Here is a 113,630-nt window from a genome sequence, read left to right as displayed (position 1 = left end):
CCGCCACTGGAACCTGATCGAGGGCAATGCGGCGCTTGCCCCCCTGCTCGCCGACGTCGAGGACGCCACGCTGCTGGAGCTACCGGTGAACGTGCTGAGGCTGAGCCTGCATCCAAGGGGTGTGGCGCCGCGGATCGTCAACCTGCACGAATGGCGGGCGCATCTGATCGAGCGCCTGAAGCACCAGAACGACACGGCGGGCGACCCGGTGCTCGCGGCGCTGGAGCAGGAACTGCTCGGCTATCCGGACGGGCCGCGGTCGGGGCGGCCGGTGCAGGGCGACGCCAACATCATCGCCCACCCGCTCAGGCTGCGCGTCGGCAACGCGGTGCTGTCGTTCATAAGCACCACCACCGTGTTCGGCACGCCGCTGGACGTCACGCTCTCCGAACTCGCCATCGAGTCCTTCTTCCCCGCCGACGAGGAGACGGCGGCGCGCCTGAGGGCGCTTGCGGCGGGATAGCTATTGCGGCGGCGCCGCCTTCTTGGCCGCCTTGCGCTCGATGCCCAAGCGCCGCTCGCGCAGGATGATGAAGATGCCGGCACCGATGACGATGGCCCCGCCGACCAGGGTATGGATGGTTGGCAGGTCACCGAAGACGAAGTAGCCGACGATGATGCCGAGGATCAGCGAGGTGTATTCGAAGGGTGCCACCGTCGACGCTTCGGCGTGGCGGTAGGCCTCGGTCATGAACAGTTGGGCGATGCCGCCGCAGACGCCGCCCGTCACCAGGAGTGCGGTCTGCTGCCACGACAGCGACTGCCAGCCGAACGGGATGGTGAACAGGGCCATTGCGCTCGCGCTCAGCGAGAACCACAGCACGATCGTGGCGGTGCGTTCGGTGTGGACGAGGTTGCGCACCAGCAGCATGGCGATGGCCGACAGCGAGGCGCTGACGAGCGCCGCGACGACGCCGATGGCCGCCTTGTCGCCCAGGCCGGCCCCCGACGTGAACAAGGTGAGCTTGGGCCACGACACGATGACGACGCCGATAAGGCCGATGGCGACCGCGGTCCAGCGATACATGCGCACGTTCTCGCCGAGGAACAGCGCGCTGAAGACGACGACCAGCAGGGGCTGGGCGTAGTTCAGCGTGATCGCCTCGGGCAGCGGCAGCTGGGTGAGCGCGAAGAAGCCGAAGCCCATGGCCATCACCCCCACAAGTCCGCGCATGATGTGCCCGAACGGCCGCCTGGTGACGAAGGCCGTGCCGAGTTCGCGCCGGAAGGCGAGGAACAGCAGGATCGGAAAGATGGCGAAGAAGGACCGGTAGAAGACGATCTGACCGGCCGGCACCTCGCCGGTCGCCTTGATGGCGGTCGACATGCCGACGAAGACGGCGACCGAGACGACCTTGAGGGCGATTCCGACGAGCGGCGACGAAGCGCCCTGACTTCCCTGGTGCATCACTTCTGCCGGGCCGCCTCTATTGCCGCCCAGACGCGCGCCGGGGTCGCCGGCATTTCGATGTGGTCAATTCCGTAAGCCCTGTACAATGCATCCGTCACCGCGTTGAGCGCCGCTGGCGTGGCGCCGATGGTACCCGCCTCGCCTGCCCCCTTCATGCCCATGGCATTGGTGGTCGAAGGCACGTTGCGCGTCTCGAAATGGAAGGACGGCACGGTGTCGGCGCGCGGCACCGCGTAGTCCATGAAGCTCGCCGTCAGCAGTTGCCCGTCCTCGCCATAGACCGCCTCCTCCGACAGCGCCTGGCCGATGCCCTGGACGACGCCACCATGGACCTGGCCGGCGAGCAGCAGCGGGTTCACGGTCGCGCCGAAATCGTCGACGATGGTGTAGGCGACGACCTCGGTCGTGCCGGTGTCGGGATCGATCTCGACCTCGCAGATATGGGTGCCGTTGGGATAGGTCGCCTCGTCCTGAACGAACTCGCCCATCGCCTTGATATCGTCGGGATTTTTCGCCGCGGCGTGGAGGCCGGCGAAGGAGATGACGTGGTCGGTGCCGACGATGCGCGCCTCGCCATTGCCAAGCTCGATGTCGGCGGCGGCGGCTTCCAGCTCGTCGGCGGCGATCTTCCTGAGCTTCTCCGCCAGCGCCGCGCCGGCGCGGGAAGCGGAGACGCCGCCGAGCGGGATCGAGCGGGAGCCGCCGGTGCCGCCGCCCTTGGCGAGCTGATCGGTGTCGCCCTGGTGCACGCTGATGCTCGCCACGTCGAGATTGAGCTTTTCGGCGACGAACTGGGCATAGGCGGTGGCGTGGCCCTGGCCGTTGGACTGGGTGCCGATGAACACCGACACCGTGCCGTCGGCGTTGAGCTCGACGCGCGCGGGCTCGGAGCCGGCAAAGGCACAGGCCTCGATGTAGGTCGCCATGCCGATGCCGCGGATCTTTCCCCGCGACCTGGCCTCGGCGAGCCGGCCCGGGAAGCTTGCCCAGCCGGCGCGTTCCATCGAGAGGTCCATGTGCGCCTCGAACTCGCCGACGTCGTAGCGCCTGCCGGTCTGGGTGCGGTAGGGGAACTGCTCGGGGCGGATGAAGTTGCGGCGACGGATCTCGTCGACCGGGAGCCCGAGGTCGCGGGCGCAGGCATCGACGAGCTTCTCGACCAGAAGTGCTGCCTCCGGACGCCCTGCCCCGCGATAGGCATCGACGGGACAGGTGTTGGTGTAGACGCCGGTGATCGTCACATCCAGCGCCTCGATATCGTAGACGCCGGTGGACATGCTGGCGCCGATATGGGCGATGATCGGGCCGTATTGCGAGATGTAGGCGCCGACGTTGGAGATCAGGCCGACACGCAGGCCGAGGAAGCGGCCGTCCTTGTCCATCGCCATCTCGGCGGTCACGAAATTGTCGCGGCCCTGGGCGTCGGCGAGGAAGTGCTCGGTGCGGTCGCCGGCCCACTTCACCGGACGGCCGAGGCGTTTTGCGGCCTCCAGCACCAGCGCGTGCTCGCGATAGACGAAGGCCTTGGTGCCGAAGCCGCCGCCGACGTCCGGGGTGACGACGCGGAGCTTGTCGGCGCCGATCCCGAACACCTGGCCGGTGAGGATGTTGCGCATCGAGTGCACGCCCTGCGACCCCGTGGTCAGCACGAAGCGGTCCTGGTCCTGGCGCCACTCGCCGATGGCCGAACGCGGCTCCATGTAGTTGCAGATGAGGCGGTTGTTGACGAACTCGATGCGGGTGACGCTGTCAGCGGCAGCGAAGGCGGCGTCGGTCTTCGCCTTGTCGCCCAGATGATAGGTGAAGGCGCGGTTGGAGCCGAGTTCCGGCCAGACCAGCGGTGCGCCGTCCTCCAGCGCCGTGGCGGTGCCGGCGGCCGCCTCCTCGTCGTCGTAGTCGACCTCGATCAGTTCGGCCGCGTCCTGGGCGAGCGCGCGGCTGTCGGCGACCACGAAGGCCACGGCATCGCCGACATGATGGACGCGGTCGCGGCAGAGGATCGGGATATCGCGCGTCGGCGCGCGGGTGCCGTCGGGCTGCTTCTGCATGACCACCGACTTGAGGTCGCCGAGATGGGCGACATCGGCGCCGGTCAGCACCAGACGCACGCCGGGTGCTGTGCGGGCGGCATCGAGCGGGCCGATGCTGAAGCTGGCCTTGGCGACCGGCGAGCGCAGCACGTAGCCGTGCAACTGTCCCGCCGGCGAGACGTCGTCGGTGTAGCGGCCACGGCCGGTGACAAAAGCGCCATCCTCGACGCGCAAAACGGACGCGCCCATCCCGAATTTCGGCGTGACGACAGTCATATCGGCCTCGTGAGGATTGGTGGGGGAAGCGCAGCAGATGTGCGACCCTGAACAGTTTTGCCGAGGGGGCGTTTCGTGTAAAGACCAGCGGCCGCTTATTTTTTCTACCAGAGCGGCGAGCAGAGCGACGACGACAGGAAGGCCATCACATGCGTACCGATACCGGACAGGTGTTTCGCCTCGAGGATTACCGGCCGAGCGACTACCTGATCCCGGCGACCGAGCTCGACTTCAGGCTCGGTGCGGACAGCACGCGCGTGGTGGCGAAGCTGACGATCGAGCGGCGCGCGGGTATCGAAAAGCCGGTCCAGCTGGAACTCGACGGCGACGGGCTGACGCTGCGCCGCATCGAGATCGACGGCGAGGCCGTGGACGCCGCCAATTTCGACGCCACGCCGGAGCGGCTGGTGATCTACAATCCGCCCGGCTCCGGCCGCTTCACGCTGTTGATCGAGACCGAGCTCGCGCCGTCGCGCAACGAGGCGCTGATGGGGCTCTACCGCTCCAGCAAGGTCTACTGCACCCAGTGCGAGGCCGAGGGCTTCCGCCGCATCACCTACTTCCTCGACAGGCCGGACATCCTGTCGGTCTACAGCGTGCGCATCGAGGCCGAGCGTGCCGAGGCCCCGCTGCTGCTCTCCAACGGCAATCCGGTCGAGAGCGGCGATCTCGGCCAGGGCTGGCACTACGCCGTCTGGCGCGACCCCTTCCCCAAGCCATCCTACCTGTTCGCGCTGGTTGCCGGCGACCTCGGCTGCATCAAGGACCGCTTCGTCACCGCCTCCGGCAAGGAAGTCGAACTCGGCATCTATGTCGAGCACGGCAAGGAGAACCAGGCCGGCTACGCCATGGACGCGCTGCAGCGCTCGATGAAGTGGGACGAGGAGGTGTTCGGCTGCGAGTACGATCTCGACGTCTTCAACATCGTCGCCGTGTCCGACTTCAACATGGGCGCGATGGAGAACAAGGGTCTCAACATCTTCAACGACAAGTACGTGCTTGCCGACGAGGAGACCGCGACGGACGTCGACTTCGCCAATATCGAGGCGATCATCGCGCATGAATATTTCCACAATTGGACAGGCAACAGAATCACTTGCCGCGACTGGTTCCAGCTCTGCCTCAAGGAAGGGCTGACCGTCTTCCGCGACCACGAGTTCTCGGCCGACCAACGGTCGCGGCCGGTCAAGCGCATCGCCGAGGTGCGCACGCTGCGTGCCCACCAGTTCCCCGAGGACCAGGGGCCGCTGGCCCATCCGGTCCGCCCCAGGCGCTACCGCGAGATCAACAACTTCTACACCGCGACCGTCTACGAGAAGGGCTCGGAGGTGGTGCGGATGATCCGCACGGTGCTCGGCGCCGAGACGTTCCGAAAGGGCATGGACCTCTATTTCGAGCGCCACGACGGAGACGCGGCGACGATCGAGGATTTCCTCAAGGTGTTCGAGGACGTGTCGGGCCGCGACCTGTCGCAGTTCGCGCTCTGGTACCACCAGGCCGGCACGCCCAACCTCAGCGTCACGACCACGCACAATCCGGCGGGCGCCGAATTCACCATCGAGATCGAGCAGTCGGTGCCGCCGACGCCGTCGGAAACCCGCAAGCGGCTGATGCACATCCCGCTCGCCTTCGGCCTGGTGGGGCCGGACGGCAAGGACATGGCCTACCAAGACGTCGATGGAGCGACGATCGAGCACGGCGTCATCCACGTGCGCAAGCGCAGGCACGTGGTGAAGTTCTCGGGCGTGGCGGAGCGGCCGGTGCTGTCGCTCAACCGCGGCTTCTCGGCCCCCATCACGCTGACCGTCGAGCAGCGGCCGGAGGACAAGGCCTTCCTCGCTTCGCACGACAGCGATCCGTTCTCGCGCTGGCAGGCGTTCAACACGCTGCTCACGGATGCCACCATCGCCGCCTTCAGGAACGTGCTGGGCGGCAAGCAGCCCGAGTTCGGCGCCGAGCTCGCCGCACTGGCGGGCCGCATCGCCGGTGACGGCAGCCTCGAGCATGCCTTCCGCGCGCTGGCGCTGGCGCTGCCGGGCGAAGCCGACGTCGCCCGCGAGATCGGCAAGAACATCGATCCCGACGCCATTTTCGCCGGCCGCGAGGCCCTGGCCAGGTCGATCGCCGAGGCAAATTACGGAATCTTCTCCGGCCTTTACGGCGACTTGCGAATGTCGGGCGCGTTTTCGCCGGACGCCGCCAGCGCCGGCCGGCGCGCATTGCGCAACACGCTGCTCGACTATCTCGCCGTGCAGCCCGGCGGCGCGAAGCTCGCGGCGGCGCATTTCACTTCCGCGACCAACATGACCGACCGTGCCGCGGCACTCACCGTGCTGGTGCACCGCCATGGCGGCTCGGCGGAAGCCACGGAGGCGCTGGCCGAATTCGACAAGCGCTATCGCGGCGATCCGCTGGTCATGGACAAGTGGTTCATGATTCAGGCCACGGCCCCGGGCCCGCAGGCCGTCGACGCCGTCAGGGCGCTGACCCAGCACCCCGCCTTCTCAATCGCCAATCCCAACCGGGTGCGCTCGCTGGTAGGCGGCTTCGCCAGCGCCAACCAGACGGGCTTCCACCGCGCCGACGGCGCCGGCTACGCGTTCTTCGCCGACATGGTGCTGACCGTCGAGAAGCGCAATCCCCAGGTGGCCGCGCGGCTGGCCACGGCACTCAGGTCGTGGCGTTCGCTGGAGCCGAAGCGCCAGGCCAAGGCGCGCGCGGCGCTGGTTTCCATGCAGGCCAGGGAAGGCCTTTCGGCCGACCTGCGCGACATCATCGAGCGTACGCTCGCCTGATACGGAGCTTGATCCGGGCCAGGCAAGTCTGCGGGAAAGCGGCAGTCTCCTGCATCAGGGACCGCCGCCGTGGATCGCGCGATGCGCAGCGGTCAATTCGGCTGGCTTTTAGCCGAATTTTAATCTTTTTCGCCCGCCCCACTGGACAAGGCGAATCGCCTTTGATTCTTTAGTGACGATTCGGAAGTGCGGTGTTGCCGGATCAGTCAAATCAGAACGGGATTACGGGGAGCCATTTATGGCCAAGGCGGACGCGTGGGGCGCGCCCGATGAGAATGCTGTTGTCCGACGCAGGCAGGCGCGCGACGCCGGCCTGGCGGGCAATGCACGTCTCATCGCCGAACCCGCCTACCGCCGGCTGCTGGCCGCGGAACCGCTGCTGCGCCGCTCCATCCCAACGCTGATCGTCATCTTCCTGCTGGTGGTCGCAGGAGCGCGCTTCCTCTCGCTGATGGCGCTCAGGGACGACGTCGAACAAAACGCCAAGGCCATCCTGACGCTCGCCGCCGCCGACATGGTCAACTCGCTGATGCTGAACACGGCCGAAGGCGAGCCGCTGGCAACCGCCGGCCAACAGCTCGTCGACGGAGCGGACCAGCAAGGCGCGCTCGGGCGCAGCCATGTGATCGCGCTCACGGACCAGAATTTCCGCGTCATCGCCGTGTCGCCGCAGTCGACCAGCTGGCAAGGGCAGTCGCTGGACACGATCGTCGCCGGCGGGCAGCCGCTGTTCATGTTCGGCGAGCGCGCCGGCGTGATGGCCGTGCGCATCGGCGGCCAGGACTGGTTCGGCGCCGTGAGCCTGGCCGAGGGCAAGCGGGCGGCGGCGGCTGTGCTGATCCCGCAGGACGCCGTCTTCGCCGACTGGCGCAAGACGCTGTCGCTCAACGTCTCGCTGTTCGTGTTCACGGCCGGCATCCTGTTCATCATCCTCTACGCCTATTTCACGCAAGCCGCCCGCGCGCAGGCGGCGGACGCCATCTACCTCGAGGCGCACCAGCGCATCGACCTCGCGCTGGTGCGCGGCAAATGCGGCCTGTGGGACTGGGACATGGTGCGTGGAAAGATGTACTGGTCGCGCTCGATGTACGAATTGCTGGGCTACGAGGCCTGCGACGCGATGCTGTCGTTCGGCGAGGTCGCCCGCATCATCCATCCCGAGGACGGCGACCTGTTCGAGCTCGCCAACCAGGTGGTGGGGCACGAGATCGACCACATCGACCGCGTGTTCCGCATGCGCCACGCCGACGGCCACTGGGTGTGGATGCGCGCCCGTGCCCAGGTGGTCGACCCCGAGGCGCCCGAGATCCAGATGACCGGCATCGCCGTCGACATCACCGAGCAGCGCCACCTGGCGCAACGCTCGGAGGCGGCGGACCTCAGGCTGAGGACCGCGATCGAGAACATCACCGAATCCTTCGTGCTCTGGGACGCCGGCGACCGGCTGGTGATGTGCAACTCCAAGTACCAGCAGGACAACGGGCTCAGCGACCGCGACGTGCTGCCCGGAACGCCACGCGAAGAGCTCGAGGCGCGCATGGTCGCGTTCATCTCCGAGCGGCGGCTCGCCAACGCCAACGGCCCGCGCGCCGGCGCGACCTACGAAAGGCAGCTCGCGGACGGGCGCTGGCTGCAGGTCAACGAACTCAAGACCCGCGACGGCGGCATCGTGTCGGTCGGCTCCGACATCACCCAGATCAAGCAGCACCAGGACAAGCTGATGGAGAGCGAGCGCCGTCTGATGGCGACCATCCACGACCTCAGCCTGGCACGCCGCGCCGAGGAGGATCGTTCCAACGAGCTCGTCGACCTCAACCGCAAGTACATGAAGGAAACCGAGCGCGCCGAGGCTGCCAACCGCGCCAAGTCGGAATTCCTGGCCAACATGTCCCACGAGCTGAGGACGCCGCTCAACGCCGTCATCGGCTTCTCGGAGCTGATGGAAGGCAAGCTGTTCGGACCGCTCGGCTCGCCGCGCTACGACGAATATGCGCGCGACATCAATTCGAGCGGCAAGCACCTGCTCGGCGTCATCAACGACATCCTCGACATGTCGAAGATCGAGGCCGGCCAGTTCTCGATCGATCGCGAGGAGATCGACCTGTGCCCGCTGATCCGCGAGACGGTGCGGGTGGTGTCGCTGCAGGCGGCGCAGAAGGCCATCACGCTCGATACCCAGATCGCCGAGCAGATGACGCTGTTCGCCGACCGCCGCGCTATCAAGCAGATCGCCATCAACCTGCTTTCCAACGCCGTGAAGTTCACCGGCGAGGGCGGCCGCATCACGGTGCGCGCCCGCAACGCAACCGGCGCGCTGACGCTCAGCATCGAGGACAGCGGCTGCGGCATCCCCAAGCATGCGCTGGCCAAGCTCGGCCGGCCGTTCGAGCAGGTCCAGAACCAGTTCTCGAAGAACCACGAGGGCTCGGGCCTCGGGCTCGCCATCTCGCGTTCGCTCGCCGAGCTGCATGGCGGCGCGCTCAAGATCCGCTCCACCGAAGGCGTCGGCACGATCGTCTCGGTCCGCATTCCGGTGCGCAGGGTGCTGCGGCCGATGCAGAAGGCGGCCTGATCAAGCTTATGCCGGCGACCGGGGGATCGCCGGCACCACGTTCCCTTACTGACGCATCCGCCAGCGGCCGCCGCCGTCGCGGCGCGGCATCTCGTCCTTGACGATCTTGCCGTCGTCATTGCGGTCGAGCAGGGCAAACAGCTTCTTCTGCCGCGACTCGATCTCCGCATTGGTCAGCGCACCGTCGCCGTCGGCATCGAAGCGCTCGACCATCCGCTGCGCGGCGCGCTCGGCTCGCATGCGCATGATCTGGTCGGCGATCTCCGCCACCGTCATCTTGCCGTCGCCATTGCCGTCCGCATTGGCGAAACGCTGGTCCATCGCGGCGGCGAATTCGTCGAAGGTGACGTCCCCGCTCTTGTCGGCATCTGCCCGCTCGAGCCGCGGCATCATCTCCATGCCGTGGCCGCGCGGACCGTCCTGGGCCGCTGCGAGGGCCGATGTTCCGGCCGTGCCGGCAAGGGCGAGGAAGGCAATCGAGAGTCTGGTCGATTTACTCATGGGTCTTCTCCTGTTGCATCGTCACCCCCGATGCGAACCGAAGCGCCAATGGGCCTCCGTGGGCTTCATTTGCGCTTCGCGCGTAGCAAGCGGTCGAAATGCATCCGAACCGTTTGCGACGTCTCCTTGAGATGGGCCTCCAGCACCGCGAAATCGGGCAGGTCGGTCACCGCCAGGAGCAGGTCCGACAGTCCCGGCGGGACGTCGGCGCGCTCGAAGGCGCCGGTGAGGCACAGTCTCGTCATCTGTGTGATGGCCGAATAGAGGCCATAGGCGGCGATCAGGTCCTCGCGTAGCTGGGCGCCGGCGAAGCTCGGCGCCAGCCGGTGCAGCACCTCGGCCGTCGCGGTCGAGTGCCCCTCGCCTTCGAGGCCGCCGGTAAGGGCCGCCACCTGGGCGATGAACTCCAGGTCGATCAGGCCGCCCGGGATGAGCTTGATGTCCCACAGGTCGTGCGGGGGTTTTTCGTCCTCGATCAGCTGGCGCATGTCCCGCGCCTCGGCGGCGACCTTTGCTGCATCGCGAGGCAGCGCGATGACGGCCGTGACCTCCGCCTCCACCTGGTCGCAGAGCGAGGGGTCGCCGGCGATCGGGCGCGCGCGCGTCAGCGCCATGTGCTCCCAGGTCCACGCCTCGCTGCGCTGATACTTGCTGAACGCGTCGACATGGGTGGCCACAGGACCCTTGTTGCCCGAGGGGCGCAGCCTGAGGTCAAGCTCGTAGAGTACGCCTTCCGCGGTCGGCGCGGATACCGCCGCGATCAGCCGCTGGGTCATGCGGCTGTAATAGTGCGACGGGGCAAGCGGCTTGTCGCCGTCGGATTCTTCGGCGTGGGCGTCGTGGTCGTAGAGCAGGATGAGGTCGACGTCGGAGCCGGCGGTGAGCTCCCGGCTGCCGAGCTTGCCCATGCCTAAGATGGCGACGCGGCCGCCGGGCACGCTGCCGTGACGGCGCGCGAACTCCGCCTGGACCGCGTCGAGGGCCGCGCCGACGGTCAGGTCGGCAAGATCGGAGAAGGCCTTGCCGGCACGCGCCGGTTCGATGGCGCCCGCCAGCAGCCGCACGCCGATCAAGAACTTCTGCTCGGCGGCAAAGATGCGCAGCCGGTCGAGCACCTCCTCGTAGAGCGAGGTGCTTTCGAGAAAGGCCGCGAGACGGGCGGCGAGATAGGCGCGGTCGGGCAGTTCGGACAGCAATGCCGGATCGAGCAGGCCGTCGAAGACATGCGGCCGGCGCGTGATGATGCCGGCGAGCCGGGGTGCGGCACCCATGATGGTGGCCACCAGCTTGAGCAGCGCCGGGTTGGACTGGAGCAGGGAGAACAGCTGGATGCCCGCCGGCAGTCCGGCCAGGAACTCGTCGAAGCGCATCAGCGCCTCGTCGGCCCTGCGCGTCTTGCCGAAGGCCTCGAGCAGCGCCGGCGTCAGCTCCGTCAGCCGTTCGCGCGCCTCCGCCGACTGGGTCGCACGATAGCGGCCGAAATGCCAGGTGCGGATGACCCTGCAGATGTCGCTGGGGCGCTGGAAGCCCAGCTGCCGCAATGTGTGCAGCGTGTCCGGATCGTCGACGTCGCCGGTGAAGACCAGGTTGCCGATGCCGGAGGAAAGCTCGGGCGCGGCTTCGAACAGGGCCGCATAGTGGCGCTCCACTTCCTGGAGCGATGCACGGAACACCTTGGAAAAGGCATCGGCATCGGCAAATCCGAGCATGTGGGCGATGCGGGCCAGGCCCTCGTCGTCTTCCGGCAGCATGTGCGTCTGCTCGTCGGCGACCATCTGGATGGCGTGCTCGACGCGGCGCAGGAACCAGTATTGCCGTTCGAGCGCATCGCGCGCCTCGGCGGTGATCCAGCCGCGCACGGCGAGCTGGTCGAGCATCGGCACGGTGGCCCGGCCGCGCAGCTCCGGAAAGCGGCCGCCGGCGATCAGCTGCTGGGTCTGGACGAAGAACTCGATCTCGCGGATGCCGCCGCGGCCGAGCTTGACGTTGTGCCCCTTCACGGCGACCTCGCCATGGCCCTTGTGGGCATGGATCTGGCGCTTGATGGAATGCACGTCGGCGATGGCGGCGTAGTCCAGGTACTTGCGCCAGACGTAGGGGCGAAGCTCCTTGAGGAAGGCCTCGCCGGCCGCGATGTCGCCGGCCACCGGCCGGGCCTTGATCATCGCCGCGCGCTCCCAGTTCTGGCCGCGGCTTTCGTAGTAGTGCAGCGCGGCGTGGATCGAGATCGCCAGGGGCGTAGAGCCCGGGTCGGGACGCAGCCTGAGGTCGGTGCGGAAGACGTAGCCGTGCTCGGTGCGGTCCTGCAGGATGCGCACGAGACGGCGGGTCAGGCGGGAGAAGAGATCCGTCGCCTCGTGCGGGTCGACGACCGCCGGGGCCTCAGGGTCGAAGAAGACGACGAGATCGATGTCGGACGAAAAGTTCAGCTCGCGCGCGCCGAGCTTGCCCATGCCGAGCACGATCCAGCCGGAGCCTGCGGCGGGCACGTCGGGGTCGGGCAATTGCAGCTTGCCCTGGCGGTGCGCGTCGCGGAGCAGGAAATCGATCGCAGCGCCCGTGCAGAGATCGGCAAGGCTGCTCAGCCTGTGGACCGTCTCCGACGCGTCGGCCTCGCCGGCAAGATCGGCCAGGGCGATGAGGAAATGCGCTTCCGACTTCAGCCTGCGCAGGCGCATCATCAAGTTGGCTTCGGTGACGTCCGCCTCGCGCGGTGCCGCCGCTATGGCCTCGCCGATCGAGCGCAGGCGCTCGTCGACCGAATGGTCGAACAGGCGGTCGAGCATTTCCGGCTGCCGGCGCGCGCTATCGCGCATGAATTCGGAAAGATCGAGCACCGCCGCGAGAAAGCGCTGGGCCGCCCCCCGGCCCTCGAGGAAGGCGACGAGGCGTCCGAGATCGGCCTCCCCCGCATGGCCGGCAAGCTCCGCGAGGTTGCTTGCCGCTGCCTCGGCATCCAGCGGCGTCAACTCCATCCTGGGCGCCAGGCGCCATTCCTGAGCAGTCTTGGTCGCGGCCGGGCTCTTCATCTATTCGTCCTTGGATCCGGGAAAGGCCATCTGGACGGATAATCCGGGATTGCCGGGCAAAAGATCAAGCCGGCCCTTGTGAAAGTCCATCACCGCCTTCGCGAGGCTGAGGCCCAGGCCGGAGCCCGGCTGCGAGCGGCTCTGCTCCAGGCGCACGAAGCGCTCGGTGGCGCGCTGGCGGTCGCCTTCGTCTGGGATGCCGAGGCCGTTGTCCGACACCGTGAGGCGGATCTCGCCGTCGCGGCGTTCGAGGGAAACCGCGACAGCGGGCTTCTCGACCGCGCCGGCGGAATATTTGAGCGCGTTGTCGACGATGTTCGAAAGCGCCTGGGCGATCAGCTCGCGATTGCCGCCGACCACGAACTCGCCCGCCGCCTCGCTGGAGAAGGCGACGCCCAGTTCCTCGGCCACGGGCTCGTAGAGATCGATCACATCGCGGACGACCGGCCCCAGATCGACTTTCGCCAACGGCTCGGCCGAATAGCCCGCCTCCAGGCGCGAGATCATCAGGATGGCGTTGAAGGTCCGGATCAGCTGGTCCGACTCGGCGATGGTGACATCCAGGGCCTCGCGGTAATCCGCACCGCTCTTCTTGCCCGAGAGTGCCGCCTCCGCACGATTGCGCAGGCGGGTCAGCGGCGTCTTGAGGTCGTGGGCGATGTTGTCGGAGACCTGCTTCAGCCCTTCGTTGAGATGGGCGATGCGGGCCAGCATGGCGTTGAGATTTTCCGACAGGCGGTCGAACTCGTCGCCGGCACCGGTGACCGGCAGCCGGCCGCTCAGATCGCCGCCCATGATGCGCCGGCTCGCCTCGGACACGTCGTCGATGCGCTTGAGCGCGCGCCGGCCGACGAAGTACCAGATCAGCAGTCCGCCGACCGCCATCATGCCCAGCGCCACCATCAGCGAGCGCTGCACGACGCTGCGGAAACGCTCGGGTTCGCCGAGATCGCGGCCGACCATGAGGATCATCTGGTTGGGCAGGCGCAGCACGACCGCAATCGCGTTGTGGCCGACCGCAGGAACGGCAACTCCTTGCTCGTCGGACCCTCCCTCGCCGCGCCGGATCTCGCCGTAGCGCTCGTAGGAAAACGGCAGCTCGGTCCAGCCGTCGCGTTCGAGCACGCCCGGCTGGATGCTCTGGACGTTGCCCGACAGGATGCGGCCGTTCGGGTCGGCGAGGAGATAGAGGTTGGCGCCGGGCTGGCGGGAGCGCTGGCCCACGACCCGCACCAGGACCGGGATGCCGCCGCGCTGATAGGCTCCGGCGAGGCCCAGCACTTCCTCGTTGACGGTCTCCCTGGTCTGCGCCAGCAGCATGCGCGCCGACAGCGACGTCATGTAGAAGACGAGCAAGATGGCGCAGAGGGCGAACAGCAGCAGGTAGAGCGCCGAAAGGCGCGCCGCGGTCGTCTTCATGATGGCCGGCAGCCCGAGCCCCATCAGCCGGCCTTGAGCATGTAGCCGGCGCCGCGGACCGTGTGCAGGATCGGCTTGTCGAACCCCTTCTCGATCTTGCCGCGGAGCCGCGACACGTGGACGTCGATGACGTTGGTCTGCGGGTCGAAGTGGTAGTCCCAGACGTTCTCCAGCAGCATCGTACGGGTGACCACCTGGCCGGCGTGGCGCATCAGGTATTCGAGCAGGCGAAACTCGCGCGGCTGCAGCGTGATCTCGTGGCCGGCGCGCCGCACAGAATGGCCCAGCCTGTCGAGCTCCAGGTCGCCGACGCGGTAGACCGTCTCGGATTCACGCGCCGGTGCGCGCCGGTTGAGCACCTCGACACGGGCGAGAAGCTCGGAAAAGGCGTAGGGCTTGGTCAGATAGTCGTCGCCGCCGGCCCTGAGGCCGGTGACGCGATCGTCCACCTCGCCAAGGGCGGAGAGGATTAGGACCGGGGTGGTGTTGCCCCGCGAACGCAGCCCAGCGATGACCGAAAGCCCGTCGCGCCTGGGCAGCATGCGATCCACGACCATGACGTCGTATTCGCCGGCATCGGCCAGGGCAAATCCGGAGTCGCCGTCGCCGGCGACATGGGCGGTGTGGCCCGCTTCGCCGAAGGCCTTCTGCAGGTAGTCAGCAGCCTCGCGGTCGTCTTCGATGACGAGAATCTTCATGGCGCCGTTATACGCGATTTTGTCTGAGAGCAGAGGCAGCATGTCGTGCCTTCCAGGTCCTGGGGCGGCGCCGATCGACAGGTTCGGCGCATCGCCGCAAGCGGCAGCGGGAGACAGGTCCCGCTGCCGCTGGAGCCGTTTCGACGAGTGACAGACGATCCGGCCCCGCCGCTCCCGCCACTTCAACTCGGGGGTGAGAAAGCCGAGCGGCGGGAGCGTTCAGCTCGGTCGATCAGCCCTGGTTGACCGGCAGCGCGACGAAGCGATTGGAATTGTCCCGGCTGATCTGGAACAGGACGGCCTTGCGGCCGGCCTTCTCCGCCTGGTCGAGCACCTTGGTCACGTCGCCCGGCGCATTGACTTCCACCGAGTTCACCGTGGTGATGACGTCGCCGGCCTGGATGCCGCGATCGGCCGCGTCGCTGGAGGGGTCGACGTCGGTGACCACGAGGCCCTTGCCGTCCTCGGAACGCGTGACCGTCAGGCCGAGATCGGCGAGCGAGCTGGGTTCGCGGGCGTCGGCGGGCTCGTCGGCCGCAGCGCGCTTCTCCGCGCCGGGGATCTCGCCGAGGCCGACCTTGAACGACTGGGCCTTGCCGTCGCGCCAGACGGTGACGTCAACCGACTTGCCGGGCGCGATGCCTGCGACCAGCTTCGACAGTTCCTTGGGCGAGGCGACTTCCTTGCCGTCCACCGCGGTGATGATGTCGCCCGCGGCGATGCCCGCCTTCCTGGCCGGGCCGTCGTCCTGGGCGCTGGCGACGATCGCGCCCTTCTCGCTCTTCAGCCCGAGCGACTCGGCAATGTCCTTGGTAACCGGCTGGATCTCGACGCCGAGCCAGCCGCGCTGGACGCTGCCGTTCTTCATCAGGTCCTGCACCACCTGCTTGGCGGTCGAGGCCGGGATGGCGAAGGCGATGCCGACATTGCCGCCCGAGGGCGAGAAGATCGCGGTGTTGATGCCGACGACCTCGCCGTTGAGGTTGAAGGCGGGGCCGCCGGAATTGCCGCGGTTCACCGCAGCGTCGATCTGGATGAAGTCGTCATAGGGGCCGGCGCCGATGTCGCGGCCGCGTGCCGAGACGATGCCAGCGGTGACGGTGCCGCCGAGGCCGAACGGATTGCCCACGGCGACGACCCAGTCGCCGACACGCACCTTGGAGTCGTCGGCGAAGCCGACATAGGTGAACTTGGTGTCGGCATCGACCTTGAGGACAGCGAGATCGGTGCGCGGATCGGTGCCGATGAGCTTGGCGTCGTATTCCTTGCCGTCGTCGCTGACGATCGTGTAGGCGCTGCCGCCTTCGACGACATGGTTGTTGGTGACGACATAGCCGTCAGCGGAGATGAAGAAGCCGGATCCTTGGGCAACCGGGCGCGGACGCGCATCGCGCCCACGGTTGGGGCGGTTGTACTGCCCGCGGTTGTTGTCGCCCTCTTCGCCGAACTGGCGGAAGAAACGCTTGAGCGGATGATCCTCCGGGAGGTTTTCGAAGTCGCGCTGGTCGAAGAACGGCGACCCGCCACGGTCGGCGACCGGGTTGACCTTCGCCTTGACCTGCACGCTGACGACGGCCGGCGAAACCTGATCGACCACATCGGCGAAACCGGGAGCCTGGGCCGACTCGACGCGCACCGCCTGAGCAAAGACGGGAGCGGTTCCGCCGGCGACGGCACCCAGGCCGATCGCACCGGCAAGGGCGACGGACGCGGCGGCTGTCAGAAGGCGCTTGCGCGAACTCGAATGGGAGGTGGGGGTGCTCATCTTCTCTGATCCTCTTGAAGGGATGCCCGAAACATCCGGTGCTCAAGAGAGAGAGAGGCTCACATTACCGCGCCATTTCCGAAGGATGAAACTTTCGTAATGTTGGCTCAGCCGTCCTTGTGCAGGATCGAGTCGAGCAGCTTTTCCTCTTCGCTGCTCAGTCCGGCCGGTTCCTGCCTGCGACGCGACCGGGCCGAGAAGAAGATGAAGGCGCCACCGCCGGCCAGAAGCAGGATGGGTGCGCCCCACAGCAATGCATTGCGCAGGTTGAAGCGCGGCTTGAGCAGCACGAACTCGCCGTAGCGCGCAACGATGAAGTCGACCGCCTGGGCGTCGCTGTCGCCGGCCACCAGGCGTTCCCGAACCAGCACCCGCAAATCGGCGGCTAGCTCGGCGTCGGAATCGTCGATCGACTGGTTCTGGCACACCAAGCAGCGCAGTTCGGCGGAGATGGCGCGGGCCCGTGCCTCGAGAACGGGGTCGGCGAGCATTTCGCTCGGCTTGACCGCCAGGGCGGTGCCCGCGAACAGGAAGACGGCGAGGAAAGCCGCCGTCGATGTCAGGTTCGTTTTCATCACGACACCGCGCCAACCTTCGCGACCGCCGACCTGCGCCGCGCCGGCGCCCCGACGCGCAGGCGCCGGTCCATCAGCGAAACCGTGCCGCCCGCCATCATGAACAGTGGCCCGACCCAGATCAAGAGGACCATCGGCTTCCACCACAGGCGCACCACGACCAATCCATCGGGAGAGGTGTCTCCGAGCGAGATGTAAATCTGGCTGAGCCACATCGTCCTGATGCCCGCTTCGGTCGTCGGCATCTGGCGCGCAGGGTAGAAGCGCTTGGCGGATACGATCTCGGCGACGGCCCTGCCCTCAGCGTCGAGCAGGGAGAACCGCCCCTGGTCTTCCGTGTAATTCGGGCCGCGCGCCGGCTGGAGCCCCTCGAAACGCAGGCTCTTGCCGGCGATCTCGACGACCTGTCCCTGCTTCATCACCAGGATGGCTTCGCTCTGGAAGGCGATGACGCCGACAATGCCCAGAAGCGTCAGGCCGAGGCCGAGATGCGCCAGCGTCGTGCCAAACACCGAGCGCGGCAGACCGATCAGACGCCGCACGGCGACCGCCGGCGCCACCGATCCGACGCCAGACTTGAGGGCAAGGTCGGTAAGCGCACCAAGCACGAGCCAGGTGGCAAGTCCGGCGCCGAGGGCGGCGAAGACCGAAGTTCCGTCGACGAACAGCAGCGCGGCCAGCACCACCAGCAACGCCCCGCCGAAGGCGAACATCAGCCGCTGCGCGACGGCCGCCACGTCGCCCCGCTTCCACGCCAGCAACGGCCCGAAGGGCACGATCGCCAGCAGCGGCAGCATCACCGGGCCGAAAGTCAGGTTGAAGAACGGCTCGCCGACCGAGATCTTTTCGCCGAACAGCGCCTCGACGACGAGCGGGTAGAGCGTACCGATGAGCACGGTCGCCGTCGCCGTCGTCAGGAACAGGTTGTTCAGGACCAGGGCGCCTTCGCGCGAGATCGGGTGGAAGAGGCCGCCGGCGGTCAATGACGAGGCGCGCAGGGCAAAAAGCGTCAGCGAGCCGCCGATGAAGAAGGTCAGGATGCCGAGGATGAAGACGCCGCGGCTGGGGTCGCTGGCGAAGGCGTGGACCGAAGTGAGCACGCCCGACCGCACCAGGAAGGTGCCGAGCAGGGAAAGCGAGAAGGTCAGGATCGCGAGCAGCAGGGTCCAGATCTTCAGCGCCGACCGCTTCTCCATCACGATCGCCGAATGCAGCAGTGCCGTGCCCGCAAGCCAGGGCATGAAGGAGGCGTTCTCGACCGGATCCCAGAACCAGAACCCGCCCCAGCCGAGTTCGTAATAGGCCCAGTAGGACCCCATTACGATGCCGCCGGTCAGGAACACCCAGGCAGCCAGCGTCCAGGGCCGAACCCACCTCGCCCATGCGGCGTCGATGCGGCCTTCGATCAGCGCCGCGACGGCGAAGGAGAAGCAGACCGAAAAGCCGACATAGCCGAGATAGAGCAGCGGCGGATGCACCGCGAGGCCGATGTCCTGGAGAATGGGATTGAGGTCCCGGCCCTCGATCGGCGCCGGGATCAGCCGCCGGAACGGATTGGAGGTGATAACGATGAAGAGCAGGAAGGCGGTCGCGATCCAGCCCTGCACCGCGAGCACGTTGGCCCTGAGGGTGGCGGGTAGATTGCCGCCGAAGACGGCGACCATCGCGCTGAACATGGCCAGGATCATGATCCACAGCAGCATGGAGCCTTCGTGATTTCCCCAGGTGCCGGTGATCTTGAAGAGCAGCGGCTTCAGCGAATGGGAGTTCTCCCAGACGTTCACGACGGAGAAGTCCGACTTCACATAGGCCATCGTCAGGGCGGTGAACGACAGGGCGATCAGCGCCAGCGTGGTAATGGCCGCCGGGCCGCCCACCGCCATCAGCCTTGCGTCGCCGGTGCGTGCACCAACCATGGGAACCACCGACTGCACGACCGAAAGGACGAGAGCCAGGATGAGTGCGAAGTGACCGATCTCGACCATGTCGATGCCGCCTATTGTTTGGTTTCCTGCCAGACGCCCTTTTCCTTCAGGCTGTCTGCGACTTCCTTGGGCATGTAGTTCTCGTCGTGCTTGGCCAGCACGCTGTCGGCGATGAAGACGCCGTCGGACCCGAAGCTGCCTTCGGTGATGACGCCCTGCCCTTCGCGGAAAAGATCCGGCAAGATGCCGGTGTAGCGCACCTTGACCGTGCTGTCGGTGTCGGTGACGCCGAATGCCACCTCGACGCCCGTGCCGCGCACGATCGAGCCGTTCTCGACGAGGCCGCCGAGGCGGATGCGCTGGCCCGGCTCGAGAGTGGCCGCCTGGAGATCGCCCGGCATATAGAAATAGGAAGCCTTCTGGCCCAGTCCATAGAAGGTGAGAGCCGTGGCGGCGCCGAGAAAGGCGAGCGCCCCGGCGATGACAGACAAACGCTTCTGCTTGCGCGTCATGATTACTCCGTCACCCGCAGACCCAGCGTCCCGGCCAATTCCGAGAGCTTCCTGCCACCGTCGCTGTCGCGGCCGAGCGCCGCATAGCCCCGGTCGAACGCATCCTGCGCAAGGTCCTTCTTGCCCAGCACCGAGTAGGAACGGACCAGACGCAGCCATCCTTCCGGATCGGCCGGGTTCTGGCGCAGCTTTTCGTCGAGGCCGGCGACCATGTTCTCGATCATGGCCGTGCGGTCGCCCGACGACATGGAGGCGGCCGCCTCGATATCGGCATCGGTCGGGCCGGGCTGGCCGGCGCCGGCACTCGGGGTGGCGGGGCCGACGGCCCGCGCGGCGGCCTGTTCGGCAGCCTCGCGCCAGGGCGAGTCGGCAGGAAGGTCGACAACCATCTGCCGCCACATGGCGGCAGCCTCGGCAAGCTTGCCCTCCTGGGCCAGCGACAGGCCGAGGAAGTAGTGTGCCTTGGCGTTGGCCGGTTCGAGCTGGACCGCCGCATCGAAGGCGGCACGCGCATCGGCAGTGACTATGCCGCCGGCAGCAGCCGTCATCGCCTCGCCGAGACCGGACTGGCGCGTCGCGTTCGTACCCAAGAGCTTGATGGCATTGCCGTAGGCGACGACAGCATCGTTGACGCGGCCGGTCCGCATATAGACGGGAGCCAGCACGTCCCACCCCCTGCCATCCGACGGATTGGCGACGAGATGGGCCTCGGCACGGGCAATAAGGTCACTTACCGAACTGTTGGCCGGATTGTCGGCCATGCGGGCACTGAGCGGCTGATCAGGGATGTCGGGAGAGCCTGACAGCGTGTAGGCGCCCCAACTGACCAGCGGGACGGCCAGCACGGCGATGCCGCCGACGATCTTGGCGGCCGTCAACGACCCACCCGAGGCCTTCGGCTGATCGCCGGTACCAAGCCGCAGGATACGCCGTGCGATCTCTGCCCGCGCATGTTCGGCATCGGTTGCGGCAATGACGCCGCGCGCCGCGTCCTTGTCGATCTCGGCCAACTGGTCGCGATAGACTTCGAGGTCATGGCTGCGGTCGACCTCCTGTTCTGCTCGCCGCGCAAGCGGCAGCAGAATGGCAAGACTTGCAACCAAAGTAAGTGAAGCGGCTACGACCCAGAACAGCATGGCGAATAAATAGCCAGCGGCGACAGAACTGCCAACATCGCCGCCCTGCGGCTTATTGACGATTCAGTTGCCGCAGCCGGCGGCTGCCGCACAGCTCAGCTCAGCGGCGTCCAGCTGCCGTCGGGGTTGCGGCAGGCCGTGCCGCGGGCGACGAGCGGCGTGCCGCCGGTGAAGACGGTCTGCGAATACTGCCTGCAATCCTGGGAGCCGACCCTGTAGGGCTGGGCCGCGACGACTTCGCCGGACTGGCGTTCGCCCTTCCAGGCGACGGCCTGCCCGCCCTGGCCGTATTCGAGCGCCCGGTACTCGGCTTCGAGGGCCTTGCGCCGATCGCCGCTGCTCAAACCGCCACCGATCGAGCCACCGATGAGCCCACCATCCATGGCATCGATGATGCGTGCGGCTACCTTGCGGTTGGGGCCGGCGGCATCCGCCCCTCCAACCGAGGGAATGATGCCATCACCGCCCCCCAGCCCGCTGGTCGCACAACCGGATATGGCAAATAGCCCGGCGATCATCGCCAACCGAAGTCTCATATCTATCAACGGTCCCGAATTTCTCGTCCACTTACAAGGAGTTGGCGTCGCGTTAGTGCGCATCTTTGGCCGAAATGGGGCCGATTCGGCCAGTCGAATCTACTGCACTCCGCCCAGTTCCACGACTGCTTTCAGCCCGCCCAGGGATGATCGCTCCAATAACAGCCTGCCGCCATATTCCTTGACCAGATCGGCCACTATGGCGAGCCCCAGTCCGGTGCCCGGCTTGGTCTCGTCGAGGCGACTGCCGCGCTTCAGCGCCTCGCGGGCTTTGTCTTCAGGTATTCCGGGCCCGTCGTCCTCGATCAGGATCGCAAAGCGCGGCGGCTCCTCGCCGATGGGCGGCAGGGTTTCGACAGAGACCCTGACTTCGCCGCGAGCCCATTTCATGGCGTTTTCGAGCAGGTTGCCGACGATTTCCTCGAGGTCTTCGCGCTCGCCGGCAAACATCACCTCGCCTGCCGGCAAGGCGAGCGAGATGGTCGTGCCACGCGAGAGCTTGTCCATGACCCTCACCATCCGCTGCAGCAGCGGCGCAACCGGCGTGCGATAGACGACGCTCTCGCGCTGCGCCGCGACACGGGCGCGCTGCAGATAGTGATCGATCTGCTTCTGCATCGCCGCGGCGTGGTCGGAGATGAGCTGCCCCTTCGGCCCGCCCATCGCCCGCCCCTCGTTCAGCATCACCGCGAGAGGCGTCTTCAGCGAATGCGCCAGATTGCCGACCTGGGTACGGGACCGCTCGACGATCCTTCGGTTGTTCTCGATGAGGGCATTGGTTTCGTTGGCGAGCGGCTGGATCTCCGCCGGAAAGCGTCCGGTCAACCGTTGTGCGGTGCCTTCGCGCACCATGGCGAGCGCGTTGCGCACGCGGCCGAGCGGCTGCAGGCCAAGGAGGATGGCAATGGCATTGATGGCGATCATGCCGAAGCCGAACAGCGAGAGGTACGAGAACAGCCGCCATTCGAAGCCGCGGATCTCGTCCTCGAGTTCGGTGCGGTTGCCCATGACGCGGAACCGGGCGATGCGGTTCTGCGAATCCAGCACGAACTCGCTCTCGAACACTTCGAGTTCCTCGCCGGCAATGCCTTCCGCCTGATAGTGCCGCTGGAATTCGGTATCGAACGGCACTTCTTCGGCGCCCGGCGACGGCACCGCCTCGGTCATCGACGACGACCGCAACTGTCCCACCAGCCCCTTCGAAACCGGCTCCACCGACCAGTACCAACCGGATACCGGTTCCGAAAAGCGCAGGTCCCCGAGGTCCGGGCCGCCGGTAAGCGTACCGCTGTCCGAGACGCCGACCGAGCCGATGAGGTTGAACAGATGTGCAGACAGCAGGCTGTCGAAGCCGCGCTCGCTGGTCTGGCGATAGAGCGACCCGATGACCGTGAAGATCAAGGCGAAGGCCAGGATCGCCCAGACGGTCGAGAAGGCAATGACGCGGAAAGCCAACGACCGCGGGCCGAGGCTCAGCGCGTATCGCTTCAAGCGGGACAGACGTTTGTTGAGCTTTTCCGCCTCAGGCCTCCGGTTCGCGCATGCGGTAACCCATACCGCGGACCGTCTCGATCATGTCTATGCCCATCTTCTTGCGAAGGCGGCCGACAAACACCTCGATCGTGTTGGAATCCCGGTCAAAGTCCTGGTCGTAGAGATGCTCGACCAGTTCGGTCCGCGAGACCACCTCGCCCATATGATGCATCAGATAGGCGAGAAGCCGGAATTCGTGCGACGTCAGCTTCAGCGGCACGCCGTTGACGTCCGCTTTCGACGACTTGGTGTCGAGCCGGAGCGGCCCGCAGGCGAGTTCCGAGGAAGCATGGCCGGCGGCGCGCCGGATCAGCGCCCTCACGCGCGCCAGCACTTCCTCGATGTGGAACGGCTTGGTGACGTAATCGTCGGCGCCGGCATCGATCCCGGCGACCTTGTCGCTCCACCGGTCGCGCGCCGTCAGCATCAGCACGGGCATCTTGCGCCCTTCCCGGCGCCAGCGCTCCACCACGCTGATGCCGTCCATCTGCGGCAGGCCGATGTCGAGGACGACCGCGTCATAAGGCTCGGTGTCGCCGAGAAAATGCCCCTCCTCGCCATCGAAGGCCTTGTCGACGACGTAGCCGGCGTCGGTCAAAGCCTCCGAAATCTGACGATTGAGATCTTTGTCATCCTCGACGACGAGTATTCGCATGCGGTTTGGCGACCAGTGAAACTTGGGAAGAGATATAGGCCGATTCCGACCCAGGGGAAATCGGCGCTATTCGGCAGGGACCACCACTTCGACCCGGCGCGGTCGCTGTCCGTCCTTGCCGGGAACCAGAACGACGATGACGCAGACGGACCGGCCGCCCTTGTTGGACTCCGACGCCCTCGCCAAGGTGCCGCCATACTGGTCGGCCACCTGCTGCCCGATCGAATAGCAGTCCGCCTGGGCCACGACGTATTGTCCGTCGGTCGCGCCGCGCAGGGGCTCCGCCGCAACGGAGCTGGCCAGGAGGCCAGCCACCAGGGGCGTGGCCACCGCAAGCCGGAATATGGAACGAGACGTTGTCATGTCGGAACTTCTAATACAGCAGTGCTGAACGCCGAATGAACAATGAGTTCACGCAAATGTCGGCAATGGCAACCCTAGCGGTTGCCGCCGATCCGCTCCCTTGCACTCAGCCGCCCCAACAGCGCCACAAGCCCCGAAATCGCGGTGATCGCCTGAAGCAGCGTGTCGGTCAGCGCGGCATTGTCGACCCCTCCGACAGGCAGGCCGACAACCCCGGCGACGCCCACGAGCAGAGTGACGACGGAGGCCCAGATGGTTCGCGACAGGTACCAGGGTTTGACATCGGTCATGGCGGCATCCTTTCAAAGGTGGGCTCAGGCAAGCGCAAATCGCCGCGTGGCGGGCAATCCCCAGCCCACGGCGACACTGAATTGGCGAACGGTGATGTCGAGTGCCGTCGGAGGTATGCCGAAATCCGCGACGATCTCTGAGGCGGCATAGGTCCAGCCCGGCCCGGCAACGTCCGTCGAGCGGACGATGGTGCCGCCCACGGACGCCACGTCGACGCGGTATTCCTCCCGCTCCTCGCCGAGCGGGATTTCGCCCGCGTCCCAGCCGTCGGCGTCGATCCTGCCGCGCCTGACCCAGGCAACGGCAAGGTCGCCGTCATACGTCCGCTTCGCCCGCATATGGACGGGCGACAGGGGCAAAACCGCCCGCCGCCCGCCGATCTCGCTGTGAGCCGAATAGTTGCCGCCGGCGAAGTCGGCCCCCAGAGGGCCCACGCGCCAGTTGAGCCGAAGCCCGGCCTCGGCCGGCAGCAGGCCGGCCGCGACGACGGCTTCGTCGATGACAACGAAAGCCGCACCCGCCGCTGCGCCGGAGGCATTTGCGTCGCCGGTGCCGAGTTGGCCGCGCAGCAGTCCAGCCAACCGCCACATGCCGGGCGCGATCTCCGCCGCCGTCTCGAACTGGACGAGTTCCCACTCGCCGTTCGCGGACCGGATGGCGGCGAGATTGGCGCCATTGAGCAGTTGCGCGCGGCTTACGCTCGCAAGTTCGCCTTCATAGAGCTCGACCGTCATGCCGGCGGCCCGGTCGATCCTGCCCACCACGCCCGGCGGCATGGCCGTTCCCAACACGCCCATCTCGGCGCGACGAACCACCGATCCGCGCAGCACGAAGCCGGTATCCTCGGGGGAAACGAGCAGTGCCTGGCTTCGCCAGGGCGTCTGGATCGCGGCGACGCGAAACTGCTCATGCGGGGGTGCGGAGGAACTCCCCATCATCGGAAGGTCGAGGAACACCACGTGAGGTTGACCCGCGATGGAAGACAGCGCGGGTTCGACACCCGCATAGGACGATCGCCACGCAGCCGGCACGGCGCGATTGAGCTGGCGCGCCACGACGCGCCTGACCAACCCCTGTTCGATTTCGGTGACCAGGAACTCCGAGTTGCTGCCGGATGCCGGCACCTTGACGATCGTGCCAGGCTCGACGTCGGCCCGAGGCTCGGCAACCGCGAAGTTCAGCCGCTCGCGCTCGCCCCATCGGCGTCTCATCCAGTCCTGGGCAAGCGCCCGCGCCTGCCCCGCTTCGAGCACTCCGGGTAACGAAATGGTGTGTTGCCGGCTCCCGCTGGCGCCGAACTGCCGGCTGCGAACAGCCGACGCCTGATAATCGGTCACCGGATCGCGGAAGCCGAGCACCACCTCGGCCGGGATGTCGTGGGACGGGGCGCGAATGATCTCGGGAGCGTGGTTTTCCCCCTCGATCGCCATTTCATCCAGCTCGACGGCCCGATCGCTCGATGCCGTCGACCGCCTGAAGACGAGACGGCCGGCCTGCTGGACCACGGACAAGCCATAGAGATCGACGAGGGGCTCGAGGGCCGCACGCGCCGACGTGGGATCGGCCAGGACGTATCCCGCCAGGGTGTCGTCGACGCCATCCGCATCCGCGGCCGGCAGGCCATGGTCCGCCAGGATGGCGTTGACGAGATCGGCAACGCTCGGGCCGCTCAGACGGCCGTTCAGCCAGTGCCCGCGATGCCAGGCCGAACCGTCCGACCAGGCGGTCGCCTGCAGGGGAAAGGCCGGGTATGGCCTCGCATCCCACGCCCAGACATAGGAGCGTGCCACGTCCACCATGCGGCCGCCATAGAGCGGTGAGTGCGGATTGCGCTGGGCATCGTCAACGGCTGGCTCCCAATGCCTGGCATGGGCCTCCAGCAGACGGCGCTGGGCGATATCCGATCTCCCACCGGCGGAAAAATACGGCACGCCGCTCTCGGAAGATTTGACGTCCGGGAACATGTTGGGCTGGTTCGGGCCCTTGTCGACGGCGGGACAGCCGATCTCGGTAAACCAGATCGGCTTGCTGCAGGGTACCCATGCCGTCGGGTCGGCCAGCTCGACGCCGCCACGCCGGTCGAAATGCCCATTGCTCCACCACCCCGCGAGGTCCTTGTAGCGAAAGACCCAGGCCTTGCCGTAGGCCCCGTCAGTGATCGCCCTGCGCGACCGCTGCAGCCTGGCGGTGAAATCGGGATAGTACCAATCGAAACCTTCGCCGCCGCCGATCGAGGCGCTCAGGCCGGCAGGATCATAGGGCGAGGCGAATCCATCCGGGTTGCCGCCGGCATAGTCGACGTCGCGCCAGTCCGACAACGGCATGTAGTTGTCGATGCCGACCGCATCGATTGCCGGATGTGCCCACAGCGGGTCGAGGTGAAAGTGGACGTCCCCACTGCCGTCGCTCGGGTGATAGCCGAAATATTCGCTCCAGTCGGCGCCGTATGTGATCTTGCAGCCGGACCCGGTAACCGAGCGAACATCCGCCGCCAGCGTGCAAAGCTCCTCGACGAAGAGGAAGGCCTCCGAGCCGTCGCGCAGCGTCGTCAAGCCGCGCAACTCGCTCCCGAGCACGAAAGCGTCGACACCGCCGGCGAGTACGGCCAGGTGAGCGTAGTGCAGAATGAAGCGCCGATAACCCCAGTCTGCAGGATTTCCCAAGAATTCGACGGTGTAGGTGGCAGGGTCAAACTGACCGACCGTCGCCTGCCCGCAGAAGGCATCCACCTGGCTGCGGGCGGCGGCGGTGCGGTCGGCAGAGCCGGGAAGCATCGGCGCAGGCGTGCAGGTGATGCGTCCGCGCCACGGATAGGGTGGCTGGCTAGGCTGGCCGTAGGGATCCGGCAAGGCGTTGCCCGTCGCAATGTCCATCATCACGAACGGATAGAGCGTCACCTTCAGGCCGCGCGCCCTGATCTCGGCGATCGCCTCCAGAACGCTGCGATCGGACGGCGTGCCGCCATAGGCAGCTTCGCCGCCGTGCTTCGAGACAACGAGGGCATCGGGTCGATCGATGCCTGCCGCGCTCCAGGCCGCCGACAGGCCGGAGGTCGAGGCGGTGGTGACCCCGGGCCTCAGACGGCAGTGCCCGGCGCGCAGGTCGTCGCCGAACCAGGCCACGACCAGGGCGACGCTCTCGAGATTGGGACAGAGCAGCTGCAGCTCGTCCAGGGACGCGGCGATGTCGGTGCCGGCATGGATCACGTGCCGGTTGATCGCTTCGGTCGCGCCAGGCCGCTTCTTGCGACTGACCAGCCTGGTCGAAAGACCGTATTCGGTGGCGCCGGGGATCAGGGAAACCGCACGGATGCGGCCGTACAAGTCGCCGACCGGTCGCATCACCTCGAACTGCATCTGCGGAATGCGGTTGCCGAACTCGCCGATGTCGAGGTTCTCGACCACGACATAGGCAACGCCGCGATAGGCCGGCGTGTTGGCGGCCCCCTGCTTGGCCGCGATCAGCGGATCGGCGGGCTGGTCTTCGGTGCCACGGTGCACGCGCAGGTCGATCGTGTCGCGATCGATCTCGCGGCCATCCGCCCAAACCCTGCGAACGCCGGCGATCTCGCCCTCGCACAGCGCAAATGCCGCGTTCGCATAGTAGGAATATTCCGTCAGCTTGGGACCGAGCTTGCCCTGCCGCCGGGTGCGGCGCGTCTCCTTGAAGCGGGTCGCCCAGATCAGCGTCCCGCCGATGCGTGCGGTGCCGTAGACGCGCGGCAGCGAGCTGCCCTCTTCGGCGGTGAACGGTCGGGGGCCGGACATCCGCGGCCCGTCGATCCTCCGGGTGCCCTCGATGAGCGCCCTGTCGACGGCATAGCCCGCCAGGGCGCCTGCCGCGGTGCCGATGGCGCTGCCGATCGGTCCGAGCATGCCGCCCAGGAATGCCCCGGCGGCCTGCAGTAGGATGGTTGCCATCGGTGCTCCGAAGTGAGTTGCCTACCCTAGTCTGGAAAGGCGAATGCGGCTGCCAGGCGGCGCCGCCACTGCGGCACCATCCGCGTCAGCGTCACGCCGTGATCCTGGTAGGCGTGAACGAAGCGATCCGCCTCAACGAGGATCGCGGCGTGCTTGGCCGGCAGGTACGGCCGCCAGCGGAAGACAATCAGGTCGCCCGCGCCGGCTTCCGCAGCAGGCTTTTCGCAAAAATGACGGCTCAGGCCCTCGAGCAGGCGCTCTTCTCCCGTCGCTTCGGCCCAATCGGGAGCATAGGGCCCGGGCCGTTCGAGTTCGTGGCCATAAACCTGGCGCCAAATGCCGCGCACGAGCCCCAGGCAGTCGCAGGCAACCCCCCTTCGGCAGCCCTGGTGCCGATAGGGAGTTCCGACCCAGCCAAGCGCCTCCTCGACGACGGCAGCCTTCGCGTCGCGCTTGGTCATGGCACGATCGGCCCGCCGTCGAACACACCGCCTTCCGTGACATAGGAATATCCGGCGTCATTGCCGGGAAGGTGCGGAAAGCCCCTGAAATTGGCCGCATTGGCGAATTTCGCCTTGCAGGTGGCGAATGCCTTGTCGCAGCCGGCGCGAACCGTGAACGGATCGCCGGCGGTCGGGACGGGCCCCGCGCCCGCCTCGAGCACAAGGGTCGCGCCGCCGGCATCCTTGCGGTGTTCCGATATGCGCTCGGTCCGCCCGGCGCGTGCGCCGCCCGTCCAGCTAAGCGTGCCATGGGTGAACCAGCCGGCATCGAAACCGAACAGTCCGGCGGCAACCAGCATGTCCGGGTCGGCATATGCTGCGACGGATCCCGCGGCCGCGAACTGCGCCTGGTCCAACGCCACCCCGCATCGACGGTCGCCAAGTTCGGCATCGCAGGCGCGGACTATGTAGCGGCCATTCGGCTGGTCGAGCGCGTTGGCCGAACTCTCGAGTTCCGCGACGAAGCGCAAGCCGCTGCGCGTCACCTTGCCGATGGTCGAAACCCGCAGCAGCGCGGAATGCTCAGGGATTGCCCAGTTGACCAGGAAGGTCTCGACCCTGGCGTCGTCGTAGAGCCCGACGGCGATATCCTCGCCGCGAATGGCGTCGGAAGACAGCGCTCCTTCGACGTCGACCGTATCCACGGCAAGGCCAAGCGAGGTGCGCGCCTCGCTGGCGCTCAAGCCGGATTCGGGCTCGAATGTCGTTCCGTCCAGCACAAGGGGCCGATCGTGATCGGTGAAGCCGATCGAAACCCCATCCGCCCTTGTCAGGCGCCAGCAATGGCAGACGGTCGTCACCGGTTGGCCGAGATGCGCGGCCAGATCTGCGGGCATTGTCACAGGCGCACCTCCACCAGCGGTATGGATGGTATCTGTCCGGCGCTGAAGGCGGTTAGGCTCAGCGACAGATGCTCGATGTCGAAGCGGACGGGGACGTGGAATTCGAACCCCGCCGTAATCACTGCCCCGGACCCAGGTATCGCCGATGGAGCGAATACGACCTCGCCGGTGGCATCGTCGAAGCTGAAGCCGGTGGCGGAAGGCAGTTCGACCCCAGCCACGGCTACCCTCAATGTGGCGATAGCCGGTTTCGCTATGAGCCGCCGATAGGCCTCGCTGCCCGTTCCATAGGTCTTCATGAGCGGAAAGCGGGCCCTGATACCGTCGCCCGTACCCAATTCCTGGTCGAACGGCGACGGTGCCTCGCCCGGCCGGCACGACTTCATGTCGAACGGATCCCTGAAACGGAAGGCGTGCAGCGAGCCGCGCCGCGCTTCGAAGAACGCCACGACCGCATGCATGTCGTCGAGCGACCGCACGCCCGTGCCGGCGTCGTAGCGGTGGCGCGACTGCGAGAAGCGGAGGTTGCGTTTCTCACGCCCGGACGTCAGCGACACGATCTCGTTTCGCCGTTCAGGGCCGCCGGTCGCGCCGAAGGAAACGGCGGCCGGGAAAACCTCGTCGTGGAAACTCGCCAGGTCCGACACGTGATCTCCTCAGAATGTGCGCATGCCGCGCGACACGGCCTTGGCCAGCATGCCGGTGATCTGCGCCTCCGACTTGCGGAACGACGCGACGTCCTGGGCCGTCACGTTGAAGACCACGTTGACGGAAGTGCCGCCCTGCGCGGCGACGCCCAGGCTGCCGTCGGACGAACGGCGCAGCGGCAGGATCGCCTCCGCACCCGCCTCCCCCATCAGGCCGACATTGCGGCCTGCGGGAAAATAAGTAGGTGTCGAGACCACGCCACCCGAGGCGAACGGAACGACATTCCCCGTCACCCCGCCCTTGGAGAAGGGGAGAATGCCCGAAAGCCCGCCGAGCAGGCCCGACAGCAGCGAACCGGCAAGCGATTGCAGCGGCTTCATGCCTTCCTGGAGCGCCATGCCCGCGAGGTTGAGGCCGATGCGTCGCAGCACGTCGTCGAGCTCCTTGCCGCTGACCACGGCACTCTTCATCGCGCTGGTCAGTTGTGCGCCGAAGCTGTCGGACAGCCGCTCGAGCGATTGCAGGGCGGTCTGGAACGGCGCCGTGTCGGCGCGGATCGCGACCATGAGATCTTCGGCCACAGGTTTACTCCGATTTGTCTGGGAACAGCGCCATCATCGCCGCCAACTGATGCTTTTCGGGCGGAGCGTCGCTCCCCTTGGGAAGCGTACTCATGGCGCGCTCGAGTTCTCGCGGCGTCATCGACCAGAAAGCACCCGGCGAAAGCCGCAGCAGGCCAAACCCCGCGGCCATGACGCTGTCCCACGGGAATTCGGCTGGCCTGCCCGCTGCGGCGTTCAAGGGTTTTGTCCGGCGTCCCCGCCCTTGCCGGCTCCGAAGGTCGCGGTCAGGAGGTCCGACACGATCGCGGCGAAGCCGGCCGCGGCACCCTCGGCATGCATGGTGCCGACCTCGGCGTCGGACACGTCGTGCCCGGCACCGCGCAGGCCCGCGGCGACGACGCGGATCATGTCCTTCGCCGACAGCCGGCCGCTCGAGAAGCGTTCGACCAGTGCCGCCAGGTCGTCCGCCGCATAGCTCGCCTCGAGTTCCGCCAGCGCGCCGAGCGTCAGGCAAAGCCTATAGCTTTGGCCGTCGAGTTGGGCGTCGATTTCGCCACGTCTCCTGTTCGCGCTCATGGCGCCACCGCGAACACAACGGCACCGGCCGACTCCAGGGCCACCTCGAAGCTCACCTCGCCGTCGTGATTGCCGGTGTATTCGAGCGCTGTGATCTGGAACGGCGCTTCGACGAGGCCGAAATCCGGTACGGCCAGTTGCCACCTGACGATCTCGCCGCCGAAGAAGCAGCTGCGGATCCTGGCGTCCGACTGCTGGTCCTTGAAGATGCCTGAACCGCTCACCGACGCGCGCTGCACGCCGCTGCCAGCGAGAAGCTCACGCCAGCGCCCGACCGATTCCGCGTCGGTGACGTCGACGGTCTCGCTGTTGAAGGCGATGCGTTTGGAGCGCAGGCCCGCGACGGTGACGAAGCTGCCCAGGCCGTTGCTGTCGACCTTGAGCAGAAGGTCCCTGCCCTTCTGTGCGACCATTGCTTGGTCTCCCGATATGATTTGAGAATTGCGTGGCCGGTCAGCCTGCCGGCTCGGTCACCGCGCGGAAACGCAGCAGGCCATGCTGCACGGAGAGCCTGTCGTCGAACCGCGCCTCGGAGAACTCCAGCCGCAAGCTGACGAGATGGTGGGCGTCGAGCGCAAGATTGGCTCCGTCGAGCAGCGCGCGGACCACCTCCATGATCTCCAGCGCCTCGCGCTTGCCCTGCGATTTCGACCAGACATGGATCGAGAACAGCTGTTCGGTGCCGCTCTCGGTGTCGGTGCTCCAGTCGTAGACGCTGGTCCGGCCGAAGGTCAGGTATGGGAAGATCACATTCACTGGGGCCTGGTCGTGTATCTTCGGGCCGCCGAGCAGCCCCAAGAGCTCAACACTGCCACCGAGTGCGGCAAACACCGCCTTCTGAAGTTCAGCCGCCGGGGCGGTCATCGCTTCGCTCCCTCGTCGCTGCGCGCCTGCTCCGCTCTGTCCGCCGCGCGTCCGTCGCGTCGCCACGGTAGCCTTGTTCGACGTCCTCCGCCAGTTCGTGCGCCTTCCAGCGCAAGGCTCGCTTCAGCCCCTCGAGCGTGAGCTTCATGGTCACCTTCATTTGCCCTGCTCCCGCGTGCGGCAGACCAGGTAGCGCTGGGTTTCGTCGGGATCGTGCACCGTCACGATGTCGAGCACGCGCTGGTCGCGGCGAAACCGCATGCCGCTCCTGATCCCCTCGCGCCACCTGACGGTGACGCGATGCGTGGCAGTCTCTAGCGTCTGGCCGGCGCCAAAGGAGCTTTGCGCCGCCAGCGGCTCCACCTGGGCGAACAGCGTCGCCCGTTCGACCCAGCCTTCGGTGTAGCCACCGAAGGCATCCGGCGTCGTCACGCTCTCCTCGAGTGCGAACTCGGTTCGAAGAGCCCCCGGATCGAGGAAGCTTGCGCGCATCAGAGCCTCCTCGCCCGGTAGCTGGCGATCAGCCGGTCGTAGCCCCGCGGGTAGGACGCTGGCTGGTCCTCGGCCCCGAAGCTCGCGCGAAACTCGTACCAGTGCGCTACCAGCTGCAGCATCGCGCGCTTGATAAGGTCCGGCACGTCTGGACCCGCTTCGCCGAAGCCGGCGCGAAAATCGACCTCTATGCCGTTCATGACGCGCAGTCGGTCCGGCTTCCGGTCGAAACGCAGGCGTGCGGGCCGTGACAGCGAATCCAGCTGGTAGTGCATCGGATCCAGGATCGACGCCTCGCCCTCGCTCCCGAAGGTCGTCACCGACAGGATCTGCCGCACGGGGTGGCGCGCAATCGCCACTGCGTCCCCAGGCGGCCATCCGTCGAGGACCAGGCGCCAGGCCTGGTCGATCAGCGCCAGGCCCGTCGTTCGTTCCACGTCCTCGCGCGCGGCGCGGATCAGGGCGCCGATCAGCGTGTCCTCGCTCGCATGGGCAATCCGCAGATGCGCCTTGGCCTCCATCAGCGTCACCGGCTCGACCGCCGGGGCGCTGGTCCTGATGAGGGTCATTCGTCACCCTTTGCGTCTGCTTTGAAAAGGAAGCGGCCCCGGCCGGTACGTGACCGGAGCCGCCGCGGCACAATGGCGAACGGGAGGGGGAAAGCCGCCCGCCCTCAGGCCGTGCCGTACTTCAAGAGCTTGATCGCGGAGAAGTCCTGGACGCCGCCGCCCACCCGCTTGGTGGTGTAGAACAGGACATAAGGCTTGGCCGAATACGGGTCGCGCAGCACGCGCACGCCGGCGCGATCCACCACGAGATAGCCTCGCGAGAAATCGCCGAAGGCGATGGGCGTGGCGTTGGCGGCCGCATCCGGCATGTCCTCGGCCTCGACGAGCGGGAAGCCCATCAGCATGGCGCGCTGGCCCGGTGCCGCGGGCGGCTGCCACAGGTAATTGCCGTCGCCGTCCTTGAGCTTGCGGATCGCCGCCTGCGTCTTGCGGTTCATCACCCAGTTGGCGTTCTGGCGATAGCCTGCCTTGAGCGTGTAGACCGTATCGATGAGTACGTCGGACGGGCTCGACGCCGGCAGCGCGCCGGAGACGCCGGTCACCACGTAACCGATGTCGCCCCAGGCCCAGCTGGCCTCGGCCACCTTGTTGTAGTCGAGGAACCCCTTGGGCCTGTTGACGCCATTGCCGTTGACGAAGGCCGCCCCCTCCTGCTCGGCGAAGGCCGCCTCCACCTCCGAAGCGATCCACTGGTCGAGATCGACGACGCTGTCCTCCAGCAAGGAGGCGGTCGCCGCCGGCATCGCGTAGAGTTCCATTGTCGGAAACTGCAGCTCGGCCAGCGTCGGCGTGGCCGTCTGGGGCCGCGCCGCCGTCTCCGCCACCCAGCCGACGGCCGGACCGGAGACGGTGAACGGCTTCTTCAGCACCGCGGCCGAAACCTGCCTGACCGCGGCGATCGACCGGATCGGCGACAGCGCCGACAGCCGGCGTCCGATCTCGGCTTCGGTTTCATCGGGCACCAGGTAGCCGCCGTCCTGACCCGAACCGTAGGACATCGCCTTGGAATCGGGCGCCCTCAGCTGCCGGTCGTCGCCGGCGCGCATGTAGAGGTCGAATGCCTCCTTATGTTCGCTCGGCGCAGCCCGCCCACCTTCGCGGCTCAGCGCCGGCCTGACGCGCTTGAGCGACAGGCCGTCGAGGGCGCGCTTATGCTCGTCGAGCGCGCGCGATATCCGGTCGACCTTCTCGCTGGTCATGACGTCCGCGCCCAGCCGCCCCTCCAGCTGTGCCAGGCGTTCGTCGTTGCTGTCCTTGAAGGCCTCGAACGTGGTCATGAACTCGCCGAAGGCGTCCTTCAGGTCGAGCAATTCGCCGCTTGCCGCCTTGACCTCGGGGGCGCGCGGCAGATGTGTAGCGTTCATGCGCTGTTTCCTCTTTGCTTGATCATGCGCGTGGCCTCGCGGATGCGTTCGGCGAGACCAGTCTCCGATCCCCATGCGGCGTCCCGCCTGCGCACGAGGCTGGCGAAACCCTCGGCGATGACGGCCCGGGCGTCGCTCCTGGTCAGCCCAGCATCCCGCGTGAGCCAGCATTCGAATTGTCGGGTGGTCGGGAGCTTGCCCCGGTGCTTCACCGTGTCGATGCGCGCCTCCGGCAACATCGGGAAGGTGACGATGGAGATTTCCCAGAGATCGGCCTCGAGGATGTGGCGGATTCCGGTCGCCTGCTCCTTCCGTGCCTTGACCGCCCGGAAACCGATGGACAGTCCGTCGAGCGCGCCTCCGCGCAGCAGGCTGTGCACCTCGCGGGCACGGGCCACGTCCTTTGCAAGCCTGCCGCGGACGAACAGCCCGCGCTGGTCTTCCCTGAGTTCCGTCCAGTTGCCGATCGGCTGGTTCGGATCATGCTGGAACAGCATGCGGATGCCGGCGGCACCACGGGTCCGCAGCGACCTGGCGAAGGCGCCCCTTTCGACCACGTCCTTGCCCAGGTCGACCCGGTCGAAAAGGCTGGCATAGCCGGAAAACGTCCCGTCCGTCGCGACTTCGTCGAGCGCAAGGTCGACGAACTTGCTCTCGCCGAGCCTCACCGTTTCCTCATTCATCATGGTCGCCCCCTTTCCCGCGGTCGATCAGCTTGCCAAGGCGGCTGCCTTCGAAGGCGCGCATCACCAGGCCGAGTGCCCACCAGGCGCACAGGCTCGCGACGGCCGCGCCCATCATCATCATCTCGGCGGCGCCGAGCAGGCGGTCGATGCCAAGCTCGGCGGCGATCTTGACGCCCGCCGTGCCTCCGAACACGAGCCCGCAGACGACGCCTACGGCGAACCGCACGGCGGCCTCGCGGCGGCCCTGCGGCAAGACGTAGGCAAGCGAGATCGCCGATCCGGCAACCGCGCCCGCACCCTTGGCCAGCCACAGCCAGCCGGGATCGGACATCTCCGTCATCGTCGCGTTTCCGTGTTGGGATGGTTCAGCCGCGGGGCGGATATCCCACCGCCTGGCGTTTCTCGTCATCGCTCAGGAAGCCGGCGGCTTCGACCCGCGTCCACAAGGCCTCCCGCTCGCTCGCCAGGCCCTCCACCTGGTCCGCGTCGTACCAGAGCTTCAGGCCACCGAAAGCCGGCGCGAGCCAGGCCGAGAATTCCTTGGCCGTGCGCGCAACCAGTGGCAACACGGTCAGGCGATAGAAGGCGCGGTTCGCCTCCTGGTAATTCGAGTAGGTGTTGTCGCCGGGGATGCCCAGCAGCATCGGCGGCACGCCGAAGGCGAGCGCGATGTCGCGGCTTGCCGAATGCTTGGCCTCGATGAAATCCATGTCCTTGGGCGTCAGGCCCATCGCCTTCCAATCGAGTCCGCCTTCGAGCAGCAGCGGCCGTCCGGCCCGCGTCGCGCCGGAGTAGCCCTCCTCCAGTTCCGCCTTGAGGCGGTCGAACTGGTCGTCGGTCAGGTTGCCCCCCGTCCTTCGGTGCATAGACCAGAGCGCCGGATGGCCGGGCCGAATTGTCGAGCAGGGCCTTGTTCCAGCGCCCAGCGGCATTGTGGGTGTCGAGCGCGATCAGCGCTGCTTCGAGCGGCGGAAAGCCATAGTGGTCGTCTAGCGGATGGAACAGCGCCAGCTGCATCGCGCTGCCGCCCTGCCCTCCAGGTCCCAGTGCGATGCGCCGACGCGCGCTTCCTTCGCGATAGTCGAGCGCCGACGGCCAGCCTCCGGCGTCGCTGGCGACGGTGACCCGGTCGGGCCTCAGCAGGTGCAGTTCGCGTGCCCCGCCAGCCGCCTCGACCAGCTCCACATAGGCGTTGCCGGAAATGAGCAGATGCCCGTACAGCGCCTCCATGAAGCCCGCGCCGGACTGCCGCTCGTTGGGTCGCGCCAGCAGCCGCAGAAGCGGATGGTCGTCGAGTTCGGCCGCACCGTCATAGAGCAACCAGGGTATCGCCGACGCCGTTTCCGAAATCAGGCGAACCGAGCGGTGCACGATCGGGTTGCGCATGAAGCCTTCGCGGGCCAGGGCGGCATAGTCCCGCCTTGTCCAGCGGGCCTCGCCCTGGGCGTGGATGGCGACAAACCCCGTCGACACGCCGCTCTTGCGCTCCGGCAAGGAGCCGCCGTTTCCGGTCTTGCGTGACCAGGGCCAATTAAGAGCCATCTTGTTTCCTGTTCAGAGAAAATCGCGTATGCGCGGCTCGGACGACCAGTCCGGCATCAGTTCGCCGATCGCCCAGACCAGCGCATCGACACGATCCGGCGAGCGGCCGTTCGACAGCCCGTCCGGTCCGAAATCGCACATCTCGTCTTCGAGCGCCTCGAAGCGGCCGGCGTGCAGCACCTTGCCTTGCTGGTAGAGCGCAGCGATCGGTTCGGCGCGCAGCCATTTCGCCCGCCGGGCCCTGACCGCCTTCACGGGCACGGCCGGGTCCACGGTCCGGATCACCGCCGTGGCCATCTCGCCGCCCTGGTTCGTCTCGACGACGATACAGTCGGCCGCGAGCCGGTGAAAAAGTCCCACCGCGGCGCCGGCCCATGCCTGGGGCTTGGCCGCGCGAACCGTCGCATCGGCAAGCACCACTGCCCTCCCCGCCTCGTCGCGGCCGGCCGCGACAATGCCGCAGGCATCGGAATTGCGGTGCGAGCTCGCCGGCGGATCAACGGCAACGACGATCCGGCGAAGATTTGGCGCCTCGCCGATCAGCACGCGTTGCAGCATCTCGCGAGACCACAAGGCATCCGGACGGTCCTCGATGAATTCTCCGTCCAGTTCCTGGCGTCCGAGAACCGTGCCGCCATAACGCGCGCGGATCGCGCTCAGAAATGTCGGCGCCAGATTGGCGCTGTTCTCCTCCGATCGCATGCGGGTCACGTGCACCTGCGGATCGGCCAGCAGCCGCTTCAGCAATGGCAGCGGACGCGGTGTCGTGGTGATGATCTGCCTCGGCCTCTCCCCCAGCCTGAGCCCGAACTGCAGCATGTCGAAGCAAGCATCCGGATACCTCCACTTAGCCAGCTCGTCGCACCAGGCCGCTTGGAACTGGGGCCCGCGCAAACTGTCCGGATCCTCGGAAGAGAAGATCTGCGCCACCGCTCCGCTTTTCCACACCAGGCGCCGGCGACTCGCTTCGAAGCGCGGCCGATCGTTGCGCGAGATCGTCATGATCCCGGATGGTCCCTCGATCATCACCTCCCGGACGTCCGACAACGTTTCTCCGACCAGGGCTATCGGCGAGTGCTGGGTGCTTGCAAAGGGCGGGAAGCCCCGCACCATGCTATTCACCCATTCCGCGCCGAGCCGGGTCTTGCCGGCACCGCGCCCGCCGATCACCAGCCATGACGCCGGTTGCCGCTCGAGCAGATATTGTTCGATCCGGGCGAAATGCACCCACTCGCGGTCGACCAGCCAGCCTTCGTGCTCATTTATGTTCTTCTGCGACCAGCACCCGTGCATAGTCTCGAGCGAGTTGGATGATGCGCCGGTCGATCCTGGCGAGCACGTCGGCCGTTTCTGCATCGCGCTTGGTCTGGCTCACTTTCTCGCTTTCGGTCCCACGGCTGAGCTCTCCGATCTTCTCGACCGTCTTCAATATCGAGGAAACCAGGTCGACCTGTCCCTTGTCGAAGGCGCCTTCGTGTTCGAGCCGCAGGCTTTCCACCTGCGCCACCAGCGCGTCGGCCAGCCTCGCCAGCCTCTCGTCCAGGCCGGTGGAAATCGGGGCCGTCCAGCCCTCGCGGACAATTTGCCTTTCGATTGCGGAGGCAGCCTTGCCGCTGGCCGCAGCCAGCAATTCGACACCTGCCGTAGCCCCTTCGTAGAGCGCGCGCAGCGCCCGTCCCCGTTCGACCGCATTCGCGCCCAACGCCAACCTCCAGGGTTCGATAAATTCGGAAAACGCCGGGCGAACTGGACGCACATGCGCCGGTCGCACTTCTTCGACGATAGCCAGACACTACCAGAGCACCGTAACGCAGTCAAGAATATATTCCTATTCTCATGCATTTTTCGTCGCCAACGACGATGTTACCGGCACCCCCTTGTCCCGCCACCGAAAATCGGGGACAAGACGCCCGAGGGGCGGGGGACGCGCGCCTCTAATTCGCCAGCAAGCGTATCTAGGTATAAGCTGTAGCAACGCGCCGGACCCATTTCGAATGGAAAGCCCACTCGAACCACGCAAGAGGAGAGGCCGACTGGCCGCTGGCCTGCTGGCCATCGACGCCTGGCTCGATTCATCTCTCTACGAACTTCGATTCCGCGCGCAGCAATTCTGGGAAAACGCCACCGTTTTCTTCCGACGCTTCCGGGTCAAGGGATGGCGGCGCGGCATCATCGAGCTGTTGAGCGAGGCTTTCACGCTCGGCGCCGGCGGCTCGGTCGTCATGCTGGCCTTGGCGATGCCGGCCTTCGAGGAGACGACGAGCGACTGGCGCAACCAGGACGACTTCGCCGTCACCTTCCTTGACCGCTACGGCAATGAAATCGGCCAGCGCGGCATCATCCAGCGCGATTCGGTGCCGGTCGACGAGATGCCCGACCATGTCATCAAGGCGGTCCTCGCCACCGAGGACCGGCGCTTCTTCGACCACTATGGCATCGACTTCCTGGGACTGTTCCGCGCGATGTCGGAGAACATGCGGGCCAATTCCGTGGTGCAGGGCGGATCGAGCATCACCCAGCAGCTCGCCAAGAACCTGTTCCTCACCAACGAACGTACGGTCGAACGCAAGGTCAAGGAGGCCTTCCTGTCGATCTGGCTGGAGATGAACCTCTCCAAGAAGGAGATCCTCCAGCTCTATCTGGACCGCGCCTATATGGGCGGCGGCACCTTCGGCATCGCGGCGGCGGCCGATTTCTACTTCGGCAAGCAGGTGAAGGACCTCAATCTCGCCGAGGCCGCCATGCTCGCCGGCCTGTTCAAGGCGCCCACCAAATACGCCCCGCACATCAACCTGCCGGCGGCGCGCGCCCGCGCCAACGTCGTGCTGACCAATCTGGTGCAATCCGGCTTCATGACCGAAGGCCAGGTTCTGTCGGCGCGGCTTCGCCCGGCCGACATCATCGACCGCGGCGAGCGCAAGAGCCCTGACTACTTTCTCGACTGGGCCTTCGAGGAAGTGCAGCGCATCGCCGCCAAGTCAGGCGTCCACTCGCTCGTCGCCCGCACCACGATCGACATGAACATCCAGAGGGCGGTCGAGGAATCACTCGAATACCATTTGCGCCAATTCGGCAAGGAATACGGCGTCACCGAAGGGGCGGTCGTCGTCATCGAGACCAATGGCGCCGTCCGCGCCATCGTCGGCGGCCGCGATTACGGCGCCAGCCAGTTCAACCGCGCCACCCGGGCGCAGCGCCAGACCGGCTCCTCGTTCAAGCCCTATGTCTACGCCACGGCCATGGAAAACGGCTTCACCCCGGAGTCGGTCATCTCCGACGCGCCGATCAGCTGGGGCGGATGGTCGCCGAAGAACTACACGCGCGGGTTCTCCGGCCGCATCACGCTCACCACCGCGCTGGTGAAGTCGATCAACACAGTACCGGTGCGCCTGGCCAAGGAGAACCTGTCCATCCCGCCGATCAAGGCGATGGCTGAGGCCATGGGCGTGGAATCGCCGGTCAGCTCGCACAAGACGATGGTTCTGGGCACCTCAGGCCTTACGGTGATGGACCAGGCCACCGGCTACAGCGTGCTCGCGCAAGGTGGCGTCGTCGGAACCCGGCACGGCATCAACCAGCTGGTCACGCACGCCGGCCAGGTCGTCTATGATTTCAACAAGGATGCCCTGCCACCCAGGCGCGTGCTGTCGGAGCAGGCTGTCGCGTCGATGAACTCGATCATGGTCCAGATTCCCGAGACCGGCACGGCCCGCAAGGCCGCACTTCCGGGCATCCGCTCCGCCGGCAAGACCGGAACCACGCAGTCCTACCGGGACGCGTGGTACATCGGCTACACGGGCAACTACACGGCAGCCGTCTGGCTCGGCAACGATGACTTCACGCCCACCAACAAGATGACCGGCGGCTCGCTTCCGGCGATGGTCTGGCAGCGCTTCATGGCCTATGCGCACCAGAACATCGACCTGAAGCCCATTCCGGGTATCGAGAATCCCTTCGTCGACCCGGCCACCGTGGCCAAGGCCGACGAAGCTGCCAAGGCCGGCGCTGAAGCCGCGGCGACCGACGCGGCGGACCGGCCGCCGGTGCTGTCGAGCACGACGACCCGCACGCTGCGCGATATCGCCACCTTCTTCCAGCAAGCTCCGGCGATAGAGCCCCCTCCGGAGCCGAACACGCTCTCGGCCCTTTAGGCAGCGTAGGTCATTGGGCTTCTTTGGAAGCATTCGTGCCTCCTCGACTTGCCATCCCTTTGGATGACGGGATATTCCTCCAGCAACTCCATCCTGCGACGGCTCATGCTGAAACAATCGGTACTGATAGCGCTTGCGTTGGCCCTGGCCGTCGGAGGCGGAGCCGCGAGCGTCGGGCTGGTGCTCGGATCCGGAGAAGGCATCGGCGCCGTCTCGGTCGGTCCATGGACGGCCTACCCCGACATCGGCACGCCCGAGGCCGATCCCTATTCGAAGGCGCGCGTCGCGCGCGATGGCATCTTGGCGCTCGGCCGCGCCGAAGGACTGAGCTTCGCGGCGGAACGCGATTCCGACGGCGTGCTGCTCAGGCGCGAATGCACCTACCGGATCGAAGGCAGCCTCCCCATCGCGAGGTTCTGGACGCTCTACGCCACCGACAAGTCCCAGGTAGTCCTCAGGTCCCCGGCGCAGCGGAGGCCCTCGCTGAATTCCCTCGAAGTGCTGCGGCAACCGGACAACTCGGTGTCCATCGAGGTCGGTGCACGGGCAACACCCGGCAACTGGCTGGCTGTTTCCGGTTCCGGCGAGATGTCGCTGGTCGTGACCCTCTACGACACGCCCGTCGCCGCCAGCACCGGCATTTCCGGCATCGAGATGCCCCGCATTTCTAGGGGGCAATGCGATGCGTAAGCTCCTTCATGCTCTTGCCGTTGGAGTAGTCGGCGCCGGCATTGCCCACATCGTCATCCTGCTTTTGGTGCCGAGCTTCTCGGAACGGGATGCATGGTCGCGCCTTGCCATGGTCGCGGGGCCCAACAAGGTCGTCCGCCTCGACGCCGACATAGGCGGCACGCCGGTCGTGAAGGCGCTGGACCCCTCCTTCTTCGAAGCCGCCTGCAGGTTCGATCTCTCCGAAGGCGTGGTGCGCATCGACAACGCCGGCAAGGTGCCCTACTGGTCGGCCTCGGTATATGACCGCGGCGGCGAGAACATCTACAGCTTCAACGACCGCACCGCCACTGACGGCAGTCTCGATTTCGTGGTCGTCACGCCGGCTCAGATGATCGAGCTGCGCAAGGATTTGCCGCAGGAATTCGAGAAATCGATCTTCGTGGAGACGCCGATCGACGAGGGTATCGTCGTTGTTCGTGCCTTCGTGCCCGACGAAAGCTGGAAGCCTACGGTGTCGCGCTTCCTCGACGGCATCAACTGCGAGATGCAGTGACCGCTCGACACAGCCGAACGCGATCCCTCAATGCCGCGGCAGCGGCTCGTTGCGCCTCATGCCGTCAATGCGTCCCGCGCCGTCGTCGACGCCTGGCTCGCGCGACATCACGCGCTCGTAGCGGACGCCCGGAAAGATGATGATGGCTGCTGGCTTTTCCGCGACACGCAGAGGTCTGCGGGCGGTCCGCTGGCGCGGTATGAACGATACAACGCTGCCCATGTCTGCGATTTCCCTCTCGGTTGCACCGGAGCAAGCACGCAACGCCTCCGCGTCGATAAGGCCACCAGACAGTTAACAGTACGCTAACAAATCGCCGCTAAGTTTATGTTCATATTCGGCATCTCGCGGGGGCAGTTCCGCGGTTGCGGATAGTGTGCAAAGTTGTTCAGGCGTACGCGTTCGTGTCAGCATCGGACTTCAGGCAAATCGCCATCGGCCGCGAAAACGGAAAGCCCGAGAGGCTTTTTCGTGCAGCCGTTTCTGCCTTCTGTGCCCTGCCGCGCCCCTCGCGCCGCGAAATCGCCCAACTCGAAGACCTGACGTTGCCGCTCTTCGACAAGGTCTCGGTCGAAGCTCGACGGTTCGTTTCTGCTGCACTGTCCGAAAGCGAATATGCGCCAATGGGCTTGGTCAGGCGCCTTTGCGACGAAAGCGTCGACGTCGCCGCGCCCTTGCTTGTGCGCTCGCCGCTGCTCTCCGATGTCGCGCTCATCGCGCTGATCGGACGGCATGGCCTGCCGCATGCCCGCGCCATCGCACGGCGCCCGGGCCTCAACCAGGCCATTGCCGACCTGATCCGCGCGCTCGAGCGCCCTCGCCTCGTCTATCCAGAAGTACCGGCGGACAGGTCAGAGACGCCAGCGTCTGCACCTCGCGCCGACCATCTGGAGCACTCCCGTTCCGAAGGCACCCCGGCAACGGGAGCGCTTGCGGAAACCGTGCGTCGGCGGCTTCGGTCGATGATGGCGTCAAACGTGGCAAGCGCTCCGGAAGAGCGGGCGCCGGCCTATGAGCGGCTCAAGGTCACCGCGCTCACCGGCAACAGCGCCTTCTTCCAGACCGCGCTTGCCGACGCGCTGGAGATCGACTTCCAGACAGCGCGATCGATCACCGAAAGATCCGGCTATTCCTCGCTCATCGACGCCCTGAAGGCGCTGGAACTGCAGGAAGAGCAGGCTTTCCTCCTTGCAGCCGCAACCTTCCCGGGCCACTTCGCCCATGCGGAAGGCGTCAGGCTGTTCCTGGAGCGCTACCGGCTGCTGCACCGCGACGTGGCCATGGACAGGGTCCGCGAATGGAAGGCCGCCGCCGTCAGCGCGCGAATCCGTGAGAACGCCAATCGCCCCGATGCCGGCGCAACGCCGAAGGACAGCCACCTCAGGGCTTCGTGAGCGCAATCAGGTCCTGGACCGGCGAATTGCTTTCGATCTCGACGACCCAGATATCGGGGTCAAAGCGACGCTCGCGCTCGAGTCGCGCGTCGATCGACGAGGCATCTTCCGTGGTTTCGAGCAAGCTGAACTGGCGTTCGTCAGGTCGCGCCGAATCGTAGCTGGTCTGGGGAGCAGGCCCGTAGAGGGAGGTGGTGCCGAAGCGGTCGCGGGCGAGGACGAAGACGGCTCCGGCCTCGGTCGCCCCCCGGCTCAGGATGGCCGCGAAGCCGCCCTCGCCGAACACCCTTCGCATCAGGGCCGATACCCAAAAGTCTGTTGTTACGCGCATCCAGCCGTTTCGCTCTCCAGGTCGCCACGGCCTCTATAGCCTCATGCACCTCCCGCGCACAGGCCGGGAGCGCCCTATTCGGTCAGCCCGATCTCGCGCATCTTCTGGTAGACCTGCTGATTGGGCTCGCCGGTCTCGGGCAGGCCGAAGAGCGCCTGGAATTCGCGAATCGCCGCCGTAGTCCGACCGCCGATCACGCCGTCGATCTCGATTCCGTCATTGCCGAAGGCTTTCAGCCCGACCTGGATCTTCCTGATGCGTTCCGCCGGCGACGCTTCGCCGGCCTGGGTAGCGCGAAGCGCCGGTGACGGCTGAGACGGCCGTGGCTGCTGCGCTGGCAGCGCCTCGGAGCGCGGCGACGGTCTCGGCGTGATGCCTGCCGTCGTCTCGTCGGCGCCCAGTTGCTCGATCAGGGCATGATCAATCGTCCCCGTGACCGGCAGCCCCACCTTTTGCTGGTAGGCCTCGACGGCCCGGCGCGTGTTCGGGCCGTTGAGCCCGTCGACCGAACCTTGGTAGAAATCGAGGTCTCTCAGGATGCTCTGCACCTGTTCGACCTCGGGATCGCCCTTCTGCAGTCGCTGGGCTTCCTCGGGGCGCTCGATCGTAATGGTCGTCTCGGGCAGGGCCGGATCCGCCTCCGGAAACGCTGCCGCATCTCTAGTCGAGAAGAACGCCCCCTTGTGGGCGTAGGGCTGGTACCAGAGCGCGTTCGCCGACACGTAGAACAGCGCCACCAGGAACGCCGTCGAGCCCCCTACCAGCACCGGGTTGCGCGCGATCAACCCGCCCAGCGCCAGCGCGCCGTCCTGCAAAACGCTGCGGTCTTCGACTTGACGCCTAGCCTGCCTTGCGGAGCGAGCCATTGCGCATCTCCTTGATCCTGCCTGTGGGCAAGCGCATCAGTTCGCCCATGGCCGGCTCGGCGTGGAATGACGGGCCGTCGACAGGCAGGCTGATGGTTACCTTCGTTCCTTCCTGCGGAGCGCTTTCGATCGACATGGTGCCGTCGTGCAGCGCGACCAGCCCCTTCACCAGGGACAGGCCCAGGCCGGTTCCTTCGAAGCGACGTGTATAGTCGTTCTGGATCTGCATGAAGGGCGTGCCGAGGCGGGAAAGATGCTCCTCGGCAATTCCGATGCCGGTGTCCGACACCCAGAAGTGCAGGCGGGAGCCCAGGCGCTTGGCGCCGATCTCCACCCTGCCGCCATCGGGCGTGAACTTCACCGCGTTCGAAACCAGGTTGATCAGCATCTGCTGCACGGCACGACGGTCGGCGGTGACCTCTCCGGCGCCGGCGGCGACGTCGATCGAAACCGTGAGGGCCTTTGCCTCGGCCTGCAACGCCATCATCGACGCGCACATGTCGACGGCCTCGCGGAACCTGAACGGCTCCGGATTGATCGCATAGCAGCCGGACTCGATCTTGGACACGTCGAGGATCGAGTTCACCACGTCGAGCAGATGCTGCCCGGAATCGCGCACGATGCCGACATATTCCTTCTGGCGCGGCTCCTTGAACGAACCGAACATCTCGTGCAGCAGCATGTCCGAGAAACCGATGATCGCATTCAGCGGCGTGCGCAGTTCATGACTTACCGCCGCCAGGAAGTTGGATTTCGCCAACTCGGCGCTCCTTGCGGTGTCGTCCGCCTTGGCAAGGTTTTCGCGCAGGTCGGCGACCATGTCGTTCGCCCGCACGATAGCCACGATTGACGCACCCTCGCCCTTCATCATCTCCAGCGCGAATGGCTGGAAATTGTCGCCGGCGTCCTCCGCGGCCTGGCGCGGCAGGCGCAGGCGCAATTCCACCGCGCGGAAATCCGCGCCGCCCCGCATGTCGGCCAGCGCGCAGAGATAGGCCACGCGGTCGCCGACATGGATGCGGTCGAAGAAGGAGGTCCCCAGCAGCAGTTCCGGCTGCAGCCGCAGCAGGCTCCGCGACTGGTCGGAGACTTCGACGATGTCGCCATTGTGCGCGATGCGGAGCACGACCGCCCTGACTATGCTTTCCAGCCCGGTTGCCGGTGCGGCATCGCTCGAACCGGCACCATGGCCGACAAAAAGCGGTGCGCGCGCAGCGAGCGTCGCCAGCCAAGTGATCGACAGCAGCCAGTGCCAGCCGGAAGCCAGGGCGCCCTCGGCAAAGGGAGCGGAAGAAAGAAGGCTCGCCAACACCGCTGCTGCCAGGGCGGCAAGCGCTCCGAGGGTCGCCGCCCTGCCTGTGCGCCACACCCAGGCGGCCTCCACCGGAAGTGCGGCGAGAAGCAAAGCCGCCGGTGAGGTCAATCCGCCGGCAGCAGCGACGATCGCCGCGAGCGCCAACGACCCGGCGATCAGGGCAGCCGTGGCGACAAGCCCTGCCCGGCGGATGGGTGCGATCGAAAGGGCCGCGAGCCAGCTCAGGCTGAATACGGCGAAGATGACGGCAACCGTCGCTGCAGCCCCGAGATAGGCGGAAACTAGCACGACTCCCGAACCCGCGACGAGAAACGGTGCGACCAGCAGCGTGCCCACGAGCCGGCGCTGCCGCGGGCGCTCGGCATTCGAGGCTGCGGGATGGACCAGACGGTCGCAGCCGCCGGCCAACGCGCCGGAAAACTCACCGTATCTGGTCATGACAAAACTCAACGCTACGCACTCTTCCGTGGCTCGCTTCGCGGCTCTTCTGTAGTTGGCAACCAAACTCGCACCGAGCCTTTAATGAAGCGATAAAACCGGGGGATCACACCGCGTACCCGCGGCAAATATCGGACCGGCGGTGCCCACTTTCGAGGACAGTTCGCGTCATGGTAAACGGAGGGTTAGCCGGCCCATTCGCCCGGCTGAATCACCTTTCCCCGGCCGGGATTTCCTATCGCCCCGGTTTCGCAATTTAAATCAAATACTTACGAATCTGGAGCATGACTCGCGCGGTCACGGCGCGTCCCGGCGCTCCGGAACAGTGAAAATTCGGTGAAAAAGCAACGCAAAATGCCGCCTTTTGCTGCAAGCGCTCCTTTCCTGGTCCGTGCCATTGTCGCGGCAATGCAGACACGCGGCCGGAGCGATTTCGCCCCGGCCCTCAATTTGGCAAGAGGCATGCCATGGGCTTTCTGATACGGGCCGCCTTCTGGTTCTCGCTGGTGCTGCTCTTCCTGCCGTTGAGCACCGGTCCGGACGGGGAAAGCCAGGTCAGCCCCCTGCAGGCGCTGTTTGCCGCACGCGAGGCGGTCGGCGACATCGCCGGCATTTGCGAACGCAAGCCCGAAGTTTGCGAAACCGGCAAGGCGGCGATGCAGACCATTGGGGTCAGGGCACGCGAAAGCGCCCGGATCGCCTACGAACTGCTGGACGAGCAGTTCGGCAAGCCCGACACAGCCACGCAGACGGGAAGCGTCGAGCCAGCGCCGGAAGCCGACGACCACCCGCAGCCAGCGCCGGCGCCAGCACCCGCCAATTGAGGCGACCTGCCCCCTCGCCCCCTTCCTGGCGGCATCTTTTTTCGTGACGGCCGAAGGCGCGGCCACTATATCCACCGGTATGACGACCTCGATCGACACCATCCGTGACGACTTCGCCTTCCTCGACGAGTGGGAAGATCGCTACCGCTATGTGATAGAACTCGGCGAAGCGCTGCCGCCCTTCCCGGACAGCGCGCGGATCGACACCAATAAGGTCCAGGGCTGCGTCAGCCAGGTCTGGCTCGTGACGCATCGCGGCGACGGGGCCGACCCGGTCATCCGTTTCCAGGGCGATTCCGATGCCCATATCGTGCGCGGGCTGGTCGCCATCATGCTCGCCCTGTTCTCGGACCGCCAGGCGAGCGAGATCCTGAGCACCGACGCCGAGGCCACGCTGCGGACGCTCGGCCTCGACGAGCACCTGTCGCCGCAGCGGGCAAACGGCCTGCGATCGATGGTCAAGCGCATCAAGCGCGATGCAGAGGCGGCGCTGCAGCCCGCCTGACCTATCCTTGCTCCAGCTTGGGACGGTAATCCGCCGTCCCCCAGTGCAGAACCTTGCCGCGTCGCCCATTGGCCGAGCCGGGATCGTAGTGGCGAGCAAGGGCGCCGAGTGCGGTCTTGAGCATGATCTTCGCCGAACGCACTGGCCAGCCGCGCTCGACTTCCACGCGCTCCAAGCCTTTCAGAAAACAGCAGACGTCGATCAAGACGCCGGCTAGTTCCGGACCCACGGCGTCAATGGCCATGTTGACGCGCTGGCGCGCTGCGAGCGCCGCGTCAGTGAGGTCGATCAGCCCGCCGCCACCAGTGCCGCGGCGGCCGGAGGCCACGCTCGCTTCCCAGTTGGCAGCCAGCCTCGGCATGATCTGCCCGCGCGTGTAGTCCGCGCGCAGGCGCTCGCCCGCCGCGAATTCGCCCCCCGTCAGGAAGGGATCGCCGGTCCTGTTCCGGCGGCGGACGAGTTGGCCCAAAGGCGACTCCGACAGGTTTATCAATGCAGCCTGGGCTCCGGCCGCGGTATCGACAAGGGCAATATCGAGATCGCCGTGCTGGGCCCTGAACGGGTCGGTCTCGCCGGCCTGCCGCCGCGCTGCGGACATCCCCTCCGGGGTCAGGCCGACGATTGCGCCATGTCGGCGCAACAGGCCTTCACGGGCAAGATCGGCCAACTGTCCTGCGTCGACGGCAATGCGGTCGCCCGTCTCGCTTTCGAGCAGGACCTTGTCGCCGCTGGCCGCCGGCGCGCAGTTGGCCCGCCCCTTCGCGAGCAGCTTCAGGATGCGTGCGTGCGCCTTTGCAGTTTCCCCGGTCATGATCAGCGCCCCAGCCTGTCTCGGAAAGCGGCGATCGCCACGCGCTCCGCCAATGAGACGATGCGGTCGAAGTCGGGGTCGTCGCGCAGGTCTTCGACCAGATGGCATGCATACAGGACCGTCGTCCTGTCACGCCCGAATCCGCGGCCGACGTCGCGCATGCTGAAACGGAAGACGACATGCGCGACATACATCGCGATCTGCCTCAGGCGGCTGATGTCGTTTCCGGTTCGGCCCAGGCGACGCAACTCCCTGCTGGGAACCCCGAACAGCGCCGCCATCAGGTCGATCATGGCATCGCACTGCTCGATGACCTCGTCGCTTCGCCTGTCGGCAGCAAGCTCCAGCCCCGTCCGTTCCAGCTGCGCGGCAACCTCGCGCGCCTCGTTCTGCCTTTTCGCCAGCACTGTCGACGTCGCTCCCACCAAACTCGCCCTCTCCGAAGATAGGAATAAGTTCTTATAGCGAGCATCGAGTCAGGTGTGAACAAAAAAAGAACGTATTTTCTTGTCCGGGGCCGCCAACCCCATGGAAACACTCATGCTTTTCTGTGCGAACAACAAAATTCGCTTTCAATTTCTCCTCACCTGCCTGGGCCGACGCATCATTCATCGAACAGCAACAAGGCAGGTGAAGATGAGAGATTTCCGAAACGAGATAATCGCATTCAGGCAGGACAAGCTGGCGGAACTGGCCGATGCCAGGCAGAGGGCGGCTTTGCAGCTCTGCTGCGGAATCGAACTCGCCGATGCGCTGTCCGGCGGACTCGCCTCCGCCCATTCCGTGCTGAGGCGCCTCGAGCGGGCGATCGAGCGCGAAAGGCTGAAAGGCGTCAACCGCCACTGGAGCTATGACTTGAACCGCCACATAGCGCTCAAGCAGGTGCGCGACCGGCTGAAAGGCGTTTCGCCTGCGGAACCTGCCAGGCTCACCTATCGGCCGCGCCACAGGCGCCGGAAAAGCAAAGCGGCACCCGAAGGTGCCGCTCATTGAGCAGAGGGTGGTGGGCGTTCACTTGCCCTTGCGCTTGCGGCCCAGGCCCATCTTCTTGGCCAGCTGGGAGCGGGCGGCTGCGTAGTTGGGCGCCACCATCGGATAGCTGGCGTCGAGGCCCCACTTCTCGCGATACTGGTCCGGCGTCATGTTGTAGTGGGTCATCAGGTGCCGCTTGAGCGACTTGAACTTCTTTCCGTCTTCAAGGCAGACGATGTAGTCGTCATGCACCGACCGCTTCGGGTTCACGGCCGGCTTCTGCTTGTCTGCGGGGGGCGCTTCGGTCGCGTTGCCGACGCGTCCAAGTGCTGCATGCACATCGGCGATCAGTCCCGGAAGCTCTCCGACCGGAACCGGATTGTTGCTGACATAGGCCGCCACCACGTCGGCGGTCAGCTCGATCAGCGTATCATTGTTTGCTGCAGGCGTTTCGGAAGTATCCATATTCTTCAGGCCCCAATGTGACTGGTTGTTTTTTTGCCCGATATTGCGATCGGGACGCGGCACGATTTTATACCGCAGTTTGCGACTGCGACTCGCGTTCCGTCACTTTAATGAGCCCGTATCAGCAATAAGTCAATTCACTATTCTTTTCGAATTCAAGAACAACGAATTCGACACTTCTCTAACAAATGAACGTTTTTGAAAACCATATATCATTTTCTGAGATCAACTCGCCCGATGACGATAGATCTCGCCCAGGCTCACCATCGTCATCCACCTTGGATTTGACCGTTCTTCTTGGGTGACACCACATTTTGGGCCAGTTCGTCCCGAACAGAGCCCTCCCACATGCGATATCCGGCCGAATATGACGCCTTGGCCAGTAGATGAGCCGAGATTGGTGCGGTGAGCACGAAGAAGCCGGCGCCGGCAAGAGCCCTGACACCGGTTGCGAACTCGCCGATGTGCAGCGCAAGCGCTACCAGCATCAGGCAGGATCCCAGCGTGCCGGCCTTGGAGGCGGCATGCATCCGGGTGAATACGTCCGGCAGGCGCAGCAGCCCGATCGAGGCCGTGAGCGCGAACAACGCCCCCACTACGATCAGCAACCCAGCCAGATAATCGCTGAATTCGCCCATCATCGCCGCTCCTCTTCCGTCTGTTCTTCCCGTTTCTTGGCGTCGGCGCCGCCGTTCATCACAAATCTTGCGAAAGCGACCGTGGCCAGGAAGCCGACCAGTCCGAGGGCAATCGCCACATCCATGTAGAGCCTGAACCCCGATCGGATGCCGAACACCGCGATGAAGCCGATGGCAACGGCAACCAGCATGTCGAGGGCCAGGATACGGTCGGGCAGCGACGGTCCCCTGACCACACGCACGACAACCAGCAGGAACGAAATGCTGAGTATTCCGAGAGCGAAGATCGCACTTGCTTCCAGGAAGGCTGCTCCAGACGTCATCTGAACGCCTCCATTATTCTTCTCTCGAAGCCTATCCTTATTTCTTCTTTTGCCCTTTCCGGATCGGAACAATCCATGCCGTGCACGAACAATGTGCGTCGATCCTCCGAAACGTCCACGGACAAGGTTCCTGGGGTCAGGGTGATCAGGTTGGCGAGCAGGGTGATCTCGAAATCACGTTCGACCTGCAGCGGATAGGCAAAGATGCCGGGCTTGATGTCCATGCGGGGCGAAAGCACCAGCCGAGCGACGCGCATGGCGGAAAGGACGAGTTCCTTGATGAACAGCAGCGCAAGCAGCAATGCCGCCCAGGGGCGAACCGTCACCTTCGCCGCTCGGAGCTGGTCGCGGACCAGGAACAGGACGCCCCAGCCGATGGCGATGCCCAGGATAAGGTTGGGCAGCGTGTAGCTGCCAGACATTCCGACCCATGCCAGCGCGAGCAGCACGACGTAACGCACGGGGATCATTGTCCACCTCCCGGCGGAAACACTGCCTGCACATAGGCGGACGTATCGATGAGGCCGCCGGCTGCGGCCGTCGCCGCCCGGACGAATGGCTCCGGCATGACGCCCATGCCCACCATCGCCAACGCCAGCAGCGTTATCGTGGCGACGCCCAGCCGGGACGCCGCAGCCTGGCCAGGTGCTTCAACTGGCCTACCCCCGGCCGGCACGGCGTCTGTCCGCCAGAAAGCAAGGATGAACACCCGCCCCAGGGCAATGGTCGCCAGGAAGCCGCTCAAGAGGACTGCGAAGGCAAGCGGCCATTCGCCGCCATCGAGCGCCGCCTTTACCAGCATGACCTTCGGCCACAGGCCGGAGCCTGGCGGCAGTCCCGCAACGGCGAGCGAGACCACCATGGCCAGCAGCGTCAGAAACGGGCTTGCCGCATACAGTCCGGAGAGCGAGTGAAGCGAGAAGCTTCCGCCGCGCTGGCGCATCAGGCCGCCAAGCAAATAGAGCGCCGAAAGCGAAACCATGGAATGCACGGCGTAGAAGATCGTGCCGGACAGGCCGCGTTCCGTGCCCAGCGCGATGCCGGCAAGCATCACGCCGACGCCGGAGATCACCAGGAAGCCGGAAATCCGCCGGATGTCGGATTGCGCCAGGGCGCCGAGCGCCCCGACCAGCATCGTCGCCGCCGCTATCCAGCCGATGACGCCTGCCAGTTCGGCGCGTTCCACGGCAAAGATGGTCAGCATCGTCCTGAGCAGGGCGTAGATGCCGACCTTGGTGAGCAGTCCGCCGAACAGCGCCCCGGTGATCACGGGCGGCGTGTGGTAGGAGGCGGGCAGCCAGAAGTTGACCGGAAAGGCCGCCGCCTTCATGCAGAAGGCGAGGAGGAACAGGGAAGCCAGCGTGGTGAGCGGGGCCGCGGCGTCCGCCTGGCCTACCCTGGCGGCGAGGTCGGCCATGTTGAGCGTGCCGAACGTGCCATACAGATAGCCGGTGGCGATCAGGAACAGGGTCGTGCCGACGAGATTCAGGATCGCATATTTGGTCGCGCCGTCTATCTGCGGCTTTTCCGAGCCCAGGATCAGCAGGCCGAACGAGGAAATCAGGAAGACCTCGAACCAGACATACAGATTGAACATGTCGCCGGTCAGGAAGGCGCCGCTGACACCGGCCATCATCAGGAGCAGGAACGGGTAGAAGCCATAGCGCCGGCCGGTGGCATCTATGTCCAGCACCGAATAGGCACAGCAGGCAAGCGCCACGAATGATGCAGTCAGCGAGAACATCGCTCCCAGCGCATCGACCGTGAACGAGATGCCGAAGGGCGGCAGCCAGCTGCCCATGGTCATCGAAACCGGCCCCTCGGCCAGCACGCGCATGAGCAGTGCGACGTTGGCGGCCACCATGGCGACCAGGGCCGCCACGGCCACCACAGCATGCCAGCGGACGTTGTGGCGGATCATCAGCAAGATCGCGCCGCAGACGATCGGAACCAACACCGGCGCCACCACCAGCCAGTCGGCCGCAGTGACGGGTGCCGCGATCATGGCAGCAGTCCTGCCGACGATTTCACCCTCGATCGCCATAGTCAGTACCCCATCGGCGGCAGGCCGTCGTCCGCCGGCTCGGCGATGCGCATGCCGTCGGTGTCGTCGGTGCCGATCTCCTGATAGGCCCGATAGGCCAGCACGAGCAGGAAGGCGAAGAACGAGAACGAGATGACGATCGCGGTCAGGATGAGGGCCTGCGGCAGCGGGTTGGCGACCCCCCCCGCGGGAACGTCGAGCCCTTCGGCGATGACCGGCGGGATCTCGCGCATCAGCCTGCCGTTGGTGAAGATCAGCAGGTTGACGGCGTTGCCGAACAGGGACACGCCCAGCAGGATGCGGATGATGTGCCGCGACAGCATCAGATAGATGCCGGCGGCAAAGAACAGGCCGACCAGGATGGCGAACACACTTTCCATCAATCGTGTTCCCTGTCCTCGAGCGCCAGCGCGATCGACGTGAACGAACCGACCACGACGAAGTAGACGCCGATATCGAAGAACATCACGGTCGACAGATCGACGCTGATGCCGAAAAGGCTCGGGGACGCCCACAGGCCCGTCAGGAACGGCACGCCGAACACCAGCGACGGCAGGCCGGCCATTGCCGCCAGGAACAGGCCGAAGCCGGCAACGGCCATCGGGTGGAAATGGAGCGCCCGGCGCACCGCCGGCACGCCGAAGGCGATGCCGTGGATGGCGAAGGCCGATGCGGCGATCAGGCCGCCGGTGAAGCCGCCTCCGGGCTCATTGTGGCCGCGCAGCATCACGAAGACGGAGAACATCAGCATCAGCCCGGTGAGGAAGGGTGCCGCGGTGCGGAAGATCAGCGTCTGCATGCTAGGCGTCCTCCGCCACGCGCGCGCGCGCCACCGTCTTCCTCGAGCGGATGCGGATCAGCGCCAGGATCGCGAGCCCCGTAATCATGACCACCGCGATCTCGCCCAGCGTATCCAGCCCGCGATAGTCGACGATGATGACGTTCACGACGTTGCGGCCATGCGCGATCGTCTTCGAGTAAGTGGCGAAGAACTGCGACAGCCTGTCGTCGAAGGGCAGCTGCGTCACCTTGAGCAGCAGCAGGGTGAAGGCGAGGCCGCAGGCGCCGGCAATCGTCATGTCGAGCAACTGTTGGCGAAGCGGGCGATGATCGGTGGGCGAAAGCCTGAGCCGCGTCATGACCAGTGCCAGGATCACCACCGCTAAGGTCTCCACCATGAACTGGGTGAACGACAGGTCAGGCGCCCCGAACAGCATGTACAGCACAGCCACCGCAAAGCCCTGGATGCCCAGGGAGACGATGGCCGTAAGGCGGCTGCGCGCCTGGACGACGGCGGCAAGGCCGATCACGGCAATCGCCATGACCGCCCATTCGTAGAACCGCAAGGTGGGCAGCACCGGCGCCGATGGCAGTTCGCCGGTGACGATCATCGGCACCAGCAAGGCGACGGCAACGGCGATGAAGGTGGCCGTCAGGTAGATGTCGAGGCGCCCGCTCTGGACGATGCGCGTCAGCCCCGTGGCGAAGCGCAGCAGCGCGCGCAGCGCCTGGTCGAAGCCGCGGTCCGGCCCCCAGCCGATGCCCGCGAGCACGCTGGCCATCAACGAGCGCAGCCGGTCGAGCCCGAGATAGGCCGTCACCCCCAGCGCAACCGTCAGTGCCGACAGAAAGAGCGGGACACCGAAGTGGGGCACGGCGGAAATGCTGACGTCGAGAGGGGTGCCGGCGACGGCGGTTGCGGCGGGCGAGGACAGCAGCTTGTGGGTCGTGGCCGACGCAAGGGCGGCCACGAGACCGGCTCCGCCGAGCACCACCGGCCCCAGCCAGAGCGAGGCCGGTCCTTCATGCGCAGGCTTCGGCGTCGCGACCGGCGCGCCGGCGAACGGGCGCAGCGCAACCGCAAATCCGATGGCGAACATCAGCGCATTGGCGCAGATCGCCACGGCAAGCAGCAGCGTGCGCCATCCGTCGGTCTCGTTGAGTGCGAGGTAGATTTCCTCCTTGGCGAGGAAGCCGAAGAAGAGCGGCAAGCCTCCCATCGAGAAGGCGGCCAGCATGGCGGCCGCAAAAGTCACTGGCATGGCGCGGCGCAGCCCGGCCAGCCTGGTCACGTCGCGCGTGCCCGCTTCGTGGTCGATCAGGCCGGCAACCATGAAGAGCGCGCCTTTGAACAGGGAATGCGCGATCAGATAGAGGGCTGCCGCCTCGACCGCCTTGTCCGAACCCAGGCCGGTCAGCATCACGAGCAGTCCCAGCGACGCGACGGTCGTGTAGGCAAGCATCAGCTTGAGGTCGACCTGCCGGATGGCGAGCAGCGCACCGACGGCGAGCGTGGCACCTCCAAACAGCGGCAGGATCGTCTCCCAGGCCGTCGTGCCGCCCATCACCGGGTTGAGCCGCATCACCAGATAGACCCCGGCCTTCACCATGGTCGCCGAATGAAGATAGGCCGACACCGGCGTCGGGGCCTCCATGGCGTTGGGCAGCCAGAAATGGAACGGAAACTGGGCCGACTTGGTGAAGGCTCCACCGAGCACGAGCAGCAGCGCCGCGAGGTAGAGCGGGCTCTGCCGCAGCGCCTCCCCCGACCCCAGCAGCGCCGAGAGTTCGCTGACGCCGGTCGCCTGCGATACGACCAGCAGGCTGGCAAGCAAAGACAGCCCGCCCAGTCCCGTCACCAGGAGTGCCTGCAATGCCGCGCGCCGCGCCGCCTCGCGGCGGTGATCGAAGCCGATCAGCAGGAAAGACGTGATGGAGGTCAGTTCCCAGTAGACGAACAGCATCAGGAACGAGTCCGAGACCACCAGCCCCAGCATCGCTCCCATGAACAGCAGCATGAAGGAGAAGAAGCGACCCTGATGCGGGTGCCCCTTCAGATACCCGCCGGAATAGACGACGATGAGCGTGCCTATGCCGGAAATCAACAGGGCAAAGGTCAGCGACAACCCATCCAGGAACCAGGCGAAGCGCAGACCCAGGCTGGGCGCCCAGTCAAATCCGCCGGAAACGCTGCGTGCATTGCCGACTGCCTCCAGCATCCCGGCGAAATGCACGAACATGATGAGCGGAATAGCGGCGAGCAGCCAACCGGCATAGTGTTTCGTCACGCGGACCAGCAACGGAGCGAGCAATGCCCCGACAAACGGCAGCATGAGTATCAGGAAGGTCAGCGCACAGGCCCTCTTTGTTTCTCACGTTGTTAGGGGCATAGACGTCCCGTCACACATGGGCAAGCCTGAACCGACCTTTTCAACGACAAGCGTGTTCCATTCGACAGTTGAACGGCGCCTCGCCTTCAGTACGCCGCGATGTACTTGCCGTAGACCCAACCGGTGACGAAGTTTCCGTTCTGCGCGGGGTCGTGCCAGACTTGGCACCAGCGGTAGCGGACGCGCTGCTCCTGCTTCCATTCAGCCAGATGGCCGATGTCGCGCAGATCGATCCCGCCGGTGCATTTGCCGGTCATCTGCAGCACGGCGCCGTTCGGATAGGCCGCCTGCTTCTGCGACGCGTTGGACGGGAACTTCCGAATATTGAGCGTATCGCCCCAGGGAACCTTGGCGACCTCCCAGGCCGAAAAGGCGGCGGCATTCGACTGGCCGGCGAAAAAGGCAACAGCTGACGCCGCGGCCAGCGCGGCTGCTGTCTTGAAAAGCATCTTCATCATCTCTCTCCGGCCTCAAGGGCGATGGAACGATGCAGCCACCATGCAACTCGGCTCTTGAACCCGCCCTGATCGGCGTGTTCATTCGCCATTCAAGATTCACACCATGCGAGACGCAATGACGAGACCCTCCATCTTCGCCGACATCCCTGCACCCCAGACCGAGCGGCGCCCGGTGAGCGACACGCGGCACGGTGTCACCCGTGTGGACGAGTACGCCTGGCTGCGCGCCGACAATTGGCAGGAGGTGTTCCGCGACCCCGGCCTGCTCGATCCGGCCATCCGCGCCCATCTGGAAGAGGAGAATCGCTATCAGGCCGAGCTGATGGCCGACACCGCCGGACTCAGGAAGGCGCTGTTCGCCGAGATGAAGGGGCGCATCAAGGAAGACGATTCCTCGGTGCCGATGAAGGACGGGCCTTTTGCCTACGGCTCCTCCTACAAGAAGGGAGGCGAACAGCCGCGCTACTTCCGCATTCCGAGCGCAGGTGGGTCAGAGGAGATCATCCTCGACGGCGACAAGGAAGCCGAAGGCCAGGCCTATTTCCGCCTCGGCGGGATGGACCATTCTTCAGACCATCGCCGGCTGATCTGGGGCTTCGACGACAAGGGTTCGGAATTCTACACCCTGCGCGTCCGCGACCTCGCCAGCGGCGGCGACCTTGGCGACGTGGTCGGCGACACCGGCGGCTCTGGTGTCTGGGACGGCGCCAACAAGGGCTTTTTCTATACCCGCCTCGACCCGAACCACCGGCCCTCGAAAGTCCTGTACCATGCGGTAGGCAGCGACGCCGCCGGAGACCGGCTGGTCTACGAGGAAACCGATCCGGGTTTCTTCATGAATGTCGGCGGCACGCGTAGCAACGAGTGGATCATGATCTCGATCAGCGATCATGAGACCTCCGAATACCGGCTCTTCCCCGCCTCCGACCCGGCCGCCGAACCCAAGCTCGTCGCCGCGCGCGAGACCGGCCTGCAATACGACCTCGAGGAGGGCGGCGACATCTTCTTCGTGCTGACCAATGCCGACGGCGCCAAGGACTTCAAGGTCATGACCGTTCCGGCTGCCGATCCGGTACGCGCCAACTGGAAGGAACTGGTCGCCCACGAGCCCGGCCGCCTGATCCTGTCGGTCATGGGCTTCAAGGATTACATGGTCCGCCTGGAACGAAAGGACGGCCTGCCGCGGATCGTCGTCCATGAACGGGCCACCGGCGACGAGCACCACATCGCCTTTGCCGAAGAAGCCTATTCGCTCGGCCTGTCGGGTTCGTACGAATACGACACCGACATCATCCGCTTCAGCTACTCGTCGATGACCACGCCGGCGCAGGTCTTCGACTACGACATGCGGACGCGCGAACGCGCCCTGCTCAAGACCCAGGAAGTACCTTCCGGCCACAACGCCGAAGACTACGTCACACGGCGGCTGATGGCGCCGGCGGAGGATGGCGAACTGGTGCCCATCTCGCTGATCCATCACCGCGACACCACGCTCGACGGCTCCGCGCCGTGCCTGCTCTATGGCTACGGCTCCTACGGGATCGCCATACCGGCCTCGTTCAACACCAACTGCCTTTCGCTGGTAGATCGCGGCTTCGTCTACGCCATCGCCCACATTCGCGGCGGCAAGGACAAGGGCTACGCCTGGTACGAAGACGGAAAGCGGACCGCCAAGCAGAACACCTTCAGGGATTTCATTGCCTGCGCCAGGCATCTCGTGGCGGAGCGCTACACCGCCCACGACCATATCGTCGCGCAGGGCGGATCCGCCGGCGGCATGCTGATGGGGGCGGTCGCCAACATGGCGCCCGAGGCCTTCGGCGGCATCATCGCCGAAGTCCCCTTCGTCGACGTGCTCACCACGATGCTGGACGACACGCTGCCGCTGACGCCGCCCGAATGGCCCGAATGGGGCAATCCGATCACCTCGGAGCACGACTACGAGACGATTGCGGCCTATTCGCCCTACGACAACGTCGCGGCGCTCGACTACCCGCCGATCCTCGCCGTTGCCGGCCTCACCGATCCGCGCGTCACCTATTGGGAGCCGGCGAAATGGGTCGCCCGCCTGCGCGAATGCAAGGCGGGCGCCAACCCGGTCCTGTTCAAGATCAACATGGATTCAGGCCATGCAGGCGCCTCCGGCCGCTTCTCGAGGCTGGAGGAGATTGCGTTCAACTATGCCTTCGCGCTGAAGATCGCGCAGCGCGCCTGATCGGAGCCAACCGAGCCGGCGGCACGCGCCGCCGGCCGGTTCAGTTCGCAGCCGCCTTCGCCGGCGGATAGCCGTTCGGCTCTGCCGGGATCGCCTTGAGATAGGCCGCGATGGCCTCGCGGTCCTCGGCCGCGAGCCGCGCCATGTTCTTCTGCACTTCGACCATCGTGCCGCCGACGGAATCGAATTCCGGCGTGAAGCCGGTTTCGAGGTAGCCCGCAATGTCGCTTTCGGACCAACTCCGGATGCCATTCCCGCCCGGCGTGATGTTGGGGACTACGCCCGTGCCTTCCGCCGCCACGGCGCCGGCCAGCCACTGGCTCCGCTTCGGTCCGCCGTCGAGTGCGCGCGGCGTGTGGCATTCGCCGCAATGGCCCGCGCCTTCGACCAGCATGCGTCCCCGCAGCACCTTTTCGGGCGTGCCGCCTGCGAAGGCCACGACCGGTTCGTCGCTGAGGTTGAGCAGCTTCCAGAGGCCCACCCCCCGCCGGACGTTGTAGGGGAAACTGAGGCTGTGGTCGGGCGCCCTGCCCGCCACCGGCGGCAGCGTCTTCATGAAGGCATAGAGGTCGGCGACGTCGCCCGGCTGCATGCGCGCATAGGACGGGTAGGGAAATGCCGGATAGAGATGCCGTCCGTCGCGCGACACCCCCTTCAGCATGGCATTGGCGAAGTCTTCCAACGACCAGGCCCCAATGCCGTCGGTCGGGTCCGACGAAATGTTCGGCGCCACGAAGGTTCCGAACGGCGTCTTGAGCTCGACACCGCCGACGAGCTGCAGGCGGGCATCGCCTTCCGCCTTCGGCCGGGCGTGGCAGGAGGCACAGCCGCCCGCGTCGAAGATGCGCTGGCCGCGAACGGCATCTCCCGTCCCGAGCGACGCGAGCGTCTCGGGTCCCAGTCTTTCCGGTTCGGTCAGCCACCAAAAGACCGCGGCCCCGGCGCCACCCAGCGCCAGAGCCGCAATCGTCAACTTCCTGAGAATAGCCATCCGCAGAGGATCAGCCCTTCTTGACGCGGAAGGCCTCATGGCAGGCGGCGCAAGTCTGGCCGATCGTGCCGACCTGAGCCTTCAGCGCGTCGAGATCCTGGGCCGGAGCCGCGGCGGCAGTGGCGGTGACCGACTTGAACTTGTCCACCTGCGCCTGGAATCCTGCCGCATCCGTCCAGATCTTCGGCGAGGCCGTGGTGTCGCCCTGGTCGCTTCCCGCGGGGAACGAAGCAGCCACGTCGATCTTCTGGACGTTGTCGTTGAGAGTCGTCAGCGCCGCCAGGACGGCCGCGGCATCGAACTGTGTTTCGCCCTTGACCATCGACACGAGGACGCCGACCTGCTTTGCGTTTTCCTTCATGACCGCCTTGCGATCGGCGATCACATCGGCAAGCGCCGCCGTGGTCGCGAGCGCCAGCGCCGTGATGGCAAGTACGTATTTTCTCATCAGTCCTCTCCGGGGTTGCAAATGCTGCCTTGGGGCAACGGCGAAACTGGCCGAATTCGTCCCGGAATTCTCTTCACGCTTACGTGATCTGGAAGGTTGGTCGATCACATCGAATAACAAAATGAAAACCCCGGCGTAGGCCGGGGATTTCACTTACTTGATCAAGTAATGGTCGTCGGGCTGATCTATTCAGCCCTTCGCCTTTTCATAGAGCTCAAGCACGTAGTCCCAATTGATCAGGCTGTCGACGAAAGCCTCCAGGTACTTCGGGCGCGCGTTGCGATAGTCGATATAGTAGGAGTGCTCCCACACGTCGACGCCCAGGATCGGGGTCGCGCCGTGGACCAGCGGGTTCTCGCCGTTCGGGGTCTTGGAGATCTCGAGCTTGCCGTTCTTGACGGAAACCCAGGCCCAGCCCGAACCGAACTGCGTGGTGCCGGCGGCGATGAAGTCAGCCTTGAACTTGTCGTAGCCGCCGAGATCGGCGTCTACCGCCTTCTGCAGCGCGGCGGGCAGCTTGTTGCCGCCGCCGCCCTTCTTCATCCACTTCCAGAAATGGACGTGGTTGTAGTGCTGGGCGGCGTTGTTGAACAGGCCGGCGTTCTTGCCGAACGACTGCTTCACGACCTCTTCCAGCGAGAGTTTGTCCAGGCCAGCTTCGGCCGCCAGCTTGTTGCCGTTGTCCACATAGGCCTTGTGGTGCTTGTCGTGATGGTACTCGAGCGTCTCCTTCGACATGAAGGGCTGCAGCGCCTCGTAGTCGTAGGGCAATTCGGGCAATTCAAAAGCCATGGATCATACTCCCTTGCTGGCAAAATCGCGGCATGTGTATGCCGTCTAGAGATAGGTTGCCACCTGCATGTGACAACGGTTGCGAGGCGCGTTTTTTCGGTTTGCGCCGCTCAGGCCCTGGGGGCCGAGTGCGCCCATTCCCAATATAGCTCGCGCGACAATTTTGCTACCGGTCCCGGCTGGAGAATTCTTTCTTCGATCCGCGTGATCGGGACGATCTTCGAGTGGTTGCCGGTGGAAAAGATCTCGTCGGCCTCGAGGAATTCCCGCACCGAGAGCGTCTTCTCGACGACGGACATGCCACGTTCCGCAAGCAGGCCCATTGTGCGGGTCCGCGTGATGCCGGAAAGGAAGGTCCCGTTGGGTGCCGGCGTGAAGACCTGGCCGTTCTTGACCATGAAGATGTTCGACGAGCCGGTCTCTGCGACATTGCCGAGCATGTCGAGCACGAGCGCATTGTCGAAGCCGCGCATCTTGGCTTCCAGGATCGCCCTGCCGTTGTTCGGGTACAGGCAGCCCGCCTTGGCGTTGGTCGGCATCGTCTCGAGGCTCGGGCGGCGGAACGGCGACAGGCCGATCGAGAAGCCCGCCGGCGGGATCATTGGCGCTTCATAGAGGCAAAGGCAGAACCTGGTCGACGCGGGATCGGCCGGCACGCCCATGTAGCCGCCGTGCTCGGCCCAGTACATGGGGCGGATGTAGACGGCCGTCTTGCCGTCGAACTTCTTGAGCCCGTCCCAGGTCAGTCCGACAATGTCTTCCGCAGCCATCGTCGGCTTCAGGCCAAGCGCGATCGCCGATGCGTTCACGCGCCGGGAATGGGCCTCGAGATCGGGAGCCACGCCTTCGAACCAGCGGGCGCCGTCGAACACGGTCGACGCCAGCCACATGGCGTGGCTGCGCGGCCCGATGACCGCAACGTTACCCTCGTACCAGTCTCCATCAACGAAGGTCCAAGTCGTGGATTGTGCAGCCGCTGCCAGCGTCATTGTAGGTTTCCCGTAACATCCGATTGATGGCGGTCATGGAAGAGGCTTTGTCCAGGCACGTCAACCGGCAGCCGGCCGAAATGTTGGAGCCAGACGCTCGGCGCCCTTGCGTCAGCCGGCAAGTCGGTGGAAAACCCTGCCATGCGCCATGCAGCCTACATATTCGACGCCTACGGCACGCTGTTCGACATCCATGCGGCCGTGCGGCGACATGCTGCCGAAATCGGTCCCGACGGCCTGTTGCTGTCCGAGATATGGCGGGCCAAGCAGCTCGAATATTCCTGGGTCCGCACGCTCATGGGCGCCCACGCCGATTTCTGGCAGTTGACCGAGCAGGCGCTCGACTACGCCTTCCGCAAGGTTCCGTCGGTCGACCCTGCGATGCGCGCGAAACTGCTCGACGCCTATTGGCACCTCGACTGCTATCCGGAGGTTCCGGCCGTGCTGCGCGCGCTCAAGGACAACGGCGCACGACTGGCCATCCTTTCGAACGGATCGCCCGAGATGCTCGACGCTGCGGTACGGTCCGCGGCTCTCGACATGATCCTGGACGAAGTGTTCTCGGTGGAAAGCGTCCGCCGCTTCAAGCCGGATCAGTCCGTCTACGACCTCGTGGCGAGCAACTGGCGGCTCTATCCGGACGCGGTGTCCTTCCAGTCGTCCAACCGCTGGGACATAGCAGGCGCGGCAAAGTTCGGCTTCCGCACCGTCTGGATAAATCGAAATTCACAGCCTGACGAATATAGCGACCATCCGCCGCATTTAATCCTTCCGTCGCTGGAAGGTTTGCTGACGCACGGCTAAGTCGTCACTGCAACACTTGTGGCAATATAGCAACAGTGATCAGTCGATCACAGATTTGCCATTGTTTTTCCACCTTCAAGCCTGAATTAACGACGCCTATCATCATACGCGTTAATGCGAACGCAACAGGTTTCTTTTATATTCACCATATCATCCGAACTGGAACTCCAGACTGCTGTCATGTCCATAATTCTTCCCCCTAAGCCATCCCTAAGCCGTCGCGGCTTCCTGAATCTGACGGCGGCCGGCGCCGCAACGGCGGCCCTTTCGGCTTGCGCCACCACCAACGGAGGCGATCAGGCTTCGGCCGCTTCCGTGGGACAGCCGCCCGCCAGCGTCGAGCCGGCATTCGGCGACTATACGACCATGTACTCGTCCGTCGTCGACGAGGGGTATGAGATCCCGGCGATCCCGCTCAAGAAGGTCCAGAGCAAGTTCATGCGGCAGATCGTTCCCGATCCCACCGGTGAGCGGCCCGGCACCATCGTGGTCGATACGTCGGCCTTCTTCCTGTATCTGGTGCGTGAAAACGGCGAGGCGCTGCGCTATGGCGTCGGCCTCGGACGCCAGGGGTTTGCATGGTCCGGCCGCGCCGTCATGCAGTGGAAGCGCAAGTGGCCGACCTGGACCCCGCCGGATGAAATGATCACCCGCCAGCCGGAACTCGAGAAGTACAGCGCCCGCAACGGCGGCATGCAGCCCGGGCTGACCAACCCGCTCGGCGCCCGTGCGCTCTACATCTTCCAGAACAAGCAGGACACGCTTTACCGTATCCACGGCTCGCCGGAATGGTGGTCGATCGGCAAGGCGGTTTCCTCGGGCTGCGTCCGCATGATGAACCAGGACGTGATCGACCTCTACGATCGCGTTCCCAACGGAAGCCCGATCCTGGTCACCAGCGGGCTTGGTACCGCTTGATCTGATTTCGGATTGACCAAATATTGCGGCGGCGTGCCTTTGCACGCCGCCGTTTTCGTTAAAGCAATTCCAGGAAAAGTGTGAAGCGGTTTTCCGTCCGGAATTGCGTCAAAACAAAGAGATAGAGCGTTCTCGCAATTCGAAGAAAGGCGGAACCGCTCTAGAAGCCCTTCTTCAGGCTCCCCAGAATTCCTCGAACCAGCTCGCGTCCGAGCGACGAGCCGACCGAGCGGACCACCGACTTGATCGCGGCTTCGGCCACGGATTGGCGGCCAGAGCTGCTGCGCTGCCGCGGGGCGCCACCGGACGTGCGGTCGCCGTCGTTGCCAAAGCCCGGGATCGTCCAGCCGCCGCCACCGGTATCCGCCTTCTGGGCCTCCTGCTGCGCCTGCTGAGCCTCGGCTGCCTTCTTCTGCAGCCTTTCGAACGCCGATTCACGGTCGACCGTCTGGTCGTACTGGCCGGCGACCGGGCTCTCGTTGATCAGCTTGCGCCGCTCGTCGGCGGTAACCGGGCCGAGGCGCGAAGCCGGCGGACGGATGAGCGTCCGCTGCACCATCGCCGGCACGCCCTTGGCCTCGAGCATCGAAACCAGCGCTTCTCCGGTGCCGAGCTGGGTGATGGCGGTCGCGCAGTCGAAGTCCGGGTTCGGCCGGAATGTATCGGCGGCCGTCTTCACCGCCTTCTGCTCGCGCGGCGTGTAGGCACGCAGCGCGTGCTGCACCCGGTTTCCGAGCTGGGCGAGCACGGTATCCGGAACGTCGAGCGGGTTCTGGGTGACGAAATAGACGCCCACGCCCTTTGATCGGATCAGGCGCACGACCTGCTCGACCCGGTCGACCACGATCTTCGGCGCTTCGTCGAACAGGAGATGCGCTTCGTCGAAGAAGAAGACCAGTTTCGGCTTGTCGGGATCGCCCACCTCCGGCAGCACCTCGAACAGCTCAGAGAGCAGCCAGAGCAGGAAGGTCGCATAGAGCCGCGGGTTCATCATCAGCTTGTCGGCGGCCAGAACGTTGATCGCGCCGCGGCCATCGCGGGTCGTCCGCATGATGTCGGCAATCTTCAGCGCCGGCTCGCCGAAGAAGTTATTGCCGCCCTGCTGCTCCAGGACGAGCAGCGAACGCTGGATCGCCCCGACCGAAGGCTTGGTCACGTTGCCGTAGCGGGCGCCGATCTCGTCGGCGCGTTCGGCGATGTTGGCGAGCAGCGCCTGCAGGTCCTTCATGTCGAGCAGCAGGAGCCCCTCTTCGTCGGCGATGCGGAAGGCAATGTTCAGCACGCCTTCCTGCGCCTCGGTCAGGTTCATGAGACGCGACAGGAGCAGCGGGCCCATCTCCGACACCGTTGCCCGGATCGGATGTCCCTGTTCGCCGAACAGGTCCCAGAAGATCACCGGGAATTCCTGGAACTCATAGGGGTCGAGCTTCACCGCCTGGGCGCGGGCGACCAGGAAGTCCTTGGCCTCCCCCATCATGGCAATGCCCGACAGATCGCCCTTGATGTCGGCGCAGAAGACCGGCACGCCGGCATTCGAGAAACCCTCGGCGAGAATCTGCAGCGTCACGGTCTTTCCGGTGCCGGTCGCGCCGGTGACGAGGCCGTGGCGGTTGCCGTATTTCAGCAGCAATGCTTCGGGCCGCTGGTAGCTGTCGTCCGGCTTGCGGCTGGCACCAATGAAAATGCTGTCGTCCTGCGCCATGGGCTTCCTCTCCGGCAATGCGATGTCGCGACCGCCTTCGCGGCCCCTGCAAGGTATAGTGGCCGCCTCACCGGGCGACAATGGCTTGGTTCCTTCCAGCCTCCATGTTATACATGGGTTATAACATGGAGATGCAGCCATGAACGTGACCGTGCGCAAGATCGGAAACTCGGAAGGCGTGATCCTGCCCAAGGAGGTGCTCGACCGGCACAATCTCAGGGCTGGCGATACTTTGGAGATTATCGAGTCCAAGGATGGCCTGACCCTGAAGCCGACCGACGACGTCTTCGAACGGCAGATGGAGGCCGCCCGCAAGTTCATGGACAAGTACAAGGTCGCGCTTCAGAAGCTGGCCGAATGAGCCCGCTTTTCCTATCCAGGCGCGTCGTGGAAGCAATGCATGCCGAGCAACTGAAGCGGCATGGCGGCGCTCACGGCCTGCGCGACGAAAATGACCTTGGGTCTGCTCTGGCGCGGGCGGAAACCAAGGCCATCTATGGCGAACCTACGGTAATCGAGCTCGCCGCGGCATATCTCTTCGGCATCGCGCGCAACCATGCCTTCGTCGACGGCAACAAACGAACGGCGATTGTCGCCGCCGGCACCTTTCTGGCCGTAAATGGCTACGAACTGATCGCAGACGATGGCGCACTTTATCTATTTGTGATGGGCGTCGCCGCCGGCGAGATCGATGAAGCGGGCGCCGCCGCGTTCTTCCGCGACCACACGATCGCAATCGAAAGCTAGATACGGATCTCGACGATCTCCCAATCGCGCCCGTTGACGGTGGCGACTTCGCCCACGCCCTTGCCGAAAAGAGCCTGCGCCATGGGCGAAACATGCGAAATGCTGCCCGTGGCGGCATTGGCCTCGTCTTCGCCGACAAGGCGCCAGGCATTGCGCTTGCCGTCATCGTCCTCGATCGTCACCTTCATACCGAAGCGCACGACGGAACTGTCAGGTTCGGGAACCGAGACCTCCGCATTTTCCCGGCGCGCCTGCCAATAGCGAAGATCGCGCGAAACCGTCGCAATGCGCTCGCGGTCGGCCTCGCCTTCGGCCTTCGCCAAATCCTCGCGCAGCCGGCCCAGCTCGGCCTCGATCTGCGCCAATCCGTGCTCGGTCACCAGATTGCGGTGTGTGCTTACCGGCCTCTCGCCGATGTCGGCGATCTGGTTTTCGCTATCGTCTTCACGTGTGAAAGCTCTACTCATGGAAAGAACCTAGGCCTTCGTTTGGTCGATAACAAGCCGGCTGATCTCAGCGTATCTCAGCACCCTTTAGGCTAGTGCTTCGGTTGGCCTGAGCGACGCGGCCTCGATCGCGTTCCAGTTCTTCAGGACAGGATTGGCCGCGTGTCGCATCCTGGCAGCCAGCCCGCCGTCGCCCGAAAGAAGCCTGGCCAGCACGGCCGAAATCATCACCTCGGCCGCCCGGCCCGCGCCGTCGTCGCATTTGAGCGCGATGCCGAGCCCAAGCTCCGGCATCGCCGCGCAATAGACGCCTTCGGCACCGACCTTGACGAAGATCCTTCCGGGGGCAGCCTCCATCAACTCGGTATCGGCCCTTCCGGTTCCGGCGACCATGAACGGTTCCGCCATGCAGGCTGCAAGAAGCCGGCGCGCGGCCTTGGCTCGCTCCGGTCCCAAACCAGTTCCGGTCGCCATCCGGGCAAAGCCCAGGGCAAGATTGTCGAGCGGAATGGCGAATGTCGGGATCGAGCACCCGTCGGTGCCGCGGTTGGAGGCGTCATGGGCCGTGCCGGTCACTTGCTCCATCGTCTGGCGAACCATCTGCTGGAAGCGATGGTCGGCGCCGACATAGCCGCGATGGTCGATGCCCAGGTGCCTGCAGGTGCAGACGAAGCCCGCATGCTTGCCCGAACAGTTGTTGTGGAGAGCGCTCGGAGCCGCCCCGCTGCGCGCCAGTCCAATCATCGCGCCCTGTCCGGACGGCCAGTGCGCGCCACACTCCAGGGCCTCCGCTCCGAGACCGGCCTTGGCCAGCATGGATTGCGCCAGTTCGACATGGCCCGGCTCGCCGGAGTGCGAGGCGCAGGCAAGCGCCAGTTCGCGCTCGCCGAAGCCGAAGCGGTCCGCAGCACCACTCTCGACGAAAGGCAGCGCCTGGATCGCCTTGACGGCCGATCGCGGAAACACCGGCCGCGCGGTGTCGCCCAGGGCAAGAACCTTCCCGCCATCCGCATCCATCACCACGACCGAGCCGCGATGGACGCTTTCGACGGTGCCGCCACGCAGCATCTCGACGAGTACCGGATTTGTCATGTCTAGCGAGCCTTCATGCAACTGCAACAATCGATGACCGACGCGATCTCACGCAGGGTCGCTCACGGTCGGTCTATCGATAGCCCGGCTGCAAGCAATCCGCCATCCACGGCCAGCGTATGGCCATTGATGTAGCTCGCTTCGGGTGAAAGCAGGAATGCAGCAGCCGCTGCGATCTCGTCCGGTTCGGCAAACCGCCCCTGCGGGACATGCCTCGATTCGATGCGGCCATTGCCGGGCGCATATGCGTCTTCACCCGATGGACCGGCAGCAATCGCATTCACCCTGACCCCGCGCCCCGCACATTCGAGCGCCAGCGCCTGCGACATCAGCTTGAGCCCGGCTTCCGAGGCGGCCACGGCCAATTGGCCGTGATTTGCCCGCAGCCCCGCCAACGAACCGATGCTGACGATCGAAAGCGATGCGCCCATGCGTTCGAGCGCCGCCTTCGCCGCGATGAAGGGGGCCACGAGGTTGAGGTCGAGCGCCTCGCGCAACGTTTCGGCGCTGGTGTCCTCGACCGAGGAACTCCGCCCAAACCCGGTCATCGCAACCAGGCCGCCTATGAGGCCAAGCCGGTCGACCACCTGGTCGAAGGCGTCGGCCACATCGTCCTCGTCGGTCGGGTCGGCCTCGATGAAGACGACTTCGTCGTTGTCGATCTGATCTTCCGCCGCCTGGAGCGCTCCGCCGTCGGGGTCGATCACCGCCACCGGCCATCCGTCGGCGATCAGGCGCTCGGCCACTGCAAGGCCGATGCCCGAAGCGCCGCCGATGACCACGGCGGAATGCCTCATCTGATGCGGTCCAGGATGGAGACGTAGTTGGCGACGGCCGCACCGCCCATGTTGAAGATGCCGCCGAGCCTGGCGTCCTTGACCTGGATGCCGCCGGCCTCGCCGGCCAGCTGCATGGCCGTCAGCACGTGCATCGAAACCCCGGTCGCACCGATCGGGTGGCCCTTGGACTTGAGGCCGCCGGAGGGATTGACCGGCAGGCGGCCGTCCTTGGCGGTGATGCCTTCCATGGCGATGCGGGCACCCTCGCCGCGCGGCGCCAGCCCCATCGCCTCGTATTCGATCAGTTCGGCGATGGTGAAGCAGTCATGCGTCTCGACGAAGGAGAGGTCGTCGAGCGAAATCCCGGCCGACTTCAGCGCCTTGTTCCACGCCACCTCGCAGCCTTCGAACTGCAGGATGTCGCGCTTCGACATCGGCAGGAAGTCCTGCACGTGCTCGTTGGCGCGGAAGGCAATCGCCCGGCGCATCCTCAGCGCCGTGGTCGCGTCGGTCAGCACCAGGGCGGCAGCGCCGTCCGACACCAGCGAGCAGTCGGTGCGCTTCAGCGGCCCGGCGACGAAGGGGTTCTTCTCGCTCTCCTGGCGGCAGAAGTCGAAGCCGAAATCCTTGCGCATCTGGGCGTAGGGGTTGTCGACGCCATTCTTGTGGTTCTTGGCCGCGATCATCGCCAGCGCGTCCGACTGGTCGCCGTAGCGCTGGAAATAGGCCTGGGCGATCTTGCCGAACACACCCGCGAAGCCGGCAGGCGTATCGCCATCCTCGGGCAGGTAGGAGGCACGCAGCAGGTTCTTGCCGATCTCCGGCCCCGGCGTCGTGGTCATCTGCTCGGCGCCGACCACCAGCACGATTCGCTGGCCGGCATTCACGGCGCGGATTCCCTGGCGCACGGCGGCCGACCCGGTGGCGCAGGCATTTTCGACACGCGTCGCCGGCTTGAAGCGCAAGCGGTCATCGGCCTGGAGCACGAGGCTCGCGGTGAAGTCCTGGGCCGAGAAGCCGGCGTTGAAATGGCCGAGCACGATCTCGTCGACATCGTCCGGGCCGATGCCGGCATGTTCGAGCGCTTCGTTCGCGACCTTGGTGATGAGGCTTTCGAGCGTCTCGCCTTCGAGCTTGCCGAAGCGCGAATGGGCCCAGCCCACGATGCATGCGGTCATGTTCGTCTCCGTCGCCGATTCACATTTTGCGCCATTTGCCAGGCGATTCCAACGCCCTCAATTCCGTTCAACTATGAACAATTTTGACCAAGTTGCAATGCCGCAATTGGAACTACGAGCGCCGCGCATTTTCATTGATTGATGAGTCAATTAAAAATAAGGTCGCTCGCCGGAGGAAGCTGATGCCCAAGGTCGGAATGGAGCCGCTGCGTCGCAAGGCGCTGATCGACGCGACGATCTCTGCGATCGGCGAACGTGGCACGCTCGACGTGACGATGTCGGAGATTGCCGGCCGCGCCGGCGTGTCGTCGGCCCTCGCGCACCACTATTTCGGCGCCAAGGACGAACTGCTTGCCGCCACGATGCGGCACCTGCTGTCCGAACTCCTTATGGACACGACCGCGGCACTGCGGCTGGCAGAGACGCCGCGCGCCCGCGTTTCGGCCGTCATCTCGGTGAATTTCTCGGACAAGCAGTTCCGTTCCGAGACCATCGCTGCATGGCTTGCCTTCTACGTGGAAGCGCAGAAGTCGCCGGCGTTGCGCCGCCTGCTGCGTATCTATGCCCGCCGCCTCCAGTCCAATCTGATGAGCGGCCTGGGCCGGCTCCTGCCGCATGGCGAGGCTGAGCGCGTCGCCGAAGCGACGGCGGCGCTCATCGACGGCCTCTACATTCGGCGTGCCCTGCGCGACGGCATCCCCAATGCGGCGTCGGCCGTCGCGCTGGTCGAGGACTTTCTGGAAACCAAGCTTTCGCAGGTGTCACCGAAGCCATGACCCGCCAGCCGAACATCCTCATCATCATGGTCGACCAGCTGGCCGGGACCCTGTTCCCAGACGGGCCGGCCGGCTTCCTCCACGCCCCGCACCTCAAGGCGCTGGCAGCACGCTCGGCGCGGTTCAAGAACAACTACACCGCCTCTCCGCTCTGCGCGCCGGGCCGCGCCGCCTTTATGTCGGGCCAGCTACCGTCGCGCACCGGGGTCTACGACAACGCCGCCGAGTTCGCCTCGTCCATCCCGACCTTTGCCCATCACCTGCGTGCCGCCGGCTATCACACCGTGCTCTCGGGCAAGATGCATTTCGTCGGGCCGGACCAGATGCACGGCTTCGAGGAACGCCTGACGACCGACATCTATCCGGCCGATTTCGGCTGGACGCCGGACTACCGCAAGCCCGGCGAACGCATCGACTGGTGGTACCACAACCTCGGCTCGGTCACCGGCGCCGGCACGGCCGAGATCAGCAACCAGATGGAGTATGACGACGAGGTCGCCTTCCTGGCGACCCAGAAGCTCTACGACTTCGCCCGCGTCTCCGACCAGGCAGAGCGCCGCCCCTGGTGCCTCACCGTTTCGTTCACCCACCCGCACGACCCCTATGTCGCCCGGCGGCAGTACTGGGACCTTTACGAGGATTGCCCTGCCCTCGACCCCGAAGTCGGCTTCATCCCCGAAGACAAGCAGGACCCGCACTCGCAGCGCCTTTACCTCGCCAGCGACTACGCCAGCTTCGACATCACGCCCGAGCAGGTGCGCCGCTCACGCCGCGGCTACTTCGCCAACATCTCCTACATCGACGACAAGGTCGGCGAGCTGATGTCGGTGCTCGAGCGCACGCACATGCTCGACGACACGGTCATCCTGTTCTGCTCCGACCACGGCGACATGCTGGGCGAGCGCGGCCTGTGGTTCAAGATGTGCTTCTACGAAGGCTCGGCGCGCGTGCCGCTGATGGTCGCGGGCAAGGCCATCCCGAGCGGACGGATCGACGCACCGACCTCCAATCTCGACGTTCTGCCGACGCTGTGCGACCTCGCCGGAATCGACCTGACCGCCATAGCGCCCTGGACCGACGGCCAGTCGCTCGTTCCGCTCACCGCCGGCAAGCCGCGAACCGCCCCTGTGCTCATGGAGTATGCCGCCGAGGGTTCCTACGCCCCGCTGGTCGCCATCCGCGAAGGCCGCTTCAAGTTCGTCCATTGCGAGATCGACCCGCCGCAACTGTTTGATCTGGAATCGGATCCGCAAGAGCTTACCAACCTTGCAACCGATCCTGCTCACGCCGACCTCGTCGCCAGCTTCATGGCGAAGGTCCGCGCTCGCTGGGACATGGCGGCCTTCGATGCGGCCGTGCGGGAAAGTCAGGCGCGCCGCTGGGTTGTCTATCCCGCCCTGCGCAACGGCGCCTACTACCCGTGGGATTTCCAGCCGCTGCAGAAAGCGTCCGAGCGCTACATGCGCAACCACATGGACCTCAACGTGCTCGAAGAGAGCAAGCGTTTCCCGAGGGGCGAATGATGACAACGACGGTTCCGAGCCTGGACAGGCTGCGCCAGGCCTATGCCGAGACCTCGGGCGCGACCCAACTCACGCCGCTGCTCGAATCTGCAGCCCTTGCCCGTGAGTCGGGCGCTGCGCGCGTCTTCGTCAAGGCCGAGTCGCTGCAATGGGCCGGCTCGTTCAAGGCGCGCGGCGCCTACTGGCGGCTGAAGCAGCTGACAGCCGACGAGGCGAGGCGCGGCGTGGTCGCCTATTCCTCCGGCAATTTTGCCCAGGGCCTTGCCGCCGCCGGCCAGGCACTCGATATCCCCGTCACCATCGTCATGCCTATCGACGCCCCCGCCGCCAAGCGCGAAGCGACCAAGGGCTACGGCGCCCGCGTCGTGCTCACCGACCACGGCGATCGCGCCCGCGAAGAGGTCGCCGCAGCCAAGGCGCGCGAGATCTCGGAGACCGAGGGCCTCGCCCTGCTGCATCCGTTCGACGACCCGGAAATCGTCGCCGGCCAGGCAGGCGCCGGGCTCGAAGCGCTGGAACAGCTGGCGGCGAAGGGCGTCGCGGCCGACATCGTGCTCTGCCCGGTCGGCGGCGGCGGGTTGATCGGCGGCGTGTCGCTCGCCTTCCACTATCTTTCGCCGTCAACGCAGGTGTTCGCCGTCGAACCCGAAGGCTTCAACGGCATGGGCAGCTCGCTCGCCCACGGCGCCATCGAAACCATGCCGCTCGGCCCGAAGTCGATCTGCGACGGGCTGATGGCGCGCAAGCCGGGCGAAGCACCCTACGCAGCCGTGACGGCCACCAACGTGCGCGGCCTGACGGTCGACGACGCAACCGTCCGCGGCGCGATGAAGGTGGCATTCGAGCGCCTGAAGCTCGTGCTCGAGCCGTCGGGTGCTTCTTCGCTGGCGGCACTTCTGGGAGGAAAGGTCGACGTGTCCGGCAAGACCGTGCTCGTCGTCGCAACCGGCGGCAACGTCTCGCTCGCCGATTTTATGGTCCATGTGAACAATGCTTGAAGCAGATTTCGTAATCGTCGGCTCCGGCTCCGCCGGCTCGGCCATGGCCTACCGCTTGTCGGAGGACGGCAAGCACTCGGTGATCGTCATCGAATATGGCGGCACCGATTTCGGCCCGCTGATCCAGATGCCGTCGGCACTGTCGATTCCGCTCAACATGAGCCGCTACGACTGGGGCTATGCCAGTGAGCCGGAGCCGCATCTCGACGGTCGCGTACTGGCCACCCCACGCGGCAAGGTTTTGGGCGGCTCATCCTCGATCAACGGCATGGTCTATGTCCGCGGCCACGCCCACGACTTCGACCACTGGGCCGAACAGGGTGCTGCCGGCTGGGGCTACGCCGACGTGCTGCCCTACTTCAAGCGCATGGAACATGCGAACGGCGGCGAGGACGGCTGGCGCGGCACCTCGGGTCCGCTCAACATACAGCGCGGCCCCCGCAGGAACCCGCTCTACCAGGCCTTCGTCGAGGCGGGCCAGCAAGCCGGTTTCGAGCTGACCGAGGACTACAACGGCTCGAAGCAGGAAGGGTTCGGTGCCATGGAGCAGACCATCCATGGCGGTCGGCGCTGGTCGGTGGCCAACGCCTATCTGCGGCCGGCGCTGAAGCGCGGAAATGTCCGTGTCGTCAATGGCTTCGCCCGACGCGTGGTGATCGAGAATCAACGCGCGGTCGGTGTCGAGATCGAAGCTCGCAAGAAGATTCAGATCGTTAAGGCACGACGCGAGGTGATCATTGCTGCCTCCTCGATCAACTCGCCAAAGCTGCTGATGCTGTCTGGCATCGGACCCGCCGAGCACCTGAAGAAGCATGGCATCGCGGTGGTCGCCGACCGGCGCGGCGTCGGCCAGAACCTCCAGGACCACATGGAGCTCTACATCCAGCAGGAGGCGACGCAGCCGATCACCTTGCACTCGGTCTTCAACCCTTTCTCCAAGGCGCTGATCGGGGCCGAGTGGCTGCTGTTCAAGACCGGGCTCGGCGCCACCAACCATTTCGAGGCCGCAGCCTTCGTGCGCTCGAAAGCCGGCGTCGACTATCCCGATATCCAATTCCATTTCCTGCCGGCGGCCGTGCGCTACGACGGCAAGGCGGCGGCCAAGTCGCATGGCTTCCAGGCCCATGTCGGGCCGATGCGGTCGAAGTCGCGCGGCTCGATCAGCCTCAGGTCGAGCGATCCGTGGGCCAAGCCGGAAATCCGCTTCAACTACATGTCGCACCCCGACGACTGGGAGGACTTCCGCCACTGCATCCGCCTCACCCGCGAGATCTTTGCCCAGTCGGCCTTCGATCCGTTCCGCGGCAAGGAGATTTCCCCGGGCAGCCAGGTCCAGACCGACGAGCAGCTCGACGCATTCATCCGCGAGCATTCGGAAAGCGCCTACCACCCTTGCGGCACGTGCCGCATGGGTCGCGCCGACGACCCGACCAGCGTGGTCGATCCGGAATGCCGGGTGATCGGCGTCGAGGGCCTGCGCGTCGCCGACTCCTCGATCTTCCCGCGCGTGACCAACGGCAACCTCAACGGACCGTCGATCATGACCGGCGAGAAGGCGGCCGACCATATCCTCGGCCGATCCCCGCTCGCGCCGTCCAACCAGGAGCCGTGGATCAATCCGCGCTGGCAGGTCTCCGACAGATAGAGCATCATCCGGCCAACTCGCCCGGACACCGAAAATACAACTGGAGCAAACGCATGCGCGCCCAGCCCAAAGCCTCGCATTATGTCAACGGCCGCTACATAGACGACGAACGCGGAGCCCTGATCCCTGTTATGTATCCGGCCACCGGCGAGACAATCGCCGAACTGCGGTCGGCAACGCAGAACATCGTCGAGCTGGCCGTCGAGGCCGCGCGCGAGGCACAGCCGGCCTGGGCCCGTCTGAAGCCGGTCGAACGCGGCCGTATCCTGCGGCGGGCCGCCGACATTCTCCGCGCCCGCAATGAGGAGCTCTCCAGGCTGGAGACCCTCGACACCGGCAAGGCGATCCAGGAGACGCTTGTCGCCGACGCGGCGTCCGCCGCCGACTGCCTCGAGTTCTTCGCCGGGGCAGTAGCCGCCTTCAACGGCGACTATGTCGATCTCGGCGGTCCCTTCGCCTACACCAAGCGCGAGGCGCTCGGCGTCTGCGTCGGCATCGGCGCCTGGAACTATCCCATCCAGATCGCCGGCTGGAAGTCTGCCCCCGCGCTCGCCATGGGCAACGCCATGGTGTTCAAGCCTTCCGAAAACACGCCGCTGTCGGCGCTGGCTCTCGCGGAAATCTACACCGAAGCCGGTCTGCCCGACGGTCTGTTCAACGTCGTCCAAGGGTATGGCGACGTCGGCGCGGCGCTTGCCTCGCATCCGGTCGTCGACAAGATCTCGCTCACAGGCTCGGTGCCCACGGGCAAGAAGGTGCTGTCGCTCGCCGGCTCGCACATGAAGCATGCGACGATGGAACTCGGCGGCAAGTCGCCGATCATCGTCTTCGACGACGCCGACCTGGAGAACGCCATCGGCGGCGCCATGCTTGGCAACTTCTACTCGACCGGGCAGATCTGCTCCAATGGCACCCGCGTCTTCGTCCAGAAGGGCCTGCACGACCGCTTCGTCGAGCGCCTGGTCGAACGCACCAAGGCGATCCGCATCGGCGACCCGCTCGATCCCGACACCCAGATGGGCCCGCTGGTCAGCAAGGCGCAGCACGACAAGGTTCTCGACTACATCGCCGTCGGCAAGAACGAGGGCGCCGAGCTGCGCTGCGGCGGCGGCACACCGTCGCTGCAGGGCTTCGAGGGCGGCTTCTTCGTCGAGCCGACCGTCTTCGCCGGCGTCAAGGACGACATGCGCATCGCCCGCGAGGAAATCTTCGGTCCGGTCATGAGCGTTCTGTCCTTCGACAGCGAAGAGGAAGCGATCGCGCGCGCCAACGACACCGAGTTCGGCCTCGCGGCCGGCGTGTTCACCAAGGACATCACGCGCGGCCATCGCGTCATCGGTGAACTCAAGGCCGGCACTTGCTGGATCAACGCCTACAACCTGACGCCGGTCGAACTTCCCTTCGGCGGCGCCAAGCAGTCGGGCATCGGCCGCGAAAACTCGCTTGCCGCACTCCAGCACTATTCCCAGCTGAAAACTGTCTACGTCGAGACCGGCGACGTCGGCAGCCCGTACTGATCGTCCAGACCCAAAATGCGAAAGCCGGCCAATGGGCCGGCTTTTTCTTTGCCTGATCGCTAGTGAGCGACGTCCTCGGTCTTGTCGAGATACTGCGTCAGCGCCGTCACCAGATGGTAGAAGATGCTCGCCGGCACTTCCTTGGCCAGCGAGCGGCCGCGCTCGTCGATCTGGTCGATCCACAACCCTTGAGGCGCCGGATCGATGTGCCAGCGGAACAGGCGACCGACACGTGCCTCGATCTCGGGCTTGAGATCGGGGCCGCCGGTGCCGTCGAGCGCCACGGCCGCCTTGATCGCCTCGGTCTGCGGCCAGCTGCGCGAGATGCGGTCGAGCGGCAAGCCTTGCCGGGACACTGCGCCATAGGCCAGTCCCGTCGCGCGGTTGAGCCCGTTGGCGACAGCCGACGCATAGAGCTTGCGGCCGAAGGCAACCAGTTCCTTCTGGCCGCTCTTGTCGGCGAAGTCGACCAGCAGCGAAGCCCATTCGAAATGGTGGCCCGGCTCGGTCCACTGGCCCTTCTCGCCTGAGGCCGGATGCCAGTCGCGGTCGAAGAACTCGCCCAAGGTCCAGCTGTCGACTTCGAAGAAGTGGCTGCGGAACAGATCGATGATGCGGGCCGCGCGGCGCAGATACGCCCTGTCGCCGGTCACCGCATGCCAGGCGAGAAATGCCTCCAGCAGATGCATGTGCGGATTGGAGCGCCGCAAGCCTTCGCCGTCGGGGCTTTCCATGAAGCCCGTCATGCGCTCGTCCTCGAGGTGCTTGTCGAGGAAGGCGAAGGTCTGCTCGGCAAGCGCTAGCGCCTCGGCGTTGCCGACGCGATGCGCATGCGCCAGTGCCAAGAGCACGCAGGCGTGGTCGTAGGCGTCCTCGACCGGGTCGACGACACTGCCGTCGGGGTTCAGCGCCCGCACCCAGCCGCCGCGGTCGGTGCGGCCCTTGTCGGCCATGAAACGGATGCCATGGTCGATCAATTGGTCGGCATTGCCGTCCCAGCCGCGCTGCTTGGCCACCGCGAAGGCATAGACCTGGCGCGCCATCGTGCGCATGCGCTTGGGCTTGGCCAGCGGCCGCGCGTCGAAGCCGAGCGCCTCGTGGAACCCGCCGAACTGTTCGTCGACACCAACGGTGGACCACAGCGGCAACGTCTCGTCCATCAGCCAGTGCTGGACGCGCCGACGCCAGGCGCCGTTGGCCAGCACCCGGCCGTGCGCGGGCGTGAACTTCGTCTCCAGGCGCCCGCTTTTTTCGAGCTGCTCGACGATCTTCTTGACGTTCTGGCTGTGGCTGACCGGCGCGACGAAGGTCGCATCGGAGGTCGAGACAATGGCGACGTCCTTCATGCCGATCGCCGAAAGCAGCCGTCCGTCACCGCGCAGGTAGGAGTTTTCGCAGTCGATCGCAACCACGTCGCCGACGATGACATTGCCGTCCTTGTCGGAGGGGCTAACGTCGAGCAGCGACTGCCACGAGCCGAGATCGTTCCAGCGGAAACTCGCCGGCACCATGGCTATGCCACTGACACGCTCCATGATGGCATAGTCGATCGAATTGGACGGTATGGCCTGATAGGCATCCAGCGGCATGTAGACGCCGGAGAGATCGCTGGTCGCGGCCTTGAACGCAGTCTCGGCCTTCTGCCAGATTTCCGGCTGGTGCTTCAGGAAGGCGTCGCGCATGGCGCTTGCCTTGAACAGGAAGATGCCCGCGTTCCAGAAGAAGTTGCCGGCAGCGAGATAGACCTCCGCCGTCTTGAGGTCAGGCTTCTCGACGAAGCGCGTTACGTCGGACACGCCGCCGGTGTCGGCGCCAGCCTCGATGTAGCCGTAGCCCGTCTCGGGCGCGGTCGGGCGGATGCCGAACACAACCATGCGGCCGGCCCGGGCCGCCGGCACGCCGCGTTCGACCGTGTCCCAGAACTGACGCTGCGTCGAAATCTCGTGGTCCGAAGGCACCACCAGCACGATGCCGTCGCCATAGGCCTTGATCGTCTGCAGCGCGGCAATTGCCACCGCGGCAGCCGTGTTGCGGCCCGTCGGCTCGAAGATCGCGCCGCCGCCGGAAAGTTCGATCGCGGCAAGGTCGGCGCGCACCCGTGCCGCGTGGCGTTCCGATGCGATGAGGAAAATCGGCGTTTCGCCTTCGTCCCGTGCGGCCAGCCGCTTCAACGTCTTGACCAGCATCGAGCCGTCGCCCGAAAGATCATGGAACTGCTTGGGGTTGTCCTCGCGCGACAGCGGCCAGAGCCTGGAGCCCACGCCGCCACTCATGACAAAACTGGCGATTCTTTCAGCCATACCCGCTTCCCTCAGAAGGTCTGGTTGTAGGCGCCGACGGCCGGATTGCGCCTCAGCACCGCATCCACCGCATCGAACATCTCGCGCCGGCGCTCGGATGACACCGGGCTCTCCACCACCACGACCAGTTCCGGCTTGTTGGAGGATGCGCGCACCAGACCCCATGTGCCGTCCTCGGCAACGACACGCACGCCATTGACGGTCACGAGATCGACGATCTTCTGGCCGGCAAAGATCTCGCCACTGCGCTTCATCGCCTCGAAATCGGCGACCACCTTGTCGACGACGCCATATTTCAGCTCGTCGTCGCAATGCGGCGACATGGTCGGCGTGCCATAGGTCAGTGGCAGATCGCGATAGAGATCAGCCATCGACCTGCTTGGGCTGCGATCGAGCATCTGGCAGACGGCGATGGCCGTGACGATGCCATCGTCATAGCCGCGGCCGATCGGCGGATTGAAGAAGAAATGGCCGGACTTCTCGAAGCCGGCGATGGCGCCCAGTTCGGCGACGCGACGCTTGAGATAGGAGTGCCCGGTCTTCCAGTAGTCGGTCTTCGCGCCATTGGCAGCCAGCGCCTTGTCGGTGTTGAACAAGCCGGTCGACTTCACGTCGACGACAAAGGTCGAGTTCGGATAGAGCGCCGAGATATCGCGCGCGAGCATGACGCCCACCTTGTCGGCGAAGATCTCGTTGCCCTCATTGTCGACCACGCCGCAGCGGTCGCCGTCACCGTCGAAGCCGAGGCCGACGTCGGCGCCCGTCTCCAGCACCTTGTCCCTGATGGCATGCAGCATCTGCATGTCCTCGGGGTTGGGGTTGTAGCGCGGGAACGAGTGGTCGAGTTCGACGTCGAGCGGAATGACCTCGCAGCCGATGCGCTCCAGTGCCTCGGGTGCAAAGGCGCCGGCGGTGCCGTTGCCGCATGCGGCCACCACCCTCAGCCTGCGGGTGATGCGTTTGCCGGCGACGAGATCGTCGAGGTACGTCTTGCGGAAATCCGGCACGAATTCATAGGCACCGCCGCCGGTCAGGTCGAAGTCGCCGTTGAGGACGATCTGCTTGAGGGCCGTCATCTCGTCCGGACCGAAGGTCAGCGGGCGCTGCGCGCCCATCTTGACGCCGGTCCAGCCGTTCTCGTTGTGCGAGGCCGTCACCATGGCGACCGAGGGGGTGTCGAGCGCGAACTGGGCGAAATAGGCCATGGGCGACAGCGCCAGTCCGATGTCCTTGACGCGCGCGCCCGTGGCCATCAGGCCCGAAACCAGCGCCAGCTTGATCGACAGCGAATAGGAGCGGAAGTCGTGGCCCGTCACGATGTCCGGCCCGGCCCCGAGACGGCGAATCAGCGTGCCGACGCCCATTCCCAGCGCCTGCACGCCGATCAGGTTGAGCTCCGGCTCCTTGGCGGAACTCGGATGCCCGAACCACCAGCGTGCGTCGTACTCGCGGAAGCCGGTAGGCTTGACCAGCGCACGCGTCTCGAATTCGAAGCTGTTGGGTGTGGCCTGGCCCACTGGCTTGATGTTCACGACTATACTCCACCTGCGCAAACGCTGCGCATTCGCTCTAGCCTGCACCGATTACCGCAAGATTGAGGCGCTGTCCCCCCTTACGCAAAGGCAGCACAAAGGCTTAAAAGCACAGCAAGATTACCTACTTGCGAAAAATTGTGCCAGTCGGTCCTTTGGCGCTTGCAGGATACGGAAGCGGCAGCTATAAGCCCGCCGTCTGGTCACGGAGTGTAGCGCAGCCTGGTAGCGCACATCGTTCGGGACGATGGGGTCGCAGGTTCAAATCCTGCCACTCCGACCAGAAAAATCAAAGATGTGGGCCGCCATATCTTTCCCGGCCATACTCCCGCATAGATTTCATTCTACCGAACTTGCCGGACAATAGGTGTTCGCAGATTTTCTGCCATAGGAATACCTTCGGCCAATTCACGTTCCTTCATTTGCCATTTTGAGCAATGGCTTGACGCGGTGTCCGCCGATCCACATTACCATGTGTTTGATCTGCTTGGGGTACATAAATATAACCGATCAACCTCAGCTTGCACTGCCCTACAGAGGGCACGCTCCGCGGTCAAATTTCCTTAAAATCCCATTCGAATTTTATCTTCAAGCTTGAACAATTCTTGAGCATATTCCTTCACAAACTACTTCATTAGCAAAGCGATAATCTTCCAGAGGCAGGATGGCCTTGATCTTAGGAGCACCCAATTTGGTGTCCGGACATAGATCGCAGCCAACCGAACAGGTGGCACATGGAAGAGCATGAATACTTGAAGTACAAACCGTTTTCCAAAGAACTCCCTCACACTGCCAAGCTCATTTGTGCATTGAAGGCCTCTCGCCGGCACGCCAAGGCCGGAGCCGACGGTTCCAAGCCTTTTACGGAACTGATTGACCTTCATGACCGGCGGGGCATCCTGCCACGCACACGGCCTCCTGACCGACTTTCCTTCCTAATCAATCAAACCGGCACCTCAGCGATCGAATTCGCAATTGTCGTCCCGGTCTTCATCCTCCTCGTATTCGGGATGATCGCCTACGGAATCTTTTTCGGCGCCCTGCACTCCGTCCAGCAAATGGCAGCCGATGCAGCCCGCACGGCAATTGCGGGTCTCGATGAAGCCGAGCGCAAGACGCTCGCGCAGAGATACATCGATCTCAACGCCGACGGATATGTGTTCATCGACAGGAAGAAGCTCGTCGTCGACGTCAAGGACAGCGACAAGGACGGGCAGCAGTTCGTGGTCGCCTTGCGCTATGACGCGAGGCAGCTGCCGATCTGGAATCTCCTGCCAATCCTGCCGCTGCCCGAGCAGACCATTTCTCGATCGTCGACAATTAGGGTGGGGGGCATCTGAATGCGTGGGGCCATTCTGAACAAAATTGGCGCGTTTCGGCGGGCCTGCGGGGGCAACATCGCGACGATGTTCGCGCTGACGCTGCCGATCGGCCTCGCGGTCGCAGCCTTCGCGGTCGATGAAGGCTCGCTCTACGTCGAGCGCCGGGAAGCACAGTCGATCACCGACCTCGCGGCCATCTACGGTGCGGCGAACATCGGCAAGGCCAACGAGGCCGTTCTGAAGGCGTTCGCCAACAATGGCAACGGCGACGTGTCGCTGGTCGGAAGTCTCGACGTCGAGCCCACGCTTGTGGGCTACAAACAGGTCCTCGTGGAGAAAGGCCACTACGCAGCCGATCCCAGCGTTGCCGCCCTGCAGCGGTTCGTCGTGGGGGCAACACCCTTCAATGCCGTTCGCGTCACCTTCCGCAAGGACGGCACCACCTATTTCGCCGGTGCCCTTCTGGGCGATCGGCAGATCGTCACGACCGCGGTCGCCAGCGCGCCAGCGGAGGCGGCGTTCTCGGTCGGGTCACGCCTGGCGAGCCTCAAGGACGGCGTGCTCAACGGCATCCTCGGCGGACTGCTGGGCACGAACCTGTCGCTGAGCCTGATGGACTACAACGCGCTCGCGGCTGTCGACGTCGATGCACTCCAGTTCATGGATGCGCTGGCGACCGAGCTCAAGATCACGGCGGGCACCTATAACGATGTCCTGAAATCGGAGGCGACGGTAGGCCAGGTGCTGTCGGCGCTGGCAACCACGACGGCGGACAAGGCAGCCGATGTAGCGATCGCCAAGCTCTTGGGCGCCAACATCTCGCAATCGCTAAAGGTGCCGCTGTCGCATTTCCTGGACCTGGGCCAGGTCGGCAAGCTCGCGCTTGGCAAGGGTGCTTCGGCGTTCGACGCCAAGGTAGGCGTCATGGAACTGATCGGCGCGGCCGCGGCCATCGCCAACGGGACAAACCAAGTCGCGGCGAACATAGGCGCCGGACTGCCCCCGCTTGCCGCCGTCACCGTCAACGTCGCCATCGGCGAGCCGCCGCAGGGTGGCACATGGTTCGCCATCGGCGAGGCAGGCAAGATCGTCAGGACCGCGCAGACCAGGCTCAAGATCGAAGCCGCCGTCGGGTCGAGTGGCCTGTTGGGCGGCAATCTGGGCACGTCGATCAGGCTGCCGCTCTATGTCGAACTGGCCTATGCCGAGGCGCAGCTCAAGAGCGTGTCCTGCCCTACCGGCAAGCCGGCAAGCGCCATCGTGACCGTGGCCGCGCAGCCCGGCGTGGCCGAAGTATGGCTCGGCGACATCAATCCCGCCGACCTGAAGGTCTTCACCAAGAAGCCGGTGGTACAGCCCGCTCACATCGTCCACGCCGGTCTCGGACTGATCAGGGTCGACGTCATCGGGAGCGCCCATATAGACATCGGCAACATGTCGCCGACGACGAAGACCTTCACCAAGAGCGATATCGACAACCGGGTCGTAAAGAACGTTTCGTCCCGCAACCTGACGCAATCGCTGACGGCCTCGCTGATCGGCGATCTGTCGCTCGGGATAGACGTCGACCTGCTGGGCCTCATCCCAATCGGCCTGTTCGTGCCGAGCGACAATGCGGTCAAGTCCACGGTCACCAGCCTGCTCAGCGGCGTGACGGCGCCGGTCGACGAGTTGCTCTACAATACGCTGATGCTCCTCGGCGTGAAGGTCGGCGAGGCCGACATCCGCGTCCATGGCGTAAACTGCGGCAGGTCGGTCCTCGTGCTCTGAACGCAGACGGGTCCGGAGTAGATCTCCGGACCCGCCAATTCTCGGTCGAAAGCTTGTGTCGTCAGGCGGACTGGCGGAACTTCGTCTCGTCGATCGCAGCCGCCATCAGGGTCTTGGTATAGGCTTCGCGCGGATTGCCGAAGATCTCGTCCGTCGGCCCCTCCTCGACGATCTTCCCTTGCTTCATGACGATGATGTAGTCCGACATGGCGCGGACCACCGCGAGATCGTGGCTGATGAACAGGTAGGACAGGTCGTGGTCGGCCTGCAGCTTGCGCAACAGTTCGACGATCTGCTTCTGCACGGAGCGGTCGAGGGCCGATGTCGGCTCGTCGAGCACGACCACCTTCGGCTTGAGGATCATCGCCCTGGCAATGGCGATGCGCTGCCGTTGCCCGCCAGAGAACTCGTGCGGGTAGCGGTTGCGGGCCGCGGGATCGAGGCCGACCTCGCGCAGCGCCGCGACGGCGCGTGCGTCCCGGTCCTTGGCGGACAGCGACGGCTCATGCACCAGAAGACCCTCGGTGACGATCTGGCCGACCGTCATGCGCGGCGAGAGCGACCCGAACGGATCCTGGAAGACGAGTTGCAGCTCGCGCCGCAGCGGCCGCATTTCACCCCGGTCCGCCTTGGACAGATCGTGGCCGGCAAAGCGGATCGATCCTTCGCTGGGCAATAGCCTGAGCAGCGCCCGGCCGAGTGTCGACTTGCCTGAACCCGACTCGCCGACGATGCCGATCGTCTGGCCGCGCTTCAGCGTCACCGAAATGCGATCCACCGCCTTCAGCAGCATCGGCGGGCCGGCCAGGAAGCCGCCGCCGATCTTGAACTCGACCTCGACGTTGCGTCCATCCATGAGAACGGGCGCGCTGTCGGGCGGCGCCGCCTTGTGGCCGGTCGGCTCCGCAGCGAGCAGCATCTTGGTATAGTCGTGCCTGGGATTGGCGAAGAGTTCGTCGGTCCGCCCCTCCTCCATCACCTCGCCCGAGCGCATGACATAGACGCGGTCGGCGAAGCGCCGGACGATGCCGAGGTCGTGGGTGATGAAGACGATCGCCATGCCGAGCTTCTTCTGAAGTTCGGCGAGCAAGGTCAGGATCTGCGCCTGGATGGTCACGTCGAGCGCGGTCGTCGGCTCGTCGGCGATCAGGATGTCGGGGTCGTTGGCGAGCGCCATGGCGATCATCACGCGCTGGCGCTGGCCGCCCGACATCTCGTGCGGATAGGATTTCAGGCGCCGTTCCGGATCCGGGATCTTGACCAGATGCAGCAGCCTGAGAGCTTCGCTGCGCGCCTCCGCTGCACTCAGCCCGCGATGGCGGCGGATCGGCTCCATGAGCTGGTTGCCGATCGTGTAGAGCGGATCGAGCGAGGTCATCGGCTCCTGGAAGATCATGCTGATCTTTCGGCCGCGAACCTGGTTCAGTTCCGACTTGCTGAGCGTCAGCAGGTTCTTGCCGCGATAATCGACGGCCCCCTTCGCCTCGCCGTTGGAGGCGAGAAGGTTCATGGCCGCCATCATCGTCTGGCTCTTGCCGGAGCCCGACTCGCCGACAACGGCAACCGTCTCGCCGGCATCGACGTGGAGGTTGATGCCCTTGACCGCGTCGACGGCGCCGTCGAGCGTGCGGAAACGGACGCGCAGGTCCTTGACCGAAAGGATGGTTTCGCTTGCCATCGCCTCACCTGTCCTTCGGATCGAGGGCGTCGCGCAGCCCGTCGCCGATGAAATTCAGCGCGAACAGCGTGGACACCAGGAAAAAGGCTGGGAACAGAAGCAGCCAGTTGGCAGTGCCGATGTTCTTGGCGCCGACGGAGATGAGCACGCCCCAGCTCGTCATCGGCTCCTGCACGCCGAGCCCCAGGAAGGACAGGAAGCTCTCCAGGATGATGACCTGCGGCACCAGCAGCGTCATGTAGATCACCACCGGTCCGAGCAGGTTGGGGATCACGTGCCTCTGCACGATCCCGCGCGACCGCACGCCGAGGGCTTCCGCCGCCTGCACATACTCCTGCCTGCGGATCGACAGCGCCTGACCGCGGACGATGCGTGCCATGTCGAGCCACAGCACCGCGCCCACCGCCAGGAACATCAAGACGAAGTTCCGCCCGAAAAAGACGACGAGCATGATGACGAAGAAGATGAACGGCAGCGAATAGAGCACGTCGACGATGCGCATCATGACCTCGTCGGTCTTGCCGCCCATGAACCCGGACGTGGCGCCGTAGATAACGCCGATGACCACCGCGACGATGCCGGCGAGCAGTCCGATCGCAAGCGAGATGCGGCCCGCCATCAGGGTCCGCGACAGCAGGTCGCGGCCGGTGTTGTCGGTACCGAAGAGGAAATATTGCTGCTTGATCGAGGCGCTGACCACCATCGAAAGCCCGTCGGCAGACTTGCTCTCGACCTTCCCGCCGTCGAGCGTGTCGGAACGGTCGACGTAGCGGATGTTGCGCTCGTCGATGGGCTTGGTCGAGCTGAGCGTCATGAACACCTGCTCGCCCTCCTGGCGCCATTCCTTGAGATCGACGCGCATGCGCTTGACCACGTCGTTCAAAGCGGTTTCGACCATCTCCGGCTTCGGATAGGCAGAAAGGCTCGGCGGCGTGCGGACGTAGTCGGCGTAGATGGTCGTGTACTGATGCGGCACGAACAGTGGACCGGCAATACAGACGACGGCGATGAAGATGAGATAGAACAGGCTGACCATGGCAGCCTTGTTGGCCTTGAGGCGCGCCCAGGCGTCAGCCCACAGGGAACGCCCGACGACGGGCGTGGCGATGGCGGTATCAGTCATAGCGGACCCTCGGGTCGAAGACCGCGTAGAGAATGTCGACGATCAGGTTGAAGGCGATGGTGAACAGCGCGATGACGACGACGGTCCCCATGACGAGCGTGTAGTCGCGGTTGAGCGCGGCATCGACGAAGTAGCGCCCAACGCCCGGAATTGCGAAGATGGTCTCCACCACGATCGAGCCGGTCAGAAGGGCCGCGGCTGCGGGGCCCGCATAGGAAACGATCGGCAGGACGGCACCGCGCAAGGCGTGTTTGACCACGACCGACCAGTTGGAAAGCCCCAGTGCCTTTGCCGTGCGGATGTGATTGGAGCGCAGCGACTCGATCATCGATCCACGCATCAGGCGCGCGACGATGGCGATCTGCGGCAGCGACAGGGTGATGATCGGACCGATCTTGTTGATCAGCGCACCGTCGCCCCATCCGCCGATCGGCAGCAGCTTCCAGGTCAGGCCGAACAGCAACTGGATAACCGGCGCGATCACGAAGGTCGGAATCGTGCTGCCTGCAGTCGCCAGCGCGATGACCGAATAGTCGCCGACCTTGTTCTGGTTGAGCGCAGCGATCACGCCGAGCACGGTGCCGACGGCCAGCGCCAGAATCAGCGCCGAGCCCCCGAGCTGAATCGAAATCGGCAGGCCCTTGGCGAAAAGCTCGGTGACGGTGAAGTCCGGCAGGTTGTAGCTCGGACCGAAATTACCCTGCAGCAGATTCTTCAGATAGTTGACGTACTGCAGCCAGAGCGGGTCGCTGAGACCGAACTGCGCTTCGAGATTGGCCTTGATCTCGGGACTGAGGCCCCGCTCCTGGTTGAAGGGGCCGCCGGGGGCGACGCGGATCAGGAAGAAGGCAAGTGTGACGATGACGAACATCGTCGGGATCGCGGTCAAAAGCCGCCTGAAAACATAGAGGAACATCGTACCTACGCCTCGCAAGAAACCCGGGAAACCGCCGCCCCCGGTTCGGGGACGGCGGCAGTGCCGGGACTATTCCTTGCTGACAAAGCGCGAGGGGTGCACGTCCATGACGTTTTCGTCAAAGCCCTTGAGCTTCGGCGAAACCAGGTTCTTGTAGCTGTAGTAGAGCAGCGGGATCTGGCCGACATCGTCGATCAGCACGCGTTCTGCTTCCTGCATGTCCTTCAGGCGGGCTTCCGGCTTGCCGCCATCGGCCGCAGCCTTGTCCATCAGCTCTTCGAATTTCGGGCTGTTGTAGTTCGAGTAGTTGTTGCCCGAGGCCTTGCGCGAGATGCCGAGGAAGCTTTCGGGATCCTTGTAATCGGCAATCCAGCCGGCGCGGGCGACGTCGAAGTCACCCTTCTGCTCCAGGTGCCCGTAGTGCGTCTTGGTGTCGGTATTGAGCAGCGACACTTCGATGCCGAGCGGCTTCAGTTGCTCCTGGATCGCGACCGCCGTGTTTTTGTGGTTCTCCGACGTGTTGTAGCGGATCTCCATCTTCAGCGGCTTGTCCGGGCCGTAGCCGAGCTTCTCGAGGATCTTCTTGGCTTCGTCCTCACGGTCGATCTGCGACATCTCGGCGAACTTGGCGACCGAAGGCGTGTAGCCCTCGATGCCGGGCGGCACCATCGAATAGCCGGGCAGCATCGAATTCTGCCAGACCTTCTCGGCGAGGAAGTCGCGGTCGATAGCCATCGAGACGGCGTTGCGCAGCTCGACATTGTCCCAGGGAGCCTTGTCGGTCTTGATCGCGTAGTAGTAGGTGCCGAGATAGGCGCCGATGCGCAGCTGATCGCCGAACTTGGCCTTCAGGTCGGCCATCTGCTCGGTCGGAATGTCGTCGTTCGAGTCGAGCTCGCCGGCCTCGAAGCGCTTGATGGCGGTCGAGCGATCCTCGGTCGGATAGTAGTTGACGACGTCGAGCTTCACATTGGCTGCGTCATGGAACTTCGGGTTCTTGACCAGCTTGATGTGATCGTTCGGCACGAACTCAGCGAGCGTGAATGCACCGTTCGACACCAGGTTTCCGGGCTTGATCCAATCGGCGCCGAGCTTCTCGATAGCTGCCTTGTTGACCGGATATGTAGACTGATGCGTCAGCATTTCGAGGAAATACGGGGTCGGGGCCTTCAGCGTGACCTCGAAGGTGTTGGCGTCGACCGCGCGCACGCCAAGTTCTTCCGGCTTCATCTTGCCCTTGTTCACCTCTTCGCCATTCTTCACGACGTAGAGCATCGATGCATACTCGGCGCCGGTGGCCGGATCCTGGAGGCGGCGGAACGAGTAAACGAAGTCGTCTGCCGTCACCGGGCTGCCATCGGACCAGGTCGCGCCCTGGCGCAGCTTGAAGGTGTAGACGGTGCCATCGTCCGAGACCGTCCAGCTTTCGGCCGCGCCCGGAATGATCTCGGCCTTCTGGTCCTGCATCACCAGGCCTTCGAACAGGTCGCGCAGGATGTGCGCCTCATAGACCGTCGAGGTCTTGTGCGGATCAAGCGATTCCGGATCGGCGGAGTTGCCGCGGTTGTAGACCACTTCGGCAAAGGCCGGCATCGATACCGCGCCGGCGGCCAGCGCCAGTGTCGTGGCAAACACAGTCGCTTTCAGCAAGTTTTTCAGCATGGCTTCATTCTCCCAAGTCGGCGTGTTCCCCGTAGACACGGCCTCGCCTAGTTGCGCCCGAATGCCGGACTTGGCCGGCTTCGTTGAGCGGGCTGGCGTTCCCAAGCGCCAGCGGTGGCTGAACACTATCCACGACAATTTCTTATTTCAACACGACTCGTGCTCACCTAAAGTCAACCTGAGCGCGTTCAAAACAAGCGTCCGATAAGATAACCGAGCGGCGGGATGACAAGCCGGTCCCCCCTCCGCGCCCCGCCCGAGCCCGGGAAGTCGACTTTACCGAGGCTGGAATCCTCGCCGTTCAGCGGCAACAGCGCCTCGCGCTCGGAGAAGTTGAAGGCGCAGATCAGCCTCCGGCCGCCGGCGGTGCGCACGAAGGCCAGAACGTCGTCGTTGGTTTCGAGCAACGAAATCGAGCCGTGGATAAGCTCTGGATGCTGGCGCCGCGCCGCCAGCACGGCGCCATAGTGCGACAGAATCGATGCCGGATCGCGCAGTTGCCGGTCGGCCGCGAGCGCGCGGTGCTCGGCAGGGATCGGCAGCCATGGCCTGCCGTCGCTAAAGCCGCCCTGTTCCGCCTGGGCGTCCCAGACCATCGGCGTGCGGCAACCGTCGCGCCCCTTGTAGCCCGGCCAGAAGCGGATCCCGTAGGGGTCGCGCAGATCCTCGAAGGCGAGTTCCGCCTCGCCGAAACCGAGTTCCTCGCCCTGGTAGATGCAGATCGATCCGCGCAGGCAGGCGAGCAGCGCGATCGAGAACCTGGCCACCGCTCCGGGGTCGCCCCCGGGCCGTGTCCAGCGGGTCACGTGGCGGATCACGTCATGGTTGGAGAAGGCCCAGCACACCCAGCCGTCGGCAACCGCGGCCTCGAAGTCGGCGATGCACTTGCGCACATGTCCGGCCGAGAACTTCGGCCCCAGGAGGTCGAAGGTGTAGCACATGTGCAGCTTGTCGCCGCCCGACGTGTAGTTGGCGACCGTCTGCAGCGAGCGCTCGCCGTCGCCCACCTCGCCGACCGAGGCGCGGCCGCCGAATTCGTCCAGCAAGATCCTGAATCGCTTGAGGAATTCGATGTTCTCAGGACGCGTCTTGTCGAACAGGTGATCCTGGTATTCGTAAGGGTTCTTCTCGTCGATCTCGCCCGAGATGCTCTTCTCCAGCGGCGGATTGTCCCTCAGCCACTTGTCGTGGACGTAGAAGTTCACCGTGTCAAGGCGGAAGCCGTCGACGCCCCGGTCGAGCCAGAAGCGCACCGTTTCCAGCAGCGCCTTCCGGACCTCGGGATTGTGAAAATTGAGATCGGGCTGCGAGGCGAGGAAGTTGTGCAGGTAATATTGCCTGCGCGTCGAATCCCACTCCCAGGCCGGACCGCCGAAGATCGACATCCAGTTGTTGGGCGCGGTGCCGTCCGGCTTCGGGTCTGCCCAGACGTACCAGTCGGCCTTTTCATTGTCGCGGCTGGCGCGGCTCTCCACGAACCAGGGATGCTTGTCGGACGAGTGCGACAGCACCTGGTCGATGATGATCTTGAGGCCGAGCCGATGCGCCTCTGCGACCAGCGCATCGAAATCGGCGAGCGAGCCGAACATCGGGTCGACGTCGCAATAGTCCGAGACGTCGTAACCCATGTCGGCCATCGGCGACTTGAAGAAGGGCGACAGCCAGACCGCATCCGCGCCGAGCGCTGCGATGTGCGGCAGGCGGCGCGTGATGCCGGCAAGGTCGCCGCTGCCGTCGCCGGTCGAGTCCTGGTAGGAGCGCGGATAGACCTGGTAGATGACGCAGCCGCGCCACCAATCATCGCCCTTGCTCGAAGCCTGCATCGTCATTGTCCTTTCGCCTCAGTGCCCACCGGCGTCTCGCGCGCGAAGCCTACGCTGCGTGCGGGCACGGCAAGCTTGTCTCCCGCAGCCTCGGGGCCGCCGGCAGCCGGCCGCCATTCTAAGCCTTCGCGCCGAGGCAGGACGAAGGAGGCGTTGCGCCGTGCGCCATTGACCAGCACCGCCAGCCGCCCCCCGTGGGGCGTGCCGCTCCCCAAGAGCATGGCCAGGCAACGGCGGTCGGGCTCGCGCCAGTTGGCGTCGCTCATCGGTCGGCCCGCCTCGGTCAGCCATTCGACATCGGCGACCGTCCCTCCGTCACGCAGTGCACCACTCAGGAAGCCAAGCTCGCCAAGGGCCGGGAAGTCTCGCCGCAGCCTGGAGAGCAATGCGACGAAATCTTCCAGGCCGGTGTCGCGCTCGGCCCAGTCCAGCCAGGTCAGCTCGTTGTCCTGGGCATAGGCGTTGTTGTTGCCATGTTGCGTGCGGCCGAACTCGTCGCCGGCGGTCAGCATGATGGTGCCGCGCGAGGCAAACAGCGTCGCCAGCAAGGCGCGCATGTCGGCTTCCCGCTCGGCCGCTATTTCGGGATCGCGGCTTTCGCCCTCGACGCCGTTGTTCCAGGAGAAGTTCTCGTTGTGGCCGTCGTGGTTGTGCTCGCCGTTCGCCTCGTTGTGCTTGCGTTCGTAGCGAACGATGTCGGCCAGCGTCATGCCGTCATGGGCGGCGACGAAATTGACCGTCCGTGTGCGCGCGCCGCCGCCGAACACGTCCGACGAGCCGGCGAGCCGCGTCGCCAGTGCGCCGACCATGCCACGATCACCTCGCCAGAAGCGGCGGACGTCGTCGCGATAGCGGTCGTTCCATTCGAGGAACTTGTAAGGGAAGCCGCCCAGCCTGTAGCCGTTGTGGCCGATGTCCCACGGTTCGGCGATCAGCACGCGGTCGCCGATGACCGGGTCGTCGCACATCGCCCTCAGCAATGGGGCATCCGCGCTGAACTCGCCGCCGACCCGCCCCAGGACCGGCGCCAGATCGAAGCGAAACCCGTCGACGCCGGCATGGAGGACAAAATGCCGGAGGCTGTCGAGGATAAGTTCCCGGGCGATGGGATGGTCGCAAGCGAGCGTGTTGCCGGTGCCGGTGTCGTTGACGTAGCGACCCGGGTCATCGGCGGAACGATAGTAGGCGCGGTTGTCCAACCCGCGCAGCGACAGCGTCGGGCCGAGCTCGTCGCTTTCGGCGGTATGGTTGAACACCAGGTCGAGGAGTACGCCGATGCCCGCGTCGCGAAGTGCTACCACGGCCTGGCGGAGGTCATCGATGCCGTTGGGCGCAAGCCGTGGATCGAGCGCCATGAAGGTCACGGGATTGTAGCCCCAGGCATTGCTCAGCCCCAGCGCCGGCAGGTGCCGCTCGTCCATCGTCGCCGTGACCGGCATCAATTCGACCGCCGATACCCCGAGCTTGACGAAGTGCTCGATCACGACCGGCTCCGCAAGTGCACGGATCGTGCCGCGGAGACGTTTCGGCACCCCAGGATGAGCCATCGTGAAGGCGCGCACCGGCACCTCGTAGATCAGACCGCCGGGCCGGAAGACCGGCGCGGTCCGTTCAACTCGCGGCAGCGTCTGCACCACCGCCTTCGGCATCAGCCCGGCCGTATCCGTCCCCTCACCGCGCCGCGCCGCCAGCCTGCCGTCGTAGCGGTAGGGCCGGTCGATGCGGACCGCATATGGATCGACCAGCAGCTTGTCTGGATCGAACCATAGACCCTCTTCGGGCGCGTAGGCACCATCGGCACGGAAGCCGTAGCAGGTCCCCTCCGCCAATCCCGGAACGGTCAAGGCGAAGACGCCATCGACTTGACTTTCAAGCTCCAGCCGGTTCGTCTCCGCCTTGCCTTCGGCATCGAAGATCGCAACCCACATGCGCTCCGCCGCGCCCGACCAGGCAGCGAAGCGGATGCCGCCATCGGTGATGGTCGCGCCCAATTTTTCGTCGGGGCGACGCTTCATCATCGGGCGGGACGCGTGCGGTTGGCCAATCTCCCCCCTTGTGGGGGAGATGTCCGGCAGGACAGAGGGGGGTGGGAAGGAACGCAATCTAGCCGGCTATGAAGAACGTGCGGCGCAGTTCCGTTGCGGCGATCAGAAATGGGCACTCTACGTTGCCCCCCTCTGTCCTGCCGGGCATCTCCCCCACGAGGGGGGAGATCGGCCGTCATCGTCCGTATCACGTAATCACGCTCGGCCTGTCGCGGCCGGTGTGGCCGCGGATGCCGGCGATGTCTTCGGCCGCCTGGATCAGGTCGGCGAGCGCTGCCTGCGTGTCGAGGCCATGGCGCGCCGGATCGGGTTCGAAACGCTCGATGTAGACGCGCAGCGTCGCGCCCGAGGTGCCGGTGCCCGACAGGCGGAAGACCACGCGCGAGCCGCCCTCGAACAGGATGCGGATGCCCTGGTTCCTGCTGACCGAGCCGTCGACCGGGTCGTTGTAGGCGAAGTCGTCGGCGCTGGCGATCTTCATGCCCTGCACGCTGGTGCCCGGCAGCGAGGCGAGCTTGGCCCTGAGCCCGTCGACCAGCGCGTTGGCGCGGTCGGTCTCGACCTCCTCGTAGTCGTGGCGCGAGTAGTAGTTGCGGCCATAGGTCGCCCAGTGCTTGGCGGCGATGTCCTTGGCGCTCTCGCCGCGCGCGGCCAGGATGTTGAGCCACAAAAGCACCGCCCACAGCCCGTCCTTCTCGCGCACGTGGTCGGAGCCGGTGCCGGCACTTTCCTCGCCGCAGATCGTCGCCATGCCGGCGTCGAGCAGGTTGCCGAAGAACTTCCAGCCGGTCGGCGTCTCGTAAATGCCTATGCCGAGCTTTTCGGCCACCCGGTCGGCAGCGCCACTGGTCGGCATCGAACGCGCGATGCCCTTGAGGCCCGCCTTGTAGCCCGGCGCGAGATGGGCGTTGGCGGCGAGCATCGCCAGCGAATCCGAAGGCGTGATGAAGATGCCGCGGCCGATGATCAGGTTGCGGTCGCCGTCGCCGTCCGAGGCCGCGCCGAAGTCCGGGGCATCCGGCCCCATCATCTCGTCATAGAGATCCTTGGCGTGCACCAGGTTGGGGTCGGGATGATGGCCGCCGAAATCCTCGAGCGGCACGAAGTTGCGCGCGGTCCCCTCCGGGGCGCCGAGGCGGCGTTCGAGGATTTCCTTGGCGTAGGGGCCGGTGACCGCATGCATGGCGTCGAAGGCCATGCGGAAGCCCGACTTGAACAGCGCCCTGAGCGCGTCGAAGTCGAACAGGCTCTCCATCAGCTCGGCATAGTCGGCCACCGGGTCGACGACCTCGACCTTCATGCCGCCGACCTCGAAGGTGCCGAGCTTGTCGAGATCGACCGCACCGACATCGGCGATCTTGTAGCTCGCGATCGCCGTGCTGCGGGCGTAGATGGCGTCCGTCAGCTTTTCGGGCGCCGGGCCGCCGTTCTCGGCATTGTACTTGATGCCGAAATCCTCGCTCGGGCCGCCGGGATTGTGGCTGGCCGACAGGATGAGCCCGCCGAAGGCCTTGCGCTTGCGGATCAGGTTCGACGCCGCCGGCGTCGACAGGATGCCGCCCTGGCCGACGACCACGCGGCCGAAGCCGTTGGCAACCGCCATGGCGATCACCTTCTGGATCACCTCGCGATTGTAGAAGCGGCCGTCGCCGCCAACGACCAGCGTCTTGCCGGCAAAGCCCTCGAGCGAATCGAAAACCGACTGCACGAAGTTCTCGACGTAGTTCGGCTGCTGGAAGACGGGCACCTTCTTGCGTAGGCCCGACGTGCCGGGCTTCTGGTCGCTGAAGGGCGTGGTGGCAACGGTACGAATCATTCAGGCATCCCTTTTTGAGAGAAGCTTGCCATAAAGTGCGGCGTATTTCCGGGCACTGCGGTCCCATGAAACATCCGCCTTCATCCCCTGCTTCTGGATCGCGGCCCATGTGCTCGGGTCGGCATGGAGCGCATTGGCCCTGAGGATGGCATGGTGGAAGGCGCCGGCATTCTCCGGCGCGAACTGGAACCCCGTCGCAACCCCTGCCGCGACCGCTGCCTCGTTGGCGTCGATGACGGTGTCGGCCAGCCCGCCGGTGCGCGCAACCAGCGGCACGCAGCCATAGCGCAGGCCGTAGAGCTGGGTCAGGCCGCAGGGCTCGAAGCGCGACGGGATCAGGATGCCGTCGGCGCCGCCCTGCAGCAGATGCGACAGGGCCTCGTCATAGCCGATGACGACGCCGACGCGCCCGCGATGGCGGGCGGCGGCGGCCAGCAGCGCGCCTTCGAGGCCCGCATCGCCCGAACCGAGGATCGCAAGCCGGGCTCCGGAGGCCACGACCGCATCGACGATCGCGGCAAGGATGTCGATGCCCTTCTGCCAGGTCAGGCGGCTGACCACGCAATAGATCGGCCCCTCCTCGCGGTCGAGCTGCATGCGCTCCTCGATCGCCCGCTTGTTGGCCTTGCGCCCCTTCAGGCTCTTCGCCGAATAGGTCGCGGCCAGATGCGGGTCGGTCTCGGGGTTCCAGATGTCGTCGTCGATGCCGTTGACGATGCCGAGCAGGTCGGCCGAGCGCAGGTTGATGAGCCCGTCCAGCCCCATGCCGAAGGCCGGCGAGCGGATTTCCTGGGCATAGGTCGGGCTGACCGTCGTGATCGCCCAGGCCGCCTGCAGGCCGGCCTTCAGAAATCCGACGCCGCCGTAATATTCGACGCCATCCAGCGCCATCGCCTGCGGCGGCAGGCCGAGGCCGGAAAAGACGTTGGCGCCGAACTGGCCCTGGAAGGCGAGATTATGCACCGTCATCACCGACGGCACGTTCGCCGCCTCGCCGTAGCGCATGTAGGCCAGCGTCATCGCCGATTGCCAGTCATGGGCGTGCACGACATCGGGTTTGTAGCCAGCCACCACCCCGGTAGAGATGTCGGCGCCGACGCGGCCGAGGGCGGCAAAGCGCTTCCAGTTGTCCTGCCAGTCGGCACCGGTGGCGTCGCCATAAGGCCCGCCCGGCCTGTCGAACAGATGCGGTGCGTCCAGCACCAAAAGGTCGAGCCCCGCCACCTGCGCCGCATGGACCGTCGCCTTGCCGCCTTGCAACGCCGTGTACTGGTGCACCGCCTTCTTCTTTTTGAGCGCCGCCATCACCGCCGGGTAGCCCGGCACGAGGCTGCGCATTTCGACGCCCAGCCCGGCCAAGGCGGGCGGCAGCGCGCCCGTCACGTCGGCCAGCCCGCCCGTCTTGATCAGCGGAAATATCTCGGGCGTGACCGAAAGTACCTGCACCGGCTAAAGCTCCAGCCTGTTGATCATGTCCTGGGTGATCAGGCAGATGCCCTTCTCCGAGACGCGGAAGCGCTTGGCGTCCAGGTCGGGATCCTCGCCGACGACCAGCCCTTCGGGGATGTGTACGCCATGATCGATGACAACTCTTTTGAGCTGGGCGTTGCGGCCGACATGGCAGGCCGGCAGCATCACCACGTCCTCGAGCGAGGCGTAGGAGTTGATGCGCGCACCGGTGAAGATCAGGCTGCGCTTCAGCGATGCGCCCGAGACGATGCAGTCGCCCGAGACCAGCGACGAAATCGCCTGGCCGCGCCGGCCGTCCTCGTCGTGGACGAACTTGGCGGGCGGAGTCAGCTCCGAATAGGTCCAGATCGGCCAGTCGCGGTCGTAGAGATCGAGTTCCGGCGTCACGTCGGTCAGGTCGATGTTCGCCTCCCAATAGGCATCGACAGTTCCCACGTCGCGCCAGTAGGGTTCGGCCTCGGCCGTCGAGCGCACGCAGGACTTGGTGAAGCGGTGCGCCACGGCCTTACCGTGCTGGACGATGTAGGGGATGATGTCCTTGCCGAAGTCGCGGCTCGAATCCGGTTCGGCGGCGTCGCGGCGCAGCTGCTCCATCAGGAACTTGGTCCTGAAGACATAGATGCCCATCGAGGCCAGCGCGAAATCCGGGTTGTCGGGGATGCCTGGCGGATCGGCGGGCTTTTCGATGAAGGAGATGATGTTGTCCTTCTTGTCGACATGCATCACGCCGAAGCCGGTCGCCTCCATGCGCGGCACTTCCAGGCAGCCCACGGTGACGTCGGCGCCGGCATCGACGTGCTGGCGCAGCATCAGCTCGTAGTCCATCTTGTAGATGTGGTCGCCGGCGAGGATGACCATGTATTCGGGGCCATAGGCCTCGATGATGTCGATGTTCTGGTACACCGCATCCGCCGTGCCCTCGTACCACTGCGTTTCGGAAACGCGCTGGCTGGCGGGCAGGATGTCGAAGCTCTCGTTTCGCTCGGGCCTGAGGAAGTTCCAGCCCCGCTGCAGGTGACGGATCAGCGAATGCGCCTTGTATTGCGTCGCGACGCCGAGGCGGCGGATGCCCGAGTTCAGCGCATTTGACAGCGCAAAGTCGATGATGCGCGTCTTGCCGCCGAAATAGACCGCCGGCTTGGCGCGCCGGTCGGTCAGTTCCTTCAGCCGGCTGCCGCGGCCGCCGGCCAGCACATAGGCCATGGCATCGCGGGCCAGTGGCTGGTTTCTCTTCGGTTCCATGGCATCCTCCCTGCTCAGTCCGCCACAAGTTCGAGCATGACCGTCGCCAGCGGCGGCAGAAGCAGCGTCCCTGCTGCCCCTCCTCCGTCCGCCTGCCGCGCGGTGACCATGCCGCCGTTGCCCTTGCCGGACCCGCCATAGTCGAGCGCGTCCGAGTTGAAGACTTCCCGCCACGTGCCCGCCTGGGGCAGCGGCACGCGATAGTTTTCGCGCGGCACCGGGGTGAAATTCGAGATCACGGCAATCGGTGCTGCACCCGGCGCCTTGCGCAGCCAGGCAAAGACCGAGTTCCTGGCGTCGTCGACGATCAGCCACTCGAAGCCTTCCGGTTCGCAGTCGCGCGCGTGCAGCGCCGATCGCGAGCGGTAGAGTTGGTTGAGATCGCGCACGAGCTGCCTGACCCCACGATGCGGGGCGAAGTCGAGCAGGTTCCAGTCGAGCGCCTTGGCCTCGTTCCATTCGGCGCGCTGGGCGAACTCCTGCCCCATGAACAGCAGCTTCTTGCCGGGATAGCCCCACATGAAGGCGTAGTAGGCGCGGAGCGTCGCGAATTTCTGCCAGTCGTCGCCGGCCATCTTGCTGAGCAGCGTGCCCTTGCCGTGCACCACCTCGTCATGGGACAGCGGCAGCACGAAGTTCTCGCTGAAGGCATATAGAAGCCCGAAGGTGATCTCGTTGTGATGGTGCTTGCGATGGATCGGCTCCTTCGACAGGTACTCCAGCGTGTCGTGCATGAAGCCCATGTTCCACTTGAAGCCGAAGCCCAGCCCGCCCTCGTGCACCGGCTGCGACACCTTCGGCCACGACGTCGATTCCTCGGCGATGGTCATCACGCCGGGATGCGCGCCATAGACGGCGGCATTCATCTTCTGCAGGAAGTGCACTGCCTCCAGGTTTTCGCGGCCGCCGAACTCGTTGGGGATCCACTCGCCTTCCTTGCGCGAGTAGTCGAGGTAGAGCATCGAGGCCACCGCATCCACGCGCAGGCCGTCGACATGATACTTCTCGGCCCAGTAGAGCGCGTTGTTGACGAGGAAGGACACCACCTCGCGCCGGCCGAAATTGTAGATCGCGGTGTTCCAGTCGGGATGAAAACCCTGGCGCGGATCGGCATGCTCGTAGAGTGCCGTGCCGTCGAAATGCGCGAGCCCATGCTCGTCGGTCGGGAAATGCGCCGGCACCCAATCGAGAATGACGCCAAGGCCGGCGCGATGGGCGCCATCGACGAAGCGGGCAAAGCCGTCGGGATCGCCGAAACGCGCGCTTGGCGCATAGAGACCGGTCGTCTGGTAGCCCCATGACGGATCGTAGGGATGCTCCGAGATCGGCAGGAACTCGATGTGGGTGAAGCCGGTCTCGACGGCATAGGGGATCAGCCGGTCGGCGAGCTCGTCCCACGACAGGAAGGTGCCGTCGTCTCGGCGCTGCCACGAGCCGGCATGAACCTCGTAGATGCTGATCGGCTCGCGGCGCTGGTCGGCGCTCTTCCAGTAAGCGCGGTGCTTGTCATCGCCCCACTGGTGGTCCGAAGGTGCTGCCGTCACCGAGGCGGTCGCAGGCCTGAGCTCGGAGTGGAAGGCGAACGGATCGGCCTTCAGCGGCAGGCGCACGCCGCGGGCGCCGATGATCTCGAACTTGTAGGGCCGGCCGGGGCCGATGTCGGGAACGAAGATTTCCCAGATGCCGGTGTCCTGCCGGTTGCGCATCGGGTGGCGTCGGCCGTCCCAGTCGTTGAAGTCGCCGACCACCGAGACGCGATGCGCGTTCGGCGCCCAGACGGCGAAATGCACGCCGCTTGCCCCCTCATGCGAGATCAGATGCGCGCCGAGCTTGTCGAACAGCCGGCGGTGCGAGCCCTCGGAGATGAAATAGTCGTCCATCGGCCCGAGCACTGGACCGAAGCTGTAGGCGTCGCTGACCCACCATTCGCCGCCGGCATTGCGGGCATGATACCTGAGCGGCTGGCGCTTGCGGATCGAAAGCTTGCCTTCGAAGAAGCCCGCATCGCCCTTGCGTTCGAGTTCCCCACAGGCCTTGCCCTGTAGGGTGTGCGCAGTCACCGTTTCGGCGTGCGGGATGAAGCAGCGCGCGACGAACCCCTTGTCCGCCTCCTGGAGCCCGAGAACCGCGAACGGATCGCCATGGGTGCCGTTGACGATCGCCTCGATATCGCCGTCCGAAGCTCTTGCGAACTCCGGCTTCGTCTCGGCGGCCGCGCGCGGCTTCTTCATGTTGAGGCGTCCCCTCCCAAGGATCGTCGCGAGGTCAGTTCATGCAATCACATCAAGCCGGCACGTTCCAGATTTCTTTCGCATATTGCCGGATGGTGCGATCGGAGGAGAACCAGCCGACGCGCGCGACGTTGCGGATGGCGCGGGCGTACCAGTCGGGACTGTCGCGCCAGACCGCGTCGACCTGCCTTTGGGCTGCCGCGTAGGCATCGAAGTCGGCCGCGACCATGAACCAGTCGTGCTGGTGGAGCCCGTCCATCAGGTCGCGATAGCGGTTCGGGTCGTCGGGCGAGAACACGCCCGATGCAATCGCCGCGACGGCCTGCTTGAGTTCGGCCGAGCCGTCGATCACCGCTTCCGGCCGATAGCCGTTGTTGCGGCGCTCAGCCACCTCCTTGGCGGTCAGGCCGAAGATGAAGATGTTGTCGTCGCCGACGCGTTCCTTGATCTCGACATTGGCGCCGTCGAGCGTGCCGATGGTCAGCGCGCCGTTGAGCGCGAACTTCATGTTGCCGGTGCCCGACGCTTCCATGCCGGCCGTCGAGATCTGCTCGGAGAGATCGGCCGCGGGCATCAGGATTTCGGCGGCGCTGACATTGTAGTTCGGCACGAACACGACCTTCAGCAGGCCACGAACCGAGGGGTCGCGGTTGACGACCTTGGCGACGTCGTTGGCCAGTTTGATGATCAGCTTGGCGTTGTGGTAGCTGGGTGCCGCCTTGCCGCCGAAGAACTTCACCCTCGGCATCCAGTCGCGCTCGGGGTGCGAGCGGATCTGGTCGTACAGCGCCACCGCCTCGATGATGTTGAGCAACTGGCGCTTGTATTCGTGGATGCGCTTGATCTGGATGTCGAAAAGCGCCGACGGGTCGACCCTGATGCCCAGCCGCTCGGCCACCAGGTTCGACAGCCGCTCCTTGTTGGCCCGCTTCACGGCGGCGAACTTCTCGCGGAAGGCGGCGTCGCCGGCGAGCGGATCGAGTTCCCGGATCGCCTCGATATCGTCGAGGAAGCGGTCACCGATGGCTTCGCGCGCCAGCCCCGTCAGGCCGGGATTGCACTGGATCAGCCAGCGGCGCGGCGTGATCCCGTTGGTCTTGTTGTTGATGCGGTCCGGATAGAGCCGGTGCAGGTCGGCGAACACCGTCTCCTTCATCAGGTCGGTGTGCAGCGCCGAGACGCCGTTGATGCTGTGCGAGCCGACGAAGGCGAGGTTGCCCATGCGCACGCGCCGCCCGCCATCCTCCTGGATCAGCGAGATGCGGCTGATCTGCTCGCCGTCGAAGCGGCCGGTGGCCCGCGCTTCCAGAAGGATCTCGGCGTTGATCGCGTAGACGATCTGCATGTGGCGCGGCAAAAGCCGCTCGAACAGCGGCACCGGCCAGCTTTCCAGCGCTTCGGGCAGGAGCGTGTGGTTGGTGTAGGCGAAGGTGCGCTTGGTCAGCCCCCAGGCGGTGTCGAAGTCGAGCCCGTGGACGTCCATCAGGAGCCGCATCAGTTCCGGCACGGCGACGGCCGGGTGGGTGTCGTTCAGATGGATCGCAGCCTTCTCGGGCAGCGTCAGCAGATCGCCATACTGGCTGAGATGGCGCTGGAGGATGTCCTGCAGCGAGGCAGTCGAGAAGAAGTACTCCTGGCGGAGCCGGAGTTCCTGGCCGGCCGGCGTCGCGTCAGCCGGATAGAGCACGCGCGACAGCGCATCCGCCTTGTTGCTCTCGCGCAGCGCGCCGATGTGGTCGCCGGCGTTGAAGGCGTCGAGCAGGATCGGGTCGATCGGTATCGCCGACCAGAGGCGCAGCGTGTTGACCCGCGATCCCCGCCAGCCGACCACGGGGGTGTCGTAGGCGACCGCGATCATGTGCTCGGTCGGCTTCCAGACATGGCGTTCGAGGCGGCCGTCCTTGTTGGTGACGGATTCCACCGACCCGCCGAAGCCCACGTCGAAGGCGCGCTCGCGGCGTTCGAATTCCCAGGGGTTGCCGTGCTCCAGCCAGGTCTCGGGAAGCTCGACCTGCCAGCCGTCATGGATTTCCTGCCGGAACATGCCGTTGGCATAGCGGATGCCGTAGCCATGGGCGGGAATGTCGACGGTCGCCATGCTCTCCATGAAGCAGGCTGCGAGCCGGCCGAGACCGCCATTGCCGAGCGCCGCGTCAGGTTCCAGCTTGGCGATGACGTCGAACTCGACGCCGAGCGAGGCCAGCGCCTCGCGCATCGCGTCCATCAGCCCGAGATTGGAGAAGGCATCCCGCATCAGGCGGCCGATCAGGAACTCGAGCGACAGGTAATAAACCCGCTTGGCGCTCTTCTCGTAGGATTCCTTGGTCGACGATATCCACTCGTCGACGATGCGGTCGCGCACGACCTTGATCGAGGCGGTGAGCCAGTCGTAGTCGGTGGCGACCGTGGCGTCCTTGCCGAGCCGGTACTTCAGCGCCTGGAGGATTTCGGCGGCGAGCGCCTCGGGGCTGGTGTTGCCCAGCGACGGCTGGGAGATTTTCGGGGTCTCTGCGCGGGTCATCTTGCCTCTCGCGTAGTTGGCCAGTTCGGCAACCTTGTTACTTTCCTCCCGAGCCGACACCTCTCCTCCCGCTCCCATGTTAGACGATCCGAAAGCAATTCCAATCGATTTAAATCCCCGCGTCAATATGCATCGTCGCGGGGATTCATGGAGGATCAGGCAGCCGCCAGCGCCGCCTCCGGCGGCTTCTTGGCGCCGGTCATGAAGGCCACCGCGTCCGACATCGTATATTCCTTCGGGTCGATCACCGTGAGGCGACGCCCGAGCCGGTGGATGTGGATGCGGTCGGCCACCTCGAACACATGCGGCATGTTGTGCGAGATGAGCACGATCGGCAGGCCGCGCCGCTTGACGTCGAGGATGAGTTCCAGCACGCGCCGGCTTTCCTTGACGCCGAGTGCCGCCGTCGGCTCGTCCATGATGACCACCTTGGAGCCGAAGGCAGCGGCACGCGCCACCGCCACGCCCTGGCGCTGGCCGCCCGACAAGGTCTCCACCGCCTGGCCGATGTTCTGGATGGTCATCAGGCCGAGCTCGGTCAGCTTTTCGCGAGCCCGCTTTTCCATCGCCGTGCGGTCGAGCATGCGGAACCACTTGCCGAGCACGCCCGGCTTCCTGATCTCGCGGCCGAGGAACATGTTGTCGGCGATCGAAAGCGCCGGCGACAAAGCGAGGTTCTGGTAGACGGTCTCGATGCCGGCATCGCGCGCCTCCATCGGCGACTTGAAATGCACCGGCTTGCCATCGAGGAGGATTTCCCCCTCGTCGGGCGAGACAGCGCCCGAGATCGCCTTGATGAGCGACGACTTGCCGGCGCCGTTGTCGCCGATCACCGCAAGGATCTCGCCCGGATAGAGGTCGAAGTCGGCGTGATCGAGGGCGGTGACGCGGCCGTAGCGCTTGACGAGGCCGCGGGCGGTGAGCAGAGGTTCGGTAGACATCAGCCTGCAACCTTTCTGATCCACTGGTCGATCGCGACGGCGATGATGATGAGCAGGCCGATCAAGAGATAGGTCCACTGCGGGTCGGTGCCGATCAGGCGCAGTCCCAACTGGAAGACGCCGACGATGAGGGCGCCGAAGAGCATGCCCAGGATCGAGCCGCGCCCGCCGAAGAGCGAGATGCCGCCGATCACCACCGCGGTGATGGATTCGATGTTGGCGAACTGGCCGGCGGTCGGCGAAACCGAGCCGATGCGGCCGATCAGCAGCCAGCCGCCGAGCGCGCAGATCAGGCCCGACAGGACGTAGACCGAGATCAGCATCCTGTTGACGCGCACGCCCGAAAGCTCGGCTGCGTCCGGATCGTCACCGATGGCATAGACATGCCGGCCCCAGGCGGTGTGGTTGAGCACATACCATAGCACCGCCACCAGCAGCACCATGGCGACGACGCCATATGTGAAGACGGCGTTGCCCATCCTGAAATTGTTGCCGAAGAACTGCAGGATCGGAGCCTGTGCCTCGATGTCCTGCGAGCGGATGGTCTCGTTGGCCGAATAGAGGAAGTTCGAGGCCAGCACGATCTGCCACATGCCGAGGGTGACGATGAACGGCGGCAGCTTCATGTAGGCGACCAGCGCTCCGTTGATCCAGCCGCAGAACGCTCCGACCGCGAAACCGCAAAGGATGGCGAGCGACGGCGGCAGGCCGTAGCGGAAGGTGAATTGCCCCATCACCACCGACGACAGCACCATGATCGCGCCCACCGACAGGTCGATGCCGGCGGTCAGGATGACCAGCGTCTGAGCGGCGCCGATAATGCCGGTGACGGCCACCTGCTGAAGGATCAGGGTCATCGAGAAGGCCGAAAAGAACTTGCCGCCGATGATGACGCCGAAGGCTGCAAGCGACGCCACGAGAACGATCAGCGGCACCGCCGCCGGGTTCTTGTGCAGGAAATGCTGGATCTTCTCGATCGGCGATCGGGTATGGGTATCGAAGCTCGCCACCGACGTGTCGCTGCCCGAGAGAACCTTCTCGAACTCTTGCGGCCGCCTGGCATCTGCCGAAGCGTCAGACATATCGAATTCCTCCCAATGAGGGACTTTCCATCCCCCTTGCCGGAAGGGCGGCCAGTGACTGGCCGCCCTCCGTCTGCAAGAGTGTCACGCCGTCAGGCGGTCAGATCAACCCCAGCACTTGTCCAGGCCGGTCTTGACGTCGATCGATTCAACGCCCTGGGCGGGCTTGTCGGTCACCAGCGAAACGCCGGTATCGAAGAAGTCCTTGCCCTCGGTCGGCTTGGGCTTCTCGCCGCTGTCGGCGAACTTCTTGATCGCCTCGATGCCGAGCGATGCCATCAGCAGCGGATACTGCTGCGAGGTAGCGCCGATGACGCCGGCTTCGACGTTCTTGACGCCCGGGCAGCCGCCGTCGACCGACACGATCAGCACGTTCTTTTCCATGCCGACCGCCTTCAGCGCCTCATAGGCGCCGGCGGCGGCGGGCTCGTTGATGGTGTGGACGACGTTGATGCCAGGGTCCTTCTGGAGAAGGTTCTCCATGGCCTTGCGGCCGCCCTCTTCGTTGCCGTTGGTGACGTCGTGGCCGACGATGCGCGCATCGTCCTCGTCGCCGATCTTGTTGGCGTCCTTCACGTCGATGCCGAAGCCCATCATGAAGCCCTGGTCGCGCAGCACGTCGACCGTCGGCTGCGACGGGGTCAGGTCGAGGAAGGCGACCTTGGCGTCCTTGGCCTTGTCGCCCAGCGTGGCGGCGGCCCACTGGCCGATCAGCTTGCCGGCCAGAAGATTGTCGGTGGCGAAGGTGGCGTCGGCCGAGTCAGCCGGCTCGAGCGGAGTGTCGAGCGCGATTACCAGGATGCCGGCGTCGCGGGCCTTCTTGACCGCGGGCACGATGCCCTTGGTGTCGGAAGCGGTGATCAGGATGCCCTTGGCGCCGTCGGCGATGCAGGATTCGATGGCCGCCACCTGGCTCTCGCTGTCGCCGTCGATCTTGCCGGCATAGCTCTTCAGGTTGACGCCGATTTCCTTGGCCTTGGCCGTCGCACCTTCCTTCATCTTGACGAAAAACGGGTTGGTGTCGGTCTTGGTGATCAGGCAAGCGCCCACTTCGTCTGCCGAAGCGGGAGCGGAAAGTGCGGCAAGGCCGGCAACCGCGGCGCCGAACACGGTCGTCTTCAGAACGGAAAATTTCATCGGGTACTCCTCCCAGATCCAAACAATGGCCCCTTTTGTCGGTGGCCGGGGACGCTCGTTTACTCTTCCCAGTCGAGCATCCGGCGACGACGAAACACCAAACGCGCCGGCAAGTCAATAAATAAATCACTCTTATTTATTATTGACAGGATTGCAGGCCAGCCGCATTCTGGACCAAAACGACAGAACGAAAATGACGGGAGGAGTCCGGTGGAGGCCGGGAGCGTGAGACACGGTTCGCCGGAAGCTGAAAGCCAGCGCCTGCGCGGGACGAACCAGAGCGGCATGCGCGACCACAACGAGCGGCTGGTTCTGTCGCTGGTGCGGCAGAGCGGCGCGCTCGCCAAGTCCGACATCGCGCGCATGACCGGCCTGTCGGCCCAGACGGTTTCCGTGATCATGCGCGAGCTCGAGGACGAAGGGCTGCTGCTCAGGCAGGAACCTGTCCGCGGCAAGATCGGCCAGCCGTCCATCCCCATGTCGCTGAACCCCGAGGGGGCTTTCTTCATCGGCCTCAAGATCGGCCGCCGCAGCGCCGAGCTCGTGCTCATCGACTTCCTCGGCAACACGCGCACCATGCTGCAGAATTCCTACCGCTACCCTGCCCCGCGCGACACGGTCGACTTCGTGAAATCAGGCATCGCGCAGATGCGTGCTGGCCTGACGCGCGACCAGGACAAGCGGATCGCCGGTCTCGGCGTCGCCATGCCGTTCGAACTGTGGAACTGGGTCGACACGGCAGGCGCACCGCGCGAGGTGATGGAGGAGTGGCGCAACCGCGACATGCGCTCCGACCTGCAGGCGCTGTTTCCCTTTCCCGTCTACCTGCAGAACGACGCCACGTCGGCCTGCGGCGCCGAGCTGGTGTTCGGCGACATCGGCGCCTTGCGCGACTTCGTCTATTTCTACATCGGCGCCTTCGCCGGCGGCGGCGTCGTGCTCAACGGCCGGCTCTACAGCGGGCCGACCGGCAATGCCGGCGCGCTTGGCTCGATGCCGGTACCGGGCCCAGCGGGCAAGCCGACGCAGCTCATCGACGTCGCCTCGATCGCCATGCTGGAGAAAGCGCTCAATGCGCGCGGCCTCGACGCCGCCCATCTGTGGACATCGCCGGAAGACTGGGGCGACCTCGGTCTGGATCTCGACGACTGGCTCTCCAAGGCGGGCGACGCCCTCGCATACGCCATCGTCGCCTCCGCCTCCGTCATCGATTTCGAGAGCGCCGTCATCGACGGCTGGATGCCCGGGAAGATCCGCGCCCGGCTCGTCGAGGCCGTGCAGGCTTCGATCGGCAAGATCGACATCGAGGGGTTGCGCCTGCCCTCCGTGCGCGAGGGAACCGTTGGCATCCATGCACGCGCTTTGGGCGGGGCGAGCCTGCCCCTGTCGGAGCGCTTCCTCGTCGGCGCCACCGCTCTTTCGCGAGGTCCATGAACGTGTTGATCGGCATCCCCCCAGCGCTCGGACCGGAGCTGCTGTTCACCCTGCGCTCCATGGGCCACGGCGACGAGATCGCCATCGTCGACGGCAACTATCCTGCCCAGGAGCATGGCCGCCGCGTGGTTCGCGCCGACGGACTCGACCTGATCCCGATGCTCGACGCGGTGCTGCAGGTTCTGCCCGTGGACGATTTCGTGCCACAGGCGATTTTCCGGTCGTCGGTCAGGGGCGATCCGGCCCTGTCCGCCCCTGTCCACGGCGAGATCGAGGCCGTGTGCGCCCGGCGAGCGCCAGGATTCGCCGTCGTGCCGCTGCCGGGTGGGGCATTCTATGATCGCGTCAAAGCGGCCCACACCATCATTGCGACCACCGAGCCCAGGCTCTACGCCAACGTCATCATCCGCAAGGGTGTCATCTATCCAAAGGGGACGGACTAGCCATGATCCTGTGTTGCGGCGAAGCGCTGATCGACATGCTGCCGCGGCAGAGCACCGAGGGCGAACCGTCCTTCGCGCCCTATGCCGGCGGCGCGATTTTCAACTCTGCCATCGCGCTCGGCAGGCTCGGCGTGCCGGCCGAGTTCTTTTCCGGCCTCTCCTCCGACCTGTTCGGCCAGCAGATCCGCGACGTGCTGGCGGCCAGCGGCGTCGGTTCGCGTTACGCCAACCTCTCCGGCCGACCGACGACGCTCGCCTTCGTCCGCCTCACGGACGGCCACGCGACCTACACCTTCTACGACGAGAATACCGCCGGCCGGATGCTCACCGACGCCGACCTGCCAGTGCTAGGCGATGACATCGACGCCATGCTGTTCGGCGCCATCAGCCTCATCCCCGAACCCTGCGGCGCGGCCTACGAGGCGCTGATGCGGCGCGAGCACGGCAAGCGCGTCACCATGCTCGATCCCAACATCCGACCCGGCTTCATCCAGGACAAGAAGCATCATCTCGCGCGCATGGAGCGGATGATCGCCATGGCCGACATCGTCAAGCTGTCGGACGAAGACCTCGGCTGGTTCGGCGAGGCCGGCGGCCAGGAGGACGTAGCTGCGCGCTGGCTTGGCAAGGGGCCCAGGCTCGTGATCGTCACCGCCGGCAGCAAGGGAGCGACCGCCTACAGCGCCAACCACAAGGTATCCGTGACGCCGGAAAAGGTGACGGTCGTGGACACCGTCGGCGCCGGCGACACCTTCAACGCCGGGGTGCTCGCTTCGCTTCATGAGCAGGAAGCGCTGTCCAAGATATCGATCTCGGAGCTATCCGAAACCGCCATCCGCGAGGCCCTCAGCCTCGGCGCTCGGGCCGCTGCGATTACCGTCTCGCGGGCCGGCGCAAACCCGCCCTGGCGACGCGAACTGGCCTGAATCGGGCGCTAGAAGCCATCTTTGCCGATCACTTTATGTTTCGGATCGCCGAGCAGGCACAGCAGCCGGCTCGTGCAAAACCCAGCTTTTCCGCCATTTTCGGGCCGCTGGCATCGCAAGCGAAAGTAACAAGAACCCAAACCGCGCACGGGATGCCGCAGGCCGCTCTGCTTTTTCGACTTCGGCAACTCTGCTATCAGCAGCCGAACAAAATCAAAGGGTTTGGGGCAAAATGCAGTTCATCGATCTCGGCGCGCAGCGCGAAAGAATCCGCGACCGCCTGAAGGCAGCCATCGACAAGGTGGTCGATGAAGGCCGCTACATCCTGGGGCCCGAAGTCACCGAATTCGAGAACCAGCTGGCCGAGTATGTCGGCGTCAAGCATGTCGTTGCCTGCGCCAACGGCACAGACGCGCTGCTGCTGCCGCTGCTCGCCTCCGGCATCGGCCCCGGCGACGCGGTCTTCGTGCCGAGCTTCACCTTCGCCGCGACCGCCGAGGTGGTGGCGCTCGCCAAGGCCGAGCCGGTCTTCGTCGACATCGAGCCCGACACCTACAACATCTCGATCGAGAGCCTCGAAGCCGCGATCGCCATGATCAAGGCCGAAGGCCGCCTCAAGCCCAAGGCGATCATCCCGGTCGACCTGTTCGGCATCGCCGCCGACTATGCAGCGATCGACGCCATCGCCAAGCGCGAGAACCTGCTGGTCATCGAGGACGCCGCCCAGTCCATCGGCGGCTCGCAGGACGGCAAGATGTGCGGCGCCTTCGGTCACGTCGGCGCCACCAGCTTCTACCCGGCCAAGCCGCTCGGCTGCTACGGCGACGGCGGTGCGATGTTCACCAATGACGACGCATTTGCCGCGAAGCTCCGCTCATTCGCCTTCCACGGCAAGGGCGAGACCCAGTACGACAACATCCATGTCGGCCTGAACTCGCGCCTCGACACGCTCCAGGCCGCGATCCTGATCGAGAAGCTGGCGATCCTGGAAGACGAGATGGAAGCGCGCGCGCGCGTCGCCCAGCGCTATGCCGACGGCCTCGGCGACGTGGTCAAGGCTTCGCGGGCGCCCGCGGGCGGCCGCTCGGCCTGGGCGCAGTACGCCATCGAGACCGCCGACCGCGACGGGCTCAAGAAGCACCTGCAGGAGCAGGGTATCCCGTCGGTCATCTACTACGTCAAGCCGCTGCACGTGCAGGTCGCCTACAGCCACTATCCGCGCACCCCGGGCGGGCTGCCGGTTTCGGAGGCCGTGCCGGGCACCATCCTGTGCCTGCCGATGCACCCCTATCTCAGCGAAGCCGACCAGGACCGGATCATCGCCACGATCCGCAACTATGTCGGCTCGAATTCGGCCAAGATCGCGGCCGAGTAAGCGCAAAGCCGGTTCAGAACATGAAGGCCGGGTCGACGATCCGGCCGCTCGAGACGAAATGCGGATTGGCGAAATCCGCTTCGTCCTTCTGGTTGCGCTTGCCGTAGGCGAGCGGCGCGCCATCCAGCGTATGGGTGGTGCCGCCGGCGGCGCGCAGAACCGCATCGCCTGCAGCCGTGTCCCACTCCATCGTCCGGCCGAAGCGCGGATAGATGTCGGCCTCCCCCGCGGCCACCAGGCAGAATTTCAGCGACGAGCCGACCGAGACGATCTCGGCGGCCGAAACCTTCCTGATGAAGGCTTCGGTCTCCGGCGTGCGATGCGAACGGCTGGCGACGATGGTCAGCGGCTCGCGTCCCTCGCGCACATGGATGCGACGGCGCTCCGAGACGGCCTTGCCGTCCCGTGCCTCGAAGGCCTCGGCCCTGCCCGGCCTGCCGGCAAAGAACCTGCCGGTGCAAGGCGCGTAGACCACGCCGATCTCGGGCGCGCCGTCCCTGACCAGCGCGATGTTGACGGTGAAATCGGTGTGGCGCCTGACGAATTCCTTTGTGCCGTCGAGCGGATCGACCAAGAAGAAGGCCTGGCCGAGCGAGGGTGGCACCACGCCCGCGGCGATCTCTTCCTCGGCAACGCACGGCACGTCGGGAAACGCCGCGCGCAGGCCCTCGAGGATCACGCGTTCCGCGGCGCGATCGGCCTGGGTGACGGGCGAGGCATCGGGCTTGTCCGTCACCGCGATGTCGGAATGGAAGACCTCCATGACGGACTGCCCGGCGTCCAGCGCCAGGCGCTCAAGCAGTTCGAGGATCGCCTCGTCAGATGCCGCCGCCGTCGTCGTATTGATGCTCTGCGATGTCACGCTCATTCAGCCAGTTCTCGACAGTTTCGACCATTTCCTCAGGCGTCTTGCCGAGAGTCTGCAGATGAATCTCAGGATTCTCCGGCGTTTCATAGGGTGAATCGACGCCGGTGAAATTCTTGATCGCGCCGGAGAGCGCGCGTGCATAGAGCCCCTTCGGATCGCGCCGCGCGCATTCCTCGAACGGCGTGTCGACGAACACCTCGACGAACTCGCCCTGCCCCATCAGCTCGCGCGCCATGCGACGCTCGGCCCGGAACGGCGAGATGAAGGAGACGATCACGACGAGCCCGGCGTCGGCCATCAGCTTCGCCACTTCGGCGACGCGCCGGATGTTCTCGACCCTGTCCTCGTCGGTGAAGCCGAGGTCTCGGTTGAGGCCGTGGCGGACGTTGTCGCCGTCGAGAATGTAGGTGTGCCGGCCGGCCGCGTGCAGCTTCTTTTCGAGCAGGTTCGCGACCGTCGACTTGCCCGATCCCGAAAGGCCGGTGAACCACAGCACGGCGGGACGCTGGTTCTTGAGCTCGGCGCGCGCCTTGCGGGTGACGTCAAGCGACTGCCAGTGGATGTTCTCGGCGCGGCGCAGCGGATGCAGGATCATGCCGGCGCCGACCGTCGCATTGCTGATGCGGTCGATGAGGATGAATGCGCCCGTCGTGCGGTTGTCGGCGAAGCCGTCGAACGCCACCGGCGACTGGCTGGAAATGTTGCAGACCCCGACCTCGTTCATCTCCAGCGACTTCGCCGCCTCGTGGGCGAAGTCGTTGACGTTGATCCTGTACTTGAGATCGGTGACGGTGGCGCTCGCCTGGTCCGTCTCGGTGCGCAGGATGTAGGACCGGCCGGGAAGCAGCGCCTTCTCGTCGAACCAGACGACGTTGGCGGCGAACTGGTCGGCGACATGCGGCCGGGCATCGGGCGTCACCAGCACGTTGCCGCGCGACACCTCGACCTCGTCGTCGAGCACGAGCGTGATCGCCTGCCCCGCGACGGCCGTCTGCAGGTCGCCGCCATGGGCGACGATGCGCTTGACCCTGGCGGCCTTGCCGGACTTCGCCACCACGACTTCGTCGCCCTGCGAGATCGCGCCCGAGGCGACGGTTCCGGCAAAGCCGCGGAAATCGAGATTGGGCCTGTTGACGTATTGCACCGGGAAGCGGAAGGGCTTCGCCGCCGCCTCTTCCTCGACCACCACCGTCTCGAGATGGTCGATCAGCGTCGGGCCCGCATACCAGGCCATCTTGTCGGAACGACGGGTGACGTTGTCGCCGTAGCGCGCCGACATCGGGATCGGCACGATGGAGTTGAAGCCGAGGCTTTCGGCGAAGGCCAGGTAGTCGGCGGAGATGCGCTCGAACACGGCCCGGTCGAAACCGACGAGGTCGATCTTGTTGATCGCGACGACGATGTTCCTGATGCCGAGCAGCGAGGCGATGATCGAGTGCCGGCGCGTCTGGCGCAGCACGCCCTGGCGAGCGTCGACCAGCACGATGGCCAGGTCGGCGGTCGAAGCGCCGGTCGCCATGTTGCGCGTGTACTGCTCGTGGCCCGGCGTGTCGGCGACGATGAACTTGCGCTTCGGCGTGGCGAAGAAGCGGTAGGCGACGTCGATGGTGATGCCCTGCTCGCGCTCGGCCTCGAGCCCGTCGACCAGGAGCGCGAAGTCGACGTCCTCGCCTGTCGTGCCGTGCTTGCGCGAGTCGCGCTCGAGCGCCGCGAGCTGGTCCTCGAATATCTGCTTGGTGTCGGAAAGCAGGCGGCCGATCAGCGTCGACTTGCCATCGTCGACCGAGCCGCAGGTCAGGAAGCGCAGCAGCGACTTCTGCTCCTGTGCGGCGAGGTAGTCGCGGACGCTCTCCACGGTCTCGATCTTGGTGGCGACGGCCTGGCGCATCAGAAGTACCCCTCGCGCTTCTTCTTTTCCATAGAACCGGCTTCGTCGCGGTCGATGAGGCGCCCCTGCCGCTCGGAGGTGCGGGCGGTCAGCATCTCGCCGACGATGGCCTCGAGGCTGTCGGCGTCGGATTCGATGGCACCCGTCAGCGGGTAGCAGCCGAGGGTGCGGAAACGCACCAGCCGGTTCTCCACCACCTCGCCGGGTTGCAGCTTCATGCGGTCGTCGTCGCGCAGGATCAGCATGCCGTCGCGCTCGACCACCGGCCGGTGCTTGGCGAAATAGAGCGGCACGATCGGGATGTTCTCCTGCAGGATGTACTGCCAGATGTCGAGTTCGGTCCAGTTCGACAGCGGGAACACGCGAATCGACTCGCCGGCCGAAACGCGCGTGTTGTAGATCTTCCACATCTCCGGCCGCTGGTTCTTGGGGTCCCAGGCGTGCTGGGCGTTGCGGAAGGAGAAGATGCGCTCCTTGGCGCGCGACTTCTCCTCGTCGCGGCGCGCCCCGCCGAAGGCCGCGTCGAAGCCGTACTTGTCGAGCGCCTGCCGCAACCCGACCGTCTTCATGACGTGGGTGTGGGTGTTCGACCCGTGGTCGAACGGGTTGATGTTGTCGCGGACCCCGTCCGGATTGACATGCACCAGAAGGTCGAAGCCGAGTTCGCGCGCCATCTGGTCGCGAAACGCGATCATCTCGCGGAACTTCCAGGTCGTGTCGACGTGGAGGAACGGGAACGGCGGCTTGGCGGGAAAGAAGGCCTTCATCGCCAGATGCAGCAGGACCGAGGAATCTTTCCCAACGGAATAGAGCATCACCGGCTTCGAGAATGTGGCCGCGACCTCGCGGAAGATGTGGATTGCCTCGGCTTCGAGACGATCCAGGTGCGTCAGTCTGGCAAGCATTTAGGGGCCTTCGGTGCGTGTCGGTGGACGCGCGCCTGTGACCAACACGTCCTTTCGCGCGCAGTTTCTCATAATTCAGCATCGTCTCAAGCAGCCAACGACCAAAAAGCGCTGGACCGCCGGTCAGATTTTGCCCCTTGCCCACCGGAGCCGGAATGCGATTTCACGCGCACCCGCCGCAGGTCGTCTCGCCAGTGCCGGATACCGGCGAAGGTGGAAAGAATTTGGCGCTTTTCCACCACCCTTCGGCCCCGCCGTATCATTGCCGGCTTCAACCGAAGGAGACGGCCTTGGAACAAACGACAAACTTGAAGATGCCCTTCATCATGCCATCGCAGGCGCAGAAGCACGTCACCCACAACGAGGCGTTGCTGGCACTCGACGCGCTGGTGCAGCTCGGCATCCTCGACCGGCATCTGAGCACTCCGCCGGCCACGCCGGCCGAAGGCGACCGCTATATCGTCGCTGCGGCCGCCACCGGCGCCTGGGTGGGCAAATCGGGCCAGGTCGCGGCCTGGCAGGACGGCGCCTGGAGCTTCCACCTGCCCGTGAAAGGCTGGCTCGCCTGGCTCGCCGACGAGCAGCGCATCCTCGCCCATGACGGCGGCAACTGGGTCGATGCCGCCGCGCTGGGCGTCAATCCGGTGGGACTGGTCGGCGTCAATGCGACCGCCGACAACACCAACCGGCTCGCGGTCAGGAGTCCGGCGGTGCTGTTCGACAACCAGGGCGCCGGCCACCAGGTCAAGATCAACAAGGCTGCCGCCGGGGACAATGCCTCGCTGCTGTTCCAGACCGGCTATTCCGGCCGCGCAGAGTTCGGCCTCGCCGGCGACGACGACTGGCACGTCAAGGTGTCGAGCGACGGCGGCGGCTGGACCGAGGCGCTCAAGGTGAGCCGCGTTGATGGGCGCGTGCTGCTGCCGGCAAGCCTTGCCCTGACCGACCAGAACCAGGTCGTTGCCAGGCGCCACGTCCGCGATCTTCTGACGGCGGACCGGACCTACTTCGTCCGGAGCGACGGTGCGGACGGCAACGGCGGCCTTGCGAATTCCGCCGCCGGCGCCTTCAAGACCATCCAGAAGGCGCTCGACACGGT

At 65.4% G+C, this 113,630-nt stretch carries 103 protein-coding genes, 1 tRNA gene and 1 pseudogene (2 of these 105 only partly in view); 28 read left to right on the top strand and 77 right to left on the bottom strand.

Annotated features, from left to right (window positions below; genetic code table 11):
- A protein-coding gene (locus tag PV773_RS02650) for a helix-turn-helix transcriptional regulator (RefSeq protein WP_347964831.1) crosses the window boundary here: on the top strand, nt 1-463 show its 3' portion. Its footprint begins 329 nt before the window's first position; only the last 463 of its 792 coding nucleotides appear in the window; its start codon lies beyond the left edge, outside the window; it ends in the stop codon at nt 461-463.
- Here the strand turns inward: PV773_RS02650 and PV773_RS02645 are convergent, their stop codons facing one another.
- Together PV773_RS02645 and PV773_RS02640 are read right to left on the bottom strand one after the other, a co-directional pair.
- Nucleotides 464-1,408, bottom strand: coding sequence for a DMT family transporter (locus PV773_RS02645; protein WP_347964830.1), 945 nt, complete (start codon nt 1,406-1,408; stop codon nt 464-466).
- A complete protein-coding gene (locus tag PV773_RS02640) occupies nt 1,408-3,717 on the bottom strand; it encodes a xanthine dehydrogenase family protein molybdopterin-binding subunit (RefSeq protein ID WP_347964829.1) in 2,310 nt (769 codons plus the stop codon). The genes PV773_RS02645 and PV773_RS02640 overlap by 1 nt, the downstream gene beginning before the upstream one ends.
- A gap of 149 nt (nt 3,718-3,866) precedes the next feature.
- Between PV773_RS02640 and pepN the strand changes: the two genes are divergently transcribed.
- Together pepN and PV773_RS02630 are read left to right on the top strand one after the other, a co-directional pair.
- Complete coding sequence (pepN, locus tag PV773_RS02635; protein ID WP_347964828.1) at nt 3,867-6,512, top strand: aminopeptidase N; 2,646 nt, start codon at nt 3,867-3,869, stop codon at nt 6,510-6,512.
- A 238-nt stretch (nt 6,513-6,750) separates the two neighbouring features.
- Nucleotides 6,751-9,084 (top strand): ATP-binding protein, encoded by a 2,334-nt coding sequence (locus PV773_RS02630; RefSeq protein ID WP_347964827.1) that lies wholly within the window; start codon nt 6,751-6,753, stop codon nt 9,082-9,084.
- Between the two features lie 45 nt (nt 9,085-9,129).
- Here PV773_RS02630 and PV773_RS02625 read toward each other — a convergent pair whose 3' ends face one another.
- From PV773_RS02625 to PV773_RS02470, 32 genes and pseudogenes are all read right to left on the bottom strand, one after another.
- The gene (locus PV773_RS02625; protein WP_347964826.1) at nt 9,130-9,585 is read right to left on the bottom strand and encodes an acid-shock protein; all 456 of its coding nucleotides are present in this window, start codon (nt 9,583-9,585) and stop codon (nt 9,130-9,132) included.
- A 65-nt stretch (nt 9,586-9,650) separates the two neighbouring features.
- Nucleotides 9,651-12,614 carry a bifunctional [glutamine synthetase] adenylyltransferase/[glutamine synthetase]-adenylyl-L-tyrosine phosphorylase gene (locus PV773_RS02620; protein WP_347964825.1) on the bottom strand — a complete coding sequence of 988 codons (2,964 nt, stop codon included), beginning with the start codon at nt 12,612-12,614 and terminating at the stop codon, nt 9,651-9,653.
- Nucleotides 12,615-14,057: a HAMP domain-containing sensor histidine kinase gene (locus PV773_RS02615; RefSeq protein WP_347964824.1), complete on the bottom strand. Its 1,443-nt coding sequence runs from the start codon at nt 14,055-14,057 to the stop codon at nt 12,615-12,617.
- A complete protein-coding gene (locus tag PV773_RS02610) occupies nt 14,057-14,731 on the bottom strand; it encodes a response regulator transcription factor (RefSeq protein WP_347964823.1) in 675 nt (224 codons plus the stop codon). The genes PV773_RS02615 and PV773_RS02610 overlap by 1 nt, the downstream gene beginning before the upstream one ends.
- A 232-nt stretch (nt 14,732-14,963) precedes the next feature.
- A complete protein-coding gene (locus PV773_RS02605; protein ID WP_347964822.1) occupies nt 14,964-16,496 on the bottom strand; it encodes a Do family serine endopeptidase in 1,533 nt (510 codons plus the stop codon).
- A 107-nt stretch (nt 16,497-16,603) separates the two neighbouring features.
- The gene (locus PV773_RS02600; RefSeq protein WP_347964926.1) at nt 16,604-17,071 is read right to left on the bottom strand and encodes a cytochrome c-type biogenesis protein; all 468 of its coding nucleotides are present in this window, start codon (nt 17,069-17,071) and stop codon (nt 16,604-16,606) included.
- Complete coding sequence (locus PV773_RS02595; RefSeq protein WP_347964821.1) at nt 17,071-19,056, bottom strand: heme lyase CcmF/NrfE family subunit; 1,986 nt, start codon at nt 19,054-19,056, stop codon at nt 17,071-17,073. Before PV773_RS02595 ends, PV773_RS02600 begins: the two co-directional genes overlap by 1 nt.
- 11 nt (nt 19,057-19,067) lie before the next feature.
- Complete coding sequence (ccmE, locus tag PV773_RS02590) at nt 19,068-19,508, bottom strand: cytochrome c maturation protein CcmE (RefSeq protein ID WP_347964820.1); 441 nt, start codon at nt 19,506-19,508, stop codon at nt 19,068-19,070.
- A gap of 2 nt (nt 19,509-19,510) precedes the next feature.
- A complete protein-coding gene (ccmI, locus tag PV773_RS02585; RefSeq protein WP_347964819.1) occupies nt 19,511-20,644 on the bottom strand; it encodes a c-type cytochrome biogenesis protein CcmI in 1,134 nt (377 codons plus the stop codon).
- A 95-nt stretch (nt 20,645-20,739) separates the two neighbouring features.
- On the bottom strand, nt 20,740-21,180 hold the full coding sequence (locus PV773_RS02580; protein WP_347964818.1) for a hypothetical protein: 441 nt from the start codon (nt 21,178-21,180) through the stop codon (nt 20,740-20,742).
- A gap of 99 nt (nt 21,181-21,279) precedes the next feature.
- On the bottom strand, nt 21,280-22,656 hold the full coding sequence (locus tag PV773_RS02575; RefSeq protein ID WP_347964925.1) for an ATP-binding protein: 1,377 nt from the start codon (nt 22,654-22,656) through the stop codon (nt 21,280-21,282).
- 46 nt (nt 22,657-22,702) lie between these two features.
- Complete coding sequence (locus PV773_RS02570; RefSeq protein WP_340035624.1) at nt 22,703-23,368, bottom strand: response regulator transcription factor; 666 nt, start codon at nt 23,366-23,368, stop codon at nt 22,703-22,705.
- A 66-nt stretch (nt 23,369-23,434) separates the two neighbouring features.
- Nucleotides 23,435-23,731: a hypothetical protein gene (locus PV773_RS02565; protein ID WP_347964817.1), complete on the bottom strand. Its 297-nt coding sequence runs from the start codon at nt 23,729-23,731 to the stop codon at nt 23,435-23,437.
- Between the two features lie 74 nt (nt 23,732-23,805).
- A complete protein-coding gene (locus PV773_RS02560) occupies nt 23,806-24,021 on the bottom strand; it encodes a hypothetical protein (RefSeq protein WP_347964816.1) in 216 nt (71 codons plus the stop codon).
- A gap of 24 nt (nt 24,022-24,045) precedes the next feature.
- Nucleotides 24,046-27,942: a glycoside hydrolase/phage tail family protein gene (locus PV773_RS02555; RefSeq protein ID WP_347964815.1), complete on the bottom strand. Its 3,897-nt coding sequence runs from the start codon at nt 27,940-27,942 to the stop codon at nt 24,046-24,048.
- A gap of 26 nt (nt 27,943-27,968) precedes the next feature.
- Nucleotides 27,969-28,403 carry an NlpC/P60 family protein gene (locus tag PV773_RS02550; RefSeq protein WP_347964814.1) on the bottom strand — a complete coding sequence of 145 codons (435 nt, stop codon included), beginning with the start codon at nt 28,401-28,403 and terminating at the stop codon, nt 27,969-27,971.
- A complete protein-coding gene (locus PV773_RS02545) occupies nt 28,400-29,281 on the bottom strand; it encodes a DUF2163 domain-containing protein (protein WP_347964924.1) in 882 nt (293 codons plus the stop codon). Before PV773_RS02545 ends, PV773_RS02550 begins: the two co-directional genes overlap by 4 nt.
- 2 nt (nt 29,282-29,283) lie before the next feature.
- Nucleotides 29,284-29,925, bottom strand: coding sequence for a DUF2460 domain-containing protein (locus PV773_RS02540; RefSeq protein ID WP_347964923.1), 642 nt, complete (start codon nt 29,923-29,925; stop codon nt 29,284-29,286).
- An 18-nt stretch (nt 29,926-29,943) separates the two neighbouring features.
- A complete protein-coding gene (locus PV773_RS02535) occupies nt 29,944-30,501 on the bottom strand; it encodes a phage tail tape measure protein (RefSeq protein ID WP_347964922.1) in 558 nt (185 codons plus the stop codon).
- A gap of 19 nt (nt 30,502-30,520) precedes the next feature.
- Entirely contained in the window at nt 30,521-30,736 is a 216-nt protein-coding gene (locus PV773_RS02530; RefSeq protein ID WP_347964813.1) for a rcc01693 family protein, read from the bottom strand.
- Nucleotides 30,733-31,074, bottom strand: coding sequence for a gene transfer agent family protein (locus PV773_RS02525; protein ID WP_347964812.1), 342 nt, complete (start codon nt 31,072-31,074; stop codon nt 30,733-30,735). Before PV773_RS02525 ends, PV773_RS02530 begins: the two co-directional genes overlap by 4 nt.
- Complete coding sequence (locus PV773_RS02520; protein WP_347964811.1) at nt 31,071-31,487, bottom strand: phage major tail protein, TP901-1 family; 417 nt, start codon at nt 31,485-31,487, stop codon at nt 31,071-31,073. Before PV773_RS02520 ends, PV773_RS02525 begins: the two co-directional genes overlap by 4 nt.
- 40 nt (nt 31,488-31,527) lie before the next feature.
- On the bottom strand, nt 31,528-31,938 hold the full coding sequence (locus PV773_RS02515) for a DUF3168 domain-containing protein (protein WP_347964810.1): 411 nt from the start codon (nt 31,936-31,938) through the stop codon (nt 31,528-31,530).
- The gene (locus PV773_RS02510; RefSeq protein WP_340035615.1) at nt 31,919-32,098 is read right to left on the bottom strand and encodes a hypothetical protein; all 180 of its coding nucleotides are present in this window, start codon (nt 32,096-32,098) and stop codon (nt 31,919-31,921) included. Before PV773_RS02510 ends, PV773_RS02515 begins: the two co-directional genes overlap by 20 nt.
- Nucleotides 32,095-32,430: a phage head closure protein gene (locus tag PV773_RS02505; protein ID WP_347964809.1), complete on the bottom strand. Its 336-nt coding sequence runs from the start codon at nt 32,428-32,430 to the stop codon at nt 32,095-32,097. Before PV773_RS02505 ends, PV773_RS02510 begins: the two co-directional genes overlap by 4 nt.
- Nucleotides 32,430-32,999 carry a head-tail connector protein gene (locus tag PV773_RS02500; RefSeq protein WP_347964808.1) on the bottom strand — a complete coding sequence of 190 codons (570 nt, stop codon included), beginning with the start codon at nt 32,997-32,999 and terminating at the stop codon, nt 32,430-32,432. The genes PV773_RS02505 and PV773_RS02500 overlap by 1 nt, the downstream gene beginning before the upstream one ends.
- A gap of 104 nt (nt 33,000-33,103) precedes the next feature.
- Nucleotides 33,104-34,363 (bottom strand): phage major capsid protein, encoded by a 1,260-nt coding sequence (locus PV773_RS02495; protein ID WP_347964807.1) that lies wholly within the window; start codon nt 34,361-34,363, stop codon nt 33,104-33,106.
- Nucleotides 34,360-35,046 (bottom strand): HK97 family phage prohead protease, encoded by a 687-nt coding sequence (locus PV773_RS02490; RefSeq protein ID WP_347964921.1) that lies wholly within the window; start codon nt 35,044-35,046, stop codon nt 34,360-34,362. The genes PV773_RS02495 and PV773_RS02490 overlap by 4 nt, the downstream gene beginning before the upstream one ends.
- Nucleotides 35,039-35,389, bottom strand: a complete 351-nt coding sequence (locus tag PV773_RS02485; RefSeq protein ID WP_347964806.1) for a DUF6107 family protein — start codon at nt 35,387-35,389, stop codon at nt 35,039-35,041. Before PV773_RS02485 ends, PV773_RS02490 begins: the two co-directional genes overlap by 8 nt.
- Nucleotides 35,390-35,414: 25 nt before the next feature.
- Nucleotides 35,415-36,591 (bottom strand): annotated as a pseudogene (locus tag PV773_RS02480) (phage portal protein).
- Nucleotides 36,592-36,603: 12 nt separating this feature from the next.
- A complete protein-coding gene (locus PV773_RS02475; protein WP_347964920.1) occupies nt 36,604-37,884 on the bottom strand; it encodes a terminase family protein in 1,281 nt (426 codons plus the stop codon).
- Complete coding sequence (locus PV773_RS02470; RefSeq protein ID WP_347964805.1) at nt 37,850-38,293, bottom strand: hypothetical protein; 444 nt, start codon at nt 38,291-38,293, stop codon at nt 37,850-37,852. Before PV773_RS02470 ends, PV773_RS02475 begins: the two co-directional genes overlap by 35 nt.
- 292 nt (nt 38,294-38,585) lie before the next feature.
- Here PV773_RS02470 and PV773_RS02465 point away from each other — a divergent pair, with 292 nt between their 5' ends.
- The 3 genes from PV773_RS02465 to PV773_RS02455 all read left to right on the top strand — a co-directional run bounded on the left by PV773_RS02465 (nt 38,586) and on the right by PV773_RS02455 (nt 41,967).
- Nucleotides 38,586-40,742 (top strand): PBP1A family penicillin-binding protein, encoded by a 2,157-nt coding sequence (locus PV773_RS02465; RefSeq protein WP_347964804.1) that lies wholly within the window; start codon nt 38,586-38,588, stop codon nt 40,740-40,742.
- 105 nt (nt 40,743-40,847) lie between these two features.
- Nucleotides 40,848-41,432, top strand: a complete 585-nt coding sequence (locus tag PV773_RS02460; protein WP_347964803.1) for a DUF1214 domain-containing protein — start codon at nt 40,848-40,850, stop codon at nt 41,430-41,432.
- On the top strand, nt 41,425-41,967 hold the full coding sequence (locus tag PV773_RS02455) for a DUF1254 domain-containing protein (RefSeq protein ID WP_347964802.1): 543 nt from the start codon (nt 41,425-41,427) through the stop codon (nt 41,965-41,967). Before PV773_RS02460 ends, PV773_RS02455 begins: the two co-directional genes overlap by 8 nt.
- Before the next feature lie 27 nt (nt 41,968-41,994).
- On the opposite strand, the gene PV773_RS02450 is transcribed toward PV773_RS02455, so the two are convergent.
- Nucleotides 41,995-42,189, bottom strand: a complete 195-nt coding sequence (locus PV773_RS02450; RefSeq protein WP_347964801.1) for a hypothetical protein — start codon at nt 42,187-42,189, stop codon at nt 41,995-41,997.
- 401 nt (nt 42,190-42,590) lie between these two features.
- On the opposite strand from PV773_RS02450, the gene PV773_RS02445 reads away from it, so the two are divergent.
- Entirely contained in the window at nt 42,591-43,361 is a 771-nt protein-coding gene (locus tag PV773_RS02445) for a DUF2336 domain-containing protein (RefSeq protein ID WP_347964800.1), read from the top strand.
- Here the strand turns inward: PV773_RS02445 and PV773_RS02440 are convergent.
- From PV773_RS02440 to PV773_RS02430, 3 genes are all read right to left on the bottom strand, one after another.
- Entirely contained in the window at nt 43,348-43,692 is a 345-nt protein-coding gene (locus PV773_RS02440; protein ID WP_347964799.1) for a DUF1491 family protein, read from the bottom strand. The genes PV773_RS02445 and PV773_RS02440 overlap by 14 nt on opposite strands.
- A 74-nt stretch (nt 43,693-43,766) precedes the next feature.
- Nucleotides 43,767-44,558, bottom strand: a complete 792-nt coding sequence (locus PV773_RS02435) for a peptidoglycan-binding protein (RefSeq protein ID WP_347964798.1) — start codon at nt 44,556-44,558, stop codon at nt 43,767-43,769.
- Nucleotides 44,533-46,311, bottom strand: a complete 1,779-nt coding sequence (locus tag PV773_RS02430; RefSeq protein WP_347964797.1) for a HAMP domain-containing sensor histidine kinase — start codon at nt 46,309-46,311, stop codon at nt 44,533-44,535. The genes PV773_RS02435 and PV773_RS02430 overlap by 26 nt, the downstream gene beginning before the upstream one ends.
- 467 nt (nt 46,312-46,778) lie before the next feature.
- Between PV773_RS02430 and PV773_RS02425 the strand changes: the two genes are divergently transcribed.
- Both PV773_RS02425 and PV773_RS02420 read left to right on the top strand, forming a co-directional pair.
- Nucleotides 46,779-47,135, top strand: coding sequence for a DUF5330 domain-containing protein (locus PV773_RS02425; RefSeq protein WP_347964796.1), 357 nt, complete (start codon nt 46,779-46,781; stop codon nt 47,133-47,135).
- Nucleotides 47,136-47,214: 79 nt separating this feature from the next.
- On the top strand, nt 47,215-47,640 hold the full coding sequence (locus PV773_RS02420; protein ID WP_347964919.1) for a SufE family protein: 426 nt from the start codon (nt 47,215-47,217) through the stop codon (nt 47,638-47,640).
- Between the two features lies 1 nt (nt 47,641).
- Here the strand turns inward: PV773_RS02420 and PV773_RS02415 are convergent, their stop codons facing one another.
- Nucleotides 47,642-48,451, bottom strand: coding sequence for a DUF6456 domain-containing protein (locus PV773_RS02415; protein WP_347964795.1), 810 nt, complete (start codon nt 48,449-48,451; stop codon nt 47,642-47,644).
- 2 nt (nt 48,452-48,453) lie between these two features.
- Nucleotides 48,454-48,876 carry a helix-turn-helix domain-containing protein gene (locus tag PV773_RS02410; protein ID WP_347964794.1) on the bottom strand — a complete coding sequence of 141 codons (423 nt, stop codon included), beginning with the start codon at nt 48,874-48,876 and terminating at the stop codon, nt 48,454-48,456.
- 115 nt (nt 48,877-48,991) lie between these two features.
- Here PV773_RS02410 and PV773_RS02405 point away from each other — a divergent pair, with 115 nt between their 5' ends.
- A complete protein-coding gene (locus PV773_RS02405; RefSeq protein WP_347964793.1) occupies nt 48,992-49,444 on the top strand; it encodes a hypothetical protein in 453 nt (150 codons plus the stop codon).
- A gap of 18 nt (nt 49,445-49,462) precedes the next feature.
- On the opposite strand, the gene PV773_RS02400 is transcribed toward PV773_RS02405, so the two are convergent.
- The 9 genes from PV773_RS02400 to PV773_RS02360 form a co-directional block, all read right to left on the bottom strand.
- Nucleotides 49,463-49,888, bottom strand: a complete 426-nt coding sequence (locus tag PV773_RS02400) for a MucR family transcriptional regulator (protein WP_347964792.1) — start codon at nt 49,886-49,888, stop codon at nt 49,463-49,465.
- A gap of 269 nt (nt 49,889-50,157) precedes the next feature.
- Nucleotides 50,158-50,529 (bottom strand): monovalent cation/H(+) antiporter subunit G, encoded by a 372-nt coding sequence (gene mnhG / locus PV773_RS02395; protein ID WP_347964791.1) that lies wholly within the window; start codon nt 50,527-50,529, stop codon nt 50,158-50,160.
- The gene (locus PV773_RS02390) at nt 50,526-50,849 is read right to left on the bottom strand and encodes a cation:proton antiporter (protein WP_347964790.1); all 324 of its coding nucleotides are present in this window, start codon (nt 50,847-50,849) and stop codon (nt 50,526-50,528) included. The genes mnhG and PV773_RS02390 overlap by 4 nt, the downstream gene beginning before the upstream one ends.
- A complete protein-coding gene (locus PV773_RS02385) occupies nt 50,846-51,319 on the bottom strand; it encodes a Na+/H+ antiporter subunit E (protein ID WP_347964789.1) in 474 nt (157 codons plus the stop codon). Before PV773_RS02385 ends, PV773_RS02390 begins: the two co-directional genes overlap by 4 nt.
- The gene (locus PV773_RS02380; protein WP_347964788.1) at nt 51,316-52,893 is read right to left on the bottom strand and encodes a Na+/H+ antiporter subunit D; all 1,578 of its coding nucleotides are present in this window, start codon (nt 52,891-52,893) and stop codon (nt 51,316-51,318) included. Before PV773_RS02380 ends, PV773_RS02385 begins: the two co-directional genes overlap by 4 nt.
- Before the next feature lie 2 nt (nt 52,894-52,895).
- The gene (locus tag PV773_RS02375) at nt 52,896-53,273 is read right to left on the bottom strand and encodes a Na+/H+ antiporter subunit C (RefSeq protein ID WP_347964787.1); all 378 of its coding nucleotides are present in this window, start codon (nt 53,271-53,273) and stop codon (nt 52,896-52,898) included.
- A complete protein-coding gene (locus tag PV773_RS02370) occupies nt 53,273-53,692 on the bottom strand; it encodes a Na+/H+ antiporter subunit B (RefSeq protein ID WP_347964786.1) in 420 nt (139 codons plus the stop codon). The genes PV773_RS02375 and PV773_RS02370 overlap by 1 nt, the downstream gene beginning before the upstream one ends.
- Before the next feature lies 1 nt (nt 53,693).
- A complete protein-coding gene (locus PV773_RS02365) occupies nt 53,694-56,012 on the bottom strand; it encodes a putative monovalent cation/H+ antiporter subunit A (RefSeq protein ID WP_347964918.1) in 2,319 nt (772 codons plus the stop codon).
- Between the two features lie 137 nt (nt 56,013-56,149).
- Complete coding sequence (locus tag PV773_RS02360; RefSeq protein WP_347964917.1) at nt 56,150-56,518, bottom strand: SH3 domain-containing protein; 369 nt, start codon at nt 56,516-56,518, stop codon at nt 56,150-56,152.
- A 118-nt stretch (nt 56,519-56,636) separates the two neighbouring features.
- On the opposite strand from PV773_RS02360, the gene PV773_RS02355 reads away from it, so the two are divergent.
- Complete coding sequence (locus PV773_RS02355) at nt 56,637-58,736, top strand: S9 family peptidase (protein WP_347964785.1); 2,100 nt, start codon at nt 56,637-56,639, stop codon at nt 58,734-58,736.
- 40 nt (nt 58,737-58,776) lie between these two features.
- Here the strand turns inward: PV773_RS02355 and PV773_RS02350 are convergent, their stop codons facing one another.
- The 4 genes from PV773_RS02350 to PV773_RS02335 all read right to left on the bottom strand — a co-directional run bounded on the left by PV773_RS02350 (nt 58,777) and on the right by PV773_RS02335 (nt 61,956).
- Complete coding sequence (locus PV773_RS02350; RefSeq protein ID WP_347964784.1) at nt 58,777-59,727, bottom strand: cytochrome c; 951 nt, start codon at nt 59,725-59,727, stop codon at nt 58,777-58,779.
- A gap of 10 nt (nt 59,728-59,737) precedes the next feature.
- Nucleotides 59,738-60,175, bottom strand: coding sequence for a cytochrome c (locus tag PV773_RS02345; protein WP_347964783.1), 438 nt, complete (start codon nt 60,173-60,175; stop codon nt 59,738-59,740).
- Nucleotides 60,176-60,364: 189 nt separating this feature from the next.
- On the bottom strand, nt 60,365-60,967 hold the full coding sequence (locus tag PV773_RS02340) for a superoxide dismutase (RefSeq protein ID WP_340035585.1): 603 nt from the start codon (nt 60,965-60,967) through the stop codon (nt 60,365-60,367).
- Nucleotides 60,968-61,077: 110 nt separating this feature from the next.
- A complete protein-coding gene (locus PV773_RS02335) occupies nt 61,078-61,956 on the bottom strand; it encodes a branched-chain amino acid aminotransferase (protein WP_347964782.1) in 879 nt (292 codons plus the stop codon).
- Between the two features lie 141 nt (nt 61,957-62,097).
- Between PV773_RS02335 and PV773_RS02330 the strand changes: the two genes are divergently transcribed.
- Nucleotides 62,098-62,760: a haloacid dehalogenase type II gene (locus PV773_RS02330; RefSeq protein WP_347964781.1), complete on the top strand. Its 663-nt coding sequence runs from the start codon at nt 62,098-62,100 to the stop codon at nt 62,758-62,760.
- 180 nt (nt 62,761-62,940) lie between these two features.
- Entirely contained in the window at nt 62,941-63,678 is a 738-nt protein-coding gene (locus PV773_RS02325) for a L,D-transpeptidase (protein WP_347964780.1), read from the top strand.
- A gap of 160 nt (nt 63,679-63,838) precedes the next feature.
- Here the strand turns inward: PV773_RS02325 and PV773_RS02320 are convergent, their stop codons facing one another.
- Complete coding sequence (locus PV773_RS02320) at nt 63,839-65,380, bottom strand: helicase HerA-like C-terminal domain-containing protein (RefSeq protein WP_347964779.1); 1,542 nt, start codon at nt 65,378-65,380, stop codon at nt 63,839-63,841.
- Nucleotides 65,381-65,519: 139 nt separating this feature from the next.
- Here PV773_RS02320 and PV773_RS02315 point away from each other — a divergent pair, with 139 nt between their 5' ends.
- Together PV773_RS02315 and PV773_RS02310 are read left to right on the top strand one after the other, a co-directional pair.
- Complete coding sequence (locus tag PV773_RS02315) at nt 65,520-65,741, top strand: AbrB/MazE/SpoVT family DNA-binding domain-containing protein (RefSeq protein WP_347964778.1); 222 nt, start codon at nt 65,520-65,522, stop codon at nt 65,739-65,741.
- Nucleotides 65,738-66,127 carry a type II toxin-antitoxin system death-on-curing family toxin gene (locus PV773_RS02310; protein ID WP_347964777.1) on the top strand — a complete coding sequence of 130 codons (390 nt, stop codon included), beginning with the start codon at nt 65,738-65,740 and terminating at the stop codon, nt 66,125-66,127. Before PV773_RS02315 ends, PV773_RS02310 begins: the two co-directional genes overlap by 4 nt.
- Here PV773_RS02310 and greA read toward each other — a convergent pair.
- The 4 genes from greA to PV773_RS02290 all read right to left on the bottom strand — a co-directional run bounded on the left by greA (nt 66,124) and on the right by PV773_RS02290 (nt 69,622).
- Nucleotides 66,124-66,594, bottom strand: a complete 471-nt coding sequence (greA, locus tag PV773_RS02305; RefSeq protein ID WP_347964776.1) for a transcription elongation factor GreA — start codon at nt 66,592-66,594, stop codon at nt 66,124-66,126. The two genes, PV773_RS02310 and greA, sit on opposite strands and share 4 nt — an antisense overlap.
- Nucleotides 66,595-66,660: 66 nt before the next feature.
- Nucleotides 66,661-67,665: an asparaginase gene (locus tag PV773_RS02300; protein WP_347964775.1), complete on the bottom strand. Its 1,005-nt coding sequence runs from the start codon at nt 67,663-67,665 to the stop codon at nt 66,661-66,663.
- A 62-nt stretch (nt 67,666-67,727) separates the two neighbouring features.
- Nucleotides 67,728-68,462, bottom strand: a complete 735-nt coding sequence (locus PV773_RS02295; protein ID WP_347964774.1) for an SDR family oxidoreductase — start codon at nt 68,460-68,462, stop codon at nt 67,728-67,730.
- Nucleotides 68,459-69,622 carry an acetyl-CoA acetyltransferase gene (locus PV773_RS02290; protein ID WP_347964773.1) on the bottom strand — a complete coding sequence of 388 codons (1,164 nt, stop codon included), beginning with the start codon at nt 69,620-69,622 and terminating at the stop codon, nt 68,459-68,461. Before PV773_RS02290 ends, PV773_RS02295 begins: the two co-directional genes overlap by 4 nt.
- Nucleotides 69,623-69,804: 182 nt before the next feature.
- Here PV773_RS02290 and betI point away from each other — a divergent pair, with 182 nt between their 5' ends.
- From betI to betB, 5 genes are read left to right on the top strand one after another with little or no spacing between them, the layout of a single operon-like run.
- Nucleotides 69,805-70,398, top strand: coding sequence for a transcriptional regulator BetI (betI, locus tag PV773_RS02285; protein WP_347964772.1), 594 nt, complete (start codon nt 69,805-69,807; stop codon nt 70,396-70,398).
- Entirely contained in the window at nt 70,395-71,921 is a 1,527-nt protein-coding gene (gene betC / locus PV773_RS02280; protein ID WP_347964771.1) for a choline-sulfatase, read from the top strand. Before betI ends, betC begins: the two co-directional genes overlap by 4 nt.
- Nucleotides 71,918-72,919, top strand: coding sequence for a threonine/serine dehydratase (locus tag PV773_RS02275; RefSeq protein ID WP_347964770.1), 1,002 nt, complete (start codon nt 71,918-71,920; stop codon nt 72,917-72,919). The genes betC and PV773_RS02275 overlap by 4 nt, the downstream gene beginning before the upstream one ends.
- A complete protein-coding gene (gene betA / locus PV773_RS02270; protein WP_347964769.1) occupies nt 72,912-74,564 on the top strand; it encodes a choline dehydrogenase in 1,653 nt (550 codons plus the stop codon). The genes PV773_RS02275 and betA overlap by 8 nt, the downstream gene beginning before the upstream one ends.
- Before the next feature lie 53 nt (nt 74,565-74,617).
- On the top strand, nt 74,618-76,081 hold the full coding sequence (betB, locus tag PV773_RS02265; protein ID WP_347964768.1) for a betaine-aldehyde dehydrogenase: 1,464 nt from the start codon (nt 74,618-74,620) through the stop codon (nt 76,079-76,081).
- 59 nt (nt 76,082-76,140) lie between these two features.
- On the opposite strand, the gene PV773_RS02260 is transcribed toward betB, so the two are convergent.
- Together PV773_RS02260 and PV773_RS02255 are read right to left on the bottom strand one after the other, a co-directional pair.
- A complete protein-coding gene (locus PV773_RS02260) occupies nt 76,141-78,381 on the bottom strand; it encodes a mannose-1-phosphate guanylyltransferase/mannose-6-phosphate isomerase (RefSeq protein ID WP_347964767.1) in 2,241 nt (746 codons plus the stop codon).
- Between the two features lie 11 nt (nt 78,382-78,392).
- Complete coding sequence (locus PV773_RS02255) at nt 78,393-79,913, bottom strand: phosphomannomutase/phosphoglucomutase (RefSeq protein ID WP_347964766.1); 1,521 nt, start codon at nt 79,911-79,913, stop codon at nt 78,393-78,395.
- A gap of 206 nt (nt 79,914-80,119) precedes the next feature.
- Between PV773_RS02255 and PV773_RS02250 the strand changes: the two genes are divergently transcribed.
- The 3 genes from PV773_RS02250 (at nt 80,120) to PV773_RS02240 (ending at nt 83,005) form a co-directional block, all read left to right on the top strand.
- Nucleotides 80,120-80,196, top strand: a tRNA-Pro gene (locus PV773_RS02250).
- Between the two features lie 451 nt (nt 80,197-80,647).
- Nucleotides 80,648-81,253, top strand: coding sequence for a TadE/TadG family type IV pilus assembly protein (locus PV773_RS02245; protein ID WP_347964765.1), 606 nt, complete (start codon nt 80,648-80,650; stop codon nt 81,251-81,253).
- Nucleotides 81,254-83,005, top strand: a complete 1,752-nt coding sequence (locus PV773_RS02240; protein WP_347964764.1) for a pilus assembly protein TadG-related protein — start codon at nt 81,254-81,256, stop codon at nt 83,003-83,005.
- 61 nt (nt 83,006-83,066) lie between these two features.
- Here PV773_RS02240 and PV773_RS02235 read toward each other — a convergent pair whose 3' ends face one another.
- From PV773_RS02235 to PV773_RS02170, 14 genes are all read right to left on the bottom strand, one after another.
- Nucleotides 83,067-84,683 (bottom strand): ABC transporter ATP-binding protein, encoded by a 1,617-nt coding sequence (locus PV773_RS02235; protein WP_347964763.1) that lies wholly within the window; start codon nt 84,681-84,683, stop codon nt 83,067-83,069.
- A gap of 4 nt (nt 84,684-84,687) precedes the next feature.
- On the bottom strand, nt 84,688-85,806 hold the full coding sequence (locus PV773_RS02230; RefSeq protein WP_347964762.1) for an ABC transporter permease subunit: 1,119 nt from the start codon (nt 85,804-85,806) through the stop codon (nt 84,688-84,690).
- A complete protein-coding gene (locus PV773_RS02225) occupies nt 85,799-86,722 on the bottom strand; it encodes an ABC transporter permease subunit (protein WP_347964761.1) in 924 nt (307 codons plus the stop codon). The genes PV773_RS02230 and PV773_RS02225 overlap by 8 nt, the downstream gene beginning before the upstream one ends.
- A 69-nt stretch (nt 86,723-86,791) precedes the next feature.
- Nucleotides 86,792-88,384 (bottom strand): peptide ABC transporter substrate-binding protein, encoded by a 1,593-nt coding sequence (locus tag PV773_RS02220; protein WP_347964760.1) that lies wholly within the window; start codon nt 88,382-88,384, stop codon nt 86,792-86,794.
- Between the two features lie 188 nt (nt 88,385-88,572).
- Nucleotides 88,573-90,213: an alpha-glucosidase family protein gene (locus PV773_RS02215; RefSeq protein WP_347964759.1), complete on the bottom strand. Its 1,641-nt coding sequence runs from the start codon at nt 90,211-90,213 to the stop codon at nt 88,573-88,575.
- Entirely contained in the window at nt 90,210-92,225 is a 2,016-nt protein-coding gene (gene glgX / locus PV773_RS02210; RefSeq protein WP_347964758.1) for a glycogen debranching protein GlgX, read from the bottom strand. The genes PV773_RS02215 and glgX overlap by 4 nt, the downstream gene beginning before the upstream one ends.
- Nucleotides 92,226-92,439: 214 nt before the next feature.
- A complete protein-coding gene (locus PV773_RS02205; protein ID WP_347964757.1) occupies nt 92,440-94,068 on the bottom strand; it encodes an alpha-D-glucose phosphate-specific phosphoglucomutase in 1,629 nt (542 codons plus the stop codon).
- A complete protein-coding gene (glgA, locus tag PV773_RS02200; RefSeq protein ID WP_347964756.1) occupies nt 94,069-95,514 on the bottom strand; it encodes a glycogen synthase GlgA in 1,446 nt (481 codons plus the stop codon).
- A gap of 3 nt (nt 95,515-95,517) precedes the next feature.
- Nucleotides 95,518-96,780: a glucose-1-phosphate adenylyltransferase gene (gene glgC / locus PV773_RS02195; RefSeq protein ID WP_347964755.1), complete on the bottom strand. Its 1,263-nt coding sequence runs from the start codon at nt 96,778-96,780 to the stop codon at nt 95,518-95,520.
- Between the two features lie 14 nt (nt 96,781-96,794).
- The gene (gene glgB, locus PV773_RS02190; protein WP_347964754.1) at nt 96,795-99,011 is read right to left on the bottom strand and encodes a 1,4-alpha-glucan branching protein GlgB; all 2,217 of its coding nucleotides are present in this window, start codon (nt 99,009-99,011) and stop codon (nt 96,795-96,797) included.
- Between the two features lie 52 nt (nt 99,012-99,063).
- Nucleotides 99,064-101,532, bottom strand: a complete 2,469-nt coding sequence (locus tag PV773_RS02185; RefSeq protein WP_347964753.1) for a glycogen/starch/alpha-glucan phosphorylase — start codon at nt 101,530-101,532, stop codon at nt 99,064-99,066.
- Nucleotides 101,533-101,687: 155 nt separating this feature from the next.
- Nucleotides 101,688-102,473, bottom strand: coding sequence for an ATP-binding cassette domain-containing protein (locus PV773_RS02180; protein WP_340035554.1), 786 nt, complete (start codon nt 102,471-102,473; stop codon nt 101,688-101,690).
- Nucleotides 102,473-103,555 carry an ABC transporter permease gene (locus PV773_RS02175; protein ID WP_340035553.1) on the bottom strand — a complete coding sequence of 361 codons (1,083 nt, stop codon included), beginning with the start codon at nt 103,553-103,555 and terminating at the stop codon, nt 102,473-102,475. The genes PV773_RS02180 and PV773_RS02175 overlap by 1 nt, the downstream gene beginning before the upstream one ends.
- Nucleotides 103,556-103,660: 105 nt before the next feature.
- Nucleotides 103,661-104,692 carry a sugar ABC transporter substrate-binding protein gene (locus PV773_RS02170; RefSeq protein ID WP_347964752.1) on the bottom strand — a complete coding sequence of 344 codons (1,032 nt, stop codon included), beginning with the start codon at nt 104,690-104,692 and terminating at the stop codon, nt 103,661-103,663.
- 210 nt (nt 104,693-104,902) lie between these two features.
- Here PV773_RS02170 and PV773_RS02165 point away from each other — a divergent pair, with 210 nt between their 5' ends.
- From PV773_RS02165 to PV773_RS02150, 4 genes are all read left to right on the top strand, one after another.
- Nucleotides 104,903-106,126: an ROK family transcriptional regulator gene (locus PV773_RS02165; protein WP_347964751.1), complete on the top strand. Its 1,224-nt coding sequence runs from the start codon at nt 104,903-104,905 to the stop codon at nt 106,124-106,126.
- Between the two features lie 2 nt (nt 106,127-106,128).
- Nucleotides 106,129-106,569, top strand: coding sequence for an RbsD/FucU domain-containing protein (locus PV773_RS02160; protein ID WP_347964916.1), 441 nt, complete (start codon nt 106,129-106,131; stop codon nt 106,567-106,569).
- Between the two features lie 2 nt (nt 106,570-106,571).
- A complete protein-coding gene (locus PV773_RS02155; RefSeq protein ID WP_347964750.1) occupies nt 106,572-107,495 on the top strand; it encodes a carbohydrate kinase in 924 nt (307 codons plus the stop codon).
- A gap of 232 nt (nt 107,496-107,727) precedes the next feature.
- A complete protein-coding gene (locus PV773_RS02150) occupies nt 107,728-108,870 on the top strand; it encodes a DegT/DnrJ/EryC1/StrS aminotransferase family protein (protein ID WP_347964749.1) in 1,143 nt (380 codons plus the stop codon).
- A gap of 13 nt (nt 108,871-108,883) precedes the next feature.
- On the opposite strand, the gene cysQ is transcribed toward PV773_RS02150, so the two are convergent.
- From cysQ to cysD, 3 genes are read right to left on the bottom strand one after another with little or no spacing between them, the layout of a single operon-like run.
- Nucleotides 108,884-109,738: a 3'(2'),5'-bisphosphate nucleotidase CysQ gene (gene cysQ, locus PV773_RS02145; RefSeq protein ID WP_347964748.1), complete on the bottom strand. Its 855-nt coding sequence runs from the start codon at nt 109,736-109,738 to the stop codon at nt 108,884-108,886.
- A complete protein-coding gene (gene cysN / locus PV773_RS02140; RefSeq protein ID WP_347964747.1) occupies nt 109,689-111,626 on the bottom strand; it encodes a sulfate adenylyltransferase subunit CysN in 1,938 nt (645 codons plus the stop codon). The genes cysQ and cysN overlap by 50 nt, the downstream gene beginning before the upstream one ends.
- On the bottom strand, nt 111,626-112,531 hold the full coding sequence (cysD, locus tag PV773_RS02135; RefSeq protein ID WP_347964746.1) for a sulfate adenylyltransferase subunit CysD: 906 nt from the start codon (nt 112,529-112,531) through the stop codon (nt 111,626-111,628). Before cysD ends, cysN begins: the two co-directional genes overlap by 1 nt.
- Nucleotides 112,532-112,821: 290 nt before the next feature.
- On the opposite strand from cysD, the gene PV773_RS02130 reads away from it, so the two are divergent.
- Nucleotides 112,822-113,630, top strand: partial view of a DUF2793 domain-containing protein gene (locus PV773_RS02130; RefSeq protein ID WP_347964745.1) — the 5' portion only. It continues 643 nt past the right edge of the window; 809 of the gene's 1,452 nt are visible here — the first part of the coding sequence; it begins with the start codon at nt 112,822-112,824; the stop codon falls past the right edge of the window.

Source organism: Mesorhizobium sp. CC13, assembly GCF_039907765.1.
Taxonomy (GTDB): domain Bacteria; phylum Pseudomonadota; class Alphaproteobacteria; order Rhizobiales; family Rhizobiaceae; genus Aminobacter.
Note: the sequence above shows the minus strand (reverse complement) of the source record. Positions and strands in the feature narration are given on the sequence as shown.

Bases quoted from the DNA above. Each gene is read 5' to 3' on its own strand.
- betB (WP_347964768.1), top strand. From the start codon at position 74,618: ATGCGCGCCCAGCCCAAAGCCTCGCATTATGTCAACGGCCGCTACATA.
- cysQ (WP_347964748.1), bottom strand. From the start codon at position 109,738: ATGAGCGTGACATCGCAGAGCATCAATACGACGACGGCGGCGGCATCT.
- PV773_RS02245 (WP_347964765.1), top strand. From the start codon at position 80,648: ATGGAAGAGCATGAATACTTGAAGTACAAACCGTTTTCCAAAGAACTC.
- PV773_RS02515 (WP_347964810.1), bottom strand. From the start codon at position 31,938: ATGACCGCCCCGGCGGCTGAACTTCAGAAGGCGGTGTTTGCCGCACTC.
- PV773_RS02355 (WP_347964785.1), top strand. From the start codon at position 56,637: ATGACGAGACCCTCCATCTTCGCCGACATCCCTGCACCCCAGACCGAG.
- PV773_RS02415 (WP_347964795.1), bottom strand. From the start codon at position 48,451: ATGACCGGGGAAACTGCAAAGGCGCACGCACGCATCCTGAAGCTGCTC.
- PV773_RS02175 (WP_340035553.1), bottom strand. From the start codon at position 103,555: ATGTCTGACGCTTCGGCAGATGCCAGGCGGCCGCAAGAGTTCGAGAAG.
- PV773_RS02185 (WP_347964753.1), bottom strand. From the start codon at position 101,532: ATGACCCGCGCAGAGACCCCGAAAATCTCCCAGCCGTCGCTGGGCAAC.
- cysN (WP_347964747.1), bottom strand. From the start codon at position 111,626: ATGCGCCAGGCCGTCGCCACCAAGATCGAGACCGTGGAGAGCGTCCGC.
- PV773_RS02180 (WP_340035554.1), bottom strand. From the start codon at position 102,473: ATGTCTACCGAACCTCTGCTCACCGCCCGCGGCCTCGTCAAGCGCTAC.
- PV773_RS02225 (WP_347964761.1), bottom strand. From the start codon at position 86,722: ATGTTCCTCTATGTTTTCAGGCGGCTTTTGACCGCGATCCCGACGATG.
- PV773_RS02275 (WP_347964770.1), top strand. From the start codon at position 71,918: ATGATGACAACGACGGTTCCGAGCCTGGACAGGCTGCGCCAGGCCTAT.
- PV773_RS02545 (WP_347964924.1), bottom strand. From the start codon at position 29,281: ATGCCCGCAGATCTGGCCGCGCATCTCGGCCAACCGGTGACGACCGTC.
- PV773_RS02580 (WP_347964818.1), bottom strand. From the start codon at position 21,180: ATGAGACTTCGGTTGGCGATGATCGCCGGGCTATTTGCCATATCCGGT.
- glgC (WP_347964755.1), bottom strand. From the start codon at position 96,780: ATGGAACCGAAGAGAAACCAGCCACTGGCCCGCGATGCCATGGCCTAT.
- PV773_RS02645 (WP_347964830.1), bottom strand. From the start codon at position 1,408: ATGCACCAGGGAAGTCAGGGCGCTTCGTCGCCGCTCGTCGGAATCGCC.
- PV773_RS02300 (WP_347964775.1), bottom strand. From the start codon at position 67,665: ATGACAAATCCGGTACTCGTCGAGATGCTGCGTGGCGGCACCGTCGAA.
- PV773_RS02485 (WP_347964806.1), bottom strand. From the start codon at position 35,389: ATGACGGAGATGTCCGATCCCGGCTGGCTGTGGCTGGCCAAGGGTGCG.
- PV773_RS02310 (WP_347964777.1), top strand. From the start codon at position 65,738: ATGAGCCCGCTTTTCCTATCCAGGCGCGTCGTGGAAGCAATGCATGCC.
- PV773_RS02215 (WP_347964759.1), bottom strand. From the start codon at position 90,213: ATGACGATGCAGGCTTCGAGCAAGGGCGATGATTGGTGGCGCGGCTGC.
- PV773_RS02315 (WP_347964778.1), top strand. From the start codon at position 65,520: ATGAACGTGACCGTGCGCAAGATCGGAAACTCGGAAGGCGTGATCCTG.
- PV773_RS02495 (WP_347964807.1), bottom strand. From the start codon at position 34,363: ATGAACGCTACACATCTGCCGCGCGCCCCCGAGGTCAAGGCGGCAAGC.
- PV773_RS02570 (WP_340035624.1), bottom strand. From the start codon at position 23,368: ATGCGAATACTCGTCGTCGAGGATGACAAAGATCTCAATCGTCAGATT.
- PV773_RS02595 (WP_347964821.1), bottom strand. From the start codon at position 19,056: ATGGTCGAGATCGGTCACTTCGCACTCATCCTGGCTCTCGTCCTTTCG.
- PV773_RS02510 (WP_340035615.1), bottom strand. From the start codon at position 32,098: ATGAAGGTGACCATGAAGCTCACGCTCGAGGGGCTGAAGCGAGCCTTG.
- PV773_RS02425 (WP_347964796.1), top strand. From the start codon at position 46,779: ATGGGCTTTCTGATACGGGCCGCCTTCTGGTTCTCGCTGGTGCTGCTC.
- betA (WP_347964769.1), top strand. From the start codon at position 72,912: ATGCTTGAAGCAGATTTCGTAATCGTCGGCTCCGGCTCCGCCGGCTCG.
- PV773_RS02230 (WP_347964762.1), bottom strand. From the start codon at position 85,806: ATGACTGATACCGCCATCGCCACGCCCGTCGTCGGGCGTTCCCTGTGG.
- PV773_RS02340 (WP_340035585.1), bottom strand. From the start codon at position 60,967: ATGGCTTTTGAATTGCCCGAATTGCCCTACGACTACGAGGCGCTGCAG.
- PV773_RS02560 (WP_347964816.1), bottom strand. From the start codon at position 24,021: ATGACCGATGTCAAACCCTGGTACCTGTCGCGAACCATCTGGGCCTCC.
- PV773_RS02400 (WP_347964792.1), bottom strand. From the start codon at position 49,888: ATGGATACTTCCGAAACGCCTGCAGCAAACAATGATACGCTGATCGAG.
- PV773_RS02475 (WP_347964920.1), bottom strand. From the start codon at position 37,884: ATGCACGGGTGCTGGTCGCAGAAGAACATAAATGAGCACGAAGGCTGG.
- PV773_RS02535 (WP_347964922.1), bottom strand. From the start codon at position 30,501: ATGGTCGCGATCCGCGCCGACACGGCGCCGTTCCAGACCGCCCTGCAA.
- PV773_RS02610 (WP_347964823.1), bottom strand. From the start codon at position 14,731: ATGAAGATTCTCGTCATCGAAGACGACCGCGAGGCTGCTGACTACCTG.
- PV773_RS02325 (WP_347964780.1), top strand. From the start codon at position 62,941: ATGTCCATAATTCTTCCCCCTAAGCCATCCCTAAGCCGTCGCGGCTTC.
- PV773_RS02360 (WP_347964917.1), bottom strand. From the start codon at position 56,518: ATGAAGATGCTTTTCAAGACAGCAGCCGCGCTGGCCGCGGCGTCAGCT.
- PV773_RS02600 (WP_347964926.1), bottom strand. From the start codon at position 17,071: ATGAAAACGAACCTGACATCGACGGCGGCTTTCCTCGCCGTCTTCCTG.
- ccmE (WP_347964820.1), bottom strand. From the start codon at position 19,508: ATGACGCGCAAGCAGAAGCGTTTGTCTGTCATCGCCGGGGCGCTCGCC.
- PV773_RS02630 (WP_347964827.1), top strand. From the start codon at position 6,751: ATGGCCAAGGCGGACGCGTGGGGCGCGCCCGATGAGAATGCTGTTGTC.
- PV773_RS02390 (WP_347964790.1), bottom strand. From the start codon at position 50,849: ATGACGTCTGGAGCAGCCTTCCTGGAAGCAAGTGCGATCTTCGCTCTC.
- mnhG (WP_347964791.1), bottom strand. From the start codon at position 50,529: ATGATGGGCGAATTCAGCGATTATCTGGCTGGGTTGCTGATCGTAGTG.
- PV773_RS02640 (WP_347964829.1), bottom strand. From the start codon at position 3,717: ATGACTGTCGTCACGCCGAAATTCGGGATGGGCGCGTCCGTTTTGCGC.
- PV773_RS02505 (WP_347964809.1), bottom strand. From the start codon at position 32,430: ATGCGCGCAAGCTTCCTCGATCCGGGGGCTCTTCGAACCGAGTTCGCA.
- PV773_RS02205 (WP_347964757.1), bottom strand. From the start codon at position 94,068: ATGATTCGTACCGTTGCCACCACGCCCTTCAGCGACCAGAAGCCCGGC.
- PV773_RS02235 (WP_347964763.1), bottom strand. From the start codon at position 84,683: ATGGCAAGCGAAACCATCCTTTCGGTCAAGGACCTGCGCGTCCGTTTC.
- PV773_RS02240 (WP_347964764.1), top strand. From the start codon at position 81,254: ATGCGTGGGGCCATTCTGAACAAAATTGGCGCGTTTCGGCGGGCCTGC.
- PV773_RS02440 (WP_347964799.1), bottom strand. From the start codon at position 43,692: ATGCGCGTAACAACAGACTTTTGGGTATCGGCCCTGATGCGAAGGGTG.
- PV773_RS02525 (WP_347964812.1), bottom strand. From the start codon at position 31,074: ATGAGCGCGAACAGGAGACGTGGCGAAATCGACGCCCAACTCGACGGC.
- betC (WP_347964771.1), top strand. From the start codon at position 70,395: ATGACCCGCCAGCCGAACATCCTCATCATCATGGTCGACCAGCTGGCC.
- PV773_RS02370 (WP_347964786.1), bottom strand. From the start codon at position 53,692: ATGCAGACGCTGATCTTCCGCACCGCGGCACCCTTCCTCACCGGGCTG.
- PV773_RS02330 (WP_347964781.1), top strand. From the start codon at position 62,098: ATGCGCCATGCAGCCTACATATTCGACGCCTACGGCACGCTGTTCGAC.
- PV773_RS02500 (WP_347964808.1), bottom strand. From the start codon at position 32,999: ATGACCCTCATCAGGACCAGCGCCCCGGCGGTCGAGCCGGTGACGCTG.
- PV773_RS02150 (WP_347964749.1), top strand. From the start codon at position 107,728: ATGCAGTTCATCGATCTCGGCGCGCAGCGCGAAAGAATCCGCGACCGC.
- PV773_RS02555 (WP_347964815.1), bottom strand. From the start codon at position 27,942: ATGGCAACCATCCTACTGCAGGCCGCCGGGGCATTCCTGGGCGGCATG.
- PV773_RS02345 (WP_347964783.1), bottom strand. From the start codon at position 60,175: ATGAGAAAATACGTACTTGCCATCACGGCGCTGGCGCTCGCGACCACG.
- cysD (WP_347964746.1), bottom strand. From the start codon at position 112,531: ATGCTTGCCAGACTGACGCACCTGGATCGTCTCGAAGCCGAGGCAATC.
- PV773_RS02450 (WP_347964801.1), bottom strand. From the start codon at position 42,189: ATGGGCAGCGTTGTATCGTTCATACCGCGCCAGCGGACCGCCCGCAGA.
- PV773_RS02375 (WP_347964787.1), bottom strand. From the start codon at position 53,273: ATGGAAAGTGTGTTCGCCATCCTGGTCGGCCTGTTCTTTGCCGCCGGC.
- PV773_RS02625 (WP_347964826.1), bottom strand. From the start codon at position 9,585: ATGAGTAAATCGACCAGACTCTCGATTGCCTTCCTCGCCCTTGCCGGC.
- PV773_RS02350 (WP_347964784.1), bottom strand. From the start codon at position 59,727: ATGGCTATTCTCAGGAAGTTGACGATTGCGGCTCTGGCGCTGGGTGGC.
- PV773_RS02155 (WP_347964750.1), top strand. From the start codon at position 106,572: ATGATCCTGTGTTGCGGCGAAGCGCTGATCGACATGCTGCCGCGGCAG.
- PV773_RS02605 (WP_347964822.1), bottom strand. From the start codon at position 16,496: ATGAGCACCCCCACCTCCCATTCGAGTTCGCGCAAGCGCCTTCTGACA.
- PV773_RS02260 (WP_347964767.1), bottom strand. From the start codon at position 78,381: ATGGCTGAAAGAATCGCCAGTTTTGTCATGAGTGGCGGCGTGGGCTCC.
- PV773_RS02170 (WP_347964752.1), bottom strand. From the start codon at position 104,692: ATGAAATTTTCCGTTCTGAAGACGACCGTGTTCGGCGCCGCGGTTGCC.
- PV773_RS02290 (WP_347964773.1), bottom strand. From the start codon at position 69,622: ATGACCGCATGCATCGTGGGCTGGGCCCATTCGCGCTTCGGCAAGCTC.
- ccmI (WP_347964819.1), bottom strand. From the start codon at position 20,644: ATGCTGTTCTGGGTCGTAGCCGCTTCACTTACTTTGGTTGCAAGTCTT.
- PV773_RS02435 (WP_347964798.1), bottom strand. From the start codon at position 44,558: ATGGCTCGCTCCGCAAGGCAGGCTAGGCGTCAAGTCGAAGACCGCAGC.
- glgB (WP_347964754.1), bottom strand. From the start codon at position 99,011: ATGAAGAAGCCGCGCGCGGCCGCCGAGACGAAGCCGGAGTTCGCAAGA.
- PV773_RS02430 (WP_347964797.1), bottom strand. From the start codon at position 46,311: ATGACCAGATACGGTGAGTTTTCCGGCGCGTTGGCCGGCGGCTGCGAC.
- PV773_RS02405 (WP_347964793.1), top strand. From the start codon at position 48,992: ATGCTTTTCTGTGCGAACAACAAAATTCGCTTTCAATTTCTCCTCACC.
- pepN (WP_347964828.1), top strand. From the start codon at position 3,867: ATGCGTACCGATACCGGACAGGTGTTTCGCCTCGAGGATTACCGGCCG.
- PV773_RS02335 (WP_347964782.1), bottom strand. From the start codon at position 61,956: ATGACGCTGGCAGCGGCTGCACAATCCACGACTTGGACCTTCGTTGAT.
- PV773_RS02220 (WP_347964760.1), bottom strand. From the start codon at position 88,384: ATGCTGAAAAACTTGCTGAAAGCGACTGTGTTTGCCACGACACTGGCG.
- PV773_RS02565 (WP_347964817.1), bottom strand. From the start codon at position 23,731: ATGACAACGTCTCGTTCCATATTCCGGCTTGCGGTGGCCACGCCCCTG.
- PV773_RS02420 (WP_347964919.1), top strand. From the start codon at position 47,215: ATGACGACCTCGATCGACACCATCCGTGACGACTTCGCCTTCCTCGAC.
- glgX (WP_347964758.1), bottom strand. From the start codon at position 92,225: ATGATGAAGCGTCGCCCCGACGAAAAATTGGGCGCGACCATCACCGAT.
- PV773_RS02380 (WP_347964788.1), bottom strand. From the start codon at position 52,893: ATGGCGATCGAGGGTGAAATCGTCGGCAGGACTGCTGCCATGATCGCG.
- greA (WP_347964776.1), bottom strand. From the start codon at position 66,594: ATGAGTAGAGCTTTCACACGTGAAGACGATAGCGAAAACCAGATCGCC.
- PV773_RS02465 (WP_347964804.1), top strand. From the start codon at position 38,586: ATGGAAAGCCCACTCGAACCACGCAAGAGGAGAGGCCGACTGGCCGCT.
- PV773_RS02445 (WP_347964800.1), top strand. From the start codon at position 42,591: ATGGGCTTGGTCAGGCGCCTTTGCGACGAAAGCGTCGACGTCGCCGCG.
- PV773_RS02615 (WP_347964824.1), bottom strand. From the start codon at position 14,057: ATGGGGCTCGGGCTGCCGGCCATCATGAAGACGACCGCGGCGCGCCTT.
- PV773_RS02490 (WP_347964921.1), bottom strand. From the start codon at position 35,046: ATGAATGAGGAAACGGTGAGGCTCGGCGAGAGCAAGTTCGTCGACCTT.
- PV773_RS02320 (WP_347964779.1), bottom strand. From the start codon at position 65,380: ATGGCGCAGGACGACAGCATTTTCATTGGTGCCAGCCGCAAGCCGGAC.
- betI (WP_347964772.1), top strand. From the start codon at position 69,805: ATGCCCAAGGTCGGAATGGAGCCGCTGCGTCGCAAGGCGCTGATCGAC.
- PV773_RS02460 (WP_347964803.1), top strand. From the start codon at position 40,848: ATGCTGAAACAATCGGTACTGATAGCGCTTGCGTTGGCCCTGGCCGTC.
- PV773_RS02550 (WP_347964814.1), bottom strand. From the start codon at position 28,403: ATGACCAAGCGCGACGCGAAGGCTGCCGTCGTCGAGGAGGCGCTTGGC.
- PV773_RS02295 (WP_347964774.1), bottom strand. From the start codon at position 68,462: ATGAGGCATTCCGCCGTGGTCATCGGCGGCGCTTCGGGCATCGGCCTT.
- PV773_RS02520 (WP_347964811.1), bottom strand. From the start codon at position 31,487: ATGGTCGCACAGAAGGGCAGGGACCTTCTGCTCAAGGTCGACAGCAAC.
- PV773_RS02620 (WP_347964825.1), bottom strand. From the start codon at position 12,614: ATGAAGAGCCCGGCCGCGACCAAGACTGCTCAGGAATGGCGCCTGGCG.
- PV773_RS02385 (WP_347964789.1), bottom strand. From the start codon at position 51,319: ATGATCCCCGTGCGTTACGTCGTGCTGCTCGCGCTGGCATGGGTCGGA.
- PV773_RS02455 (WP_347964802.1), top strand. From the start codon at position 41,425: ATGCGTAAGCTCCTTCATGCTCTTGCCGTTGGAGTAGTCGGCGCCGGC.